We start from the raw sequence: 112,711 nt of genomic DNA on the forward strand, positions 1-112,711 counted from the left end.
CCCCCCCCCCGCCCCCCCCCCCCCCGAGGCGCTGGACCTGCAGTTCCTGTGGGAATGCGCGCCCCAGGAGGAATTCGATTCCCCCGCCCTGGCCGCCGATTATTTCGGCCATGCCCCCACGCCGGTCGAACAGGCCGCGCTGCTGATGCGACTGCACGGCGCGCCCGCCTATTTCCACCGCCGCGGCAAGGGCCGCTATCGCCCCGCCCCGCCCGACATCCTGGCCGCCGCGCTGGCCGCGCTGGAGAAAAAGCAGCGTCAGGCCGAGCAGCAGCAGGAATGGGTCGATGAAATGGCCGCCGGCCGCCTGCCCGAGGAAATCGCCCAGGCGGCGGAATCGCTGCTGGTGCGCCCCGACAAGAATTCCCAGCAGTGGAAGGCGCTGGACGCGGCCTGCGCCAAGCTGGGCAAGACGCCCGACCGCCTGCTGCTGGACCTGGGCGCCTGGCCGCACGCACTGGCGCTGCACAAGCGCCGCTTCCTGGCGGTGAACTTCCCGCGCGGGCTGGCCTTCCCCGACCTGCCGTTGCCCGCCATCGAGCGCGAGCTGCCGCTGGCGGACGCCGAGATCTATTCGGTGGACGACATCACCACCACCGAAATCGACGACGCGCTCTCGGTCACCACGCTGCCCGACGGCAAGCTGCGCGTCGGCGTGCACGTGGCTGCGCCGGGCCTCCTGGTCACGCGCGACAGCGAGTTCGACAAGCTGGCGCGCGCGCGCCTGTCCACGGTCTACATGCCGGGCGACAAGATCCCCATGCAGCCGGACAGCATCATCAGCGCCTTCTCGCTGGACGCCGGGCGCGCGGTGCCGGCCCTGTCGCTGTACGTGACGGCCGACCCCGAGACCGGCGAGGTCCTCGAATCGGAAACCCGCCTCGAACGCGTGATGGTGCGCGAGAACCTGCGCCACAACATGCTGGACGCGCAGGTCACCGAAGCCAGCCTGGCCGATCCCGCCGCCGAACTGCCTTATGGCCATTGGCTGCGCCCGCTCTGGAAGCTGGCGCAGGCGCTGTCGGCGCAGCGCGAGAACGTGCGCGGCAAGCCCGAAAACAACTCGCGCGTCGAATACAGCTTCTACCTGGACGGCAACCCCGACGACCCGGACACCCCGGTGCGGCTGGTGCCGCGCCAGCGCAACGCGCCGCTGGACCGCATGGTGGCCGAGTACATGATCCTGGCCAACAACCTCTGGGGCGGACTGCTGCACCAGCACGGCGTGCCCGGCATCTACCGTTCCCAGCAGGCCGGCCGCGTGCGCATGAGCACGCAGGCGCTGCCGCATGAGGCCATCGGCGTGCCTCAGTACGCCTGGAGCACGTCACCGCTGCGCCGCTACGTGGACCTGGTCAACCAGTGGCAGCTGATCGCGGCGGTCGAGCACGGCGTGTCGGCGCGCCTGGTCGCGCCCTTCAAGCCGCGCGACGCCGACCTGTTCGCCATCATCGGCGCCTTCGACGCGCAATACGCGACCTGGGCCGAATTCCAGAGCGCGATGGAGCGCTACTGGTGCCTGCGCTGGCTCAAGCAGCACAACATCACCCGCACCGTGGCCCATGTGCTGCGCGACGATCTGGTGCGCTTCGGCAACGCGCCGCTGGTCACCCGCGTGGGAGGCATGCCCGAGCTGGAACGAGGCACCGCCGTGGAGATCGACATCCTCGGCATGGACGAGCTCTCGCTCGAACTGGACTGCCGCTATCTCGGCCAGCTGGCGCCCGCCGCCCAGGCGGAACCGCAAGCCTGACCGCGCCCCGCTCCGGCGGGACGGCGGCCCGCGACTGCCCGCAGCCGCCGCGCTGCCGGTACACTTCCTCCCAAAAAGCCCCGCGCGACGCGGACCGCTGCCCGCCCCGGGCGGCGGCCGCCTTGCCGCCCGCGGCACAGAACAATCATCAGATGGAGGAACGACATGCGCATTCTGCTGGTCGAGGACAACCTCGACCTGGGCGATGCCGTGGAAAGCAAGCTGCGCCTGGCCGGCCACAGTGTCCAATGGGCGCGCGACGGCCTGACGGCGTTGCGGCGCGGGCTGGACGAAACCTGGGACGCGCTGGTGCTGGACATCAACCTGCCCGGCAAGGACGGTTTCTCGGTCATCCGCGAACTGCGCGCGGCCGGACTGGAAGCGCCCGTGCTGGTCATGACCGCGCGCGCCGAGATCGAGGACAAGATCGACATGCTGGACCTGGGCGCCGATGACTACCTGGTCAAGCCTTTCGACCTGCGCGAACTCGAAGCCCGCCTGCGCGCATTGATGCGCCGCCCCGCCGGCCAGACCAGCAGCGTCACGACCTACGGCAACCTGGGCCTGGATCTGGCCGCCCGGGGCGTCAGCGTGGACGGCGCACCGGTGGAACTGGGCCGGCGCGAATTCCGCCTGCTGGAGATCCTGCTGGGCAAATTCGGCCAGACCGTGGCCAAGGAGCGCCTGATGAACCAGCTCTTCGACCTGGACGACGGCTCGCTCAATGCGCTGGAACTGCTGATCTCGCGCCTGCGCAAGAAGCTGGCGGGCGCCTCGGTGGATATCGTCACCGTGCGCGGCGTCGGCTACCTGGCCCGCCTGCACGAGACGCCTGCCGCTCAGAACGACGCCGGCGCCGGCCCGTCGACCCCGGGCTAGGCGATGAAGCCGGCCGCAGGCTTCTCGATCCGCCGCCGGGTGTTCGCGCTGGGCGTGGCGCTGCTGGCCTGCGCCCTCATCGGTCTGTTCTTCTTCCTGCGCGGCTACGCCCAGCGCGCCGCCGAGCAGGCCTTCGACCGCCTGCTGGCGGCGTCGGCGCTGACCATCGCAGGCTCGGTCCAGATCGAGGATGACGGCGTGACCGTGGAGCCGCCCGTTTCCTCGCTGGCCATGCTCTCCGGCAGCGAACGGGTGTTCTACGAGGCACTGGCCTCGAACGGCCGGCTGATCACCGGCTACGGCGACCTGGCGCCCGGCCTGCCGCTGGCGCAATCAGCCACGCCGGTCTACGACTATCTGAACTATCACGATGAACCGGTGCGCGTGGCCACCGTGGGCAGGCTGGTATCCGCCAGCCAGCACGCCGGCTGGGTGACGGTGCGCGTGGCCGAGACGCTGGGCTCGCGCCAAGCCTTGGCCGACGAGATCCTGGGCCGCAGCGTGCTGCCGCTGGTGGCGGTGGCGCTGGTGGCGCTGGGCCTCTTGTGGTTCGGCGTGCAGCGCGCCTTCGCGCCCCTGGCCGTGGTCGAGCGCGAGCTGCGACGGCGAGCGCCGGATGATCTGCAACCCGTCTCCGCGCCGGTGCCACAGGAAGTCAGCCGGCTGGTCGAGGCGCTGAACGCCTTCATGCACCGCCTGTCCGGCCTGATGAACACACTGAACACGCTGGTGGCCGACGCCGCCCACCAGGTCCGCACACCGCTGGCCTCGCTACGCGCGCAGGCCGAGGTCGCGCTGGAAGAACCCGACCCCGAGCGCCTGCACGCCCGCATCCAGCGCATCCACCAGAACGCCACGCATGCCAGCCAGCTGATCAACCAGCTGCTGATGGACGCCACCATCACGCACCGGCTCGGCAAGGGCGCGCGCGCGCCGGTCGGCGTGGCCGAGGCGGTCAATGAAACGCGCCGCCGCATCGGTCCGCTGGAAGCGCGGCGACTGCGCATCGACATCGCGCCCGAGGTGCGGCGCGCCCGCATCGCCGGCGACCGCGTGGCGCTGCGCGAAATGCTGCGCAATCTGGTCGACAACGCGCTGCGCTACGCCCCCGACGGTCCGGTGGACATCCAGGCCACGCCGGTGGCCGGCTACCGGGTGGCGCTGACCGTGTCCGACCGCGGCCCCGGCATCGCCGACGATGAAAAGGAGGCCGTGCAGCAGCGCTTCACGCGCGGCCGCGCCGGCGAATCCCTGCCGGGCTCGGGCCTGGGCCTGGCGATCGTGCGTTCCGTGGCCGTCGCCCACGGCGGCTCGCTGTGGCTGCAGGACCGTCCCGGCGGCGGCCTGAGCGCGCGCGTCATCCTGCCGCTGGCGCGCCATCACGCGGGCCGCAAACTCGCGGCCTGGCTTGGCGCCGCCTGCGTCGCCGGCCTGATGCTGGCCGGCGCGCCCGGCGACGCGCGGGCCGCCGGCATCCCGGAGACCGTGACCCGCTATCCCGCGCCGCAGCCGTCGGCGCGCGTGCTCACCATCGCCGGCCCGACCGACACGCCAGTAGTGGCGCCGCTGATCCAGGGCTTCCAGTCGCAGCGGCCGGACGTGAACGTGGTCTACCGGGAAATGGGCAGCCGCGAACTGTACGAAGCCATGATCGCGGGCGAGCTGAAGGACGTGGATGTGCTGATGAGTTCGGCCGCCGACCTGCAGATCCGCCTGGCCAACGACGGCTACGCGCAGCGCTATGCCTCGCCCTACGCCGCCAAGCTGCCGTCGTGGGCGGTCTGGCGCAACGAGGTCTACGGCTTCACCTTCGAGCCCGCCGTCATCGTCTACAACCCCAGGCGCTACACCGAGGCCACGGTGCCGCGATCGCGCCAGGACCTGCTGCGCGCGCTGGAGCGCGACAAGGACAAGCTGCACGGCCGCGTCGGCACCTACGACATCTCGGCCAGCAGCGTGGGCTACCTGATGGCCGAGCAGGACGAACTGGTCTCGTCCAACTTCTGGGGTCTGGCCAACGCCTTCGGCCAGGTGGGCGTGCGCCTGGCCGCCACCAGCGCCGAGATCCTGGACGCCATCGAACGCGACGAACTGGACCTGGGCTACAACATGCTGGGCTCCTACGCGCTGTCGCGCCAGGCCGCCGGCAGCGACATCGGCGTGGTCTTCCCGCAGGACTATGTACTGGTGCTGGCGCGCTCGGTGCTGATCGCGCGGCGCGCGCCCAACCCCGACCTGGCCCGCCAGCTGGTCGACTGGCTGCTGTCGCCGGCCGGCCAGCAGGTCGCCTCCAGCCACGCCGCGCTCGGCTCCATCATGGAAGACACGCCGGGTCGCTGGACTTCCGAAGCGGTGCTGGCGCGCTCGCGCGGCATCGTGCAGCCCGTGGTGCTCAGCCCCGCCCTGCTGGTGGGCCTGGACCAGCGCCGCCATTCGCGCTTCGTGCAGAACTGGATCCGGTTGGTGACGGATACGCCGCCGCACAAGTGATGTGCCACCGCGACAATTCCTAGGGTTTTCCCCTGGCTCCGGTGCACGTCCATGACAGGACGCCGACAGACGCCGCCTCCTAAGATGCCCGCAAGCCGGACCGAGAGTCCGCTCGTACAACATCCCTCTGGAGACGACACCCATGCTTGCCCAGTCCAAACTGGCGGCGCCGCGCGCCGCCCTGCTCGCCGCCACCTTCGTCCTCGCCGCCGGCAGCGCCTATGCGCAACAGGTGCCGGCCGGGTATCCCGCCGACTACCAGAAGATCCTGGACGGCGCGAAGAAGGAAGGCAAGGTCATCATCTATTCGACCACCGACACCAAGGCCGCCGGCCCCATCATCAAGGGCTTCGAGGCGCTGTACCCGGACGTGAAGGTCGAATACAACGACATGAACAGCACCGAGCTGTACAACCGCTACATCAGCGAGCAGGCCGCCGGCGGCAGCAGCGGCGACATCGTCTGGAGCTCGTCGATGGACTCGGCGCTGAAGCTGGCCACCGACTACGCGATGCAGTACAAGTCGCCCGAGATCGGCAAGCTGCCGGCCTGGGCCGTGTGGAAGGATTCGGCCTACGGCACGACCTTCGAGCCGGCCGTGTTCATCTACAACAAGCGCCTGATCCCGGCCGCCGAAGTGCCCACCACGCACGGCGCGCTGGCCAAGCTGATCGCCAGCCAGCCGGACAAGTTCAAGAACAAGGTCACCACCTACGACATCGAGAAGTCGGCCGTGGGCTTCATGCTGGCCGTGCAGGACAAGGCCAATGATCCCAAGTACTTCGACACGCTCAAGGACATCGCCAAGGGCGGCCTGATCGTGCAGTCGTCCACCGGCACCATGATGGAACGCGTGTCCTCGGGCGAGAACCTGATCGGCTACAACATCCTGGGTTCGTACGCCGAGACCCGCGCCAAGAACGATCCGTCGCTGGGCATCGCCTACCCGACCGACTACGCGCTGGTGCTGTCGCGCGTGGCCTTCATCAGCAAGAAGGCCAAGAACCGCAACGCCGCCAAGCTGTGGATGGACTACATGCTGTCGCAGAAAGGCCAGGACATCATCGCCAACCAGGCCGACCTGGCCTCGGTGCGCGACGACATCCCCGGCGACAACGACGTCGACGGCATGACCAAGAAGCTGGGCGCCTCGCTCAAGCCGATCCCGGTCAACGAAACGCTGCTGGACTACCTGGAGCAGAACAAGCGCCTGGAATTCATCAAGCAGTGGCGCGCCGCGGCCGGCAAATAAGCCCGCCGCCGCCGGGGCGCGAGCGCCGTCCCGGCAGCGCCTGACACGCGTCGGGCGGCGACCCGCCGCCCCAGCCCCGCCGCCACGCCCGCCCCGCCGGCGGCGCGGCCCGCGTACCCCGAACACAGGATTTCCCCATGCAGTCATTGCGCAGAAAATGGCAGTCCCTGCCGCGCGGCGTGGTGGTGCTGATCACGGCCCTGGCCATCTACGTGCCGCTGTCGTTCATCATCATCCAGAGCTTTCTGTCCGCGCCCTTCTTCTCGCCGTCCAAGGTCTTCAGCCTGGACGCGTTCCGCTTCATCTTCGCGGATTCCGATTTCTACAAGGCGCTCAAGAGCGGCTTCATCCTGGCCTTCGGCCTGGCCGCCATCGCTATTCCGCTGGGAGGCATGCTGGCCTTCCTGATGATCCGCACCGACCTGCCGGGCCGACGCTGGATCGAGCCGCTGATCCTGGTGCCGATCTTCGTGTCGCCCATGGTGCTGGGCTTCGGCTACGTGGTGGCCGCCGGCCCGGTCGGCTTCTTCTCGACCTGGGCGCAGAGCCTGCTGGGCTTCGTGCCCTGGAACGTCTATTCGCTCACCAGCATCGTCATCATCGCCGGCCTGACCCACGTACCGCACGCCTACCTGTACATCTCGTCGGCGCTGCGCAGCATGGGCTCGGACGTCGAGGAAGCCGCCCGCGTGACCGGCGCCTCGCCGCTGCGCGTGATGGTCTCGGTCAGCCTGCCGATGGTGCGGCCGGCCATGCTGTACGCCACGGTGCTGCTGTTCTTCCTGGGCCTGGAGGTGTTCGGCCTGGTGCTGGTGCTGGGCGACCCCGAAGGCAACCTGGTGCTGGCGACCTACCTGTACAAGCTGACCAACAAGCTCGGCATCCCGTCCTACCACCTGATGGCGGCCGTGGCCGTGGTGCTGATCTGCATGACCATTCCGCTGGTGATGCTGCAGCGCCGCCTGATGCGCACCGCCAACCGCTTCGTCACCGTCAAGGGCAAGGCCTCGCGCGCGCGCCCGCTGCCGCTGGGCAAGTGGCGCTGGGTGGCCGGCGCGGTCGTCGCGTTCTGGCTGCTGGTCACCATCGTGGTGCCGCTGCTGGGCGTGCTGCTGCGCGCCTTCGTATCGAACTGGGGCATGGGCGTGTCGCTGCTGGACGTGCTGTCGCTGGATGCATTCCGCACGGTGTTCTCGCAGCCCAACCTGATGCGCGCCATCGTCAACTCAATCGCCATCGGCGTGTTCGGCGGCGCGCTGGCCGTGTTCTGCTACACCTTCGTGGGCCTGGCCATGCACCGCAAGCCGGACAACGTCACGCGCTTCATGGACTACAGCGTGCTGGTGCCGCGCGCGGTGCCCGGCCTGCTGGCCGGCCTGGCCTTCCTGTGGGTGTTCCTGTTCGTGCCGATGTGGCTGGACAACGCGCTGGACGCCGACCTCGGCGGCTGGCTGTCGGGGCTGCCCTTCGCCGAATGGCTGCGCGAGAACTTCATCGAGTGGCTGCGTTCCATGCGCAGCACCATCTTCAGCGTGTGGCTGGCCTACACCGTGGTCTGGATGGCCTATGGCCTGCGGCTGATCTCGTCGACGCTGCTGCAAGTGGGTCCCGAGCTGGAAGAGGCCGCCCGCAGCGCCGGCGCGCGTCGCGGCCAGGTCACACGCCACGTGACCGTGCCGCTGGCCAAGTACGGCCTGATCGGCTCCTGGCTGCTGATGTTCCTGATCTTCGAGCGCGAATACTCCACCGGCGTCTACCTGTTGTCGCCCGGCACCGAGACCATCGGCTCCATGCTGGTGTCCTTGTGGGCCTCCGGCGCCATCGACATCGTGGCCGCGCTTTCCTTCATCAATATCGTTCTGGTCGTCATCGGCCTGGGCATCGCCCTGCGATTCGGAGTCAAACTTCATGATTGAGCTTTCTGTTGAAGACCTGCACCTGGACTACGGCGACAACCCGGTGCTCAAGGGCGTGTCGATGCAATTGCGCCAGGGCGAAGTGGTGTCCCTGCTGGGCCCGTCCGGCAGCGGCAAGACCACGCTGCTGCGCGCCGTCGCCGGCCTGGAAGGCCCCAAGCGCGGCCGCATCACCATCGGCGATCGCGTGGTCTACGACGGCGCCGCGCGCCGCGAGATCCCGGCCGAGGAGCGCAACCTGGGCCTGGTGTTCCAGTCCTATGCGCTGTGGCCGCACAAGACCGTGTTCGACAACGTCGCCTACCCGCTCAAGCTGCGCAAGACGCCGCAGGCCGAGGTGCGCGAACGCGTGCAGGCCGTGCTGGACCAGCTCGGCCTGGGCAAGCTCGGCCAGCGCCATCCGCACCAGCTGTCCGGCGGCCAGCAGCAGCGCGTGGCCATCGGCCGCGCGCTGGTGTACAGCCCGCCCGTGATCCTGCTGGACGAACCGCTGTCCAACCTGGACGCCAAGCTGCGCGAAGAGGCCCGCGCCTTCCTGCGCGAGCTGATCGTGCGCCTGGGCCTGTCGGCGCTGATGGTCACGCACGACCAGAGCGAGGCCATGGCCATCTCCGACCGCATCCTGCTGCTGAACAACGGCAAGATCGAGCAGCAGGGCACGCCCCAGGAAATGTACGGCTCGCCCAACACGTTGTTCACCGCCGAGTTCATGGGCAGCAACAACCGCCTGAGCGGCAAGGTCGCCGAACTGCGCGACGGCCAGGCCCGCATCGAGGGCGCCGGCTGGGCGCTGTGGGGCAAGGCCGCGCCCGGACTGACCGCCGGCCAGGACGCCACCGCCGTGATCCGGGTGGAACAGGTGCGCCTGGCGAACGATCCCGACGGCAATCACCTGGAACTGCCGCTGGTGACCAGCATGTACCTGGGCGACCGCTGGGAGTACGTGTTCCGCGGCGCACAGGCCGATCCGGCCGCCCTGGCGCTGCGCGCCTACGGCGCCGAGGGCCGCGAACCCGGCGCCTGCCGCCTGGCCCTGCCGGCCCGGCACGTGTGGGTGTTCCCCAATCAGTAATCGGCCCGCCCAGGCAGACGCCGCCGCCCGTGGCGGCGTCCGTCCCTGACACACGGCGGTAAGCTGCGCCGGGCTTACAATGCCTGCGTGCAAAGCCTTGCTGATTCCCCCTCCCCGCCGAGCCGTTTCCTGCGGTGGCTGGGCGCGCCCGCCCAGCACTACCTGCGCATCGGCCTGGCGATCTCGCTGTTGGTGCACGCCGGCGCGCTGGCGTGGCGCTTTGGCGCGCCCGCCCTGAGCAAGCCCGCCTCGCCCAGCCTGGAAGTGCTGCTGCTGAACGCCCGCAGCGAAACCCCGCCCGAAACGCCTCGCGCCCAGGCCCAGAATCAGATGAGCGGCGGCGGCAACGCCGACCGCGGCCTGGCCACCACCCCGCTGCCCCAGACCGGCGCCTCGGCCGAGACCATCGTGCTGGAAGCCATGCGCAAGCGCCAGGTCCAGCTCGAGGCCGAACAGGCCCGCCTGATGACCCAGCTGCAGGCCCGCGACAAGGCCGGCGCCGAGCGCCAGGCCGTCAATCCCTGGCCAGACGGCGCCGACCATGGCCGCGACGCCGAGGAGCAGGCCAGCGTGATCCAGAATTCCCAGGTGGCCGCCCTGGCCGCCCGCGTGCAGCAGTACAGCGCGGAACCGCGCAAGCAGTTCGTGGCGCCCTCGGCCGAAGCATCACGCTACGCCGCCTACCTGGACGCCTGGCGCACCCGGGTGGAGGCCGTGGGCACCCAGCACTACCCGGACGAGGCGCGCGGACGCATCTACGGCTCGCTGCGCCTGACCGTGTCGGTCCGCGCCGACGGCAGCATCGCCGACGTCGAGATCGACGAGCCGTCCCCGCACGCGGTGCTGAACCAGGCCGCGCGGCGCATCGTGCAGCTGGCCGCGCCGTTCCCGCCCTTCCCGCCCGAGATCGCGCGCGACACCGACGTGCTGGTCATCACGCGCAGCTGGCACTTCGTCAACGACACCCTGGAAACCCAAGCCCCATGACCGAGGCCCGCTACGCCGTGATCGGCAACCCGATCGCCCACAGCCGCTCCCCGCAGATCCATGCCATGTTCGCCCGCCAGACCGGCCGGGCGCTGCGCTATGACCGGCTGCTGGCGCCGCTGGACGGTTTCGTGGCGGCGACGACCGCCTTCGTCGCCGAAGGCGGACTGGGCCTGAACGTGACGGTGCCCTTCAAGCAGGAGGCCTGCGCGCTGGCGGCGGGCAACCTGTCCGACCGCGCCAGGCTGGCCGGCGCCGTCAACACGCTGTCCTGGCGCAACGGCGCCTGGCACGGCTGCAACACCGACGGCGTGGGCCTGGTGTCGGACCTGCTGCGCCTGGGCCTGCGCCTGGACGGCGCCCGCGTGCTGCTGGTCGGCGCGGGCGGCGCAGCCCGCGGCGTTCTGCAGCCGCTGGCGCAGGCCGGCTGCGCCCGCATCCATATCGTCAACCGCACCGCCGCCCGCGCGCTCGAACTGGCCGAGGCCTGGCGCGCCAGCGGGGCCGGCCTGCCAGTCCAGGTCACGGCCGGCACGCTCGCCGAGGCGGCAACGCCCGGCGGCTGGGACGCGGTCATCAATGCCACCGCCAGCGGGCTGGCCGATGCCGCCCCCGACCTGCCCGGCGGCCTGTATGCCCCCGGCGCGCTGGCCTACGACATGATGTACGGCGCCGCACCCACCGCCTTCATGAAGCAGGCCGGGGCCGACGGCGCCGCGCGCACGGCGGACGGCCTGGGCATGCTGGTGGGCCAGGCGGCCGAGAGCTTCCATATCTGGCACGGCCTGCGGCCCGATCCCGAGCCCGTGCTGGCGGCGCTGCGCGCCGATCTGGCTGCGGGACGCTGAAGGCATGGCGGGCCGCGCCGGCAAGGGCCGCAGGTCCTGGTTCCGGATCATCACCGGCGTGATGATGGCGCTGGTCTGCGCCGTGCTGCTGTACCAGTTCTGGCTGTTCGGCCTGGTGGTCTGGTACAAGTACCAGAACCCCGGCGCCAGCGCGGTGATGCGCGAGGAGTACGCGCGGCTCAGCGAAGGCCACGCCGACTTCCGCCTGCAGCATGAATGGGTGCCCTACGACAAGATCAGCAACTCCCTGAAGCGCGCGGTCGTGGCGGCCGAGGACTCGAATTTCACCGAGCATGACGGCGTGGAATGGGAGGCCATCCGCAAGGCCTGGGAATACAACCAGAAGCAGGAAGAAGCCGGGCACAGCAAAATGCGCGGCGGCTCCACCATCACCCAGCAGTTGGCCAAGAACCTGTTCCTGTCGAGTTCGCGCAGCTATGTGCGCAAGGGTCAGGAACTGGTCCTGACCTACATGATCGAACACGTCATGAGCAAGGAACGGATCCTGGAGTTGTATCTGAACGTGGCCGAATGGGGCGTGGGCGTGTTCGGCGCCGAAGCGGCCGCGAAGCACTATTTCAACACCTCCGCCGCCGGCCTGGGCGCCAGCCAGTCGGCCCGCCTGGCCGCCATGCTCCCCAACCCGCGCTTCTACGACCGCAACCGCAACTCCAACTATCTGAACTCGCGCGTCGGCGTGCTGACCCGCCGCATGCAGATGGTCGATATTCCCTGAACAGGACCCGCCCCCGCCGAGGCGAACCCGCCCGCCCCTCCCCCCGAAACTCCCGGCAAAAAATATTTCCGGCGCCGCCCCCCATGCCGGGCGGCCGGATTTGTTAAGCTTTCACGTTTACGCGCTTTTCTCAGACCGTCCTTTTTCATGCGTACCGCCCGTCGCTACCTGGCCCGCGAAATCTATCGCTCCTGCGCTGTGGTCCTTTTGGCCCTGCTGGGCCTTTTCACGTTCTTCGCGATGGTGGACGACCTGGACAACGTGGGCGAGAAGTTCACGATGATGGCGCTGCTCTACATGCAGGCGCTGGCCCTTCCCACCCGCCTGTACGACCTGCTGCCCATCGGCCTGCTGATCGGCGCCATCCTGGCGCTGGCCGGACTGGCGCAGCGCAACGAACTGGTGATCCTGCGTGTGTCCGGCGTCAGCGGCATGCGCCTGCTGCGCATGCTGTGGATCGTCACCATTCCGCTGATGATCGGCGCGGCGCTGCTGTCCGAATACGTCACGCCCTGGGCCGAGATGAAATCCGGCGAAGCCAACCTGGCCCTGCGCGGCAAGGCGGGCGGCGACCGCCTGAACAGCGGCTACTGGTTCAAGGAACCCACCGCCAACGGCGGCACCCGCATCATCAACATCGGCGACCTGAAGGGCGATGGCCAGGTGGCCAACATCACGCTGTACGAGTTCAAGAAGAACCTGACGCTGTCGGTGCTGTCGACGGCGCCCGTCGGTGTGTTCTCCCATGGCGACCTGGTGCTCAAGGACGTGTCCGAGACCCGCCTGGACGACGAGGCCGCCGACGCGCTGGCCAACGCCCGCCCCCCCAAGAATCCGCCGGCCGCCGTGGTCAAGGTGCCCGAGCGCACCATCGACACCACGCTGAGCGCCGAGCGCCTGATCGCCCGCGTGCTGACGCCCGAGCGCATGTCCATCGTGACGCTGCTCGACTATGTGGATTATTTGCGCAACAACCAGCTTCAATATGGTCGACAGGTCGTGGCCCTGTGGCGCAAACTGGCGTATCCGTTCACGCTGCTGGTCATGATCACCATCGCCGCCCCCATCGGCCTGATGCAGACGCGCCGGGGCGGCGTGGGCGCGAAAGTCTTCATCGGCATCCTGCTGGGTGTGGGCTTCTTCATGCTGAACCAGCTGGCGTTGAACGTGGGCATGTTGGGCAAGTGGCCGCCCTGGCTGACCGCCTTGGGCCCGAACATCGGGGCCATGATCCTCGCCTTCGGCGCCATGTCCTACATGGAATACCGCCACGCCTTGGCGCGGTTCTTCCAACAACGCTGGCCCTGGAGCAAGAGTCCCGCATGAACGGCAGTATCTGGATGATCGGCGACGTGCAGGGTTGCTGCTCGCCGCTGGATCGCTTGCTGTCCCATCCCGAGCTGGCGGGCGATCCGCACTCGCGCCTCTGGTTCGCCGGCGACCTGGTCAATCGCGGCCCGGATTCGCTGGCCACCCTGCGCCGCATCATCGACCTGGGCGACCGCGTCACCGCCGTGCTCGGCAACCACGACCTGCACCTCCTGGCCGCGGCCGCCGGCGTGCGCAAGCCGTCCAAGTCCGACACGCTGGAGGACATCCTCCGCGCGCCCGACGCCGCCGCCTTGATCGACTGGCTACGCTTTCGCCCGCTCGCGCATTTCGAGCAGAACCACCTGATGGTCCACGCCGGCACGCTGGCGAAATGGGACGTGGCCAAGACCCTGGCGCTGGCCGGCGAGGTTCAGGACGCGCTGCGCGGGCCGAACTGGCAGAAGGCGCTGCAGAAGATGTACGGCAACGAACCGGCCACCTGGAAGGAAGACCACACGGGCGGCAAGCGCATGCGCGTCATCATCAACGCGCTGACCCGCATCCGCCTGTGCACGCCCAACGGCCACATGGAATTCGCCACCAAGGTCGCGCCCGGCGCCTGGCCGCCCAACCTGATGCCCTGGTTCGACGTGCCCAATCGCGCCACGCGCGACGTCACCACCGTATTCGGCCATTGGTCCACGCTGGGCCTGCTGCTGCGCCCCGACGTGATCTGCCTGGACACCGGCTGCGTCTGGGGCGGCGCGCTGACCGCGCTGCGCCTGCAGGACCGCAAGCTGGTGCAGGTGAAGTGCTCGCGCTTCCAGGATCCGAATTCGGACTGAACCCGGGCCGGCGCCCCTCGACGCCGGCTTGTGCCGCAAGACACCCTAGTGTGCTGTCCCGTAGGTACGTCCGCCTGACGAAATTCATCCATAGACGTCAGGGCTAGGCGCAAACCGCAGTGATACCCGTAGGTATCACGAGGATTTGCAACGACGCCATGGCGGCTAGGGGTGGATTTCGTGCGGGCGTATCTGCGGGACAGCACACTAGCGCCGGATCTCGGCCAGGAAACGACGCGCCCGGTCCGATTCCGGCGCGGTGAAGAAGCGCTCCGGCTCGGCCGTCTCGACGATACGTCCCTCGTCCATGAACCAGACCGTGTCGGCCACCTCGCGCGCGAAACCCATTTCGTGCGTCACGCACACCATGGTCATGCCGTCGCGGGCCAGCCCTTTCATCACCTGCAACACCTCTCCCACCATCTCGGGATCCAACGCGCTGGTCGGTTCATCGAACAGCATCACCGGCGGATTCATGGCCAGCGCCCGGGCGATCGCCACGCGCTGCTGCTGGCCGCCGGACAACTGCGCGGGATAGGCGTCGGCCTTGTGCGCCAGGCCGACGCGTTCCAGCAGCGCCATGCCGCGCTCGCGCGCTTCGCCACGGCGGGCGCGTTTGAGCATCAGCGGCGCCAGCGTCAGGTTGTCCATGACAGACAGGTGCGGGAACAGGTTGAACTGCTGGAATACAAAGCCGATATGGCTGCGCAACGCATCCAGCCGCTGGTCGGCGCCGTGGATATCCTTGCCGTCCACTTCGATCCGTCCCTGCTGGATCGGTTCGAGCCGGTTGACCGTGCGGATCAGCGTGGACTTGCCCGAACCCGATGGGCCGCAAACCACAACCACTTCGCCGCGACGCACCTGCGCGCTCACATCGGCCAGCGCCTGATAAGCGCCATACCACTTCTGCACCTGGAAAAACCGGATCATGCGGACACCGTTCTAGAGACTGGCACGAGCCCCGCGCGGCGCCGGCCGATGCGCAGCTCGACCAGCCGGACCAATGAACTCAGGCCGAAATTCAGGATGAAATAGGTCAGCGCCAGCAGCGCGAATACCTCGAAGGGCTTGGTCAGCAGCACGCTGTTGACCTGGTTCGCGGCATAGGTCAGCTCCTGCACGCTGATCACGTAGGCCAGTGACGTCTCCTTCACCGTGGAGACGAACTGGCTCAACATGCTCGGCAACATGTTGTAGAGCGCCTGCGGCAGGATCACGCGGCGCATGGTCTGCAGGTATGACAACCCCAGCGCGCGGCCCGCCTCCTGCTGCCCCGACGGCAGCGCCTGGATGCCGGCGCGGATGATCTCGGCCAGATAGGCGCTTTCATAGCAGACCAGCGCCACCACCATGGTGGTGGTGCCGGCCACCGGTCGGCCGATGACGATCGGCACGAAGAAATACGCCCAGAAAATGAACATCAATAGCGGCAGGCCGCGCACCAGCTGCACCACGGCGGTCGCCGGCCAGCGCAAGCAGCGCCACGGACTGATGCGCCCCAGCGCCAGCAGCACGCCGCAAGGCAGCGCCAGGACCAGGCTGATGGCCGCCAGGCCCAGCGTCGCGGCCAGCCCGCCCAGCGGCCCGTGCGGATATTGCCCGATCAACAGCAGCAGCCAGTTGTCTTTCAGGATGTCCCACATGGTCAGCGCGCCCCCAGCGGACGATAGCGACGCTGCAACGCCGCGCCCCCGCCCATGATGAGGAACGACAGCGCCAGGTAGATCGCCGTCACCACCGCGTAGGCCTCGAAGGTGCGGAAGGTGCCGTTCTCGATCTCCCGCCCTGCCGCCGTCAGCTCGGTCACGCCGATGGCCATGGCCAGGCTGGTGTTCTTCACCAGCAGCAGGGTCTGGTTCAGCAGCGGGGGCAGTGCGATGCGGAACGCCTGCGGCAGGACCACCTTGCGCATGGTCTGAAGGTAGCCCAGCCCCAGCGCGCGCGCGGCCTCGACCTGGCCCGGCGGGATCGCGCGTACCGCGCTGCGCAGGTCTTCACAGACATAGGCCGACATCACCAGGCCGATCGCCACGCAGGACAGGATGAATTCGCTGCCGTGACTGTTGAGCCAATCGGCCACGGCCTGCGGCAACAGGGCGGGCACCCCGAAGTACCAGAACAGGATGTGCACCAGCATCGGCACATTGCGATGGAACGCAATGTAGGCCGCGATCAGCGCATTGGCCATCGGCCAGCCCGTCAACCGGAGCACGGCCAGCAGGCTGCCGACCAGAAAAGCCAGGCTCCAGGCGAGCGCGGCCAGCGCCAGGGTGGTCAGGAACCCCCTGAGCAGCCAGTCCGGATACTCGCCCTGGAAGATGGCGCCGAAATCAAAGACGTAGTGCATGGCGATGCGCCAGCTCAACCCTTGATGGACTCGATGCGGAAGTCCCGCTTCAGGTTGAACGGCGTGCCGACGCCGAACCATTTGTCGAAGATCCGCGTGGCTTCGCCGGAGGCCTCCAGTTTGTCCAGCACCTGGTTCACCTGCCCCAGCATGGCCGCGTCGCCCTTGCGCACGCCCACTCCCCACGGCTCGACGAACAGGGCAGGCTCCAGGATCTTGACCGGCACCGCGCTGCTGGCGGCCTGCTGGCGCAGCTTCGCCAGCATCAGCTCGGAGCCGACGAAGCCGCTGACCTTGCCTTGCTGCAGGGCCAGGAAGGCGCCGCTGGGATCCTTGAACGTCACCGGTTCGACATTGGGAATGTACTTGCGCGCGCCCTGCTCCGAGGACGAGCCGCGCACCGCGCTGACGCGCTTGCCAGCCAGTTCGGCGGGCGACTTCAGTTCCTGATCCTTCTCGCGCGCCAGCACTTTCTGCAGACTCACGAAATGCTGATGCGAATAGTCGATCTGCTGCGCACGCTCAGGGCTCCAGCCCAGGTTGGCCGCCACCACGTCGACGCGGCCGGCGATCAGTTCCGGAATGCGCGCCTCGACCGCGATGAGCTTGAGTTCCAGCGGCACGCCCAGGCTGTCCGCCACGGCCTTGCAGATATCCACTTCGTAGCCCACCACGGCGCGCGTCTTCGGATCCTGGAAGCTGAATGGTTCAGCCGTGCCCATGGTGCCGCAGATGAACTTGCCGCGCGCCTTGATGTCCTGCAGGGTGTCCGCCTGGGCGGCGGACAGCGTGACAATGGCCAGGCCAACGGCGGCCAGGCAGGAAGAGATCATTTTTTTCATGCGGGTTCCCCTTGATGATGATGCAGGCGGCACAAGGCCTGTTCTGGTGTTGCGGATAATTGCGGCGCTGGACAGACGAATGGCGCGGGACTCAGGACAGCCGTGCGCAAGCCTCATGTATGCGACGGCAGCCTTCTTCGATCTGCGCCATGGACGTGGCGAAGCTCAACCGCAGGTAGGGCGACAGGCCATAGGCCGAGCCATCCAACGCGGCCACGCCCGCTACGTCGAGCAGATACATGACCACGTCCAGGTCGCTGCCCAGCACGCGCCCATCCGGCGCGCGCCTTCCCAGCAGACCTTCGACGGCAGGATAGACATAGAACGCGCCTTGCGGCGCCTGGCAGCGCAGCCCCGGCACGGCATTGAGCAGGGCCACGATGCGATCGCGGCGTTCGCCGTAAAGCCGCGCCATCTCGGCCACGCAGCCCTGGTCGGCGGTGAGCGCCACGCGGGCCGCGGCCTGGCTCACGGCGCTGACGCAGCTGGTGCTTTGCGAAATCAGCGCTGCCATGGCTTGGATCAGCATCTTGGGGCCGGCCGCGTAGCCCAGCCTCCAGCCGGTCATGGCATAAGACTTGGACACACCGTTGATCACCAGCGCTCGGTCCGCCAGCGACGGCGCGGCGGCGACCGGCGACACGTGGCGCGCGCCGCCATAGGCCAGGTGCTCATAGATTTCATCAGTCATCAGCCACACATGCGGATGGCGATCCAGCACCCGCGCCAGCGCGCGCAGCTCGTCGGCGTCGTACATGGCGCCGGCCGGATTGCCGGGCGTGTTCAGCAGCAGCCACTTGCTGCGCGGCGTGATGGCACGCTCCAGGGCCTGTGGCGTGAGCTTGAAACCATCGACCTCCGGGCATGGCACCGTCACCGGCGTACCGTCATTGACCAGCACCATGTCGGGATAGGAAACCCAATAAGGCGCGGGGATAATGACCTCGTCGCCCGCCTGCACGGTGGCCGACAGCGCGGTATGGATCAACTGCTTGGCGCCGGCGCCGACGATCAGCTCGTCGAGCCCGAAGTCCAACCCATTCTCGCGCTGGAACTTGAGGCGGATGGCCTCCAGCAAGGGCCGCGACCCCACCGAAGCCGTATAGCGGATGTCGCCGCCGCGCAGCGCCTCCATGCCTGCCCGCACGATGTGCGCGGGCGTGGGCAGGTCTGGCTCGCCCACGGTGAAGTCGACGATGTCGCGGCCCTGCGCGCGCAGTTGGTCAACGCGAGCCTTGGCCGCCATGCTGGGCGAAGGCTTGATGGCGCGGGCGCGATCCGCCAGGAATGCTTGGCTTGCGCTCATGCCAGCCCCTTCGCGGCAAACGCGGCCTGCATCCAGCTCTGCGCGCGCTGGCCGCCGGCGATCTCGGCCATGATGCGTTCTTCCTTCACGGCCAGGCTCTGCGCCGCCATGATCAGGGCCTCGGCCTGTTCCGGCGCGAAGCTGACCAACCCATCCTCGTCACCGACCACGATGTCGCCGGGGTTCACCACCTGCCCGCCGATGCTGACCGGCACATTGACCTCGCCGGGGCCGTCCTTGTAGGGGCCACGGTGAATATGGCCGCGCGCATAGCAGGGAAAATCGTCGAGTTCGAAGGCCAGTACGTCGCGAATGGCCCCATCCACGATCACACCCGCGCAGCCGTGCTGTTGCAGGTAACGCTTCATGATCTCGCCCAATACCGCGTTGGACAGATCACCGCCCGCATCCACCACCAGCACGTGACCAGGCTCGACCATCATCATGGCCTTGTAGATCATCAGGTTGTCGCCCGGACGCGTCTTGACGGTGAGCGCGGTGCCCACCAGCTTGCCGTCGCGGTTGTAGCGTCGCAGGCCCGAGATGCCTTCGCGCCGCGCCAGGTTGTCGCTCAGATGAGGCGTGGCGATGGCGCCCAGGGCCTGGCGCAAGGCCGCCGGCGCGACAACAGGGGCCGGCAGGATGCGCGCGCCGGATAGGGATGTGCTCATGACGATCTGCGTGATTCCTGGTTCTTGACCCGGCGCCGACGGGAATCATTCCGCGCCGCGCGACCCCGGCCGTGCTGAAGTCAGGCCACATGGTGCTGGCTTTCCGCTGCGGGAAAAAGGGATTAAATTTCCATGAAATCCATCACTTTCAGGAATATAGGGGTTATTACCAAATAGAAGTTTGGGAATAATCTCATTTTCCAAAGAACCCACCCATGCTGACTTTCAAGCAGATCGAAGCCCTGTACTGGACCGTCAGATTGGGAACGTTCGCAGCCTCGGCGCAAAAGCTGCACACCACCCAATCAGCCATTACCAAGCGCATCCAGGAACTGGAGGCGGACTTTGATATCGCGCTGTTCGATCGATCCGGCTATCGCGCCGAACTGACCGCGCGCGGCCATGAAATCTATGCGCTGGCCGAGGAAATGCTGGGCCACCGCGACCGACTGCTGGTGCGGCTGAAGGGTCAACACACGTTGACCGGCACGTTCCGTTTCGGCATCACCGAAATCACCGCCATGACCTGGCTGCCGGCGCTGATCCGGCTGCTGCGCTCGCACTATCCGCGCATCACGCTGGAACCGCACATCGATCTGGGCGCCGACCTGCTCAAGCGCCTGCAGGCCGGACAGCTGGACATGGCTTTCCTGCATGGAGAGTTCGCCGAACCCGGCCTGGAGGTGACGCCGCTGCAGCGGTTGGAATTCGCCTGGATGGGCAGCCCCGACATGATCGACGCGAGCCGCGTCTACACCCCGGCCGATATCGCCGCGCTGCCGCTGCTGAGGCAGAGCCAGGAATCGGGACTGAACATGATCTACGACGGCTGGCTCAAGCCGCACACGCCTGCCCACAACCTATTCACCATCAACAGCCTGATCGCGATGGCCGGGCTGACGGCGGCGGGCTTCGGCGTGAGCTGCCTGCCGCGCGACTACTTCGCCGACATGGTCAACACCCGTCAGTTGGTGATCGCGCGCACCAGTGTCGCCCCGCCACAATCCGTCTACTGCGCCATGTACCGACGCGACGCGGACGCGGCGTTCTGCCAGAACGTGGCCGAACTGGCGGAAAGCTGCTGCAACTTTAGTGCGTGAAGCCCCCCCCCGAAGCGCTATGCGCTTCCCCCAGGGGCATGCCTACGGACCGGCGGAGCCGGATCCGTGGCATCCCGGTCGAGTGGCACCGGTTTCTTGCGAGGTTGCTTGGCACGCGGAAAGTGCGGCAGGGGGATTGGAAAGGCCGGCAGCGCCGCGCCGGCCTTCGCGCTACAGCGCCTGCTGAATCGCGTCGCGCGCCTGGTGCGACAGCTCCAGCCGCGTCGGCAGGCTGCCGTCCGCGTTGCGGGTCGCCAGCGGCGGCAGGAACACGACTTCGACGGACAGGCCGGTGGTGCCCATGACGCGCCACAGATTGGCGACCAGGCTTTCGTCGCCGATGAAGGCGGCGAAGCCGCTGCGCTGGCCATGCTGCAGGAAGCGCAAGGCCACGGGCTGGATCTCGACGGCGGCCGCGCGGGCCGGTTCGAACAGGCTGGCATGAAACGGACGCAGCTCGCTGCCCTCGCTGGTCGTGCCCTCGGGAAACAGGCCCACCGCATCGCCCTGGCGGAAACGCGCCTGCATGGACTCGCCCATCGCGTGCACCGCATGGCGCTGGCCGCGCTCGATGAACAGCGTGCCGGCGCCGGCCACCAGCCAGCCGATGACGGGCCAGCTGCGGATCTCGCTCTTGGCCACGAAGGACGTGGCGCGCGCCGAGTTCAGCACGAAGATATCGATCCAGGACACGTGATTGGCCACCAGCAGCACGGGACCGGTCATGCGCGGTTCGCCCCGGAAGACGACCCGCACGCCACAGGCGGCCATGAGGAAGCGCGACCAGCTGCGGTTGAGCCAGGCGCGCGATTTGGGTCTGAGCCATGGATACACCAGGCCCACGCAAAGCAGGCCGAACACGATCCACGGCAGGACGAGGATGAGCCGAAGGACAAAGCGCAGCAGCTTCAAGCAGGAGTCTCCCAGGCCAGGCTGCCACCCACCACGGTGGCGCGTACACGGCCGGGCAGCATCATACCCGCGAACGGGCTGAGGGCGCTGCCGCAAGGCAGCGTTGTGGAATCCGGCGCCTGTTCCGCATCCAGGTCGACCAGGCACAGGTCGGCGGGCGCGCCAGGGGCCAGCATGCCAGCCGGGGCCGCGCCGCGCGGCGCTTGCGGCGCCACGGCGCGCAACACGGCCGCCGGGCCGCTGGTCACCCGCGCCAGCGCTTCGGCCAGCGGCACGCGCTGGTCGCGCGCCCATTTCAGCGTCAGCGGCAGCAAGGTGGTCAGCCCGGGCGCGCCGGGCTGGGCCTGCGCGAAAGGCGCGGCCTTGCCGGCCGCCGTCACCGCCGTATGGTCCGAGCACAGCGCGTCGATGGTGCCGTCGGCCAGCGCGGCGCGGATCGCGTCGCGGTCGCGCTGGCCGCGCAGCGGCGGCTGCAGGCGGTAGCGGGCATCGAAGAAACCGATGTCCACGTCGGTCAGGTGCAGATGATTGGCCGACACGTCGCAGCTGACGGGCAGGCCCTCGCGCTTGGCCGCGCGCACCCGCGCCAGGCCGGCGGCGCTGGACAGGCGCGACAGGTGCAGGCGCGCGCCGGTGTCGCGCTGCAATTCGAACAATGTTTGCAGGGACACCGTTTCAGCCAGGTCCGGCAGGCCTTCCAGGCCCAGCCGCGCGGCATAGGCGCCGCCGGCCGCCGGGGCGCCGCGCGCCAGCCAGGGATCCTGCGGCCGCAGCCACAAGGCCAGGCCGGCGCCAGCGGCGTAGCGCATGGCGTTCCACAGCAGGCGGGTATCGCTCAGGCCAGCCTCGCCCTGCCCGAACGCCAGGCAGCCCGCCTGGGCCAGCAGGCGTAGTTCGGCCAGGGCCTCGCCGCGCAGGCCCGGCGTCAGCGCGCCCACGGCATGGATGCGGCACGGTCCGGCCGGCGATTCATTCAGGAAGGCATGCACCCGCGCGGGATCGTCCAGCATGACGCCGCCATCGGGCGGCTGCACCAACCGGGTCACGCCGCCCGCCAGCGCGGCGCGCAGCGCATCGGGCGATGGCGAGCCATCGGGACCGGCCAGGCGCGCGCATAGATCCACCAGGCCCGGCAGCACCGCCAGGCCGTCGGCCTCGATGCGCCGATCCGCCTGGAATCCCGCTGGCGCGACGTCAACGGCGGCCACATGGCCCTCGGCGATGTACAGATCCGCCCGCCGGTCCACGCCGGCGGCGGGATCGATCAGCCTGCCGTTGGCGATGTGCAGCCTCATGCGCGCCCCCCTGGGGCCAGCGTGCGTCCCAGCGAGTCCGACAAGAGGCGCAGCGCCGCCAGCCGGAGCGCGTGCTCCAGCGCGTCCCGCTCGTGGCCGGCGCGCGCCAACGCGGCGTCGAACGCCACCTCGGCTTCGATGCCGGCGTGCAGCCCGGCGGCGGACAGCAGCAACGCATCGGGCCGCGCCAGGGCCAGCGCCCGGGGGCTGAGCCGATAGCCGGCGGCGTAATCGCACGGCGACGGCAGTCGCCCGGCGGCGACGGCCTCGGCGCTCAGCGGCAGCAGGATGATGACATCGGCATCGCGCAGCCCCTCGTCCAGCGCGCTGAACGGGAACACGCCGAGCTGCGGCAGGCCCTCGGGCAGAAGCGCCGGCGGCGCGGCCACGCGCAGCTCGGGCACGCCCAATGTGGTGAGCGCGTGGATCAGGGAGCGGGCCAGGCCCGAATGGCGCACGTCGCCCACCAGCGTGACGGCCAGCCGCGTCAGGTCTGGCTTGGCGCACAGGATGGCGCGCAAGAGCGCCAGCGCGGCCAGCGGATCGGCATGGACGCCGTCGCCCGCATTCAGGACGCGCAGGCCCGGCGCGGCGGCGTGATCGAAGCCGCCGCCAAAGAGACTGTTTCCGAAAAGACCGCCTGCCACGCCGCCGCCCCGCGCATGCGCGGCGGCCCAGTGCGTCGCCGCCCACAGCGCGGCGCCGCTGGCGGGATGGCCAAGCACCAGGATGCCGGGCGGCAGGCCGGCCACGGCCTCGGCCAGCGGCTCGGCCGGATCCAGCGCCGTGACCGGCAGCAGCAGTTGTTCGGCGGCGCGCCAGTAGGCCGCGCGCGTGGCGCGACGCGTGTCGGGCAGGAGCAGGAACACCGGCGGCAGCGGGCCATAGCCCTGCGTTGGCCACGACGGTTCGGCCGCGGCGGCCGCCGTTTCCAGCAACCGCTCCGCATGGCGGCGCGGCAGGCCTTCCGTGCTGAGCAGGTGTATCAGTTCGCCGCGGCGGTCGAGTTGCGGATTGAGCATGGGCGTCGCGCCGGCGTCAGGCGGGCAAGGCGTCCAGATAGCGCTGCAGGATCACGGCCGCGGCCATGGCGTCGTCGGCGGCGTGCGTGCCCAGCAGGCGCTGCGCCTCCATGCTGGAGCCGCGCTCGTCGACCAGTTCCACCGCCATGCCGAAGCGACCGTTCAATTGGTTGGCGAAGCGGCGGCAGCGCGCGGTGGCGGGCTGCTCGCCGCCGTCGGCGGTCAGCGCCAGGCCCACGACCAGGCGCTGCGGCTGCCATTCGCGCAGCAATGCCTCGATGCGCGCGAAGCGCGCGTCGCGCACTTCGCCGTGGATGATCTCCAGCGGCCGGGCGTGGCGCGTCAGCGTGTTGCCGATGGCCACGCCGATCTTCTTCTCGCCGAAGTCGAAGGCCAGCAGGGTTTCTTCAGGCATGACCCGCGTCGCCCGCCAGCATCACCGGATCGATGCCCAGCAGCTTGAGCGCGGCGGGATAGCGTTCCTCGGGCGGCACGTCGAAGATGATGTGATCGTCGGCGCCCACGCTCAGCCAGGCGTTCTGGCCCATCTCGCTTTCAAGCTGGCCCGCTCCCCAGCCGGCGTAGCCCAGCGTGACCAGCATGCGCGCCGGCCCCTTGCCGTCGGCCACGGCCTGCAGCACATCGCGCGAGGTGGTCAGCGCCATGTCGCCCAGCTTGATGCTGGAGCTGTAGTCGCCGGCCGGCGCGTGCAACACGAAGCCTCGGTCGGTCTGCACCGGACCGCCGAAGAAGACCAGCGTTTCCTTGACCGGGCCGATTTCCAGCTCCAGGTCGATGCGTTCGAACAGCGTGCCCAGCGTCAGGTCGGTGGGCCGGTTGATGACCAGGCCCAGCGCGCCGCGCTCGGTGTGCTCGCAAATGTAGATGACGGAGCCCGCCAGGCTGCCCTCGACCATGCCGGGCATGGCGATCAGGAACTGGTTGGCGAAATTGGCCGCCTGCGTCGTCGTGTCTTCGTGGTGTTGTTCCGTCATGGCAACCCCTAACCTAATAGTCTGATTAAACCCCGGGACCGGACCGCTGGCGCGGCCCTCCCATGCTTGGCGGCAGACCATTCTTGCAGTGACCAGGACGGGGCCGCGCCCCGTCCCGCTAGCCCTGGCGGAATATGTCGGCTTGAGCGGATTCAGATTTCCATCAGTTCGAAATCCTCTTTGCGCGCGCCGCATTCGGGACAGACCCAGTTCGGCGGCACGTCTTCCCAGCGGGTGCCGGGAGCGATCCCTTCGTCGGGAAGGCCGGCTTCTTCATCGTAGACCCAGCCGCAAATCAGACACATCCAAGTACGCATAGCTCTCTCTTACATCAAATCCCGGTTGCTGCCCGCGCAGCGGGGGCAGGGCAAAGACGGGGTGCATCCATTAGAATGGGGACAATCTTACCGAAACCCAATAGGGGTTCCCCTGATTCTCCGCAAACGGGTCGGGGCGCCCTTGATCTAGCGCTGTCCACGTGGCTCCCGTTACCCCCCCTCTCGTTTTGGTCCTCGGTCCGCTCGATCCCTCGGGCGCCGACGGTTTGCCGGCAGACGCCGTCACCTGCGCCCGTCTGGGCTGCCACGGCCTGGCCGCGGTCACGGCCCTGACCGTGCAGGACACCGCCGGCATCGAGGAAATCCACCCCGTTTCGCCAGACCTGCTGGACGACCAGGCGCGCTGCCTGCTCGAAGATATGTCCGTGCAGGCCATCAAGGTGGGCGGACTATACACCGCCGAAACGGCAAGCGTGGCGGCGCAGATCGCGGCCGACTACAACCAGGTCCCGCTGGTGCTGCACCTGGGCCAGCGCGCCCAGTTGCCGCCGACCGACGCCGCCGACGAGGACGACGCCGACGATCTGCTGGCGGCCACGCTGGAGCTGGTGCTGCCGCAGACCGACCTGCTGGTCATCGAGCACCTGCGCCTGGCGCAGTGGCACGCCGACGGCGACATCGATATCGGGGACGCACCTACTCCCATGCACGCCCTGGTGGCGGCCGGCGCCCAGTGGGTGCTGGTGCTGGGCAGCCCGCAGCGGCCCGGCCACTACGCCAACGTGCTGCTCGGCCCCGGCGGCCAGACCAGCACCTATCCCTGGCAGGCGCCACCCGACCGCAATGGCGACGCCGGTGGCCTGGCCGCCACGGCCATCACCGCCATGCTGGCGCGCGGCCTGGAAATGCCCGAGGCCGTGCGGCAGGGCCTGGCCCACGCCGACGCCGCCGTCGCCTCCAGCTTCCTGCCTGGCATGGGCCGGCGCATTCCCTACCGGATCCAACCGCAATGAAAGCCCTGCGTTTTCCCGCCGGCCTGTACGGCGTGACGCCCGAATGGGATGACACCGAACGCCTGCTGCAGGCCGTGCGCGCCGCCGCCGAAGGCGGCATGCGCGCGCTGCAGCTGCGCCGCAAGAACGTGCCCGACGCCGAGCGCGCCGCCCAGGCGCGCGCGCTGGCGCCGCTGTGCCGCGAGCTGGGCGTGGTGTTCCTGATCAACGACGACTGGAAGCTGGCGCTGGAAGTCGGCGCCGATGGCGCCCACGTGGGCCGCGACGACGACAGCCTGGCGCGCATCCGCGCCGAGGCCGGCCCCGATCTGATCCTGGGCGGCTCCAGCTACGACGACCTCAACCGCGCCCGCGAGCTGCTCGACGCCGGCGCCGACTACATCGCCTTCGGCGCCATGTTCGCGTCCACCGTCAAGCCCGACACCGTGCGCGCGCCGCTGTCGGTACTGACTGAGGCCAGGAAACTCGTTGAGGAACGCGACGGCCCCCGGCCCGCCGTGGTCGCCATCGGCGGCATCACGCCCGACAACGCGCGCCTGGTGGCCCAGGCCGGCGCCGACTCGATCGCCGTCATCACCGCATTGTTCGCCGCGCCCAGCGTGCGCGCCGCCGCGGCCGCCTGCGCCGCGCCCTATTCCATCAACCCCCAATCCAAGTCCTGACCGCCATGTCCAGCAACGCCCAGCTCTTCGAACGCGCCTGCCGCAGCATTCCCGGCGGCGTCAACTCGCCCGTGCGCGCCTTCCGCTCCGTGGGCGGCACGCCGCGCTTCATCAAGCGCGCGCAAGGCCCCTACGTCTGGGACGCCGAGGACAAGCAGTACATCGACTACGTGGGCTCCTGGGGTCCGGCCATCCTGGGCCACTCGCATCCCGAGGTCGTGCGCGCGGTGCAGGAAGCCGCCGTCCACGGCCTGTCGTTCGGCGCTCCCACCGAGGCCGAGATCGAGCTGGCCGAAACGCTGATCGCCCGCCTGCCGTCGCTGGAACAGGTGCGCTTGGTCAGCTCCGGCACCGAGGCCACCATGACGGCCATCCGCCTGGCGCGCGGCGCCACCGGACGCGCCAAGATCGTCAAGTTCGAAGGCTGCTACCACGGCCATTCCGACAGCCTGCTGGTCAAGGCCGGCTCGGGCCTCCTGACCTTCGGCAATCCCAGCTCGGCCGGCGTGCCGCCCGAATTCGTCGCGCACACGCTGACCCTGGAATACAACAATCTGGACGCCGTGCGCGAGGCCTTCGCCCAGCACGGCGCGGACATCGCCTGCATCATCGTCGAGCCGGTCGCCGGCAACATGAACCTGATCAAGCCCGCTGCGGGCTTCCTGGAAGGCCTGCGCGAGGTCTGCACGGCGCATGGCGCGCTGCTGATCTTCGACGAGGTGATGACCGGTTTCCGCGTCGGCCCGCAAGGCGTGCAGGGCCTGACCGGCGTCAAGCCCGACCTGACCACGCTGGCCAAGGTGATCGGCGGCGGCATGCCGGTGGGCGCCTTCGGCGGCAGCGCCGACATCATGAAGCACATCGCCCCGCTGGGCGGCGTCTACCAGGCCGGCACGCTGTCGGGCAATCCGGTGGCCGTGGCCGCGGGCCTGGCCACGCTACGCCTGATCGCCGCGCCCGGATTCTACGAAAAGCTGTCGGCCCAGACCGCCAAGCTGGCCCAGGGCCTGCAGGAGCGGGCCCGCGCCGCCGGCCTGGCCTTCTCGGCCGATTCGGTGGGCGGCATGTTCGGCATCTACTTCAGCGAACGCATCCCCGCGTCCTTCGCCGAGGTCTCGGCCTGCGACACCGCGCGGTTCAATCGCTTCTTTCACGCCATGCTGGACCACGGCGTGCATTTCGCGCCGTCCGCGTTCGAAGCCGGCTTCGTCTCGGCCACGCACGACGACGCCGTCATCGCGGCCACGCTGGACATCGCCGAAAAGGTCTTCGCGACCCTGTGAGCGCGCGGGGCGGCGCCACGCCGCCCCCTTTCAGACACATCCCCCGCCCGGCGCGCCGCGCGTCGGACGGCGGCGCATTCCGGCACGGCTCACGGCGCCTTGTAGCGCTGGTACAGCGCCGTCACCGCTCTCACATACTGCTGCGTTTCGGCATACGGCGGCACGCCGTCGTACTTGCTGACCGCGCCCTCGCCCGCGTTGTAGGCCGCCAGCGCCAGATCCAACCTGCCCGGGTACTGGTCCAGCAGGCGCCGCAGGTGTCGCGAACCCAGCCGCACATTGGTCGCCGGATCCACCAGCGCCCGTTCCATGTTGTCCACCGTCAGCAGCGTGGCGGCGGTCGCCGGCATCAGCTGCATCAGGCCCAGCGCGCCCTTGGGCGAGCGGGCATCGCTGCGGAATCCCGACTCCACCGCGATCACCGCGCTCAGCAGCGCCCGGTCCACGCCCGAATCCAGCGCCGCCTGCGCGATCAGCCCGTCGTGCAGGGCCGGCGGCGGTCCGTCCCAAGGCAGAGCCAGCCTCGGCGCCCAGACGATCAGGCCCGGCCGGCGCGCGCCCTGACCGGGCTCCGGCTCGCACATCAGGCACAGCGGCGCGCTGCGCACGGCCACCCGGGGCAAGGGCCGCGCGCCATGCCGGACATAGCCCTTGGGCACCTTCATGCTGCGCCAGACCCCATGGGGATCCTTGTAGCGGTAGGTCTCCATGGCCGCCGCGCCGCGCGGGGCCAGCGCGGCGCCGGCGGCCAGGACCAGCAGCGCCGCCCAGCCGCCGACGCGCGCCAGGAAGGCGCGCGCAGCGGCGGAAAAAACGGGTGGAGGCATGGGATGGACTCCGACGATATCCGGCAAGGCGCCCGGCGCGCGCAGGCGCGTCGGACAGAAGGCCTTATGCTGCGCCGCCGGGCCGGGCTTGTCGCTCCTGCCTACGGACTAATGCACGATCTCCGGCCCAGATCAAGGGAAAAACAGGGACGGCACTAAGGCTTTTGGCGGATGCGCCGTTGCATAAGATGCCGGTGGTCATGGGCATGAGTTAATATATGACCTAATATTTCGTTTAATTACTAAATGAGTGAACCGGCCGGCAGCGCCGGGCAGGAGGCTGACATGGACGCACACAACACGCTTCAGCTACTGCTGGACGCCAATACCCACGTCCTGACGGCAATCTATACCCCGCCCCCGGCCCGCCCCGCCCCCATTGCCGCCGAGACCGCCGAGACCGCCGAAACCGCCCTCCCCGCCGGCGAGAGCGACGCGAACGAGGACGCCGATGCCTCGGACGAAGACGCCGAACGCGCCGGCGACGCCGCCCTGGCCAGCGACCTGCCCAACTGGGACAGCCTGGCCGCCGCCGCCGCCGAACAGGGCTGGACCACCGAAGCGCTGGACAACCACGCCGTCATCGCCTTCATCGACATGTGCCGGGACGCCGTCGCGCCCGTGCAGGGGACGATCGGCAAGGTGCAGGACGGCTCCTATGAACTGGAACTGAGCGCCGACCGCATGGCGGCCATGATCACCCTGCTGCCGCCCAAGGGCGGCCGTCCCGTCGCGCTGCAGACGGTGCGCCAGGCGCTGGCCGACCAGGGCATCGTCCACGGCCTGCTGGAAACGGAACTGGCCGAGGCCGTCGAACAGGGTCGCACCGGCACCCTGCTGGTGGCGCAAGGCACCCCGCCCACGCGCGGCACCCCCACCCGCTTCGAAAGCCTGCTGGACCGGCTCAAGCCGCGCGCCCAGGAAATCGACGAACTGGCCCAGGTGGACTACCGCGACCTCGGCAGCCTGCTGCTGGTCACGCCGGGCACGCCGCTCATGCGCCGCATTCCGCCGCTGCCCGGCATCGATGGCCGCGACGTGCTGGGCCAGCCCGTACTGCCCGACGAGATGGCCGACACGCAATTCTCCAGCGACATGTCCGGCGTCGAGATCGATCCGGACGACCCGCTGCTGCTGCGCGCGGCGATCGCCGGCAGCCCCAAGCTGATCAACCAGGGCGTGCAGGTCAATCCGGTCGTCGAAGTCGACGCGGTGGACCTGACCACCGGCAACATCAATTTCGAAGGCTCGCTGCAGGTCCGGGGCGACATCAGCGCCACCATGGAAGTGCGCGTGACCGGCGACGTGGTCGTCAACGGCACCATGGAAGCGGCGCTGGTCGAGGCCGGCGGCAACGTCACGGTCAAGGGCGGCATCATCGGCATGGCCGAGGCGATGCAGGATGCGTCCGGTCCCGCCCGCACCGCGCACATCGTCTGCGGCGGCGAGCTGAAGGCCCGCTTCATCGAGAACGCCATCATCAGCGCCGGCCAGAACGTCGAGGTCGAGCGCGAGATCCGCCAATGCAGCATCGCCGCCGGCGGCGCGGTCAACGTGGGCGCCGCCAACGCGCAGCAGACCGCCATCATGGGCGGCCAGATCCGCGCCCTGCAGGCGGTGCGCGCCGGCACCATCGGTTCGCCCGCCGGCGTGCCCACGCTGGTGCAGGCGGGCCTGGACCCGCACGCCGACATCAAGCGCACGGCGTTGACGCGCAAGCGCGTGAAAATGAACGAGGAAAAGGCCAAGCTCGAACAGCTGCTGCTGTTCCTGCACTCGCACCCCGAGCGCGCCACCGGCGACGTGGTCGACCGCGCGCGCAACACCCACGCCAAGCTGGGCCGCGACCTGGTCTCGCTGGAAGAGGAAGAGGCCCAGCTGGTGCGCGACCTGCAGCCGATCCACACAGCCAGCATCACGGCCAGCCGGCGCTATTGCAGCGGCGTGAAGATCCAGATCGGCAACAAGATGCAGGAATTCCTGGAAGACCAGGTTGGCGGCAAGGCCGCGCTGGAAGCAGGCGAGATCGTCATCCGCTGAATCCGGCGAGGGCGGGCGACGCGGATCGTTCCGCGCCCCGCCCGCCCCCGGCCGCGCGGTCCGGCGACCTCGCCGTCGCCGGCCGGTCCCTGGCGCTCAGGCGCCGTCCGCGCCGCCGTCCTGGCCCGGCGCCAGCTCGCGGAACCACGCGCGCGGGGAAATCCCCCGATCCGGCCCCAGCACCGAAAAGCCGCCGTCCACCGGGATATCCACCCCCGTCATCCACGACGCCGCGTCCGAGCACGCGAAACACACCGCCGCCGCGATCTCCTCGCCCGATCCCACCCGCCCGAGCGGATGGAAATGCGCGCCCACGGCGTCGGCCGCCGCGCGCGAACCGCCCGCCAGTTGTTCGACCGAAGGCGACCAGGTCCAGGCCGGCGACACCGCCAGCACCCGCACGCCGGCCGGCGCCAGTTCCACCGCGAAGTTCTTGGTGATCTGCAGCAAGGCCGCCTTGGACGCCGGATAGATCGCGCGTCCGGCCGCGCCGAACTTGCCGCCGGTGCTGCCCATGTTCACCACCACGCCGCCGCGCGGCAGCCTGGGCGCGACGAGCTGGGTGAAGATCGCGGCCGACACCAGGTTGGTGTCCAGCGTCGCATGCCATTGCTCGCGGCTGGAAGCCAGGCCCTGGTCGGCGTACTGGCAGGCGTTGTTGACCAGGATGTCGATCCGGCCGAAGCTCGCCAGCGCGGCCTGGATGCAGCGCTCGATCTGCGCGTCCTGGCCGATGTCGGTCTCGCAATACAGCGCCCGTTCGCGCAGCTCATCGGCCAGCGCCTGGCCGGCCGGGGCATTGCGGCCGACCAGCACCACGTTGGCGCCAGCCGCGGCCAGCCCGCGCGCGATGTCCGCGCCCAGCCCCTGCGTGCTGCCGGTGACGATGGCGGTCTTGCCGGCCAGGCCGGGAAAGCCCTTGAAATCCATGACGTATCCTTGTTCAGTGCGCGGCCGCCCAGCGCATGGCCTCGGCCACCGAGCCGGTCTGCGCGATCAGCCGCATGCTGGCCAGCGACGCATCGTGCACCGCCGGGTCGGCCGAGGCGCAGGCGTCCTCGGCCACCATCACATTGAAACCGATATCGGCGGCGTGGCGAACCGTGCCCTCGACCACCGAGTGCGTGGCCACGCCCGCAACCACCAGCCGGCGCGCGCCCAGCACGCGCAGCGTCTCTTCCAATGGCGTGCCGTAGAAGGCGCTGATGCGCGTGTGCTTGACCACAAACTCGCGCGCGCTGCCGGCCAGCGGCTGCAGGCCTTCGTAGAACGCGCTGCCCCACTGCCCTTCCGGCACCGCGCCGATGGCCGCCACGTTGCGGAAGATATCGCAGTTGGCCAGCAGGTCGGCGTAGTCGGGCCGGAACGCGATGCGCACATGCACGATGGGCAGGCCGCCCATGCGCGCGCCGCGCAGCAGGTCGGAAGCGCCGCGCAGCAGCCGCTGGCGCGTGCCGCCGTCGCCGTCCAGGCCGACGCGGATCTTGCCTTCCGGATGCAGCACGTCGTTCTGATAATGCAGGGCCAGCACGGCCACGTCGGCCGCGCTCATGGCAGGCTCCCGCAAGCCGGGCCGGCGCCGCGCGGCGTATACAGGCATACCCTCACACGAACACCTCGAACGCGTCATGCGCGTCATCGCAATTGACCAGATCCACGCGCTTCATGCGGATGCGCCAGCCGTCGCCGTCGGCGGCCAGCTTGTGGGTGTAGCGTCCGGCCAGCTGGCGCGGCTGGCGCTTGCGCCACTCGGTCATCTGGAAGGCCGAATGCACCACCAGGTTGCCGCCCGCGTCCACGCCCTCGATCTGCACCCCGCCGACCAGCCGCGCGCTGCGCGTCGGCGGCTGTTGCGACCAGTTGCGCGGATGCTCCAACCGGCGGATGCGCACATCGCGCAGCATGCGGTCTTCCCAGAACAGCGAAACGTGGTCGTAGGGACTCTTCTGCCCCGGCACGCGCGGCATCCAGTACATGCCGTCCTCGGTCCACAACGCATGCCAGTCGGCGTAGCGCCGCTCATCCAGCAGCCGCGCCTCGCGGTAGAGGAACTGGGCGATGCGATGATAAGCCTCGGCCGGCACGTCCGCCGGCTTGAGATTGTCGGTAGCGACGTCGAAATCCAGGTCTAGCAGCATGCGCCTTCTCCCTTCTCGGCCGATGCCAGCGTCACGGGGCCGGCCTGCATGTAGTCGCGCCAGGCGCGGAACTGGTTGCGCATGGGCAATTCGCTGGTGCCGTTGACCGACACCATGCCCTGCTCGTCGCTGCGGTCGGTGCCGTGGTAGCGGTGCATGCTGACCCATTCGCCGCCGCGTGTGGCATTGCCTTCCTGGCAACGGTTGTACAGCTCGATATCGTCCGGCATGACGTTGGAGGACGGCGAATTGATCACGTTGGCGTACAGCATGGCGCGCTTGAACACGCCGTCCGGCGCGCCCTTGCAGCGGAAGGTCTGGATCTCGATCAGCGTGCGGTCCACGGCCACCGGCCGGATCACGCGGAACTGCTGGAACACGGTATGGGGCGAGCCGCTGCCGTAGATCACGGTGTTGTGCCGGTTCATGCCCAGCACCTGGCGCGCCTTGTCCTCGCCATAGGCCGCCGCCAGCGTCTCGAAGTGCGCCCGCGAAATCGGATCGCGCTCGGCCGCGCCGGGGTTGAAGATGCCTTCCATATAGCCATGGCCGTTCGGATAGGCGCGCAGTTCCAGCTTTTCCCAGAATTCGTAGGGCTCGCCGTTGCCGTCCATGATGTGCAGCTCGAACGGCATCTCGCCGATTTCCTTGGCTTCGTCGCGCGCGGCGGCGAACGAGGACTCGTGCGTGACGCGGGCGTGCATGGTGTCGTGCAGGTTCTCGTAGAACACCTTCCAGTTCGAGCGCTGCATCACGCGGAACACGCCGCCGGCCACCTCAACCTCGCCCACCGGCGAGCGGTCGCAGAGATTGTCGATGGACGAGCGCACGCCGCCCAGGAAGTCCTCCAGCGCCGGGCCCTCGGCCGACTGGCTGGCGAACACGAACCCCCGGTAGCTGTCCACCCGCGCCAGGCGGCGCATCGAGAACGTGGGGTCGGCCGGGTCATAGGACGTGCCTTCCAGGCCCTGCTTGAGCGGCACGCCCAGGTGGCTGCCGTCCAGCTTGAAGGTCCAGGCATGGTACGGGCAGCGGAAGAACTTGCCCGCGCAGCCCTCGCCGTCCGCCACCACCTTGGCGCCCTTGTGCGGACAGCGGTTGTACAGCACGTGCACGCGGCCATCCGCCGCGCGCACCATCAGCACGTCCTGATCGCCCAGGCGCGTGGTGTGATAGTCGCCCGTCCTGGGCACCTGGCTTTCATGTCCCACGTAGATCCAGGCGCGGCCATAGATGCGCTCCATCTCCATATCGAAGATCGCCGGATCGGTATAGACGCCACGGTGCACGCTGTCGCCGCGCACCATCGCGGCCAATTGCTCTTCGCTGTATGCCATGTCCATCTCCTACTTGTTCTCGCTCTCGCGCCAGCGCGCCATCAGCGTGTTGGACGGCAGGGTCTCGTCCAGCAGCTTGCGCGCGGTCTCGGCGCCAGCCACCGGCAGGCCCTGCGGGTCGAGCAGGCCCACCTGCACCAGCACGCTGGCCTGGTCCCAATAAATGTGTTCGTGATAGAGCTTGTCGCCTCGGAACTTCACGATCGCCACCAACGGAATCTCCACGTACTTGCCGGTGGGCGGCACGCCGGGCAGCATCCAGTCGATCTCGGTGGTGTGGGTGAAACAGAACAGCAGCTCGTCGACGATCTGCGTGGCGCCCACGGTGCGCGACAGCGGCACCAGCCGCGTGTCGGGCGGATTGCTGTTGACGAAATGATGCTGGTAGAAGCGCGACAGCTCCTTGTGGCCCACGCCGCCGGTCATGGTGGGGATGTGGTTCACATAGGGCTCGGCCACCATGGTGGCCATGGTGGCGGCCACGTCGCGGGTGCCGAATTCGTATTCGCAGTGCTTGTCCCACAGATGCGAGTAGTCGAACTCCGGTCCGATCGCGCGTTGCAGGGCGGCCATGCTGCGCTGGTGCGCCATCATCGCGGCGGGCTTGTCGTAGTGCGCGCCGCCGGTGCGGGCAAAGGCGTGGTCCAGGCCCGGATACACGTACAGCTCCACGCCGGGCTTGCCGCCCAGCGCCGCCAGGATGCGCTCGCGCGCCTCGGGCGGACAGAAGCCGTCGCGCTCGGCGATGTGCAGCACCAGCCGGCCGCGCAGTTTGGACGCTTCCTCCAGGCTGTTCTCGATGCCGACGCCGTAGTAGCCCACGGCCACGTCCACGTCGCAGCGGCAGGCCGCCAGATAGGCCAGCTTGCCGCCCAGGCAGTAGCCCAGCGCGCCCACGCCGCCCTTGAGCTCGGGCAGCGCGCGCAGCGCCGCCACGGCCGAACCGATGTCGCGCACGCCCAGATCCTCGTCGAAGCCCTGGTACAGCGCGAAGGCGCGCGGCATGTCATCCGGGCCGTCGGTCAGTTCGATACCGGGCTGCTGGCGCCAGAACAGATCCGGAGCCAGCACCACATAACCTTCCTCGGCCAGCCGCTCGGCGGTCTGGCGCACGAAGCCGTTCAGGCCGAAGATCTCCTGGCACAGCACCAGGCCGGGGCCGCTGCCCGAGGCCGGCACGGCCAGATAGCCCTCGAACTCGCCGCCATCATGCGCGGCGATGCGTATCCGCCGGGTCGTCACGTTCGTAGTCATGCAACTCTCCTTCTATCTGTATTCAACACGGGACCAGCAAGCCACTCGCCCCGTATGAGAAAACGCCACTCATCCAGGCCGCGCGGAGCCGGCTCCGCCGGTCCGCTGCGGCGCCCCCCTGGGGGGAAGCGCGCAGCGCTTCGGGGGGGGTCTACTCCATTTGACAAGATGCGGCGAACGGGTCCCGGTACTGCGTCAGCACCGTGCCCGAGAGCTTGTTCGCCGGCTTGCCGTCCGCGCCTGCCTCGATGATCCGCAGGTAATAGTTCTGGATGGGATACTGGTTGCGGTTGAACTTGAAATCGCCGCGCACCGACTTGAAATCGGCGCGGCGCAGCGCCGGACGCAGCGTGTCCGCGTCCAGCTTGCCGCCGGTCTGGCGCACCGCGCTGTCCAGCAGCATGGCGGCGTCGTAACCCTGCGAGGCGTACAGCGTCGGCATGCGCTTGTAGGTCTTCTTGAAATCCTCGACGAACTTGCGGTTGGCGGGATTGTCCAGGTCCGCCGCCCATTGCGCGGTGTTGCGCAAGCCCTTGATCGGCTCGCCCACGGCGGCGATGGTGTCCTCGTCGCCCGAGAAGCCCGGCGCCAGCAGCGCGATCTCCTGGCCCAGTCCGGCGCCATTGAACTGCTTGATGAAGTTCACGCCCATGCCGCCCGGCAGGAAAAAGAACACCGCGTCCGGCTTGCTGGCGCGCAGGCGGGTGATCTCCACGCCGTAGTCCAGCTGACCCAGCTGCGTATAGATCTCTTCGGACAGGCCACCCTTGTACAGGCGCTTGAAGCCGTTGAGCGATTCGCGCCCGCCGGGATAGTCGGGCGCGATCAGCGCCACGCGCTTGTAACCCTGGTCGGCCGCGTACTTGCCCATGGCCGCCGGAATGTCCTCATTCTGCCAGGCCACCGCGAAGAAATTCGGGTTACAGCCGGCGCCGGCGTAGTTCTCGGGGCCGGTGTTGGTGCTGAGGTAGATCGTGCCCGATTGCAGGATGGCGGGCATCACCGGCAGCAGCACGTTCGAGAACACGATGCCGGTCATCACGTCGACCTTGTCGCGCTTGAGCAGGCGCTCGACGGCCTGGCGGCCGGCGTCGGCCTTTTGCTGGTCGTCGGCCACCACCACCTCGGCCGGCAGACCGCCGAGCTTGCCGCCCGTATGTTGCAGCGCCAGATTGAAGCCGTCGCGGATTTCATTGCCCAGGGCCGCGCCCGGACCCGACAAGGTGGTCAACATGCCCACCTTGACCTTGTCCGCCGCCACGGCGCCCGCCGCCGCTCCCATGCACACCAGCATGGCCAGCGCGCGCCGGCCCCAGAGATTGCGATTCATGAATCACCCCGTTTTGTCGCGCCGGCCCCGCCGGCGTCAGACTGGCAGAATCCGTCTGCCGCGGTCCGCGCATGCCGCTCGCCAGGAATCGCCAGCTTACGCGCCGCCGCGCCACGCACCAACCCGGGCCCGCCCGCGCGGGATCCCAGGCCGCTTGCGCTAGCGTAGGCCGCCCGACCGCCCCGCTCTATCCGAAAAGCGGCGGCTTTATCCGGGATTCACTTAATTCCCAATCCTTGACCTTTAAATTATTCTGGATGCGCAGGCGGGGTGTCCCGCGTTCCGGAGGCATCCATGCGCGGCTGGTCCCCCCTAGAGCTGGCGCCCTTGTTCGAGCGGCGCGTGTTCAGCTCCACGCAACAGGACGAGACGCGTGCGCTCGTCTCGGAAACCCTCAAGGAACACCGGCTGACCTGGAAAGGCGGACGGGTCGACGCGCGCCTGAACCGCGGCCGCTTCGGCGCGCTGACGGTCTGTACCTTGCGCTACGGCGCCGAAGTCCAGATCGAACCCGACAAACTGCAGGATTTCATGCTGGTGCAGGTGCCGCTGCGCGGGCGCGCCCGCATCGAATGCGGCGGCGTCCGGGTGGACGCCGATCCGGCCTGTGCCGCGGTCATCGCGCCCAACCGGCCGCTGCGGCTGCATTGGGAAGCCGGCTGCGAACAACTGCTGTTGAAGATCCCGCGCGGCAAGCTGGACGCTATCGGCCAGCGCGCCTTCGGCGAGGCCGCGCTGCGGCCGCTGGACTTCAGCCCCGCGCTGCGGCTGGACAACCCGGTGGGCGCCGCCTGGCGCAGCATGATGGGCGGCCTGATCCACCTGCTGCCCACGCTGGACGACGGCGCGCCGCGCCCGCCGGCCGCCTGGCTGGACCAGCTCGAGGACACGCTGGTGCTGCACCTGCTGTACAACCAGCCCAACACCTGGCGCGGCGGGCCGGCGGCCACGCCGCCACGCCGCCTGGCGCTGGCCGAGGCCTATATGCGCGCGCATCTGGCCACGCCCATGACGCTCAAGGACATCGCCCGCCACGCCGGCGCCAGCGACACGGCGCTGACCCGGCTGTTCCAGGAACACCGCGACACCACGCCCATGAACGCGCTGCGCGCGCTGCGGCTGGACGCGGCGCGCCAGCGCCTGCTGGACGGCGCCTGCGCCAACGTCACCGAGGCGGCGCTGGCGGTGGGCTTCGGCCACCTGGGCCGGTTTTCGGAGTACTACAAGGAAAGATTCGGCGAACTGCCCAGGCAGACCTTGCGCCTGGCGCAGTGATCGCGGACGCGCGGCCCGCGCTGGCTCCAGCACCCGCCATTCGGTGCCGGATGCCGGCCCGGTAAGCGGGACGGCGGACGGCCGGAGCCCGGACCGCCGGGCCGACGCGACAGGCCGCCCGGCGCGTTGAACAGGATCAGGCCGGCACGACGGCCGTGACTTCGATCTCGACCTTGGCGCGGTCCTCGACCAGGTCCGCGACCTCAACCGCCGTCATGGCCGGGAAATGCCGGCCGATCAGTTCGCGGTAGTGCTTGCCGATGGCCGGATAGGCCGCCACGTATTCGTTCTTGTCGGTGACGTACCAGGTCATGCGCACGATGTGCTCCGGCTTGGCGCCGCCCTCGGCCAGGATGGCGACGATGTTCGCCAGGGTCTGGCGCACCTGGTCCGCCAGGTCATCCGACTCGAATTGCTGCTGTCCGTTCCAGCCGACCTGGCCGCCCACGAACACCAGCTTGCTGCCCACCGTCATCTCGGCGAGGATTCCATTTGAATAGCCACGGGGCGCCATCCAATCCGGCGGTTGCAGAATCTTCATAACGTCTCATCCTATTATCAAAAAAACTCAGTGAAGTAAGGCTGGCGCGCGCTCAGGCGGCGGGCGCCAGATAGGCCCGCATCCGCTCGCGCAGATCGTCGGGCAGGGGCGTGGACTTCATGCTGCGCAAGTCCACGGTCACGATGGTCAGGGTCGCCGACAGCCGCAACTGCTCGTCCGGCCCTTCGAAACGCACCAGCGCCTTGAACGAGGCGCCGCCGATGCGCTGCACCTCCAGCGTCTGGCGCAGCCGTTCATGCCAGCGGCTGGGCGCGGTGAAGTCGCACTGCACCGAGGCCGTGGGCGTGCCGATCCGGCGCTCCACGTGCAGCGCATGGAAAGGCAGGCCCATGCCCTTGTCGAACCATTCCTCGACGAAATCGTTGATCATCTCGAAATAGCGCGGATAGAACACGATGCCGGCCGGATCGCAATGGCGGAACCGCACCTCCACCTGGCTGACGAACGGATTTCCCATGTTGGCTCCTGTTTGCCTTGTCGCCGCTCAGGCCATCTTGCGCAGCGCGAAGCGCTGCAGCTTGCCGGTCTCGGTGCGCGGCAGCGCATCCACGAATTCGATGGCGCGCGGGTACTTGTAAGGCGCGATATTGGCCTTGACGAAGGCCTGCAGCTCGGCCACCAGCGCATCGCCCGGTTCAAAGCCCGGCTTGAGCACCACGAAGGCCTTGACCACCTGGCCGCGTTCGTCGCAGGGCGCGCCGACCACGCCGCACTCGGCCACGGCCGGATGGCGCAGCAGCGCGTCCTCGACTTCGGGACCGGCGATGTTGTAGCCCGCCGACACTATCATGTCGTCGTTGCGCGCCTGGTAAAAGAGATAGCCGTCGTCGTCCTGCACGAAGGTGTCGCCCGGCAGGTTCCAGCCAGCCTGCACGAATCGGCGCTGGCGCTCGTCGGCCAGGTATCGGCAGCCCGTGGGGCCCTTGATGGCCAGCCGGCCGGCGGTGCCGTTGGGCAGCGGATTCATGTCGTCGTCCACGATCTGCGCGATGTAGCCCGGCACCACGCGGCCGATGGCGCCGCGCCGCACCTCGTCCGGCGGGCTGGACACGAACACGTGGATCATCTCGGTGCCGCCGATGCCGTCGATCATCTCCAGGCCGCTGGCCTGCTTCCACAGCTGGCGGGTGGCGTCGGGCAGGGCCTCGCCCGCCGACACGCTCTTCTTGAGCGAGGACAGGTCATACTTGCCGGCCAGCGCCGCCATCTGGCGATAGAAGGTGGGCGCGGTGAACACGATGGTGGCGCGGAAATCCTGGATCAGCTGCAGCAAGCTGTCGGGCGACAGCTTCTCGGCCAGCACCGTGCTGGCGCCCACGCGCAGCGGGAAGCACAGCAGGCCGCCCAGGCCGAAGGTGAAGGCCAGCGGCGGCGTGCCGCAGAACACATCGTCCGGTCCCGGCTTGATCACGTGCTTGGGAAACAGGTCGCACATGGCCAGCACGTCGCGATGGAAGTGCATGCAGCCCTTGGGCGCGCCGGTGGTGCCGCTGGTGAAGGCGATCAGGCAGACGTCGTCGGCCGAGGTGTCGCAGGCCTGGAAATCGTCGGCCTTGGTCGCGGCCAGCGCGTCCAGCGAGGCCGGCCCCTGGTCGTTGAAATACACGACCTGCCGCAGGCCGGCGCAATGGTGTTCATGGTCCTTCTGCAGGCAGAACTCGGCCTCGTCCTTCAGGCGCACGTCGCACAGCGCCGCCTGGATCTGCGCCTTGTCGATGATCTGCTTGAGTTCCTTGGCGCGCAGCAGCGGCATGGTGGGCACGGTGACCAGGCCGGCCTTGATGGCGGCCAGCCAGGAGGCCGCCATCATGGGATTGTTCGGGCCGCGCAGCAGCAGCCGGTTGCCCGGCACCAGCTTCATGTCCTCGACCAGCACATGGGCGATGCGGTTGGTCAGCGCCGCCAGCTCGCCGTAGGTCATGGCCGCGGGCTTGCCCTCCTGGGACCAGCGCAACGCCACGCGCTCGCCATGGCCGCGTTCGACCATGGCGTCCACCAGTTCCACCGCGCAGTTCATGCGCTTGGGATAGGCCACGTCGGGGCCGTCGAGCAGGAATTCAGGCCATAGCTCGCCCGGGGGCAGGTTGTCCCGGGCGAAAGTGTCGATGTGGGCGGATGTTTCCATGAAAACCCCTTGCCGTCTGTGCTGTGTGGTTTGGTGGCGTGGCCTGGTCTCGCGGGCGCTCTGCGGCGTCCGTCAGGATTTCAGTAGTTCACGGGCAATGATCAACTTCTGGACTTCGGTGGCGCCCTCGTAAATGCGCAGCGCCCGGATCTCGCGGTACAGCTTTTCCACCGGCATGCCGGAGACCACGCCCGCGCCGCCGAACATCTGCAGCGCGCGGTCGATCACGGCCTGGGCCGACTCGGTGGCGGTCATCTTGGCCATCGCCGCCTCGCGCGTGGTGCGCTGCTTCTGCACGTCGCGCATCCAGGCGGCGCGATAGGTCAGCAGCGCCGAGGAATCGATGGCGGTGGCCATGTCGCCCAGCGCCGCCTGCGTCAGCTGCAGGTCGGCCAGGGTCTGGCCGAACATGCGGCGCGACCTGGCCCGTTCCAGCCCCTCGTCCAGCGCGCGACGGGCGAAGCCCAGCGCCGCCGCCGCCACCGAGGCGCGGAAGATGTCCAGCGTCATCATGGCCAGCTTGAAGCCCTGCCCCGGCTCGCCCAGCCGCTGCGCGACGGGGATGCGGCAGTTGTCGAAAGTGATCGTGGCCAGCGGGTGCGGGGCGATCAGGTCGATGCGCTCGCTGACCTCGAAGCCCGGGGTGTCGGCGTCCACGACAAAGGCGCTGATGCCGCGCGCGCCCGGCGCCTCGCCGGTGCGCGCGAACACGCAGTAGAAGTCGGCGATGCCGCCGTTGGAGATCCAGGTCTTGGCGCCGTTGAGCACATAGGCGTCGCCGTCCAGCCGGGCTTCGCAGGCCAGCGCGGCCACGTCGGAACCGGCCTCGGGCTCGGACAGCGCGAAGGCGGCGATGGCCTCGCCGCGCGCCACGCGCGGCAGGTAGCGCGCGCGCAGCGCATCGGAACCCATCAGCGAGATCGCGCCGCTGCCCAGGCCCTGCATGGCGAAGGCGAAGTCCGCCAGCCCTTCATGGCGCGCAAGCGTTTCGCGCAGGATGCAGACCGAGCGCGAATCAACCTCGGGCAACGCGCCGCCCCAGGCGCCGCCAGGACCGCCGGCGACCGCGTAGCGCAGCCAGCCGGCCTCGCCCATGGCCTTGACCAGCTTGCGGCAGGCGGCGTCCGCATCATGATGATCGACCTCGCCCAGCGAGCGCTCGCACCAGGCGTCGACCTCGTGCGCCAGGACGCGGTGCCGTTCCTCGAAAAAGGGCCAGTCCAACCAGCTTGCATCACGCATTTCAGTTTCCTTCGAATATCGGCTTTTGCTTGGCGACGAACGCTTCATAAGCGCGATGGAAATCGCGCGTCTGCATGCAGATCGCCTGGGCCTCGGCCTCGGCCTCGATGGCCTCGTCCACGCCCATGTTCCATTCCTGGTGCAGCAGCTTCTTGGTCACGCCATGGGCGAAGGTCGGGCCGGCGGCCAGCTGCGCGGCCAGCGCCTGGGCGGCGTCGAGCAGCCCGGCGCCATCGTGCAGCGCGTTGAAGAAGCCCCAGCTGGCGCCTTCTTCGGCCGTCATGGCGCGGCCGGTGTACAGCAGTTCCGACGCGCGGCCCTGGCCGATCATGCGCGGCAGCAGCGTGCAGGCGCCCATGTCCGCGCCGGCCAGGCCGACGCGGGTGAACAGGAAGGCGGTGCGCGCGGCAGGCGTGCCCAGGCGCATGTCCGAGGCCAGCGCGATCATGGCGCCGGCGCCGGCGCAGATGCCGTCCACCGCCGCCACGATGGGCTGCGGGCAGGCGCGCATGGCCTTGACCAGATCGCCCGTCATGCGGGTGAAGTCCAGCAGCTCGGGCATGCTCATCCTGGTCAGCGGGCCGATGATCTCGTGCACGTCGCCGCCGGAGCAGAAATTGCCGCCCGCGCCCGTCACCACCACGACCTTGATGTCGGTGGCGTAGACCAGCGCGCGGAACAGGTCGCGCAGCTCGGCATAGGAATCGAAGGTCAGCGGATTCTTGCGCTCGGGCCGGTTCAGCGTGATGGTGGCGACCTTGCCGTCCGCAGACACCTGCCACAGGAACGTCTTCGCCTGGTAGCCGGCGAGCGGACGCTTGTGGTGCTTCATGCTGTGTTCTTCGGTCTGCGTGCTCATGGTGTCTCCGTTTCTGTATGCAAGGGGTGGGCGCCGGCTCAGCCGGTCATCACTTCGCCGCCGTCCACGGCGATGGCCTGGCCATTGATCGAGGCGCTGGCCGGCAGGGCCAGCCAGGCGACCGTCTCGGCCACTTCCTCGGGCTGCACCAGGCGGCCCTGCGGGTTGCGCTCGGCCAGCTTGGCGCGGGCGGCGTCCGGCGTCATGCCGGTCTTGTCGACGATGTTGGCGACGGCGCCGCGCACGATGTCGGTCTCGGTGTAGCCGGGGCAGACCGCGTTCACGGTCACGCCCTTGCTCGCGGTTTCCAGCGCCAGCGAGCGCGTCAGGCCGATCACGCCGTGCTTGGCGGCGCAATAGGCGCTGACATAGGCGTAGCCGATCAGGCCGGCGGTGCTGGCGACGTTGATCACCCGGCCCCAGCCCGCCGCCAGCATGCCCGGCAGCGCCGCCTGGACGCAGTGGAAGGTGCCGGTCAGATTGACCGCCAGCATGTTCTGCCACAGCGCGGCGTCGGTGCGCTCGAACTTCTGGCTGACCGCCTGGCCGGCGTTGTTCACCAGGATGTGCACCGGGCCGAAGGCGGCCTCGGCCTGCGCGAAGGCCTGCCGCACCGAGGCTTCGTCGGCGATATCGGCGCTGACGGCCTGGGCCTGGCCCAGGCTCGCCAGCCCCCCGACGGCGCTGTCCAGCGCCGCGCCATCGCGGCCCAGCAGCGTGACGCGGGCGCCGCGCGCCAGCAGCGCCCGGGCGCAGGCCAGGCCGATGCCTCGGGCGCCGCCCGTCACCAGCGCATGGCGGCCCGCCAGGGGCAATGCAAGTTCACTCATTTGACGTCCAATTGCGCCATGGCGGCGGCGCGCTCGAAGTTGGTTTCCAGCTGGCGCTTGCCGGCGAAATATTGGCTGGGCCAGGTCACGTCACGATAGCCCACGCGGGCGGCTTCGCGCAGCGTCCAGGACGCGTCGGCCAGGTGCGGACGGGCCAGCGCGCACAGGTCGGCGCGGCCGGACGCGATGATGGCGTTGGCGTGGTCGGCCTCGAAGATCGCGCCCACGGCGATGGTGGGAATGCCGGCTTCGTTGCGCACGCGGTCGGCGAAGGGCGTCTGGAACATGCGGCCGTAGACGGGCTTCTCGGCCTTGCTGACCTGGCCGGACGAGCAGTCGATCATGTCGGCGCCGGCGGCCTTGAAGCGGCGCGCGATCTCGACCGCGTCGTCGGGGGTGATGCCGCCCTCGACCCAGTCGTGCGCCGAGATCCGCACCGACATGGGCTTGTCCTCGGGCCAGGCGGCGCGCACCGCGTGGAACACTTCCAGCGGATAGCGCAGCCGGTTCTCCAGGCTGCCGCCATATTCGTCGTCGCGCTGGTTGGTCAGGGGCGAGATAAAGCTGGACAGCAGATAGCCGTGGGCGCAGTGCAGCTCCAGCCAGTCGAAACCGGCGGCGACGGCCCGCCGGGCGGCGGCCACGAAGTTGTCGCGCACCTGATCCATGTCGGCGCGCGTCATGGCGCGCGGCGTCTGCGACACGCCCTCGATATAGGGCAGCGCCGAGGCCGACAGCAGCGGCCAGTTGCCTTCGGTCAGCGGATGGTCGATCTTCTGCCAGCCCAGCTGGGTCGAGCCCTTGCGGCCGGCATGGCCGATCTGCACGCCGATGCGGGCGTCGCTGTTGCCGTGCACGAAGTCCACGATGCGGGTGAAAGCGCGCGCCTGCTCGTCATTCCACAGGCCGGGGCATCCCGGGGTGATGCGCGCGTCGGGCGAAACGCAGGTCATCTCCACCATCACCAGGCCGGCGCCGCCCATGGCGCGGCCGCCCAGATGCACCAGGTGGAAATCGCCCGGCACGCCGTCCTGGCAGGAGTACATGGCCATGGGCGAAACCATGATGCGGTTCTTGAGCCGCACGCCGCGCGCCTGATAGGGCGTGAGCATCGGCATGGCCGGACGCTGGCCGGCCGGGGCCGGCGCGCCGGCGCGCTCGGCGATCCAGCGCTCGAAGCCTTCCAGCCAGGCCGGATCGCGCAGCCGCAGGTTCTCGTGCGAAATACGCTGCGAGCGGGTCAGCAGCGAGTAGGCGAACTGCTCCGGCTCCAGGCCAGCGTAGCGCTTGACGTTCTCGAACCATTCGGTGGAGTTGCGGGCGGCGTTCTGGATCTTCAGCACTTCCACGCTGCGCACTTCCTCGTAGTGCTTCAAGCCGTGTTCCACGCTGCCTTCGGCGCCGCTCAGGCAGCGCGCCAGCTCGATGGAATCCTCCAGCGCCAGCTTGGTGCCCGAGCCGATGGAGAAGTGGGCGGTGTGGGCGGCGTCGCCCATCAGCACCACCGGCACGCGACGCTCGCCGCGGGCGGTGTCCAGCGTGTTCCAGTGCACCCAGGTGTTGCAGATGACGCGCGGGAAACGGATCCAGATGGCCGAGCCGCGCAAGTGCGAGGCGTTGCTCACCAGCGGATTGCCGTCCAGCCAGGGCGCGAACAGCTTTTCGCAATAGGCGATGCCCTCTTCCTGGCTCATCTGCTCGATGCCGGCGGCCTGCCAGGTTTCCTCGGGCGTTTCCACGATGAAGGTGGACATGCCGTCTTCGTAGCGGTAGGCGTGCGCCTGGAACCAGCCGTGCTCGGTCTGCACAAAGGCGAAGGTGAAAGCGTCGAAGACCTTTTTCGTGCCCAGCCAGACGAAGCGGCAGTTGCGCTGGTCGATGTCGGGGCGGAAGGTGTCGGCGTAGCGGGTGCGGACCTGGCTGTTGATGCCGTCCGAGGCGATCACCAGGTCGGCGTCATATTCGCGCGCGATGGCCTGGTCGTCCTGGATGAACTGTTCGAACACCAGCTTGACGCCCACCTCCTCGCAGCGCGCCTGCAGGATGTTCAGCAGCTTCTTGCGGCCGATGCCGATGAAGCCATGGCCGCCGCTGCGCAGGCTGCGACCCTTGAAGTGGATGTCGATGTCGTCCCAGTGGTTGAAGGCGTCGCCGATGGTCTGGGCGGACACCGGATCGGCCTCGCGCAGGTTCTGCATGGTGGCGTCGGAAAACACCACGCCCCAACCGAAGGTGTCATATGGGCGGTTGCGCTCGATCACCGTGACTTCGTTGGCGGGATCCTGCAACTTCATGAGCAGACCGAAATACAGGCCGGCGGGACCGCCGCCGATGCAGACTATTTTCATTTCCGTATGCACTCCATGGTGTGCGACGGGCGCTCTGGGTGTGCAGGAGCGGGGGCCGCAGATATTTAGGTCTGGATAGTTTAGGCTTGAAATATATACCCGAAATTGACCTATCGCAAATGGGGAAAGCGACTAGTCCGGATATCAAATGGGGACGAATTGCCGCGACTGGCAACCCGTCGGGAAGGCGTGGAGGGGCGCCGGGCCCCGCGCCCCGAGGGGCGCTGCCTGCCGGGAACGGCACAAGGGCGGGACTCGGCCCGCCCTTGCGTTCAAGCTGCCGCTAGTACCGACCGCGCAGCCACTGCTCCAGGTCGTTGGCCGGCAAGGGCGGCGAAAACAGGAAACCCTGCCCCGCCGCGCAGCCCTGCTCGATCAGGAAGCGCCGCTGCTCTTCGTTCTCGATCCCCTCGGCCACGACGGGCAGGCTCAGGCTCTCGCCGATGCGGATCACGGCGCTGGTCAGCGCGCGCGCCGCGTCGTCGCTCTCCAGGCCCTGCACGAAGCTGCGGTCCAGCTTGAGCTCGTCGACGATCAGCCGGCGCAAGTGCCCCAGGCTGGAATAGCCGGTGCCGAAATCATCCATGGACAGGCGCACGCCCAGGCGATGCAGCTCGGCGATGGTGCGCAGCGTGCCGGCGGTGGCGTCCAGCACCACGCCCTCGGTGATTTCCAGCATCAGGTCGCCCGGCGCCAGGCCGAATTCCGCCAGCGTCGCCGCGATCATCCGGGGCAGGTTCAGATTGTGGAAGTTGGTGGCCGACAGGTTCACCGACACCGAAGGCACTCGCAGGCCGTTGTGACGCCAGGTCGCCAGCTGCGAGCAGGCCTCGCGCAGCGCCCAGTCGCCCAGGTCGCCGATCAGCCCGCATTCCTCGGCCAGCGGCACGAAGCGCGCCGGCGAGATCTCGCCCAGCGTCGGATGGCGCCAGCGGGCCAGCGCCTCGACGCCGTACAGGCTGCCGTTCCTGAGCCCGACCTGCGGCTGGTAGTGCAACCGCAGCGCGCGGCCTTCCAGCGCATCGCGCAGGGCCGCCTCCAGCGCCAGGCGTTCCTGCGCCTGCCGGTTCATCTCGGCGCTGAAGAAGGAGATGCGGTTGCCGCCGGCGGTCTTGGCCTGGTACATGGCCATATCGGCGTGGCGCAGCAGCGTGTCCATGTCGCGCCCGTTTTCCGGGAAGACGCTGATGCCGATGCTGACCGAGGGATTGAGCGTGATGCCGCCCACGCCGAAGGGCTGCGCCAGCGCCACCAGGATGTGCTCGGCGGCGGCGGTCAGCCGGCCATGCTCGAAATCGGGCAGCAGCATGACGAACTCGTCGCCCGACAGCCGGCCGACGATGTCGGTGGCGCGCGCCAGCCGCCGCAGCCGCAGCGCGACCTCGCGCAGCAGCGCGTCGCCGATGGGATGCCCCAGCGTGTCGTTGACCTGCTTGAAGCGGTCCAGGTCCAGGAACAGCACCGCCACGCGCTTGCGCTCGGCCTCGGCGCGGGCGATGGCCTGCTCGGACTGGGCCAGCAACAGATTGCGGTTGGGCAGCCCGGTCAATTCGTCGTAGAAGGCCAGCTGGCGGATGCGGGCGCGCGCTTCCTCGCGCTCCAGCGCCAGCGCGCACAGGTAGACGCAGACATCCACCAGGCGGTGATGAAAGTCGTCGGGCAGCCGGCGCTCGCGGAAATAGAAGCCGAAAGTGCCGATGACGCGACCATCGCTGGACTTGATCGGCGAGGACCAGCAGGACTTGATGTCGTCCGGCAGCGGCAGGTGGCGATAGCCGTCCCACAGCGGATCGGTGGCGATATCCGGCACGATGACCGGCCGGCCCAGGAAGGCGGAAGTGCCGCAGGCGCCGCATTGCGGGCCGATCGGCTCGCCGTCCAGCGCGTCGCTGAACGCCGGCGGCAGGCTGGGCGCGGCCAGCGGCCGCAGCCGCCCGGCATCGTCCACCCGCAGCACGGTGGTCAGCACCTCGGGCGCCAGGCGTTCGACCTCGCGGCACACCATGTTCATCACTTCGGTGACAGATGCCTCGTTGACCATGGCCTGCAGCACGCGGCGCTGCAGCACCTCATGCACCTTGGTCGGGGTGATGTCGGTCAGCACATCCACCACGTTGACCAGCGTGCCGCGCTCGTCGAACACGGAGTTGGCCATGACAGACACCCATAGCGGCTTGCCGGCGCGATCGTAGACCAGCACGTCCTTGTGGTAGCCCTCGCGGCAGGCGATGCGGCGATCCAGCTCTTCGCGCGTGCCGCCATCCGGCCGGCCGCCGGCCAGCAGTTCGCCCAGCTCCTGATTGACCGCGTCGGCGCGGCCGAAGCCGAGCATGCGGTGAAAGCCCTCGTTGACGTAGACGATGCGGCCGTCCGGGCCGGACACGGCCACGGCGTTGCCGGTCTCGTTGATGCCCAGCAGCAGCAGGCGCACCTCTTCCTGCCGCTCTGCGTCGGCGATGGACTTGCGCGAGACGACCGAGATGCGCTCGACCTCGCCGGCCGGATTGATCTGCGGCAGGTAGGTGGCCTCGATCCACAGCGCGCCGCCATTGCGGCGGCGGTAGCGGCAGGTGCCGGAGAAGTGTTCGCCGCGGCGCAGCCGGGCCCAGATCTGTTCGGCGCTGGCGATGCCCTTGCCCTCGTCCATGCTGTCGCACAGCATGTCGTGGCGCAGGGTCAGCGCCTCGTCGCTGGCGTAGCCCATGGCCGCCAGAAAATTCGCATTCGTACTCAACACGGAGCCGGCCGGGTCGAAGTCGAACAGCAGCAGCGCCCGATCCATCGATGCCAGGTAGCTGCCCGTTCGCCACGCGTCCGCTTCTGGAACCGCGTCGGGAACGCCCAGATGAGAATCAAGCATATGAGGCTCCAATACCGGAATACAGCAGTTCCGGAGTCATTCAGCGCCGGGGGTATATCCAAGGGCGACGCGGTCGCGTCCGTCCTGCTTGGCCAGGTACAGGGCCTGGTCCGCGCGGCTGAGCGTTTCTGAAAAGGTCTCTCCCAGCTGATGGCACGACATGCCGATGCTGACCGTGAGCCTGAGCGCCTCGCCGCCCACGTCGATGACCATGGCGCGGACCTCGCCGACCAGCCTGTCCATGACGGCCTGCGCCGCCTCCGGCCCGGTATTGGGCAGCAGCACCAGGAACTCCTCGCCGCCCCAGCGGCCGCACAGGTCGTACTCGCGCAGGCCGTGGCGCAGCACCCTGGCCAGCTCGACCAGGGCGCGGTCGCCGGCCTCGTGGCCGTAGCGGTCATTGACCGCCTTGAAATGATCCACGTCCAGCATGCCCACGACGAAGGGCTGGCCGCCGCGCGCGACGCGCTGCACCTCCTGCTTGATCGTCTCCATCAGGGCGCGGCGGTTCAACAGGCCGGTCAGGGGGTCGCGGCTGGACGTTTCCTCGAGCGCGGCGTTCAGGTCGCGCATCATGCTCTGGTAGTGATCGGAGATGCGGGCGATGCGGGTCAGCCGGCGCAATTGCCGGTCGAAGCGGTCGCACAGGCCGATCTCGCGCTCATGCGCCATGGTCTGGTAGGCATCCGACAACTGGGTCACGCGCTCGATCCGCGCCATCTGGTCGGCGGTATGGCGCCACAGCGCCTCCAATGCCTCGCGCAGCGGATGCCCGACATGGGCGGGATCCGCCAACAATTCGGCGATGCGCTGGTCCAGGTCGGCGTTGCCTGCTTTCATTGGCGGCCGATAACCGAGAAGGGAAAGGTGCAGTCTTCCTTGAATTCCTCGGCCAGTTCGCCGACGCGCTCGTTGCGCATGTCGTAGAACCAGGTGACGCCAACCTGGCGGCCCTTGCCGTGGGCGGATTCCAGCACGTCGAAGATATCCATCATGGACTTGATGCTGCTGGTGTTCATGTACAGCAGTTCCAGTTCCAGGTTGAGCGGCGCGCTAGCTCCCAGCAGATAGGATTCCACCCACTCGATCACCGGGCCGAACAGCTCGAACGAGTTTTCAGGATAGGAATCGCCGCGCATGGTCAGCAGGCCCCGCGCCGGATCCGCGGTGATGGCGGGCGTGGACTGGGTCCCGGGAATGTTCAGGTCTTTCATCAATAGCTCCGATGGGCCCCGTCGCGGACGCGGGCGGCTGGGTCCGGCGCATGGGGCCTGTTCAATTGGGAATCCGTGGGCATGGCGGCGTTCAGATCACCGCGCTCAGGCTGAAGAAGGCCGTGCCTTCGCCGGCGGCCGGCGTCAGGCTGGCCTCCATCGGCGCGCCCGAGCGCCGGGCGATGTCGATCAGCCCAAGGCCCGCGCCCGAGGCCACGCCCTGGGCCCGGGGCTTGTGAAGCTGCGCCTTGTAGGCGGCCTTGAACTCGGCCTTGTCCAGGGCAGCCAGCTCCTGGACGCGCGCCACCAGGGCGTTGCCGTCCTCGATCCGCACCAGGTTGCCAGCCGACACCACGTAACGGCTTTCGTCGCGGCGGCCGATGACCACCGTGGCGCAGGCGTCGGTGTCGCCGTTCTGGGCGGCGTACTGGCGGATGTTCTGGATCATTTCGATATAGACCGAGAACACGTCCATGGCCTCCGCCGGCCGGGCGTGCTCGACATTCAGGTAGTTCTTCAGCGCGTTGCCGATTTCTTCGATCAGGCTGCGGGAGATCGGCCCGTTGAAGCACAACAGGGTCCGGTTCTGGTTGAACCGCTCGCCCAAGGCGTACAGATCGGAGGCATTCATGGAAGTTGGCGCCCTGATAACGATTATTCGAAACGGAAAGACAGCAAGGTGATGTCGTCGCGCTGCGGCTGGCCGCCCTGATAATCGGCCAGCGCCTGCGTGAACGCGGCGACCTGTTCAGTTAACGGCCGCCGCGCGTGGGTCTTGAGCATGTCGGCGAAGCGCGTGTTGCCGAAGCCGAAGCCATGTTCACCGCCCGCCTGATCCAGGAAGCCGTCGGTCGCCAGGGTGTAGGTCCAGCCCGGTTCCATCGACAGCTCGATGTTCTCGTAGACGCCCGCGCGTTTATCACCCAGCGCACGCTTTCCTCCGGGAACTTCGCGCAACGCATCGCCATTGCTGGCGTACAGGCTGATCTTCGCGCCCGCGTAGCGCAGCAGGCCAGCCTGGCGGTCAATATATACCAGCCCCGCGTCCGTATTGGTCGCCAGCGCCCTCGGCAATTGCGCGTCCGCAAGCATGGCGCGGATCGCGCTGTCGGTGCGGGTCAGCACGGCGGCCGGATCGGACGGGCCGACCTCGGTGATCGCCAGGTCGATGGCGGCGCGCGCCAGCATGGTCATCAGCGCGCCCGGCACGCCGTGGCCGGCGCAGTCCATGATGCCCAGCAGGCAATTCCCGCCATCGGAGCGGAACACGTAAAAATCGCCGCCCACCACGTCGCGCGGCTTCCACAGCACGAAGTGATGCTCGCCCAGCGACTGGGTCAGCTGGCGATCCGGCAGGATGGCCCGCTGGATCAGGCTGGCGTAGTCGATGGAGTCGCCGATCTTCTTGTGCGCGGCGGCCATGGCGCGGTTGGCGTTTTCCAGCTCCGAGGTGCGCTCGCGCACCTTGCTCTCGAGCTCGGCCGTGTGCTGGCGCACCTTGTCGGCCATGACGCCGAAGGCATTGCTGAGATCGCCGATCTCGTCCTGGCCTCCGGGCGGCAGGCTGACGTCATAGCTGCCGTTGGCGATGGCGCGGGCCGATTGCTGCAGCCGGCGCAGCGGCCGCAGCATCAACCGCTCGACGGCGTAGCCGAAGCACAGCAGCATGGCCGCGAACAGCAGCACCAGGCCCACCGCCACCGGCCAGATCCAGCCCGTGTCCAGCACCCGGGCCGCGCCCAGGTCCACCAGGGTCAGCACATGCCAGTGCAGTTCGGGCATGTAAGCCACCGACACCAGCTGGCGGTGGCCGTCCACCGCGACCCAGGCCGACTGCACCGACTGTGGATCGGCCTGCGCCGCGTGCATGGCCGAGCGCAGTTCCTCGCGCCCCGGGCCGGGGTCCAGCAGGGAGAACACCATGCCACGGCCGTCGGCGCCGCCGGCGCCGGAGTTGTAGGCGATCAGCGTGGGATCCATGTGCGCCTGGATCGCGCCCGTCTCGTCGACGATGATGGGCGTGACGCCGGCCTGGCCGCTATTGACGAAGTCGCGCAGGAAGCCGCCCACGTCCAGGCCGGCGCCGGTCAGGCCCAGCACCTTGTCGCCGTCGCGCACCTGGGCGTTGATCCAGACCCGCGTGGTCTTGAGCTTCAGGTCGGGGTTGACGTTGATGTTGTAGAGCGCGGACGCCTGCAGGGACTTGTAGAACCAGCCGTCATCGGCGGCGCCGCGGCTCAGCGTGTAGCGCGGCGCCTCGGACAGGGGCTGGTCGTCGTTGAAGTAATAGTTGCCGGTGGCGGCGCTGGCGATGAAGTAGGCCCGGCCCAGCAGATCGCGGCGGTAGCCGTCGGCTTCGCGGAAGAACAGCTCGCGCGCGGCCGGATCGGACTCATTGCGCAGCCAGCGCCGCGTGACCTCGCTGTCGGCCAGCCGCAGCGACAGGGCCAGTTCGCGCGAGACCGGCGCCAGGATGCGCTGGCGGTTCAGTTGCGTGAAGTTGTCGGCGAATGCCCGCCCGAAGTGATCCCTGACGCCGTCCAGCAGCTGCCAGCCGATCAATGCGGCCGGCGCCAGCGCGACCAGGCACGCCAGCAGCAAAGCCATAAGCGATTTTTTGCGCAAACCCCATTTCGCCATGCGTAGTCTTCCTGACAACTGGATAAGTAGCGGCGTGCGCGGAGTGTCTTGCATGCGCGGCCTGCCGTCCCGGCCGCGAGTCCGCGGCCGCGGGCAGGGCTTGCCGCCGCGCGCTCGACCCGCCTCGTGGGCAGTGATGGCCACGCACCGAGCTGGTGCGTGGCGCGCTTAGTGTAGAGAACCGCGCAGGCGATGGAAACGGGTGTAAACGCCTTGAAGCGTTTTGTGCGTCAAGTTTTTCCTTGCGGCAAACTATATGTGGTTTTATTGCCGTTTATGTCGCATCTTCAAACCGGCGGCGCAGGGGGATTGCGGCTTTCTCGCTACACCCCGAGATAGCGTTCCCACAGGCCGCGATCGGCGTCCAGCGCCGGCGAGTCGCCGGTCCAGACCACCTTGCCGCGCTCCAGGATCACGTGCTGGTCGGCCAGGCTGAGCAAGCGCTCGACATACTTGTCGATCACCAGGATGGTCTGGCCGGCCTCGCGCAGCCGCGCCAGGCAGTTCCAGATTTCCTCGCGGATCTTGGGCGCCAGGCCCTCGGTGGCCTCGTCCAGGATCAGCAGGCGCGGATTGGTGACCAGCGCCCGGCCGATGGCCAGCATCTGCTGTTCGCCGCCGGACAGCTGGTTGCCCATGTTGCGGGCGCGTTCGCCCAGGCGGGGAAACAGCTCGAACACCCGCTCGGGCGTCCAGGGCGCGCCGATGTCCGGATTGCGCGCCGCGACAAAGGCCGTCAGGTGCTCGCGCACCGTCAGGTTGGGAAAGCACTGTCGCCCTTCCGGCACGATGGCCATGCCCAGGCGCGCGATGCGGTCCGGACTCCAGCCGCTGATGTCCTGCCCGGCGAAGCGGATCGCGCCGCCGCGCAGCGGCAGCTGGCCGAACAGGGTGCGCAGCAGCGTGGTCTTGCCCATGCCGTTGCGGCCCAGCAAGGTCACCACCTGTCCCGCGCCGATGCGCAGGTCCACGCCGAACAGCACCTGGCTCGCGCCGTAGCCGCTCTTGGCCGATTCGATCGAGAGCATCAGGCAGTCTCCTGGCGGGCGGGCGCGGTTTCCTCGTCACCCAGATAGGCTTGGCGCACGTCGGCGTTCGCGCGGATCTCGTCAGGCGTGCCGGTTGCGATCACGCGGCCGTACACCAGCACCGAAATGCGGTCGGCCAGGCGGAACACGGCCTGCATGTCGTGCTCGACCAGCAGCATGGCGGCGCGGCCTCGCATGGCCTCGATCAGCTCGGTCAGCCTGAGCGTCTCGTCCGGCCCCATGCCGGCCATGGGTTCGTCCAGCAGCAGCACGGCGGGCCGGGCGGCCAGGGCCAGCGCGAACTCCACCTTGCGCTGCTCGCCGTGCGGCAGCGTACCGGCCGGACGCTCCAGCAGGCTGGCGTCGATGGCGCATTCGCGCGCCAGCTCGCGCGCCTGTTCATACAGCGCGGTCTCGGCCGCGCGCGGACGCCAGAAGCGGAAGCTGCTGCCCGCGTGCGCCTGTACCGCCAGCACCAGGTTGTCCAGCACCGAAGACTGCTTGAAGATATTGGTGATCTGGTACGAGCGCGACAGGCCCGCGGCCACGCGCTGGTGCGCGTTCATGCCGGTGACGTCGCGCCCGCCCAGCAGCAGCGTGCCGGCGTCGGCCGCCAGCGTGCCCGAGAGCAGGTGGATCAGGGTGGACTTGCCGGCGCCGTTGGGGCCGATCAGGGCATGGATCTCGCCCGGCGCCAGGCTCAGCGATACCTGGTCGGTCGCCACCAGCGCGCCGAAGCGGCGCACCAGGCCGCGCGCCTCCAGGGCAGGCACCGCGGAATTGACGGCGTTCATCGCGATCCCTCCTTGCCCGGCCGCGCCGTCGCGCGGCTGGCGAACCATGGCCCCAGCAGGCCGACCAGCCCGCGCGGCGCGCCGAACACCACGCCCAGCAGCAGCACGCCCAGCGGCAGGTGCCAGTATTCCGTCCACAAGCGCAGAACCTCTTCCAGCGTCAGCATCACCACCGCGCCGGCCACGCCGCCATGGCGCAGGCCGATGCCGCCCACCAGCACCATGATCAGCAGGTTGGCCGACTGGGTCCAGTGCATCAGGCTGGGCGAGATGAACAGGTTGTGGTTGGCCAGCAGCGCGCCGGCCAGTCCGGCCGCGGCGCCGCTCAGCGTGAAGGCGGCCAGCTTGATTCGGTAGACCGGATAGCCCAGCGACTCCATGCGCGACTCGTTCTCGCGTATGCCTTGCAGCGCGGTGCCGAAGCGGGAGGCCACCAGCCGTCCGAACAGCCAGGACAGGAGCGTGAACAGCGCCAGCACCAGGTAGTAGAACGACACGTCGTCGCCCAGCGACAGCCCCGGCAGCGTGGACGGACCCGGCAGGTTCAGCCCGTCCTCGCCGCCATACTGCCGCAGCGAAATAAAGATGTAGAACAGCATCTGCGCGAAGGCCAGCGTGATCATGATGAAGTACACGCCGCGCGTGCGCAGCGAGATCGCGCCGGTGATGCAGGCCAGCACGGCCGCCAGCGCCACGGCCACCGGCCAGGACACCAGCGCGGACGTCACCCCCGACATGGCCAGGATGCCCACCGCATAGGCGCCGGCGCCGAAGAAGGCCGCGTGGCCCAGCGCCACCATGCCGCCGTAGCCCAGGATCAGGTTCAGGCTGGTGGCGGCCAGCGCGTAGATCAGCACGCGGCGCACGAAGGAAATATAGAAGTCCAGGCCGAGCGCGGGCGCGACCAGGGGAAACACCGCCAGCAGGGCCAGCAGGACCAGGGTCCAGGCAGTCTGTTTGCGCATCTTGCCTTACCCCCGCGCCGGAAACAGGCCCGAAGGCCGGAACACCAGCACCGCCGCCATCAGCACATAGATGGCGATGGCCGCCAGCGTGGGCCCCACGCTGGACGCCACGGCGGGCGAGAACACCTGGCGCAGCAGCATGGGCAGGAAGGCCCGGCCCGCCGTGTCCACCATGCCCACCAGCAAGGCGCCGACGAAGGCGCCCCGGATCGAGCCGATGCCGCCGATGACGATACAGACCAGCACCAGGATCAGGATCTCCTCGCCCATGCCCACCTGCACCGAGGTGATCGGGCCGAGCAGCGCGCCCGCCACGGCGGCCAGCATGGCGCCCAGCGCGAACACGCCCAGGAACAGCAGCGGCACGCGCACGCCCATCAGCGTGGCCATCTGCCGGTTGGACGCGCCGGCGCGCACCAGCACCCCGGCGCGCGTGCGCGTCACGAACCAGTACAGGCCCAGCGCGGCGGCCACGCCGAAGGCGATGATCATGAGGCGGTAAGCGGGATAGAGCAGGTCCGGCAACAGTCGCACCGGTCCGGACAGCGCCGCCGGCATGTTGAGCATGACCGGCGCCGGCCCCCAGATCATCTTGACCAGATCGTTGGCGATCAGGATGACGGCGTAGGTGCCCAGCACCTGTGCCAGATGGTCGCGCAGCGCGAGGCGGCGGATCAGCGTGAGCTCCAGCGCCACGCCGACCAGCCCGGTGGCGACGGCCGCCACCAGGACAGCGGCGGTGAAGGAACCCGTGCGTTGCATGGTCTCGGCGGCCACGTAGGCGCCGGCCATGTAGAGCGAGCCGTGAGCCAGATTCATGATGTCCATGATGCCGAACACCAGGGTCAGCCCGGCCGCGATCAGAAACAACATCAACCCAAACTGCAGACCGTTCAGCAATTGCTCGACGATCAGCGTAAACGTCATGAACACTACCCCCTGCCGCGCGCCGCCGATGGCCTGCGCACGGTCGATTCAATAAAGCGCTTCCAGTTCTTCAGATACCGCCTACCCGCTCATGCCACGAGACCAACCCCGAGGAAGTGCCCAACGACGCAACGGGTGCCCCACGATCGGGATGCCGCGGATCCGGCTTTGCCGGTCCGCAGGCATGCCCCCTGGAGGGGGGCCCGCCTAGGGGGAAGCGCGTCAGCGCTTCGGGGGTGGCCCTATTTGCATTCCCCGACGTAGACGTCCTGGTACTTGTCGAAGACCTTGCCCACCAGCTTGTTGGTGATGCGGCCGCTCGCGTCCTTCTGGATCACGCGTTGGTAATAGGCCTGGATGGGATAGTGGTTCTTGCCATAGGTGAAGCTGCCGCGCACCGAGGGGTAGTCGGCCTTTTCCAGCGCGCGCACGATGGCGTCGCGATCGCTGGCCTTGCCGCCGGCCTGCTTGACCGCCGCGTCCATGGCCATGATCACGTCGTAGGCCTGGGCCGCGTAGACCGAGGGATAACGGCCGTTGTATTCCTTGCGGAAGGCTTCGACGAAGGCCTTGTTCTGCGGCACGTCCAGGTCATGCGCCCACTGGGCCGTGTTGACCATGCCCAGCATGGGCTCGCCCACGGCCTGGATCACGTCCTCGTCGGCCGAGAAGCCCGGGCCGATCAGCTTGATGCTCTGCGACAGGCCGGCAGACACGAACTGCTTGACGAAATTGATGCCCATGCCGCCGGGCAGGAAGATGTAGACCGCGTCCGGCTTGGCCGCGCGGATCTGCGCCAGCTCGGCCGCGTAGTCGATCTGGCCCAGCTTGGTGTAGACCTCGTCGCCCGGGGCGGCCTTGTAGCCGCGCTTGAAGCCGTTGAGCGCGTCCTTGCCCGCCGGATAGTCGGGGGCCATGATGAACATCTTCTTGAAGCCGCTGTCGGCCGCGACCTTGCCGGCGGCCTCGTGGAAGGCGTCGTTCTGGTACGAGGTGCCGAACCAGTACGGATTGCACTGGGCGCCGGCGAACTGGCTGGGGCCCGGGTTGTTGGACAGGTAGGGGACCTTGGCGGCGAACAGCGCGGGGCCCACGGCCAGCGCCACGTTCGAGCCGATCGGGCCGGTGAAGAAATCGACCTTCTCGCGCTGCAGGTAGCGCGTGACCAGCTGGCGGGCCTGGTCGGGATTGCCGCCCATGTCGGTCTGCAGGAATTCGGCGGGCTGGCCGCCCAGCTTGCCGCCCAGCTGCTTGATGGCGAGGTTGAAGCCGTCGCGGGCCTCGGCGCCCAGCGCCGAGAACGGACCCGAAATGTCGTTGGCGATGCCGACCTTGATGGCATCCGCCTGGGCCAGCGCCGGAACCAGGGCGGCCGCGGCGATTAGGGAAGTGATCAAACGCATGGTGGATGCTCCGTGCGCGAGCCCGCGCAGAGATGTTCTTTTTGGAGGTGCGATTCGAAAGACTTCTTCCCGGCCTGCCGGCGCCTGTGCGCCGCCGTCAAACGGGAGTCATACGGGAGCTTGCGACACCCGCCCCCGCCGCGGGACATGGGGAAGGCTGGCGTGCTTCATAGTTTAGGTTTAAAGTATTCGCCAAAACAAGTCTAGGGTTTTTACCAATAAACTACCGCATGGCTACGCTGTTCCGCTCCCCTGACCGCGCGACCTTACCCGACATTGCGCCGCCGCTCAAGACGCACGCGCCGGGCCGCGCGCCCGCGGCGCCGACGCCCGCCGACCAACCGCCCTCCCGGTAACTCTTCCGCCATGACCGACACCCCCGACCTGGAATCCCGCGCCGCGCCCGACGACCACCACGCGCTGCGCCTGTGGCTGCGCATGCTGACCTGCTGCAACCTGATCGAAGGCGAGATCCGCAGCCGGCTGCGCAACGACTTCGACACCACCCTGCCGCGCTTCGACCTGATGGCCCAGCTGCAACGCGCGCCCAAGGGCATGAAGATGGGCGAGCTGTCGCGCCACATGATGGTCACCAACGGCAATATCACCGGCATCACCGACCAGCTCGAAAAGGAAGGTCTGGTGGTCCGCACCAAGGTCGAATCCGACCGCCGCAGCTCGCTGATCAAGCTCACCCCGCAAGGCAAGAAAGCCTTCTCCCGCATGGCCCGCGCCCACGAGACCTGGGTCAAGAACATGTTCGGCGACATGCCGGAATCCAGCCGCAACGCGCTGTTCCAGGCCCTGGGCGAACTGAAGCTGCAGGTGGTGGCCACCCGCTCCGAAGCCGAGAAGGGCTGAAGCGCCTCCCGCCTACCACCAGCTATCTATAGAGGCGTCCAATCCCCCAAAGGCAGCCAAGCAAGACGCCCGCCCAACCAGGCACATCCTCCCGCCATCGGGGCAGCGCGGATCCGGCTCCGCCGGTCCGCAGCTGCGCCCCCTGGGGGGGAAGCGCCCCCGGCGCTTCGGGGGGGATCCTATAATCTTCCCATGATCCCGGTCTCACTTCCTGGCGGCAATTTCTACGTGCTGATGGCGGTCTCCCTCGCCTGTCTGAGTACCCTGCTGACATGGCTGGCGGTGCTCGCCACCAGTCGAGGCGCGCGCCATTGGCTCGGCGGCCACCGCCGGCTGGGAACGATCCTGATGACCGCGCTGGCGCTGCTCGGCGCCATCTTCCCCTATCAACAGCTGGGCCAGTGGCTGGACGCCGAGCGCGACGCCCAGGCCGACGCCGGGCGCCGCAGCGTGTTGAACCAGCCCACCCGCGTCGCCGGCGTGGACATGCCCGCCGGCACCGTGCTGCGGCTGGCCACGCCGGGCGAGCTGTCAACCTTCGATCGCGCCCGCTTCCCCGACGGTCAGCCGGGCCTGATCCATGGCCTGGAAAGCACTGGCCTGTATCGCTACGCGGCGACCGCCCGGCAGCCGGAAACCCTGTCCGTGGAGATCGCCCGCGACCAGGCCCAGGAGGGCTGGCTGTGCGCCCACGGCCACCGCGTCGAATTCGTCATGCTGGGCGGCCAGCCCCGTTTCGCCAGCTGCCATCTGGCCATCGGCAATCAGCTGGACCGGCAGCCGGTGCCGCCGGGCACGTGGATCCAGGTGGACCCGGCCGTGCGCGGCCAGCCGATAGAACAGGCGGGCGCGGGCGCGCGCTGGCTGTTGCGCACGGAAGGCAGCGAGCCCATGGAGGTGGAGCGGCTGTCGCTGCTGAAGCTGGAACTGCGGCTGGATGCCCGCCGCCAGCTGCTGGGTTTCGAGGGGCTGCTGTCGCGCGAGACCGCGCTGGGCGACATGACCTATCCCGCCGGCACCCGGGTGCTGTCCGGCGGCCTGCGCGCGGCCGGCGCCCAGCCCGGCGACCTGCTGTTCTCGGCCTCGCGCGGGCGCGTGGCCCGACGCGCCGGCGGCACGGACGTGGCGGCCGGCAGCTCGGTGCTGCAGGCGCCGGACGGCGCGGTGCGCGCGGTCCTGTCCAACCGCGATGCCGGCGTGCTGGATGTGGCCGCGGTCCGGGTCGGGCCCTAGGGCGCCGTCCCTCGCGGGCGCCCGCAAGCCACCCCTGGCCGCTCCGCCGCCGGCGCGTTCGCGCCCCTCCCGGCGGTCCGCCACGCGGCAATCCCGGCCCTGCAGCAAAGCGGTGGGATAATAGCCAGCTTTCCCCCACGCGCCGCCCAGCGGGCGGCGGTTCCGTCCTGCTCATTGATAGAGACGAAGTCATGGCCGTTAACCTGCAGATCCCCTCCGAGTCCGAAATTTTCCCTGTTGCCGGCGTTGAAATCGGCGTTACCGAGGCCGGCATCCGCAAAGCCAACCGACGCGATCTGACCGTGTTCCGCTTCGCGCCCGGCACCAGCGTGGCGGGCGTGTTCACGCGCAACCGTTTCTGCGCCGCGCCGGTGCAGGTCTGCCAGGCCCATCTGGCCGCCGGCGGCCCGATCAGCGCGCTGGTCATCAACACCGGCAACGCCAACGCCGGCACCGGCGACGAAGGCCTGCAAAAGGCCAAGGACACCTGCGCCGCGCTGGGCAAGCTGCTGGGCGTGCCCGCCGCCGAAGTCCTGCCCTTCTCCACCGGCGTCATCCTGGAGCCGCTGCCGCTGGACCGCCTGGTCGCCGGCCTGCCCGCCGCCATCGCCAACCTCGGCCCGGACCACTGGTTCAGCGCCGCCCACGGCATCATGACCACGGACACGCTGCCCAAGGTCCATTCCAGCAAGGTCCAGATCGGCGGCAAGACCGTCACCTTCACCGGCATCAGCAAGGGCGCCGGCATGATTCGACCCAACATGGCCACCATGCTGAGCTTCCTGGCCACCGACGCCGGCATCGCCCAGCCGCTGCTGGGCAAGCTGGCCCGCGAGATCGCCGACGCCTCGTTCAACCGCATCACGGTCGACGGCGACACGTCCACCAATGACTCCTTCATCATCGCCGCCACCGGCAAGTCCGGCGTCGAGGTGAACGCCGAGTCCGATGCCGACTACGCCGCCGTGCGCCAGGCCCTGACCGCCGCCGCGCTGGAGCTGGCGCAGAAGATCGTGCGCGACGCCGAAGGCGCCACCAAGTTCATGACCATCCGCGTCGAGGAAGCCGGCAGCACCGAAGAAGCGCTGAAGGTCGCCTACGCCGTGGCGCACTCGCCGCTGGTCAAGACCGCCTTCTTCGCCTCGGACCCCAACCTGGGCCGCATCCTGGCCGCGGTGGGCTACGCCGGCATCGACGACCTGGACGTCTCGAACATCCGCCTGTGGCTGGACGATGTGCTGGTCGCCGTCAACGGCGGCCGCAATCCGTCCTACCAGGAAGCCGACGGCCAGCGCGTCATGAAGCAGGCCGAGATCGCCGTGCGCATCGCTCTGGGCCGCGGCCAGGTCAGCGACACCGTCTACACCTGCGACTTCTCGCACGAGTACGTATCGATCAACGCCGATTACCGTTCCTGAAGTGGTTTGGCCCACCCCCGAAGCGCTACGCGCTTCCCCCTCAAGGGGGCGCCGCTGCGGACCGGCAAAGCCGGCTCCGCGCGGCCCGGATCGTGCAGGCCCTGCCTCATTGGGGGGCTTGATTCTTGGCGGGATGATGCCGCCGACTCACAAGGTCGGTTGCGCGAAATCCTCCAGGAATCCTGCCCGCCTCATGCGACTCGGATGTCGCCCATCCGAAGACAAACGCGGACGCGCCGCGGCCCGATGGCCGCAGGCCCGTCAGCCCATCCAAGGACCACAACCGTGACCGCAAACGAATTCACCACCCTGATCCAGCGCGCCGAGCGCGTGCTGGCCCAGCTCGAAGCCTGGCTGCCGCCCGCCACGCCCGAAATCGACTGGACCGCCCATGCCTACCGCTGGCGCAAGCGCGGCGCGCGCGGCTGGCTCGACTCGGTGCGCCACGTGGCCCGCATCGACCTCGACGACCTGCAGCACATCGAGCGCCAGAAGAACGTCATCGACCGCAACACGCAGCAGTTCATCGAGAAAAAGCCCGCCAACAACGTGCTGATGACCGGCGCGCGCGGCACCGGCAAGAGCTCGCTGGTCAAGGCCATGCTGGCGGCCTACGCCGATCGCGGCCTGCGCCTGATCGAAGTGGACAAGTCCGACCTGGGCGACCTGGCCGACATCGTCGAGCTGGTCGCGGGCCGGCCCGAGCGCTACATCGTGTTCTGCGACGACCTGTCCTTCGAGGAAGGCGAGGCCGGCTACAAGGCGCTGAAGTCGGTGCTGGACGGCTCGGTGGCCGCCTCGGGCGACAACGTGCTGATCTACGCCACCTCCAACCGCCGCCACCTCATGCCGGAATACATGAGCGAGAACCTGCAGGCCAAGCACCAGCCGGACGGCGAAATCCATCCCGGCGAAACGGTCGAGGAAAAAATCTCGCTGTCCGAGCGCTTCGGCCTGTGGCTGTCGTTCTATCCCTTCAAGCAGGACGACTACCTGGACATCGTCTACCACTGGCTGCGCGAGCTGGGTTGCCCGGAACAGCACATCGAGCCCTCGCGCACCGAGGCCCTGCAATGGACGCTGGAGCGCGGCTCGCGCTCGGGACGCGTCGCCTACCAATTCGCCCGCGACTGGGCTGCCCGTCATGTCTGAAAAAATCGTCGATGTCGCCGCCGGCCTGATCCTGCGCCCGGACGGCAAGCTGCTGCTGGGGCAGCGTCCCGAAGGCAAGCCCTGGTCGGGCTGGTGGGAACTGCCCGGCGGCAAGCTGGAGCCCGGCGAGACCGTGCTGCAGGCGCTGGCGCGCGAACTGCAAGAAGAAATCGGCATCCGCGTCACGCAATCGCGCCCCTGGGTCACCTATGTGCACGTCTATCCCCACACCACGGTACGGCTGGCGTTCTGCCACGTCACCGGCTGGGAAGGCGAGCCGCGCGGCCTGGAGAACCAGCGCCTGGAATGGGTCGACCCGGCGCGCGCGGCCGAGGTCGGCGACCTCCTGCCCGCCACGCTGCCGCCGCTGCGCTGGTTGCAGCTGCCGACCCGCTACGGCATCAGTTCCATCGGCTCGCGCGCGGGCCTGCCGGCTTTCCTGGGCCGGCTGGACGCGGCGCTGGCGCGTGGCGTGAAGCTGGTGCAGCTGCGCGAGCCGCAATGGCCCGACGGCCCCGGCGCCGCCTCGCTGCATGAAGCGCTGCTGCAGGTGAAGCAGCGCTGCCACGCCGCCGGCGCGCGTCTGCTGGTCAACAGCATCCATCCGGCCGCCTGGTGGAAGGAAGCCGACGGCGTGCACCTGCGCGCCGCCGACGCCGCCCGCCTGGACGCGCGCCCGGCGCTGCCCGAAGGCGCGCTGGTCGGCGCATCGGCGCACGACAACGCCCAGGTCACGCATGCGCGCGATCTGGGCGCCGACTTCGCCGTGCTGGGTCCGGTGCTGGACACGCCCAGCCATCCCGGCGCGCCGACGCTGGGTTGGGAAGGCTTCGTGGCCGGCAACCGCGACGCCGGCCTGCCGGTGTATGCGCTCGGCGGCCAGTCCGAGCAAACCGTGTCGCAGGCGCTGCGCCATGGCGCGCACGGCATAGCGGGCATACGCGGACTCATCTGAAGCCGTCCGGGACGTCCGCGCGCGAGCGCGGCGTCCCCGGCCTGCTTCACCCCTCGGTAGACCACAATAGGCAGGCCTCCCTGGTCTTGGCTACAACGGAAGTGCGCCATGCACATTCCGAGGAGCACGCCATGACACTGGAATCCCGCTACAAGATCCGCCCCACCCCGACCATCGCCGTGCAGGAACCCCCGGCCAGGCCCGCCGCCGGCAACCGCCAGCGCCCCACCGCAACCACCGACAACTCCTGGGACGCCTGGTTCGACGGTGAATCCGTCACTGCCGACTTTCTTGTCGATCGCGACCAGCCGACGGACGACGCCCGATGACGCTGCGGTTCGTGCTCGATACGAACATCTGCATCTTCGCCATCAAGAACAAGCCGGGCGCCGTGCGGCAGGCGCTCAACCGGCGGCCAGGCCAGCTCTGCGTAAGCGCGATCACCGCGATGGAACTGCGCTACGGCGCTGAAAAATCAGCAACCCCGGCCCGGAACCATGCCGTCATCGACGGATTCCTGAAACGCCTGGAAGTGCTGAACTATGACCGCGCGGCAGCCGCGCACGCCGGCCGACTACGGGCGGAGCTGGCGCGAGCCGGCACGCCCATCGGCCCCTACGATGCAATGATCGCCGGCCACGCCCGCTCTCGGGGTTTTGTGCTTGTCACGAACAACACTCGCGAGTTTTCCCGTGTGTCCGGGCTGCGGCTGGACGATTGGACACAGTGACGTTCGATCACGGCGCCGGCTGACTGCCCCGAAAGCGCAGTGTCAACTTTCGCTCGGCCAAAACCAGGAACAGGCATCGACGGTCAGAATCTGCCGCCGCCAGGGCAGTCGTCCCCGTGGCGGATAGCCGTCGCAGCGCTGTCGTGTCCCTGTCGCACCCATGTCGTGCCCGTGTCGTATCCCTGAGCGGTCCTTTCGGCTACCTTGGCAGCTCCGAACCAATGGAAGCCGAACCATGTTGATTCAAAAGCTGCGCCTCAAGCGTGGCTGGTCCCAACAGCAGCTGGCCCAGGCCAGCGGGCTGAGCGCCCGGACCATCCAGCGCATCGAAGCGGGCCAACCCGCGAGCGTGGAAACGCTCAAGTCCATTGCCTCGGTTTTCGAAGTCGACTTTTCCACCCTGAACGCAGAGGAAACGAATATGGACACGACCATGACGGCCGCCGACGAGGCGGAACGGGAAGCCTTCGCCCATGTCCGCGAATTGCGCGGTTTCTATGTGGCTTGCATGCGCTACATATTGATCGCGGTGGCGCTGTTCGCGATCAACCTGCTGACATCGCCCCACAACATGTGGTCTTACTGGGCGATGCTGGGCCTGGGACTGGCCCTGGCGGCGCGCGCCGTCCGGGTCTACGCGCCCTGGCGGCTGTTCGGTCCGCAATGGGAAAAAGCCCAGGTGGAAAAGCGGCTCGGACGGCCGCTGTGACGACTGCCGGACCGGGCCATGCCCGGTCCGTCCTTGTACCGTCGGGCCCTCAGTCGATCTTGTAGTCCATCCACGACGCGACCATCTCGCGCAACCCGCCGCCCTCGTCGAAGGCCTCGCGCGATCCCTCCGCCTTGTTGCGGCCCAGCTCCAGGATGTACATATAGTCCGAAATCTCGGCGCAGCGGCGCACGTTCTGGTCCACCAGCACCACCGTCATGCCTTCGTCCGCGAAACCCCGGATCAGCGCATAGATCTCCTTGGAAATCCGCGGCGCCAGCATGGCGGTCGGCTCGTCCAGCAGGATCACCGACGGCTCGATCAGGAGCGCGCGACCGAACTCCACGAAACGCTGCTGGCCGCCGCTCATGCTGGACACCGGATCGTCGCGCTTCTGCGCCAGGATCGGAAAGCGCTCATACACCGACTCGATACGCCGGCGCACGCGCGCCTTGTCCTGCCGGAACGGCCAGCAGCCCAGCAGCAGGTTGTCATGCACCGACAACTCGCCGAACAGGCTGCGATGCTGCGGCACGAAGGCCACGCCATGGCGCGCGCGCTCGTGCGAAGGCTGCGCGCTGATGTCCTGCCCGCGTAACGTGATGCGGCCCGTGCGCGGCGGCAGGAAGCCGAACAGCGTCTTGAGCACCGTCGACTTCCCGGCGCCGTTAGGTCCGATCACACCCGTGACCTTGCCCTGCCGGGCCTGCACATTCACGCGGTTCAGAATGGTGATGTCGCCGTGATAGGCCACGGTCACCTCTTCCAGCGCAAGCACTGCGTTGCTCATATCCGTCGCTCCTCTGCGCCGCGCGCAGTTCAATCCAATCCGATCCGATCCAACAGGACGCCGCCCTCGCACGAGCCCGGCGCCCCTCATCCGAGATAAACCACCCGCACCCAATAAAAACCGCCCTCACTCAAGCGGGGCCGCACGGACCCGGCTCCGCCGGTCCGTAGCGGCGCCCCCTAGGGGGAAGCGCCGCAGGCGCTGCGGGGTGGGCTCTACTCGCCGAGATATGCCTCGACCACTCGCGGATCGTTCCGCACATGGTCGGCATCGCCCTCGGTCAGGATCGCGCCTTCGTTCATGACAATGATGTGGTGGGATAGCTGGTAGATCGAGGTCAGGTCATGCGAGACCAGCACCACCGAGCAATCGTGCTCGACCGGCAACTCGCGGATGACCGAGATCAGCAGCTGCGCCAGCGCCGGGTTGACGCCGGCGAAGGGCTCGTCCAGCAGCACCACCTTGGGCCGCGCGACCATGATGCGCGCCAGCTCCACCAGCTTCTGCTGGCCGCCGGACAATTCCTCGGCGTAGTTGTGCCGCAGCCGGTGCAGCTCGACCTTGCGCAGCCAGTATTCGGACTGGGCGTAGCGCTCGTCGGCGCTGCGCCCGGTCTGCTGCTGCGCCACGTCCAGGTTGTCCAGCAGCGTCAGCTGGCGGAAGATGCGCGGCACCTGGAAGGTGCGCCCCACGCCCAGCCGCGCCACTTCATGGACCTGGCGGCCGGCGATATCGCGGCCATCCAGCTCGATGCGGCCCTCGTCCGGCGTGTAGATGCCGTTGATGCAGTTGAGCATGGTGGTCTTGCCCGACCCGTTCATGCCGATGACGCCCAGGATCGCGCCGCGCGGCACATGCACATCCACGCCTTGCAGCGCCACCAGGCCGCCGAAACGCTTTTTCAGATTGCTGACTTTCAACATGGCGGATCTCCTAGCGCAGCGCCTGGCGGCCGAACAGCCCGCTGGGCCGCACGAAGATCATGGCGACCATGAGCGTGAAGCCGCATATGGTGGCGATGGACGGATTGAAGAACACCACCGACACCTGCTCGGTGACGCCGAACAGCAGCGCGCCGACCAGCGCCCCCACCGGATGGCCCAGGCCGCCCAGCACGATGACGATGAAGCCGATCAGCGTGTAGTCGTTGCCCATGAACGGCGAGAAGGACGGGAACACCATCGCCACCAGCACGCCGCTGGCCGCCGCCAGGCCGATGCCCAGGCCGAAGGCCACGGCCGACAGGCGCTCGGCGTTGATGCCGACGATGCGCACCGCGTCGCGGTTCATGATGATGGCGCGCAGCGCTTTGCCCAGATGCGTGCGGTACAGGAACAGGGCCAGCGCCGCCACGATGGCCAGCGCGATGCCCAGCGCCAGCAACCGTACCGTCGGGACCAGCACCGGGCCGAATTTCAGGAACACCGGCTCGATCTCATAGGGCAGCGAGCGGGCGTCGGCTTCGAAGGCCAGCAGCATGATCGCGCCCAGCATGATGGACACGCCGAACATCAGCAGCAGCGAGCTGATCTCCGGATCTTCGGCCTTGGACAGCCTCGGGATCAGCACGAAGTACAGCAGATAGCCGGCCAGGAAGAAGACGGCGAAGGCCAGCGGCAAGGCCAGCAAGGGGTTGATGCCCAGGTACTCCAGCAGATAGAAGGCGAAATAGGCGCCGAGCACGAGGAACTCGCCGTGCGCGAAGTTGACCACGCGCAGCACGCCGAAGATCACGTTCAGCCCCACGCCGATCAGGCCGTAGATGGCGCCCAGGATCAGGCCGTTGATCAGCCCTTGGATAATCAGTCCGGTCATGTCGAATCCCTCAGGCGATGTAGCGGCGCAGCTGCGGCTTGCGCTTGATCAGGCTGCCGACGATGCCGCGCGGCAGGAACAGCATCAGCAGCACGATGATCAGGCCCAGCAGCAGCAGGTTCACCACCGGGAATTTCTGCCAGATCAGGTGATCGATGCCCAGCAGCGCCAGCGTGCCGGCCACCGGCCCGAGCACGGTGCCGAAGCCGCCGGCCATGGCGTAGATGATGCTCTTGGCCGTGATCAGCACATGGAACGCGTATTCAGGATCGACCACGTTCGTGTACCAGGCCTCGATGCCGCCGGCCAGCGCCGGGAACAGCGCGGCCAGCAGCCAGGCCTTCAGCCGCGTGTTGGGCACGTGGATGCCGACGCAGGCGGCCGCGCCGTCGTCGTCGCGAATGGCCTTGAGCGCGCGCCCCAGGCCCGACGCGGACAGCCATGTCACTACGGCCAGCGTGGCGCCCATGACGGCCAGCATCGCGTAGTAGCTGTGGGCGGGATTGTTGGCGTTGGACAGGATGATGCCCATGCTGCCGCCGGTGAAGGACTGCGGCAGGTTGGAGATCACCAGCTTGACGATGGTGGCCAGCGCCAGGCTGACGATGCCGAAATACACGCCGCGCAGCCGCAGCGTGGGCGCCAGCAGCAGCGCGATCGCCACGCCCGTGCCGCCGGCCGCGAGCAGCGACGGCAGGATGGGCCAGCCCAGGATCTTGTAGCAGATGCCGGTGGCGTAGGCGCCCACGCCGTAGAACACCACGTAGCCGAACGGCAGGTAGCCGGTGAAGCCCACGCAGATGTTCATGGCGCTGGCCATGGTGATCCACAGCATCAGATAGAACGCGAACGAGATGTTCGACGTCGCGGCGGGGACCAGGGCCAGGCTGATGGTCAGCGCGGCAAAGACGGCGATGGCGATACGGGTGCGTAGCCGCTGCGCGCGCTGATCCTGCGCGCGATGCGACGCCGCGCCCGCCGCCAGGGCGGGACTGCTGCTCATGGTGTCTCCTCCGGGCCGCTCGGGATCGGCGGCCACATTTATTTGGAGGCGATTATGAACAGATAAAACTATAACTGCAAGTTAAGGACTAACCCTTATCCAGTCCCTTATTTGCTCCCGGAAAGGCCTCTTCCAGCACGCCGCGCAGCTCCTTGATGAACTGCTGCGCGATGCGCGAAGGCTCCCGGTTGCTGGCATAGACCGCCGAGATATTCAGCGGAATACGCTCCTGGAGCGGCACGATGACCACGTCCGGCATGGTGTTCTGCATGACCGTGAACTCGTCCACCACCGCGATCCCGACGCCCGCGTTGACCAGGGCGCAGGCCAGCTGGCTCCAGGGCACATCGGCGCACATGTTGCAGGGCAGGCCAGCCTGCTCGAAGGCATTCAGCACCAGCATCCCGTAGGGCATGCGGGTGCCGACGATGATGTGCGGATGCGGCGACAGATCAGCCAGGCTGACCACCTCGCGCCCGGCCAGGACGTGTCCGCGCGGAATGGCCGCCACCATGCGCCCCACATGCAGGGGCTCCGACACCAGGAAGGGATGATCGGCCTGCATCACCACCAATCCCAGCTCGGCCTCGCCCTGCAGCACATCGGTGATCAGGCTGGGCAGCGCGGTCGTGCCCAGGCGCAGCAACAGCTCGGGGTGACGCTGCTGAAAGCGCGCCACGGCGCGCGGCACCAGGTACTGCGCCAGACTGGGGATGGACGCCAGGCGCAGCACGCCCGTGCCGTGTTCGGCCAGCGCGTCGGCCAGATCATTGACCCGCTGCATCATGCGCTGCGTCTTCTCGATCTCCTCGAACAGGCTCTGCACCTGCACGGTCGGCTGCAGCCGCCCCCGCACCCGCTCGAACAGCGTCACCCCCATCGCTTTCTCGGTGTGGGCGAGCATGCGACTGACGGCCGGCTGGGAAATATTGAGCAGCCGGGCGGCGCCGCTGATGGATCCGGCCATCACCACGGCCCACAACATTTCGGTCTGTCGGTAATTCAATTTACTCAAGGCGTGCACTCCATGCCTATTTGTTATACGCTACTTCCCGTATTGCGCAAAAACTGCCCAATACCGCTCGCGATCTGTCCCCAAGACCAGGTCCGGGATCGCATATTTATAACGATTGGAGACATCCCATGTTTGGCAAATCCTGGCTGTACCGCCTGCCCGCGCTGGCCCTGGCCGCCGCGGCGCTGACGCCGTCCCTCGGCGCCGCCCAGACTTCCGACAAGCTGCGCATCGGCATGACGGTATCGTCCACCGGCAGCTTCGCGCTCGCCTCGCAATCCGGCGTGCGCGGCGTCGAGCTTTGGGTCGACGACGTCAACCGCCGTGGCGGCATCGAGATCAAGGGCAAGAAATACCCCGTCGAACTGGTCAAGCTGGACGACCGCAGCGACAAGCAGATGGTGACGCGCGTCTACGAACGCCTGATTGTCGATGAAAAAGTGGACCTGGTGTTCGCGCCTTTCGGTTCCACGCTGACGGCCGCCGCCGCGACCGTCACGGAACGGCTGGGCAAGTACATGATGGTCTGGTCCGCCGCCAGCGACGACCTGTACCGCCAGGGCTTCAAGAACATGGTGTCGGGCACGCAGATGCCGGTGTCGGCCATGCTGCGCGCCAACATGGAGATGGCCGCCAAGCTGGGCGTCAAAAAGGTCGCGCTGCTGTACTCGGACGAGCCCTTCCCCGCCGGCCTGGCCGAGGGCGGCAAGGAGCAGGCCGCCAAGAACGGCATGCAGGTCGTGATGTTCGAGAAGTACCCCAAGGGCCAGAAGGACTTCAGCACCATTCTGCAGAAGGCCCGCGCGTCCGGCGCCGAGGCGCTGGTGCCGACCTCCTACGAGGGCGACCTGATCAGCATGACGCGCCAGATGAAGCAGCTGGACATCAACTTCCCGTACGTCTTCATGGTGTACGCGTCCACGCCGCAATTCCAGGCCATCGGCGCCGACGCGGACTACATCTACAGCCACACCAACTACCATCCCGCGATCAACTGGAAGGTCAACGCCGGCCTGACGCGCGAGCAATTCGCCACGTCCTATGACCGCCTGTTCCCCAAGGCCGAGTTCCCGCCCGATTTCCAGACCGCGCTGGCCTACGGCGCGGGCGCGCTGACCGAAGAGATCGTCAAGCAGGCGGGCAACACCGACGCCGCCGCGCTCAAGAAGGCCTCGCTGGACCTGTCCGGCAAGCTCACGGTGATGGCCGGCCCCTACGCCATCGACGAGACGGGCAAGCAACTGCAGATGCCCTTCCCCGTCGTACAGCTGCTGCCGGGCAAGCAGATGGCGCCCGTCTGGCCTGAGGACGTGGCCACCGCCAAGCCGGTCTACCCCATGCCTGCCTGGAACAAGCGCTGATCGCGCGCATCGCGCCGGGCCGCGCCGCGCGCGCGGCCCGCGCACCAACCCGAGGAAAACATGTCTGACATCGCATTTGCCACGCTGAGCGAACTCGCCCTGGGCCTGGCCGAGGGACGCCACAGCTCGGTGGAGTTGGCGAAGCACTTCCTGGACCGCATCGACCGCGCCAATCAGGCGCTGCACGCCTATGTGAGCGTGGATGCCGACAGCACGCTGCGCCTGGCCGAGGCCGCCGACGCGCGCCGCCGCGCCGGCTACGGCCTGCTGGGCCCGCTGGACGGCGTGCCCGTGGCCATCAAGGACCTGTGCGACATCGAAGGCCAGATCGCCACCGCCGGCTCGCAGGCCTGGCGCCAGCGGCGCGGCACGACCACCTCGACCGCCGTGGCCAGGCTGCTGGCGGGCGGCATGGTGCCGCTGGGCAAGCTGCACATGGTCGAGTTCGCCTTCGGCGGCTGGGGCACCAATCCCGTGATGGGCACGCCGCGCAACCCCTGGGATCTGGAACACGCGCGCATTCCGGGCGGCTCGTCCAGCGGCTCGGGCGTGGCCGTGGCCGCCGGCCTGGCGCCCGCCGCGCTGGGCTCCGATACCGGCGGCTCGGTGCGTATCCCGGCGGCGCTCAACGGCGTCACCGGCCTGAAGACCACGCGCGGGCTGATCAGCCTGCATGGCGCGGTGCCGCTGTCCGGCACGCTGGACTCCATCGGTCCGCTGACGCGCGACGTGCGCGACGCCTTGCTGCTGACGCAGGCCATGGCCGGCGCCGATCCCAGGGATCCGCTCACGCAGGGCGTGCCGGCCTTCCAGATGCCGGGGACGCCCGCCGGCGCGCGGCCCCTGCGCGGCATGCGCATCGCCATGATGCCGCCGGCGCAATACCCGATCGAGGTCGATGGCGCCGTGCTGGCCGCCCTGGATGACACGCGCCGCGCGCTGATCGAACTGGGCGCCGAGGTGTGCGAAACGCCCTTCCCGTTCGACTTCCACGACATGATGCTGCGCAATGGCCTGATCATCGCCGCCGAAGCCTATGCGCTGCACCGCGAATACATCGAGGACGACTCCCTGCCGTTCGGCAGGCATGTGCGCGCCCGCGTGCTGGCGGGCAAGGCCACGGGCGCGGCGGACTACGTGCTGGCGCTGCAGGCGCACGCCCGCGCCTGCGCGGCCTGGGCCGAATGGATGCGCGGCGCCGACGCGCTGCTGACGCCCTGCCTGCCCTTCGCCGCCTGCCGTCTCGAAGACGTCGACGAAACGGCGACGCCGCTGGCGGCCTTCACGCGCGCCGGCAACTACGTCAACGCGTCCGGCCTGGCGCTGCCGGCCGGCTTCACCGCCGACGGCTTGCCCGTGGGCGTGCAACTGCTGGGCAGCCCCCACGGCGAGGCCGCGCTGGGCCGTATCGGCATGGCCTTCCAGGCCGCCACGGACTGGCACTTGCGCCGTCCGGATCTCGGCGCGGTCGGGCTCTAGGCGCGGACGGAGCTGGCGCCCGCGCGCTTCGCGGGCGGGCCGCTCAACCTTCGATCGGGTCATGTCGACGCGGGCGTTCGTCGATTCGCGGATTCCTCTTTAGAATTCAGCAGATGACCACGAGCGCCGGCGCGCCACGCCGCCGCGCGCCGGGTGGCCCGTCACATCGAAGGAATGCGCCCATGTCCCGACGCGAGAAAACCGAACGCCAGATCCTGCTGGCCCTGGAGGAACAGATCCGCGAAACGGGCATGGGCGGCGTCGGCATCAACGCCATCGCCAAGCGCGCCGGCGTCAGCAAGGAACTGATCTACCGCTACTTCGACGGCATGCCCGGCCTGATGCTGGCCTGGATGCGGGAACAGGATTTCTGGACGCGCAATCCCGGCCTGCTGCTGTCCGACGAGGCCAGCCAGCGCACGCCGGCCGACCTGGTGCTGTCCATGCTGCGCGCGCAGGTCGAGGCCTTGGCCGGCAACGACACCTTGCGCGAAGTGCGGCGCTGGGAGCTGATCGAACGCAATGAGGTGTCGGCCCCGCTGGCCGAGCGGCGCGAACGCGCCGCGCGCGACTTCATCGACCGCATCGACGGGCTCAGCCCCGGCCTGGACGCGCCGGCCGTGGTCAGCGTGATGCTGGCCGGCGTGCTCTACCTGACGCTGCGCGCCAAGACCGAAAGCCATTTCCTGGGCCTGCCATTGCGCGAGCCGGAAGGCTGGCGGCGGATCGACGCGGCGCTGGCGCACCTGGTGTCGGGCGGCTTCCCCGAGCCGCTGCGCAGTGCTTCGCTGGCCGAGCTGGAGGCGGAACGCAAGCCGTCCGCCGCGCCCGACGCCGAACGCTGATCCGGCATCGACGCGCGCCGAAGGCGGCCAGGCCGCCGCCGCGTCACGTCGGCTCGCAGGCCTCGCGCAGCAGGGCCTCGAGCCAGTCCGCGAACACCTGCACCCTGCGCGACGGCAAGCGCCGCTGCGGATAGAGCAAGGTCATCGGCATGGGCGCGGGCAGATGGTCCGGCATCACGGCCACCAGCTCGCCCGATGCGAGATGCTGGCGCACGTCATAGGCCGGGATCTGGATCAGCCCCAGACCCGCCAGGCAGCTGGCGATATAGGCCTCGGCATTGTTGACCGTGACGCGGCCCGGCAGCGTGCGTATGCGCGCGACCTGCCCCTCCAGCCATTCCCATGGCGCGACGCGGCCCGTGGACGGCGAGGCGTAGTGCACGCAGGCATGCGCGTCCAGGTCCGCCGGCGTGCGCGGCACGCCGTGGCGCGCCAGATAGGCCGGGCTGGCGACGTTGATGAGCGGCAGCTTGCCCATCGTGCGCGCCACCAGCCCCGAATCCGGCAGCTCGCCCACGCGCAGCGCGCAATCCACGCCCTCCTCGATCAGGTTGACGGCGCGGTCCGTCACGCCCAGCGTGATATCGATCTGCGGATACGCGTCCAGAAACGCGGGCAGCGCCGGCGCCACGATCAACCGCCCCACCCGGCCCGGCACGTCCACGCGCAACACGCCGCGCGGCCCGACCGAGGCCTGGCGGAACAGGTTCTCGGCCTCTTCCATGTCTTCGATCAGCCGCAGGCAACGCGCGTAGAAGACCTCGCCCTCGCGCGTGGGCGCGACCTGGCGCGTGGTGCGGTTCAGGAGCCGCGCGCCGACCCGGCCCTCCAGTTCCTGGATGGCGGCAGACACCGTGGAACGCGGCAGGCCCAGCGTATCCGCCGCGCGGGTGAAATTGGCGCATTCGACGACGCGGGCGTAGACGCGAAACAGGTCGATCCTATCCATGCAGGGGGCCGGCCGCGAGCCGGCGTACGAGTCGATGAAACGCGGGCGGGACGCAAGCGCCAACCCGGATGGTCGAGGACGAAGCCCAGGAATGTTCGTCAATTCTGGATAGTAAAGACAGAATTAACAGCTTTATCCTGATTTTATGGAATATATCATTCCCTTCCATGGGCGGCCGCAACCCCGCGGCTCGCAATCAGGAGCATCCCATGGCGGATCACGGCATCAAGGGCAAGACCATCATCATCGCGGGCGGCGCGAAGAACCTGGGCGGGCTGATCGCCCGCGACCTGGCGCAACAGGGCGCGCACGCCGTGGCGATCCACTACAACAGTCCGGCGACCAAGGCCGACGCCGACGCCACCGTGGCGGCGGTGAAGCAGCTGGGCGCCCAGGCGGTGGCGTTGCAGGCCGACCTGAGTTCGGCCGGCGCCATGGAAAAGCTGTTCGCCGACGCGGTGGCCGCCGTCGGCCGGCCCGACATCGCGATCAACACGGTGGGCAAGGTGCTGAAGAAGCCCTTCACCGAAATCACCGAGGCCGAGTACGACGAGATGACGGCGGTCAACTCGAAGGCCGCGTTCTTCTTCCTGCGCGAAGCGGGCCGCCACGTCAACGACAACGGCAAGATCTGCACGCTGGTCACTTCGCTGCTGGGCGCCTACACGCCGTTCTACGCGGCCTATGCAGGCACCAAGGCCCCGGTCGAGCACTACACCCGCGCCGCATCCAAGGAATACGGCATCCGCGGCATCTCGGTGACGGCGGTCGGCCCCGGCCCGATGGACACGCCCTTCTTCTATCCGGCCGAAGGCGCCGACGCGGTGGCCTACCACAAGGCCGCCGCCGCGCTGTCGCCGTTTTCCAAGACCGGCCTGACCGACATCGAGGACGTGGTGCCCTTCATCCGCTTCCTGGTGTCGGACGGCTGGTGGATCACCGGCCAGACCATCCTGATCAACGGCGGCTACACCACCAAGTAGACGGCGGGCGGCTGATCCAGGACTAGGGCCGCGCCGGCGTCGCCGCAGCCGGCTCGGCGGCGGCAGCCGCCGGCCCGGCGTTCGCGGGCGCCGTGGCGGCCTGCGCCGGCGGCGGATTCAAGCCATCCCAGCCGCCGCCCAGCGCCACGATCAGGTTGACGCTGGCGGCCAGCCGGTTGCCCAGCAGGCTCAGCGCGCTGCGCTCGCTGTTGAGCGCCGTGGCCTGCACCACCGACACGCTCAGATAATCCACCAGGCCGGCCTCGTACTGGTTGCGGATCAGGCGCAGCGATTCGCGCGCCGCCTCCAGCGCGCGGCCCTGCACCACCTGCTCTTGCTCCAGGACGCGCAGCTGGATCAGATAATCCTCGACTTCGCGCAGACCGGTGAGCGCGGCCTGTCGATAGGCCGCCGCCTGCGCGTCGTAGGCGGCGCGCGCCTGATCCACCTTGGCCTGGCGCGCGCCGCCGTCGAATACGGTCAATGCCAACGCCGGGCCTAGCGACCAGAAGCGCGCGGGCGCGGTCAGCAGTTCGGCGAACTGGCCGCTGCGGAAACCGCCGTCCGCCGACAGGGTGAGACTGGGGAACCAGGCCGCCTGCGCCACGCCGATCTCGGCATTGGCGGCGGCCGCGCGGCGTTCCGCCGCCGCCACGTCGGGACGCCGCTCCAGCAGCTCGGACGGCAGCCCCACCGGAATCTGCGGCAGCCGCTGCGTGAACGGCGCGGGCGTCAGGCTGAACTGCGACGGCGCCTGCCCCATCAGCACGGCGATGGCATGCTCGTATTGCCCACGCTGCCAATCCAGGTCGACGGATTGGGCTCGCGTGTTTTCCAGCTGCGTGCGCGCCACGGCCACGTCCGCCTGCGCGGCCACGCCGACCTCGTAACGGTTCTGCGTCAGGCGCAGCGACCGTTCATAGGCCGCGACGGTAGCGTCCAGCAGACGCTTCTGTTCGTCCAGCACGCGCAATTGCAGATAGGTCAGCACCAGGCTGGCCTGCGCGCTCAGCCGCGTGGCGGCCAGATCGGCCTGGCTGGCGGCGGCGCTGGCCTCGGATGACTCGACCGAGCGGCGCACGCGGCCCCACACATCCAGCTCCCAGCTGACGCTGCCGCTCAGCGAATACTGATTCGACACATTGCCGCCCGACGAGGACGAGCCGCCCTGCGTGCCGCCGCCGCTGCCCGAGCGCGTGACGCCGGCATTGGCGCCCACGGTCGGGAAGAAGCCGGCGCGCGCGCCGCGCACCAGGCCCAGCGCCTGCCGGTAGTTGGCCTCGGCCTGCGCGATGGTCTGGTTCGACGCGTTCAGGCGCTCGACCAGGCCGTCGAGCGTGGCGTCGCCATAGACCCGCCACCATGCGCCGCGATCGACCTGGTCACGCGGTTCGGCGGGTTTCCAGCCCGGCACCTCGCCCTGCCCTTCCTTGTAGGATGCGCCGATGTCCAGCGCCGGGCGCTGATAGTCGGGCCCGACGGCGCAGGCGCCCAGCAAGGCGCACAGCGCGAGCGCGACGGCGCCGCGCAACGGCAGGAGGGAAAACGACGGCTTGGCGTTGCGGGTCATGGATGTTCTGAAGAAACGGCCGCCGCGCCGCCGGAACGGCGCCTGCGCGCGGCCCAGAGACGGAAGCGGTCCAGATAGAGATAAACCACGGGCGTGGTGTAGAGCGTCAGGATCTGGCTCAACACCAGGCCGCCCACGATGGTGATGCCCAGCGGTTGGCGCATCTCGACGCCGGCGCCGGTGGCCAGCATCAGCGGCAGCGCGCCGAAGATGGCGGCCATGGTCGTCATCATGATGGGACGGAAGCGCGTCAGGCAGGCCTGGAAGATCGCGTCGCGCGGCGCCAGCCCCTGCGTGCGCTCGGCCTCCAGCGCGAAGTCCACCATCATGATGGCGTTTTTCTTGACGATGCCGATCAGCAGAAACACGCCGATCAGCGCGATCAGCGTGAAGTCCTGGCGCAGCATCAGCAGGGCCAGCAGCGCGCCCAGGCCGGCGGATGGCAGCGTCGACAGAATGGTCAGCGGGTGCACGAAACTCTCGTACAGGATGCCCAGCACGATATACATGGTGACCAGGGCGGCCAGGATCAGCCAGGGCTGCTGCGCCAGCGTCTGCTGCAGGGCGGCGGCGGTGCCCTGGAAGCCCGCCTGGATCTGATCCGACGGCAGCCCGATGCGCGCCACCGCCGCGTCGATGGCCGCCGTGGCCTGGCCCAGAGACACGCCCGGCGCCAGGCTGAACGACACGGTGTCGGCCACGAACAGCCCCTGGTGCTGCACGCTCAACGGCGCATTGGCATCCTCGAAGCGGGCGAAGGCCGACATGGGCACGCGCACGCCGGTGGCGGTGATCACTTCCACCTGCTTGAGCGACTCGATATCCTGCGCGAAGCGCGGGTCCACGCCCATCACCACGTGATATTGGTTGAGCGGGCCGTACATCACCGATACCTGGCGCTGGCTGAAGGAATTGTTGAGCACGGTGGAGATGGTGCTCATGCTGACGCCGAGCCGGGTGGCGGCCTCGCGGTCGATCACCAGGTTGATCTGGCGCCCCTTGTCCTCGACGTCGGTGTCGACGTCGGTGATCTCGGGCACCTCGGCCATGGCGCGCTGCACCTTGGGCATCCAGGTCCTCAGCAGCTGCAGGTCGCCGGACATCAGCGTGTAGTCATATGAGCCCTGGCTGGAACGGCCGCCGATGCGGATGTCCTGCTGCGCCACCAGGAACATGCGCGCGCCCGGCATGTTCTGCAGCTTGCCGCGCAGGCGGTTGATGACCACGTCGGCCGATACGCCGCGCTCTTGCAACGGCTTGAGCTGGATCTGCATGAAGCTGCTGTTGCTGCCGCCGCGCCCGCCGGCGAAACCGGTCATGCTCTGCACGGCGGGATCGGCCAGCACTACCTTGCGCAGCGCGTCCAGCTTGGGCACGGTGGCCTGGAACGAGGTGCCCTGGTCGACGCGGAAGAAGCCCAGCAGCTGGCCGGTGTCCTGCTGCGGGAAGAAGCCCTTGGGCACCACCGCGTACAGATAGACGTTCAGCCCGACGGCCGCGGCCAGGATCAGCATCATCAGCCGGCCATGCGCCAGCGCCCAGCCCAGCGTGCGGCGGTAGCCGTCCTGCATGGCCACGAAGCCGCGCTCGGACCAGCGCGCCAGCCGGCCCGGCGGCCGGGGTTCGGCCGGCTCGGCGCGCATCAGCCGCGCGCACATCATGGGCGTGAGCGTCAGCGACACCACCAGCGACACCGCGATGGCGGCCGACAGCGTGACGGCGAACTCGCGGAACAGCCGCCCGACCACGCCGCCCATCAGCAGGATCGGAATGAACACCGCCACCAGCGACAGGCTCATGGACAGCACGGTGAAGCCGACCTCGCGCGAGCCGCGTAGCGCGGCGCGCATCGGCGTCATGCCGCGCTCGACGTGGCGCATGATGTTCTCCAGCACCACGATGGCGTCGTCCACCACGAAGCCGGTGGCCACGATCAGCGCCATCAGCGAGATCGTGTTCAGCGTGTAGCCGCACAGGTACATGACGCAGAAGGTGCCGATCAGCGACACCGGCACCGCGACGCTGGGGATCAGCGCGGCGCGCCAGCGGCGCAGGAACAGCAGCACCACCAGCACCACCAGGCCCACCGCGATGACCAGCGTCAGCTCGGCCTCGTGCAATGAGGCGCGGATGCTGGGCGTGCGGTCCTGCGCCACCGACATCTTGACGTCGGCCGGCATCAGCGCGGACAGCATGGGCAGCTGGGCGCGCACCGCATCCACCGTCTCGATGATGTTGGCGTCGGCCTGGCGCCGCAGGATCATCAGGATGGCCTTGCGGTCGTTGAAGAAGCCCGTCTGGTAGAGATCTTCAACCGAATCCTCGACCTTGGCCACGTCCGACACGCGCACCGGCGCGCCGTCGCGCCAGGCCACGATCAGCGGCTTGTATTGCTCGGCGCGGCTGAGCTGGTCGTTGACCATGACCTGCCAGTGATAGCGGTCGTTCTCCAGCACGCCCTTGGGGCGGTTGGCGTTGGCATTGGCCAGCGCCGTGCGCACGTCGTCCAGCGACACGCCGCGGTTGGCCAGCGCGCCGGGCAGCACGGTCACGCGCACGGCCGGCAGCGAGCTGCCGCCCACCGTCACTTCGCCCACGCCGTCCACCTGCGACAGCTTCTGTGCCACGATGGTCGAGGCCAGGTCGTAGAGCTGGCCCTGGCTGAGCGTGTCGGAAGTCAGCGCCAGCGTCATGATGGGCGCGTCCGACGGGTTGGACTTGTGATACGTGGGATTGCTGCGCAGGCTGGTCGGCAGCAGCGAGCGCGCCGCGTTGATGGCGGCCTGCACATCGCGCGCGGCGCCATTGATGTCGCGGCTCAGGTCGAACTGCAGCGTGACGCGGGTCGAGCCCTGCGAACTGCTGGACGTCATCTCGGTCACGCCGGCGATGCTGCCCAGCGAGCGTTCCAGCGGCGTGGCCACGCTGGAGGCCATGGTCTCGGGGCTGGCGCCGGGCAGGCTGGCCGACACCGAGATGGTGGGAATGTCCACCTGCGGCAGCGGCGCCACCGGCAGCAGGAAGAACGACAGCAGCCCCGCCAGCACGACCGCCAGGGTGAGCAGCGTGGTCGCCACCGGACGGACGATGAAGGGCGCCGAGATGATCATGAAGCGCCCCTGGGCCGCGCCGGCCGCGCGCCGCGCCAGCGACGCGACAGACGGTCGAACATCAGGTAGATGACCGGCGTGGTGAACAGCGTCAGCACCTGGCTCAGCAGCAGCCCGCCGACCATCACCAGGCCCAGCGGCTGGCGCAATTCAGCGCCCGTGCCGGTGGACAGCATCAGCGGCAGCGCCCCGAACAGCGCCGCCAGCGTGGTCATCAGGATGGGACGGAAGCGCAGCAGCGCCGCCTCGTGGATGGCCGCGCGCGGCGACAGGCCGCGCTTGCGCTCGGCGTCGAGCGCGAAGTCGATCATCATGATCGCGTTCTTCTTGACGATGCCGATCAGCAGGATGATGCCGATGATGCCGATCATGTCCAGCTCGGTGCCGCTGATCAGCAGCGCCAGCAGCGCCCCCACGCCGGCCGAGGGCAAGGTCGACAGGATGGTGATGGGGTGGATGTAGCTCTCGTACAGCACGCCCAGCACGATGTACATGGTGACCACCGCCGCCAGGATCAGCCACAGCGTGCTCGTCAGTGAATTCTGGAAGGCCAGCGCCGCGCCCTGGAAGCGCGTCTCCACGCCGGCCGGCATGCCGATCTCGGCCTCGGCGGCCTTGATGTCCTCGACGGCGCCGGATAGCGAGGCGCCCGGCGCCAGGTTGAACGACACGGTCACCATGGGGAACTGATCCAGCCGGTTCACGGCCAGCACGGTCTTGCCTTCGGTGATGCGCGCCACCGAGGACAGCGGCACCTGTCCGCCGGTCGATGTCGGCACGTGGATCTGGCCCAGCGCCGCCGGATTGGTCTGGAACTGCGGCTGCGCCTCGAGCACCACGCGGTACTGGTTCGACTGCGTGAAAATCGTGGAGATCAGCCGCTGACCGAAGGCGTCGTACAACGCCTCATCGACCACGGCGGCGGTGATGCCCAGGCGCGAGGCCGCGTCACGGTCGATCTCCACCCAGGTCTGCAAGCCCTCGTCCTGCAGATCGTCGGTCACGTCCGACAGGCCGGGCACCTGGCGCAGCCGCTCGACCAGCTTGGGCGTCCATAGACTCAGCACGCCCAGGTCGGGATTGGACAGCGTCATCTGGTATTGCGTGCGGCTGACGCGGTCCTCGATGGTCAGGTCCTGCACCGGTTGCATGTAGACGGTCAGGCCGTCCTGCGTGGCCAGCGAGTCCTGCAGCCGCGCCATGACCGCGCGCAGGTCGCCGCTGCGCTCGGCATGCGGCTTGAGCGCGATCAGCATGCGGCCGGCGCTGAGCGTGGCATTGCTGCCGTCCACGCCGATGAAGGACGACACGGCGGCCACGTCAGGATCCTTCAGCGCCTTGCTGGCGGCGGCCTGCTGGCGCTCGGCCATGGCCGTGAAGGAGATCGATTGCGGCGCCTGGGTGATGGCCTGGATCAGGCCCGTGTCCTGCTGCGGGAAGAAGCCCTTGGGGATCACGATGTACAGCAGCACGGTGAGCGCGAAGGTCGCCAGGGCCACCAGCAGCGTCAGCGGCTGGTGCCGCAGCACCACTTGCAGCATGCGGTCATAGGCGGCGATAACGCGGTCGATAAGGCCGCCCGTGATCTGGTGGAAGCGGCCGTGGTGCTGCTCGGATTCGGCGCGCAGCAGGCGCGCGCACATCATCGGCGTGAGCGTCAGCGATACGAACAGGGAAATCAGGATGGACACCGCCAGCGTGATGGCGAACTCGCGGAACAGCCGGCCCACCACCTCGGTCATGAAGAGCAGCGGGATCAGCACGGCGATCAGCGAGAAGGTCAGCGAGATCAGCGTGAAGCCGATCTGCGAGGCTCCCTTGAGCGCCGCCTGCAGCGGGCTCTCGCCCTCCTCGATGTGGCGGGCGATGTTCTCGATCATGACGATGGCGTCGTCCACCACGAAGCCGGTGGCGATGGTCAGCGCCATCAGCGTCAGGTTGTTGATGGAGAAGCCGGCCAGGTACATGATGCCGAAGGTGCCCACCAGCGACAGCGGCACCACCACGCTGGGAATCAAGGTGGCCGTGAGGCTGCGCAGGAACACGAAAGTCACCATCACCACCAGCGCCACGGCCAGCAGCATCTCGAACTGCACGTCGGCCACCGAGTCGCGGATGGTCTGGGTGCGATCGGACACCACGGTCACGTCCAGCGTGGCGGGCAGCGACGCGCGCAGCTGCGGCAGCAGCGCGTTGATCCGGTTGACCACGTCGATCACATTGGCGCCGGGCTGGCGCTGGATGTTCAGCAGGATGGCCGGCTTGTCGCCCGCCCAGGCCGCCTGCCGCACGTCCTCGGCCCCTTCCACCGCGCGCGCCACGTCCGACAGGCGCAGCGGCGCGTTGTTCTTGTAGGCGATGATCAGGCTGTTGTAGTCGGTGGGCGTCTTGAGCTGGTCGTTGGCGTTGATCGTGGTCGAGCGCAGCGGGCCGTCCAGGTTGCCCTTGGGCTGGTTGACGTTGGCGCCGACGATGGCCGTGCGCAGGTCCGACAGCGACATGCCGTTGGCGGCCAGCGCCTGCGGATTGACCTGCACGCGCACCGCCGGCCGCTGCCCGCCGGCCACGCTGACCAGGCCCACGCCCGGAATCTGCGACAGCTTCTGCGCGACGCGCGTGTCCACCAGGTCGCGCACCTGCGGCAGCGGCATGGTCGGCGAGGTGATCGCCAGCGTCAGCACCGCGGCGTCGGCCGGATTGACCTTGTTGTAGGTCGGCGGCACCGGCAGGTCGTTGGGCAGCAGATTGGAGGCCGCGTTGATGGCCGCCTGCACCTGCTGCTCGGCCACGTCCAGCGGCAGGCTCAGGTTGAATTGCAGCGTGATGACCGACGCCCCCCCGGAACTGGTGGACGACATCTGGTTCAGCCCCGGCATCTGTCCGAACTGACGCTCCAGCGGCGAAGTGACCAGCGAGGTCATCACGTCGGGGCTGGCGCCGGGGTACAGCGTGGTCACCTGGATGGTCGGGTAATCCACTTCCGGCAGGGCCGACACCGGCAACAGCCGGTAGGCGATGAAGCCGGCGATCAGGATGGCCACCATCGACAGCGTGGTGGCCACGGGCCGCAGGATGAACAGGCGCGACGGGCTCACGGCGGCGTCCGCTTATCGGGTGGCCGGGGTGGTGCCGGCGGGCGCGCCCGCGCCCAGCGACTTGTCGGTCGACTTGGGTATCGTGTCCGATCCCTTGGCCACGTCGACCTTGGCCCCCGCGCGCAGGCGGTCGGTGCCCTCGGTCACGACCCGGTCGCCGGGCTGCAGGCCCTCGTTGACCGCCACCATGCCGTTGTTGACGGCGCCCAGCTTGACCTGCCGCACGGCCACCGTATCGTCGTCCTGGACCAGGAAGACGAAAGCGCCGGCCGAGCCCTGCTGCACCGCCGCGATGGGAATCGCGGTGGCGTCCTTGCGCGTGGTCACGTGCAGGCGGGCATTGACGAACTGGTTCGGAAACAGCGCGTCGTCGGCATTGTCGAAGCGCGCCTTGAGCTTGAGCGTGCCGGTGGCGACGTCGATCTGGTTGTCCAGCGTTTCCAGCTTGCCGGTGGCGATGCGGCGGGTATCGGCCCGGTCATAGGCCTCCACGGTCAGCGTGTGGCCGGCCGCCAGCTCGGCCCGCACTTCGGGCAGTTGGGTCTCGGGCAGCGTGAACACCACGGAGATGGGCTGGGTCTGGGTGATGACCACCAGGCCATTGGTGTCGGAACTGGACACCAGGTTGCCCTTGTCCACCTGGCGCAGGCCGAGACGGCCACTGATGGGCGCGGTGATGCGCGAGTAGTCCAGCTGCAGCTTGGCATTGTCGACATTGGCCTGGTCGCTCTTGACCGCGCCTTCGTACTGGCGCACCAGCGCGGCCTGCGTGTCGACCTGCTGTTTGGCGATGGAGTCCTGCGTGTACAGGGCCTGGTAGCGCTGCAGGTCGCGGCGGGCGTTTTCCAGCTGGGCCAGATTCTGCATCTGGGTGCCCTGGGCCTGGGCCAGCGCGACCTGGAAGGCGCGCGGATCGACCTGTGCCAGCAGGTCGCCGGCCTTGACCATTTGGCCTTCCTTGAAGGGCACGTCGACCAGCTCGCCGCTGACGCGGCTGCGCACGGTGACGGTGCTATAGGCCGTGACCGTGCCCAGGGATTTGAGATAGATGTCGATGTCCTGCTTGACCGCGGCCGCCGCGCGCACCGGCACGGCCATGTTGGCCATGGCGGCCATCTGGCCACGTCCCGCGCCGGGGCGGCCCGCGCCGGGCTTGGCCGAAGGCCGCAACGCCAGCCATACGATGCCGGCGACGACCAGCAGCAGAATGGCCCACCCGAGCAAGCGGCGTCGGGTCCAACGGGAAGGCGGAGTAACGGGACGGCTTTGAGACATGGAAGCGGATCCGGCGCGAGCGGGAAAAGCCGTATTGTCTACTAGGCGACGTTGAATTCGTATGATGCCCGGCCGCGCTGAAATAGCCCGCAACAGGAATCAGGGCCTGAAAGGCCCGCGCTCAGGAATTGCAGAGCGTCATCTGGAAGGGCACGTCCCGCGCCACCGGCTGGGGCTTGAAATCCCCGTCCTGGGTGGAAAAACGTATCCAGATCATATACTTATTGGCGCTGATCTCGGGAAACACGCCGTGCGCCGGGTCCACCCACACGCGCAGCATCTGGAACTGCTTGCCGCCCAGCATCTGCTGGTAGGCGCCCTGCTCGGCCACGGTGTCGCTCTTGCGGCCGGACTCGCGCAACAGGCGCAGCGCCAGCGTCAGGCCGTCGTACAGGGGGACGAAGGGCGCGGTCCAGGCCTGCAGGTCGGCGCAGCGCGCGGCCTGGGGCTTGTGCTGCCAGGAATAGTACGAGGGCATGTCGACCTGGATCGCGCCGCCCGCCACCGACAGGCGGCCGCGCAGGCTGGTCAGCCATTCGTTCTCGCGCAACGACTGGCCGGTCTTGCCGGTCGCCGACAGCGTTTGCGCGACCTTCTCCATTTCGCGCAACATGCCCTCGAGCGCGTCCTGCGCCACGCCAGGATGGTCGCGCAATGCGCCAAGCGCCAGGCGCTGCCGTTCCAGGTCCTGCAGCAGCGCGCCCTTGATGTCGGTGCGCTCGCAGGCGTCGAGCAGGTCGAACAAGGCGGTGACGGCAACCTGGTGCTGGCGGAAATCTCCCTCGCGAGCGAAGAAGAACAGCCTGTCGAACAGGTATTCCAGCCGCAGATAAGCGCGGATGCGCTCGTTGAAGGGATATTCGTAAACAATCACGCTATATGCAGGCCCGTCAGGGGTCGGCCGCGTGGGCCGGGTTATTCATGAGCGCCGCATCGGCGCCAGGCTCACGGCCTTGCGGCCGCCAATGCCAACCAACGCTCATGCAAGGTCTTCGTCCGCGCGCGCAGTTGTTCTGGCGTCGTGTCGCCATCGTTGGCGACGACATCGTCCGCGACCGCCAGCCGGCTTGCCCGCGCAGCCTGTGCCGCCATGATACGCCGTATGGCAGGCTCCGTCAGCCCGCTGCGCGACTGCACGCGGGCGATCTGCGTGGCGGGATCGCAATCGACCACGCAGATGCGGTCCACGCACGGCCGCCAGCGCGGCAGCGACTCGACCAGCAACGGCACCACGAACACCAGGTAGCAGCCGCGCGCCGCGTCGGCCTGGCGCTCTGTCTCATCGCCGATCAACGGATGCAGCACGGCTTCCAGCCGCTGCCGCACCGAGACATCGGCGAAGGCGCGCTCGCGCATCCAGGCGCGGTCCAGCGAGCCGTCCTCGGCCAGCGCCTCGGCGCCGAACGCCTGCTCGATCGCGGGCATGGCCGAACCGCCGGCAGCGGTCAGCGCCCGCGCGATCTCATCGGTGTCCACCACGGACGCGCCCCATTCGGCCAGCATGTCCGCCACGCGCGACTTGCCCGAGCCGATGCCCCCCGTCAAACCTATTTTGAATATGCTCATCGCTTCGTCCCATGTATGGCCGCTCGCGCGCCGGCGCCATGCTCGATGGTCATGGCAACAGCCTTGCCAGCCCGGGCTCGCCGCCCAGCAACAGCACCGCCACCCCGGCCAACGCCAGGTAGGGGCCGAAAGGCAAGGGTTGGCCACGGCGGGCTCGGCCGGCCAGCGTCATCGTACCGCCCACCAGCACGCCGGCCAGCGACGCCGCCAGCAGCAGCATGGGCAGCGCGCCCACCCCGAACCATGCGCCCAGCGCGGCCAGCAGCTTGAAGTCGCCGTAGCCCATGCCTTCGCGCCCCGTGAAGTAGCGGAACGCGTGGAAGATCAGCCACAGGAAGCCGTAGCCCGCCACCGCGCCCAGCACCGCCAGCGGCAGCGGCGTGAAACCGTCGCCCAGATTGACCAGCAGCCCGGCCCAGGCCAGCGGCAAGGTGATGGCGTCGGGCAGCAGCGTGCTCTCCAGGTCGATCCAGGCCAGCGCCACCAGGGAGGCCGACAGGCCCATGCCGCACAACGCGATGGGCGTGGGGCCGAAGCGCCAGGCGCAGGCGGCGAACAATACGGCGGTCAGCAGTTCGATCGCGGGATAGCGCCAGCCGATGGCCGCGCCGCAGGCCGCGCAGCGCCCCTTGAGCAGCAGCCAGCCCGCCAGCGGCAGCGTGCGCCAGCCCCGGACCGGCGCCGAGCACTGCCGACAATGCGAGACCGGCGCGCGCAGGCCATAGACCGGCGCGCACGCCGGCTCCGTGGCGGCGGCCGGCTCGGCTGACTCCTGGCAATGCGCCTGCCACTCTCGCTCCATCATGCGCGGCAGCCGATGGGTCAGCAGCGTCAGCCAGCCGCCCACGGCCAGGCCGGCCAGCGCCGCCAGGGCCAGGAACAGGGATTGAGGCAGGTCAAAGGCTTGCCACATGGCCGTCATGCGCCCCCGCCGTCCGGCCAGGCGCATGGCCGAGCCCCGCTGATACGCGAGGGGCCGGGCAGGCATGCCAGGCGTTCATGCCTGGGGACGTGTCGTAATTTGGGCATAAAGACTGGCCGCTCGACGGAGCGGCGATTGGATTCGTATCGAATCTTCGCATAAGTGCGTAAAATCGGAGACAGACTCAATTCACGGATAAGCTGCCATGATGACCGCGCGCGACGATACCTCCACCCGCCCCCGCAAATTCAACATCATGGCGCTGCTGCTGGCCGGCTCGGCACTCGGCATCGCCGGCTGCGCGCAACAGCGCACCGAAGGCTATTACGACCCTCCGGCTGAAAGCACCGTCACGGACGCCCAGTCCCAAGGCTCCGGCGCCGGCTACCGCACCGTCCTGCGCGCACCGTCGCAAGTGCAGATCGCGCTCAAGCCCGACGCCCCCCGCAAGACCGCGAGCCAGCAGGCCCAGGCCGCGCAAGCGGGCCATACCACCGAGGACGGCCAGCCCGTGCCCGAAGGCGCCGACAGCGGCGCCGCCTCGGGCGCGGCGCCCGCCCCGGCCCTGCCGGCATCCACGCCCAGCGCCGCCGCGCACAGCCTCGTGCCGCAACCGCAGACCTACATGGGTACGCTGCCCTGCTTCTCGCCCGCCATGCAGTGCACGGCGCAGCGCGTGACGCTGACGCTGGCGCCCAACGGCCGCTGGCGCGGCCGCGTCGCCTACCTGGAAAGCGACGCCAAGCAGGGCGCGCCGGTGGTCGAGCAAGGCTGCTGGGACGCCACCGACGAACGCCCGTCGCGCGTGATCCTGCTGGACGGCAAGGGCAACGTGCGCGCCGAATTCGCCGCCGCCGCCAACAATGTGCTGCGCGTGCGCTCCATCGCCGGCCAGACGCCCAACCTGAACTACAACCTGACCCGCCAGCCCGACCTGGACCCGATCGACGAGCTGGCCAAGGCCGCCGCGCCGCAGTGCCCTTGAGCGCCGCCGGCAACGGCTGAACGCGGCGGGCAGCTATCCCGGCTGCCCGGCTGCGACACGACAGGCCCGCCTTCTGGCGGGCCTGCGCGTTTCCGGACCTGGCGACCCGTGCTAGGACCGGCCCCGGCCGCGCGGGGCGGCCGGACGGACAGGGCGCGAACAAGAACCGGAGGAATCGGACGCAGCGGCGGAGGCGGACGAACCGGAAGCGCCAGCGCAAACCGCGGCCGCGTCGGGATGCCGCAGCAACGGCGACGCTCCCGCGCGCCAGTGCTCGCACAGCCGGCACGCCAGCTGCATGGCGTTGCGGACGCCAAGTTTTTCGAAGATGTGGGCGCGATGGGCCTCGGCCGTGCGCAGCGAAATGTCCAGGTCGATGGCGATGACCTTGTTGGCGCGGCCGGTGGCCACATAGAGGACGATTTCGCGTTCGCGAGGGGTCAGCGAAGCAAGCAGGGAATCGAGATCGGAGCGTAGCTGCATGGGCAAAGACGGCTGGCATTCCTGTGAATACCCGCAGTCTGCCGCGGCGTTGGCCAGGCCGTAAGCTGGCAATTCTGACAGCGGCGGGCCGCGCCCGCCCCCCGGCGGCTACACCCGGTAGGCCAGTTCCAGGTTGTCGATCAGCCGGGTCGCGCCCAGCTTGGCGGCGGCCAGCGCCACCAGCGGTTCGCCGGCGGCCAAGTCGGCGGCCTCGGGACGCTTCAGGTCGCGCTGGCGGCGCACCGAGATGTAATCCACCTGCCAGCCACGGCGCGCCAGGCTGGCGGCGGCCTCGGTCTCCAGCGCGGCCGAGTCGGTCGCGCCGGCGACCAGCCGCTGCTCGATGGCGCGCAGCTCGGCGTACAGCGCCGGCGCCTCGGCGCGCTCGGCGTCGCTCAGGTAGCGGTTGCGCGAGGACAGCGCCAGGCCGTCGTCGGCGCGCACGGTCTCGTGCGCCAGCACTTCCACCGGCAGCTGGAACTGGCGGCACATGTTGCGCACCACCATGAGCTGCTGATAGTCCTTCTTGCCGAACACGGCCACGCGCGGCTGCACGCAGGAAAACAGCTTCAGCACCACGGTGCTCACGCCCGTGAAGAAGCCGGGCCGGAACTCGCCTTCCAGAATGTCGCCCAGGTCGTCGGGCGGCTGCACACGGTAGTTCTGCGGCTCGGGATACATCTCGCGCTCGTCGGGCGCGAACAGCACGTAGACGTCGCGCTCGCGCTCCATCTTCTCGATGTCGGCCGCCAGCGTGCGGGGATAGCGGTCGAAGTCCTCGTTGGGCCCGAACTGCAGCCGGTTGACGAAGATGCTGGCCACCACCGGGTCGCCGTGCTGGCGGGCCATCTTCATCAAGGACAGGTGGCCTTCGTGCAGGTTGCCCATGGTGGGCACGAAGGAGACGCGGTTCTGGCCGCGCAGCTGGTCGCGCAGTTCCTGGATGGTGTGGACGACTTTCAAGGGAATTCTCCGGGGTTGGGCGCAGCCCCGCCGGCGGATCAGGCCGCGACGGCGGCCACGCTCGTGTAGGCCAGGCGCACGTAGATCGGCGCGTAGGGCTCGGCCTGCGTGATCTCCAGCAGCGATTCGCGGGCCAGCTCGAGCATGGCGATGAAATGCACGACGACCACGGCCGCGGGCGCGCCTTCGCGGATGCGCTCCATGAAGAGGTCGCCGAACTCCATGAAGCGCACGTCGTTCAGGCGCCTCAGGATATGGGTCATGTGGTCGCGCACGGACAGCTGTTCGCGCGTGATGTGGTGGTGCTGGTTGAGCCGCGCGCGCTTCATGATGTCGGCCCAGGCCGCGCGCAGGTCGTCCACATCGACCTCGGGCAGCATGCGCTCCACGCTCAGGTCGGCCACGGCGTGGCTGCTGACGAAATCGCGGCCCAGCTGGGGCATGGCGTCGAGCTTCTGCGCCGCCAGCTTCATCTGCTCGTACTCGAGCAGGCGGCGGACCAGTTCGGCGCGCGGGTCCTCGGGCTCTTCGCCGGTGTCGGTCTTCCTGACCGGCAGCAGCATGCGCGACTTGATCTCGATGAGCATCGCCGCCATGAGCAGGTACTCGGCGGCCAGCTCCAGGTTGTGGATGCGGATCTGGTCCACATACGACAGGTATTGCCGCGTGACATCCGCCATGGGAATGTCCAGAACGTTGAAGTTCTGCTTGCGGATCAGGTACAGCAGCAGGTCCAGCGGCCCCTCGAACGCCTCGAGGAAGATCTCCAGCGCATCCGGCGGGATATACAGGTCCGTCGGCATCTGGAACAGCGGCTCGCCGTAAAGGCGAGCGAAGGCCACGCTGTCGACCGTGTCAGGGGTGCTGTCGACGGGCGGTTCCACGAGCGCGGCCAGGGCGTCGCCTGGGACGGAGCCGTTCTTGGACATGGCTGCCGCGACGGTATCAGTCGGCCTGATACACGTACGGCTTTTGCGGCACGCGGGCCGCGCGGAAGCCTTCCTGCAGTTCCTGGTCCTGCGGCTTGTCCCAGAGGCGGGCGCGGCCTTCGCGCTGGCGCTCCTCGGTGCCGGGATGGGACTTCTTGTAGTCCTTCAGGAAAAGAGTGATCTCGGATTCGTAGTTGGTTGCCATGACACCAATTTCAGCGGGTTTCTGATCCCGGGAGTTTACTGCACCCCGGGCCACCCCCGGCGTTACAATCTTCCGGCACCCAACGCCCCCTCCCGCCATGCCCGCAGACACCGCCGCAGCCGCCCATCCCGCTCCGCCCTCGACCCCGGACGCGCAGCGCGCGGCGCGGATGATTCCCTTCATCGTGGGCTGCGCGCTCTTCATGCAGATGCTGGACGCCACTGTGGTGGCCACCGCCCTGCCGGCCATGGCCCGGGCCCTGGATTCGACACCGGTGCGGCTGAACGTGGCCATCACCTCCTACCTGCTGTCGGTGGCCGTGTTCGTGCCGGTCAGCGGCTGGGCGGCAGACCGGTACGGCGCGCGGCGCGTGTTCGTGGCCGCCATCGGCCTGTTCACCCTGAGTTCCGTCGCCTGCGCCCTGGCCCAGGACCTGCCGCAGCTGGTCCTGGCGCGCATCGTGCAAGGCATGGCCGGGGCCATGATGGTCCCGGTGGGCCGCATCATCCTGCTGCGCACGGTGCCCAAGCAGGATCTGCTGAAGGCCATGTCCTTCCTTTCCATCCCGGCGCTGCTGGGGCCAGTGATCGGACCGCCGCTGGGCGGTTTCATGGTCACCTACATGTCCTGGCACTGGATCTTCCTCATCAACATCCCGATCGGCGTGCTGGGCATCGCACTGGTGCTGCGCTACGTGGCCGAGATCCGCGAGGAAAGCGCGCCCGGCCTGGACTGGCTGGGCTTCCTGCTGAGCGCTGCCTGTCTGGCCATGCTGGTCAGCGGCTTCGAGGCCATCGGCCGCGACATCATGCCGTTGCCCGCGTTGCTGGGCCTGCTCGCCGCCGGCGCCGCCTGCGGCCTGCTCTACGCCTGGCACGCCAGGCGCGTAGAGCATCCCATCATCGACCTGTCGCTGATGAAGATCCCCACCTTCGCCATCTCCACGCTGGGCGGCAACCTGTGCCGCTTCACCGTGGGCGCCACGCCCTTCCTGCTGGCCATGCTGCTGCAGGTGGGTTTCGGCCTGACGCCGTTCTCGGCCGGACTGATCACCTTCGCCAGCGCCGCCGGCGCGCTGCTGATGAAGTTCGTGGCCACGCCCATCGTCAGGCACTTCGGCTTTCGCCGCGTGCTTACCGTCAACGCGGTGCTGGCCGGCGCCTTCGTGGCCGCCAGCGCCGCCTTCACGCCCACCACGCCGGTCTGGCTGATGATCGCCGTGCTGCTGGTCGGCGGCTTCTTCCGCTCGCTGCAGTTCACCGGCGTAAATACGCTAACCTATGCCGATATCCCGCCGGCCAAGATGAGCCGCGCCAGCAGCTTCGCTGCGATGGCGCAGCAGTTGGGCATCAGCCTGGGCGTGGGGGTGGCCGCCGTCACGCTGAACGTCAGCATGACCTTGCGCGGCGCCGAGACGCTGGCCATACGCGACGTGGTCGCGGGTTTCATCGTCATCGGCCTGATGTGCGCGGCCTCGGTTTTCTCCTTTAGACGCCTCGAGCCTCTGGCCGGGGCACACCTGAACGGCGCAAAGCAAAGTGACGACGAATGAGTTTGTCCTCGCCCTGGACCAGGGCACGACCAGTTCCCGGGCCATCGTGTTCGACCGCGACGGCGTGGTGCGCGGCGTCGGCCAGCGTGAATTCCACCAGCACTATCCCCGGCCGGGCTGGGTCGAGCACGATGCCGGCGAGCTCTGGCACAGCCAGCTCGACGTGGCGCGCGAAGCGCTGCGCAACGCCGCGGCCACCGCGGCCGACGTAGCCGCCATCGGCATCACCAACCAGCGCGAAACCACGCTGATCTGGGAGCGCGCCACCGGCCGCCCGCTGGCGCGCGCCATCGTCTGGCAGGACCGCCGCACCGCGCCGCTGTGCGACCGGCTGCGCGCCGACGGGCACGCCGATTTCCTGCAGTCCCGCACCGGCCTGGTGCTGGACGCGTACTTCTCGGGCACCAAGCTGTCCTGGCTGCTCGACCACGTGCCCGGCGCGCGCCAGATGGCCGAGCGCGGCGAACTGGCCTTCGGCACCGTCGACACCTGGCTGGTGTGGCAGCTGACCGGCGGCGCGGTGCACAGCACCGACCCCAGCAACGCCTCGCGCACCATGCTGTTCGACCTGCACACGCAGGACTGGAACGATGACATCCTGGCGCTGCTGAACATCCCGCGCAGCGTGCTGCCCGGCATCGCGCCGAGCAGCGCGGTGATCGGCAACGCCCTGCCCGAATGGCTGGGCGGCCCCATCCCCATCGCCGGCGTGGCTGGCGACCAGCAGGCCGCCACCTTCGGCCAGGCCTGCTTCACGCCCGGCATGGCCAAGAACACCTACGGCACCGGCTGCTTCATGCTGATGAACGTTGGCGACAAGCCGGTGCGCTCGGCCAACAACCTGCTGTCCACCGTGGGCTGGGGCCTGCCAGATGCCGGCTCGCCCGGCGCCTGGAAACCTGCGTACATGCTGGAAGGCGGCGTGTTCGTGGCCGGCGCGGCGGTGCAGTGGCTGCGCGACGGGCTGGGCATTATCCAGCGCTCGGAAGAGATCGAGGCGCTGGCCGCCAGCGTCGCCGACACCGACGACGTGTTCATGGTGCCGGCCTTCGCCGGCCTGGGCGCGCCGCATTGGGACCCCTACGCGCGCGGCACCCTGGTCGGACTGACGCGCGGCACCACGCGCGCGCATATCGCCCGCGCCACGCTGGAATCCATCGCGCTGCAAAGCGCCGAGCTGCTGACCTGCATGAACGGCGACAGCGGCATCGCCCTGACCGAGCTGCGCGTGGACGGCGGCGCGGCGCGCAACGACCTGCTCATGCAGATGCAGGCCGACCTGTTGGGCGTGCCCGTGGTGCGCCCGCGCGTATCGGAATCAACCGCGCTGGGCGCGGCCGGCCTGGCCGGCCTTGCCGTGGGCTTCTGGTCCGGCCAAGACGAGTTCGCCTCCAAGTGGCAAGCCGAGCGGACCTTCCAGCCAGCCTGGCCGGAATCGGTGCGCGCGGCCCGCATGCAGCGCTGGCGCCAGGCGGTGGAGCTGTCCAAGGGCTGGTCCAACACCGCCAGGTAGCGGCCGCGCCCGGTACCGCCGGCGCGGTCAGCGCCGGCGGCCCTCGCGCCGGTCCATCGCCCGCCGCGCCATCCGGTAGCCGGCGTAGACATAGAAGGCACTGCTGTCCAGCACCAGCCAGGCGCCCAGTCCGCAGGACAGCGCCAGCGCCGGCCCCACCGCGCGCATGTCGCCCTGAGTCCAGGCGATCAGGCCCAGCGCGCCGGCGGCCGCCAGACCCAGCGCCAGCCGCCTGAGCAGCACCAGCCCGTAGGCGTGTCCGCCCATGAAGGCCACCACGCCGATGGCCAGGACCAGCGCGGTCGCGGCGCAGGCCAGTACCAGCGCGAAGGCCGCCGCCGCCGCGCCCGCCAGCGGCAGCAGCAGGCTCAGCAGGCCCAGCCCCACGCCCACCCCGCCCGCCATCGTCAGCACCGCCAGCGCCAGCGGCGACCACATGCCCGGCGGCGCGCGATGCGCGTCCATCTCGGCGACGAAGCGATGCATCGCCGTCGACTCCCTGGACCCGGCGCCGTCCAGCTCCGCCTCCAGCCGGCGGCACTGCGCGATCAGCGCATTCAGGCCACGGCGGGACGCGGGCATGTCAGGACCTCGCCGCGCCCGGCGCGTGTTCGGCCACCGTGGCGCGCAGGGCCGCCATCGCCTCCTGCACGGCCGCCGGCCGGAAGGCGTCCTCACGCCAGTACATCGCCACCGAGCCGAAGCCCGACAGGCGCACCGGCAGGATGCGCATGGCCCGCAGCTCCGAGAAGCGCAGCGCGGCGCGGTGCGAGGCCACGCCGATCATGTCGCTGTTGTTGAGCAGCGTGAGATTGATGGTCACCGAATTGGATTCCACGTGGTCGGCTGGCGCGACCTGGCCGGCGGCGGCCAGCGCGGCGTCCAGCGCATTGCGGATGGGCGTGCCCCTGGGCCACAGGATCCAGCGGTACGACAGCAGCTGCGGCCAGTCCGGCTGCGCGACGGCGAACAGCGGATGGCGCGGCCCCCCCACCAGGTGGATGGGTTCCAGATAGAGCGCCTCGTAGCGGATGGCGGGATCGTGATGCTCGGGCGCCGAGCGCCCCACCACGATGTCCAGCCCACCTTGCGCCAGTTGCTCCAGCAGCCGGTCGGTGGTGCCTTCGACCAGTTTCACGCGCGCCTGCGGCATGCGCTCGAGCAGCTTCATCACCGCCAGCGGCACCGTGTCGGACGCCGACGCGCCCGAGGCGCCGATCACCACCCGCCCGCCGCCGCCCTCGCGCAGCGCGGCCATGTCCTCGCCGGCGCGGTCGAGCTGAGCCTCGACGCGGCGCGCGTGGGCGATCAGCACGTCGCCATGCGGCGTGGGCCGCAGCCCGCGCGCGTGCCGCTCGAACAGCGGCAGGCCGATATCGTCTTCCAGATCCTTCAGCCACTTCGACAGGCCGGGCTGCGTGGTATTGAGCATGGCCGCCGAATGGCTGATGTTGCGGGTCTGGTCCAGGCTGAGCAGCATCTTCAGGTTGCGCAGGCGCAACCGGTGGGTCCAGTCCATGCAAGCCCCTTGCTTGTCTCTGAAATATATATTTCTTCGTATGGATAATAAGATAATTTCATTTCAAAACACATAGCTGCCTGCGCATAATCGTCTCCACCATCCGGACCGCGCCCCGCCGCGACGGTCCCGAGCAGAAGCCGGCCTGAACCGGCTCGCCCAGGAGACAAGCATGCAGGACAGCCACACCGCCGGCGCGGATCGCGCCGCCTATTACGCGCGCATCGCCAAGAAGCACATGGCCCCGCTATGGGAGTCGCTGCACAACCTGGTGCCGCGCGAGCCCGCGCCGCGCTGCGTGCCCGCCATCTGGAAGTACGAGGACGTGCGCGCCGACGTCATGGCCTCCGGCGCGCTGATCAGCGCCGAGGAAGCCGTGCGCCGCGTGCTGATCCTGGAGAACCCCGGCCTGCCCGGCCAGGCCAGCATCACGCAAAGCCTGTACGCCGGCCTGCAGCTGATCCTGCCCGGCGAGATCGCGCCCAGCCACCGCCACACCCAATCCGCGCTGCGCTTCATCGTCGAGGGACGCGGCGCCTACACGGCGGTCAATGGCGAGCGCACCACCATGCGCCCCGGCGACTTCATCATCACCCCGTCCTGGACCTGGCATGACCACGGCAACGCCGACAGCGCCGACGGCGGCGAGCCGGTGGTCTGGCTGGACGGCCTGGACATCCCGCTGCTGCGCTTCCTGGACGCGGGCTTTGCCGAGAACTACCCCTCGGCCACCCAGCCCGTCACCCGCCCCGAGGGCGACAGCATGGCGCGCTACGGCCACAACATGGCGCCGGTGCGCCACCAGGCGACGGGCGGCACCTCGCCGATCTTCAACTACCCGTATGAGCGCAGCCGCGAGGCGCTGGATCAGCTCTACCGCCACGGCGAGCTGGACCCCTGGGACGGCGTCAAGCTGCGCTACCTGAACCCTGCCACGGGCGGCTATCCCATGCCCACCATGGCCACCTTCATGCAGCTCCTGCCCGCCGGCTTCCAGGGCAAGACCAGCCGCTGCACCGACTCCACCGTCTACTGCGTGGTGGAGGGCCGCGGCACGGCCCGCATCGGCGAGCAGGAATTCCATTTCGGCCCGCGCGACGTATTCGTGGCGCCGTCCTGGCAGCCGCTGCAGCTGGCGGCGCTGGAAGACGCCACGCTGTTCAGCTATTCCGACCGCCCGGTGCAGGCCGCGCTGGGCGTCTGGCGCGAAGCGCGCGCCGACTGAACGCGCGGCCCCCCGCGCGCCTTTCCGTTTTCCGACAGTCCCGCATCAGAAGGGTGATCCATGTCTTTCGTCTTTGCCCCCGCCGCGCCCGTCGCGGTGCCCGTGGCCGGCAGCGCCGACCGCTATCCCGTGCGCCGCGTCTATTGCGTGGGCCGCAACTACGCCGCCCATGCCCGCGAGATGGGCTTCGACCCGGACCGCGAACCGCCCTTCTTCTTCTGCAAGCCGGCCGATGCCGTGGTGCCGGTGGCCGAAGGCGAGACGCTGTCGCTGCCCTACCCGCCCGAGACCGCCAACCTGCACTATGAAATCGAGCTGGTCGCCGCCATCGGCAAGGGCGGCGCGAACATCGCCGTGGAAAACGCGCTGGACCATGTCTGGGGCTATGCCGTGGGCCTGGACATGACACGCCGCGACCTGCAGATGAAGATGCGCGAGGCCGGCCGCCCCTGGGAGCTGGGCAAGGCCTTCGACCAGAGCGCGCCGATCGGCCCGCTGCGCCCCGCCGCCGCGCTGCCCGACATCGCCCGCACCGGCATCTGGCTGCAGGTCAACGGCCGCGACAAGCAGCGCAGCGACATCGGCAAGCTCATCTGGTCAGTGGCCGAGACCGTGGCCTACCTGTCGAAGTACTTCCGTCTGGAAGCCGGCGACCTGATCTATACCGGCACCCCCGAAGGCGTGGGCCCGGTGGTGCGCGGCGACCTCATGACCGGCGGCGTGGACGGCCTGGGCACGCTCAGCGTGCGCATGGCCTGAGACCTTCCGCGAAGAGCCGCCCATGCAACTGCAAAACTTCTTCAACAGCTCCACCTCGTACCGCGTGCGCATCGCGCTGGCGCTCAAGGGACTGTCCTACGAATACCTGCCGGTGAACCTGCGCAAACAGGAACAGCGCGCCGCCGGATATGTGGCGCTGAACCCGTCCGCCGGCGTGCCGCTGCTGATCGACGGCGACACGCAGCTGTCGCAGTCGCTGGCCATCATCGACTACCTGGACGCCACCCATCCCGAGCCGCGCCTGCTGCCCACGGATGCGATGGCGCGGGCGCGCGTGCTGGAACTGTCGCTGGCCATCGCCTGCGACATCCATCCCGTCAACAACATGCGCATCCTGCGCTACCTGCAGGACGTGCTGGGCGCCAGCGACGCGCAGAAGACCGACTGGTATCGCCACTGGATCGCCGAGGGCATGGCCGCCGTCGAGGCGCTGCTGCAACGCCACGGCCACGGCGCCTATTGCTTCGGCGACGCGCCCACGCTGGCCGACTGCTGCCTGGTGCCCCAGGTGGCCAACGCGCAGCGCATGGGCTGCGATCTGACGCCATACGCCCATGTCATGCGCGTCCATGAGCACTGCGTCGCCCAGCCCGCCTTCCAGCGGGCCGCGCCCGCCCAGCAGCCCGACTACATCCAATAGCCACAGCAGGAAACCATGCAAGAACCCGATACCCAAGGCCGTCCGCTGCGCGAATACCTGGACCCGGACTACCGGCCCCTGTGCGCCACGCTGGCCGACGTGCGCGCCAACATCGACCGGCTGGACGACCAGATCGTCAAGCTGATCGCCGAGCGCGCCATGTACGTGAAGGACGCCGCCCGCTTCAAGCGCGACGCCTACCAGGTCAGCGCCCCGGCGCGCCAGGCCGAAGTCTTTGAAAAGGCGCGCCGCCTGGCCGAGCGCCACAACCAGGGCTTCGCCAATCTGGAGCAGGTGGTCGACGCCGCCTATCGCGCCATGGTGGCGGCCTTCATCGCCAATGAACAGACCTACTTCGATGCCATGAAGGACGCGGGAGACAACCATGCATAAGCCATTGACCCAGGCCGCAAGCGCCGTCGCGCTGGCCCTCGCCGCGCTGGCGCCGCTTGCCGCCGCCCAGGCCCAGGCCTGGCCCAGCCAGCCGCTCAAGGCGCTGGTGCCGTTCGGCCCCGGCTCCAGCCCGGACCAGGTGGCGCGCATCGTCACCGAGAAAGCGGGCGCGCTGCTCGGCCAGAGCATCGTGGTCGAGAACAAGCCCGGCGCCAGCGGCAACATCGGCACCTATGCCATCGCCAATGCCAAGCCCGACGGCTACACCTTCGGCGTGTCCATCACCGGCCCGCTGGTGAACAACACGCTGCTGTTCGACAAGCTGCCCTATGCGCCCGCCACCGACCTGGCGCCGCTGACGCTGGCGGTGCACCAGCCCAACGTGCTGGTGGTGCCGGCCGGTTCCGGCATCGCCAACGTCGGCCAGCTGCTGGACGCGCTGAAGAAGAACCCGGACAAGTACAACTTCCCCTCGACCGGCACGGGCACCGTGTCCCACCTGGCGGTGGAACTGCTGCTGCAGCAGATCGGCGCGCGCGCCACGCATGTGCCCTATCCCTCGTCGCCGGCCGCGCTGACCTCGCTGATGTCGGGCGACACGCAATTCGGCGCGCTGCCGCCCATCGCGGTCATGCCCATGGTCAAGGACGGCAGGCTGAAAGCGCTGGCGGTGACCTCTTCCAAGCGCTCGGCGCTGCTGCCAGAGATTCCCACGCTGGCCGAGGCTGGCGTGCAGGGCATCGAGGGCTCGGCCTGGATCGGCTTCGTCATCTCGTCCAAGGCGCCGGCCGACATCCAGAAGAAACTGTCCGACGCGCTGATCCAGGCGATCCGCGATCCGGAGGTCGCCAAGCGCCTGCAGGCCCAGTTCATGGATCCGGTGGGCGACACGCCCGCGCAGTTCCGCGCCTACATGGACGACGAGCTGCAACGCTGGAGCCCCATCATCAAGAAACTCGGCATCAAGGGCCAGTAGGCGCGCCGCGCCGACAAGGAGACACGGATGCACATCACCGAACCCGCCCGCCAGACCCCGCTGCACGGCGAATACGATGTCGTCGTGCTGGGCGGCGGCCCGGCCGGCCTGCTGGCTGCCGTCAGCGCCGCGCGCAACGGCGCCAGCGTGCTGCTGGTCGAGCGCTATGGCTTCCTGGGCGGCATGGGCACGGCGGCCGGCGTGTCGAACTTCTGCGGCCTGCACGCCAACGTGCGCGGCACGATCCGGCAGGTGGTGCACGGCATGACGGATGAGCTGCTGGACCGCATGCGCGCGCTGGACGGGCTGAACGAGCCTCACCTGATCCTGGGCAAGATCCACGCCCAGGCCTACGACATCTCGGCCCTCAAGTGCGCGGCCGACGGCCTGCTGCGGGACAGCGGCGCCGGCGTCCTGTTCCATGCGCTGGCCACCGGCATGGCGCGCGGCGCCGATGGCGACGTGGACACGCTATTCCTGGAAACCAAGTCGGGCCGCCGCGCGGTGCGCGGCCGCGTCTTCATCGACTGCTCCGGCGACGCCGACCTGGCGGCCTGGGCCGGCCTGCCCTTTGAAAAGGGCGACGCCCACGGCGGCATGCTCTATCCCACGCTGATGTTCAAGGTCGGCAACGTCGACGGCGCGCGGGCGCAGGAAGCCTGGAAGACCATACCGGCGCTGATGGACGCGGCCGCCGCCAGCGGCGAATTCACCTTCCCGCGCCGGGGCGCCATCGTGCGTCCGCAGAAGCACGACTACGAATGGCGGGTCAACGTGACCCAGCTGGCCGATGCCGATGGCGGCGCGGCCGACGGCACCGACGCCGAATCGCTGTCGGCCGGCGAGCTGGAAGGCCGCCGCCAGATCGTGCAGTACCTGGCCTTCCTGCGCGCCAAGGTGCCGGGCTTCGAGCAGGCCTATGTGCTGGACATCGCGCCGCAACTCGGCATCCGCGAAACCCGGCGCATCGTCGGCGAGTACATGCTGACGCAGGACGACGTGCTGGGCTGCGCCGACTTCGACGACAGCATCGGCGTGAACGGCTGGCCGCTGGAGATGCACATGGCCGGCGACGTGAAATGGCTGTGGCCGCCCATTCCCGAATCGCGCGGCTACAACCAGCTGCCCTACCGCATGATGCTGCCGCGACGCGGCGCCGGCGTGGCGCGCAACGTACTGGTGGCCGGCCGCTGCGCGTCCATGACGCACGAGGGCCAGTCGGCCGCGCGCGTCAGCGGCAGCTGCTTCGCGATGGGCGAGGCCGCCGGCGCCGCGGCGGCGCTGGCGTTGAAGGCCGGCACGCTGCCGGCTGAACTGCCCGTGGCGGTCTTGCAGGCGCGCCTGCGCGAGCAAGGCGCGTTCCTGGGCGGCCAGGACTGAACGGGCAACGCCGCCCTCGGCGGTGGCATGAATAATGACGATGGACACAACGGCGGCAGGGGAACAGGCATGAACACGGCAAGGGCGGACAGCGCCGCGCGACAATCGGTCATCGTGGTGGGCGGCGGCATCGGCGGCCTGGCCGCGGCGCTGGCGCTCACGCGCCAGGGCGTGGCGGTGCAACTGCTGGAACAGGCCTCGCGGATCGGCGAGATCGGCGCGGGCATCCAGCTCGGCCCCAACGCCTTCGCGGCGCTGGACGCACTGGGCGTCGGCCGCGCCGCGCGCGAGCGCGCCGTCTTCACCGACCACATCATCATGATGGACGCGGTCGATGCCCGCGAGGTGGTGCGCATCGATACGGGCGAGGACTTCCGCGCCCGTTTCGGCGGCCCCTACGCCGTCATCCACCGCGCCGACATCCACCTGTCCATCCTGGAAGCCGTGCGACAGGACCCGCTGATCCGCTTCCACACCTCCACCCAGATCGCCGACGTGTCGCAGCAAGGCGGGCGCGTCGACGTGGTGGACACGCAGGGCCGCCGCTACCAGGCCGATGCCGTGATCGGCGCCGACGGCGTCAAGTCCGTGATCCGCCAGCGGATGGTGGGCGATCCGGTGCGCGTCACCGGCCATGTGGTCTACCGGGCCGTGGTCGAGCGCGACAACATGCCCGAGGAACTGCGCATCAACGCGCCCGTGCTCTGGGCCGGCCCGCACTGCCACCTGGTCCACTATCCGCTGCGCGGCGGCCAGCAATACAACCTGGTCGTCACCTTCCACAGCCGCGAGCAGGAGGAATGGGGCGTGCGCGACGGCAGCAAGGAAGAAGTGCTGTCGTACTTCCAGGACATACACCCGCGCCCGCACCAGATGCTGGACCGGCCCACTTCGTGGAAGCGCTGGGCCACCGCCGACCGCGAGCCGGTCGAGCACTGGGGCCAGGGACGCGTCACGCTGCTGGGCGACGCCGCGCATCCCATGACCCAGTACATGGCGCAAGGCGCCTGCATGGCGCTGGAAGACGCCGTGACGCTGGGCGAGGCCGTGCGCGCCTGCGGCCATGACCTGGAAGCCGCCTTCCGGCGCTACGAGTCGGTCCGCATCCCGCGCAGCGCCCGCGTGGTCTGGTCCACGCGCGAGATGGGCCGGCTGTATCACGCGCGCGGCGTCGAACGCACCGTGCGCAATTCGCTGTGGACCGGCCGCAGCCAGTCCCAGTTCCAGGACGCGTTGCAATGGCTCTACGGCTGGAAAGTGGAGCAATGCCTCGCGGGACCCATCCAGCCATAGAAAAACAGGCACAGGAGGAGACGACATGAAGCACGCATCGACCCGCGGCGCCGTCCGCATTGCCGCAACACCCGCCACCAACGCGTCCCGACGCGCCGTCCGACGCGTCGCCGCGTCGGCCGTCACGCTGCTGGCGTTGTACGCGCACGCCGCCGGCGCGCAGCAAAAACCCGTGGACATCGGTTTCATCGGCACGCTGTCCACGCCCGCCGGCTATATCGGCGAGGACGAGCGCGACGCCTTCATGCTGGCCGTCCAGGAAGGCGGCGGCAAGCTCGGCGGGGTGCCGGTCAACGTGCGCGTCGAGGATGACGCGCTCAAGCCGGCCAACGCCAAGCAGAGCGCCGACAGGATGGTGCAGAGCGGCGTGCGCCTGTTCACCGGCGTGAACTTCTCGAACGTGCTGGCCGCAGTCGCGCCCGCCGTGCTCAATGCCGGCGGCTTCTACGTCAGCCTGAACGCCGCGCCGTCGAACTACGCCGGCCGCGCCTGCAATCCCAATTATTTCTCGGTGGCGTTCCAGAACGACTCCTACGCCGACACCGCCGGCATGGCCGCCAACGACCTGGGCGCCAGGCGCGTGGTCGTCATGGCGCCCAACTACCAGGCCGGGCGCGACGCCGTGGCCGGTTTCAAGCGCGCCTACAAGGGCGAGATCGTCGAAGAGATCTACACCAAGCTCGATCAATCAGATTTCTCGGTGGAACTGGCGCGCATCCGTTCGCTGGATCCGGACGCGCTGTTCCAGTTCCATCCCGGCGGCGCGGGCATCAACCTGACCAAGCAGTTCGCCAATTCCGGGCTGGCCGGCAAGATCAAGATGATCACGCCGATCTACTCGATGGACGACCGCATGCTGGCCGCCACCGGCAGCGCCGGCAAGGGCTTCTACCTGAGTTCGCTGTGGAGCGCCGATCTGGACAATCCGCAGAACAAGCACTTCGTCGACGCCTTCACCAAGGCCTACAAGCGCGCGCCCACCGCCTACGCGGCCCAGGCCTACGACACGGCCAACCTGATCGGATCCGGCCTGAAGGCGGTCGGCGGCGACATCGCCGGCAAGCCCGACGCATTCCGCGACGCGCTGCGCCGCGCCGACTTCCCCAGCGTGCGCGGCAAGTTCAGGTTCGGCCCCAACCAGCACCCGGTGCAGGACTGGTACCTGCTGCACATCGAGGAAGGCGCGGACGGCAAGCTGGTCTACAAGAACGTCAAGGTGCTGGCGCGCGACCACACCGACGTGCACGCGGCCGAGTGCAAGATGTAGATCGAGGCAGGACAGGCGTGGCGGCAGACAAATGCGTGGCGGGACCGTAGTATTCGGAACCTTCCGCATCGCATAGGACACAACGCCGCCATGCCCATCGCCCGAGCCGACTCCTGGAAGCGCCTGCCGGCGCCCGCCAAGCGCGCCGACCTGCCCTTCGACGCCGTCTACGACGCCGACCAGTACGCGCGCCTGCGCCAGGGCCTGATCCCGCAGGAGATGGAAGACAAGTGGTTCATCTACCTGGAAGACGGCCAGCTGTGCCTGCACCGCAGCTGGACCGGCACCTGGATCTATGCGCTGCGGCTGGAGCCCGAGGGCGCCAGCTGGCGCGCGGCGGGCGCCTGGGTCAACCGCGACCCTGACCAATACGGCTGCACCAACCTGGACGTGGACCGCCAGCAGCTGGCGCGGTTGATCGACGGTCTGCTGAGCGCCCCGCTCGACGGCGCGAACGACTGAACCGGCGCACCAACATCAAAACGCGAAATGAAAACGGCCCGGCGCTTGGGACGCCGGGCCGTGGATGCTTCTTGCCGTATCAGTTCAGGCTGGCGCCCGAGATCTTGACGATCTCCTGGTACTTGGCCTTTTCATTCTTGACGAATCCGGCGAAGGCTTCGGGCGTCATCGGGCCCGCTTCCGAACCCATGGTCAGCAGGCGCTGCTTGACGTCGTCCTGCTTCATCGCGTCGGCATAGGCCTGGTTCAGCTTGGCGACCACCGGCGCGGGCGTGCCGCCCGTGGTGAAGACGCCGAACCAGGTACCCAGGTCGAAGCCCTGGACGCCGGACTCTTCCACGGTGGGCACATCGGCCAGCAACGAGGAGCGCTTGGCGGTGGTCACGGCCAGCGCCTTGACCTTGCCATCCTTGATCAGCGGCGCGGACGCGGCCAGGTTATCGAACATGAAGTCCGACTGGCCCGACAGCAGCGCCAGCTGCGCGGGCGCGGCGCCTTGGTAGGGAATGTGCTCGACGCTGATGCCGGCGCGCGCCTTGAGCAGCTCGCCGGACAGGTGGCCGGCGCTGCCGTTGCCGCCCGAGCCGTAGTTCAGCTTGCCGGGATTCTTCTTGGCGTAATCGATCAGATCGGCCAGCTTCTCGATCTTGTTCTTCTGCGCGAACTCGACGTTCATGACCAGCACGTTCGGCACCGAGGCCACGATGGTGACCGGCGCGAAGTCCTTGACCGGGTCATACGGCAGGTTGGCGAACAGCCAGGGGTTGATGGCGTGGGTCGCCACCGCGCCCATGACCAGCGTGTAGCCGTCGGCCGGCGCCTTGGCCACCAGGTCGGCGCCGATGTTGCCGCCCGCGCCAGAGCGGTTCTCGACGATGACGGGCTGGCCCAGCGAGCCGCGCACCTTCTCGGCCAGCATGCGGGCCATGGTGTCGAGCGGGCCGCCGGGCGGGTAAGGCACCACGAAGCGCAGCGGCTTGGTGGGGAAATCGGTGTTCTGGGCCTGGGCGGGCGCGCCGAAGGACAGCGCGGCGGCCAGCGCCACGGCGCCGCTCAGCAGGACGCGACGGACGGCGCTGCGGGGGGCTTGGTTCATGGGGTCTTGCTCCTGTCTACGCTTGAATGGCGGCTCGTAGCATACCGCAGCGGCCCGACGATGAAAAAACCGCCCGAAGGCGGCTTTTTCATGCCGGATTCGCCGCCCGTCAATGCAGGATCTGGCTCAGGAACAGCTTGGTGCGTTCGTTCTGCGGATTGTCGAAGAACTCGTCCGGGCTGTTCTGCTCGATGATCTCGCCACGGTCCATGAAGATGACGCGGTTGGCCACCTTGCGCGCGAAGCCCATTTCGTGGGTCACGCACAGCATGGTCATGCCGCTTTCCTGGGCCAGGCTCACCATCACGTCCAGCACTTCCTTGACCATTTCGGGGTCGAGCGCCGAGGTCGGCTCATCGAACAGCATGATCTTGGGGCTCATGCACAGCGAACGCGCGATGGCCACGCGCTGCTGCTGGCCGCCGGACAGCTGGCCGGGAAACTTCTTGGCCTGGTCGGGGATGCGCACGCGCTCCAGATACTTCATGGCCGTGGCCTCGGCCTCGGCGCGCGGCTTCTTCAGCACCCACATGGGGCCCAGCGTCAGGTTCTCCAGCACCGTCAGGTGCGGGAACAGGTTGAAGTGCTGGAACACCATGCCCACGTCCTTGCGGATCGTCTCGATGTGCTTGAGGTCGTTGGTGAGCTCGGTGCCGTCCACAATGATGTGGCCCTTCTGGTGCTCTTCCAGCCGGTTGATGCAACGGATCATGGTGGACTTGCCGGAACCCGACGGTCCGCAGACCACGATGCGTTCCCCCGGCGCCACGTCCAGGTTGATGTTGCGCAAAACGTGGAACTGGCCGTACCACTTGTTCACGTCCTGCAAACGAATGATGGCATCAGACATGCCTGTACTCCCGTAGATATCGCTGTGCGCGCCCGCCTCGCGGCGGACGCGCGGTAGTGGCTAGCGCGCGTGGCCAGTGGCCAGTCGCCGTTCCAGCGCCTGGCTGTATTTGGACATGGAAAAGCAGAACACGAAGTAGATGAGCGAGATGAACAGGTACGCCTCCACCCCGAACCCGCGCCATGCCGCGTCGGACAGGGCCGCCTTGGCCGCGAGCGTCAGGTCGAAGATGCCGATGATCACCACCAGCGAGGTGTCCTTGAACAGCGCGATGAAGATGCTCACCAGCGGCGGGATCACGATCTTCAGCGCCTGCGGCAGGATGATCTTGCGCATCTGCTGCCAGTAGTTCAGGCCCAGCGAATCCGCGCCTTCGTACTGCCCCTTGGGGATCGCCTGCAAACCGCCGCGCACGGTCTCGGCGATGTAGGCCGCCGCGAACATGATGATGGCGATCTGCGCGCGCAGCAGCTTGTCGATGGAGAAGCCTTCCGGCAGGAACAGCGGCAGCATCACCGAGGACATGAACAGCAGACTGATCAGCGGCACGCCCCGGATCAGCTCGATGTACACGACGCACAGCGCCTTGATCGCCGGCATCTTCGAGCGCCGGCCCAGGGCCAGCAGCACGCCGATGGGGAAGGCGAAGGCGATGCCGAAGGTCGACAGGATCAACGTGAGCGGCAGACCGCCCCAACGCGCGTTCTCGACGTAGCTCAGGCCGAACACGCCGCCCCACATCAGGAGCGCGACGGCCGTCAGGCCGACGGTCCAGATCAGGGCCAGCTTCCAGTTCCAGAAACGGCGGATGCCGCTGCACACGATCACCGCCACCAGGATGATGGTGGCGATCAGCGGGCGCCATTGCTCGTCGAACGGATAGGTGCCGAACAGGATCAACCGGTGCTTTTCAATGATGAAGGCCCAGCAGGCTCCGCCCACCGACTGGCGGCATTCCTGGGCGTTGCTGGCCGTGTAGTTGGCCTTGATGAAGGCCCACTCCACCAGCGCCGGCACCGCCATCAGCAGGAACCAGGCGGCCAGCACCGTGATGAGGATGTTCAGCGGCGAGGAAAACAGGCGGCTGCGCAGCCAGGCCCAGAGGCCGGTATGCGTCTTGGGCGGCGGCAGGCCTTCACTGGGGGTATGCGTAGTGCTGCTCATCTCAACGCTCCACCAGCGCGATGCGCTTGTTGTACCAGTTCATGAAAATCGAGATCGACAGGCTGACCGTCAGGTAGGCTGCCATGATGATGAGGATGCCCTCGATCGCCTGGCCCGTCTGGTTCAGCGTGGTGTTGACCACCGACACGATGTCCGGATAGCCGATGGCCACGGCCAGCGAGCTGTTCTTGGTCAGGTTCAGGTACTGGCTGGTCATCGGCGGGATGATCACGCGCAGCGCCTGCGGCAACACCACCAGGCGCAGCACCAGCGGACGGCGCAGGCCCAGCGAGCCGGCCGCTTCCCACTGGCCGTTGTTCACCGCCTGGATGCCCGAGCGCACCACTTCGGCGATGAAGGCCGAGGTGTAGATCACCAGGCCGGCCAGCAGCGCGGCGAATTCCGGCGACAGCGTAAGGCCGCCCGAGAAGTTGAAGCCCTTCAGTTCCGGCATGTCCAGCGTCAGCGAGGCGCCGCTGGCCAGCCAGCCGGCCAGCGGGCCGAGCACGATCAGGCCGATGGCGGCGCGGCCCAGCGGGAACACGCGTCCGGTGGCTTCCTGGCGCTTCCTGCCCCAGTGGCCCAGGAACAGGATGGCGACGATGGCCACGGCCAGCCCGACCAGCATCCAGTCCAGCGAGTTGCCCTCCAGCCCCGGCACCTTCAGGCCGCGGTTGGAGATGAACACGCCCGGCAGCGGGTTGTGCGCCTGGCGCGGACCCGGCATGTTTTCCGTGATCAGCGCGTACCAGAAGAACAGCTGCAGCAGCAGCGGCACGTTGCGCATAACCTCGACGTAGATCGAAGTGATCTTGGCGATCAGCCAGTTCTTCGACAGCCGGCCGATGCCGATCAGCGTGCCGAGGAGGGTGGCCAGCACGATGCCGATGACCGCCACGCGCAGGGTGTTGAGCAGACCGACCCAGATGGCGCGGCCATAAGTGTCGGCGGGTGTGTAGGAAACCAGTGTCTCGCCGATGGCGAAGCCGGCCTCGCGATTGAGGAAGCCGAAACCGGTGGCGATGTTGCGCACCGCCAGGTTGTGCAGGGTGTTCGATACCAGGAACCACACGGCCAGCGCTACAGCGCCCAGCGCAACCACCTGATACACCACCGCCCGCACGCCCGGATCGTTCCAGTTCAGCCGCCGCTTGGGAGCAAGCTGGGCGCCCGCGGAAGGCCGCGGCGCCGGCTGATGGGCATTATTGTTGGAATTCGTCATGAATCACTTCTACAGAAGTCGGATACCGGGCGGCGGCGCCTTGCGGGTCGCGCCGCCCACTCCTGCCGCCCGCTCGCGGCGGGCAGGGCGGGACATCGGGTCCCGCCCCCGGGCAGCCCCGCGTGTCAGCGCACGGGCCAGCCGTACATCAGGCCTCCGTTCTTGTACGAAGCGTTCAGGCCGCGCTCAAGCTTCATGGCGCTCTTCTGGCCGAGCGTGGTCTCGAAGCTCTCGCCGTAATTGCCCACCTGCTTGATGATGTTGTAGGCCCACTTGTCATCCACGCCCAGGTTCTTGCCCATGCCCGGGGTCACGCCCAGGATGCGCTGGATGTTGGGGTTGGTGCTCTTGGTCATCTCGTCGACGTTGGCCTTGGTGATGCCGTATTCCTCGGCTTCCAGCATGGCGTTCAGCGACCAGCGGACCACATTGAACCATTGCTCGTCACCCTGGCGCACCATGGGGCCCAGCGGCTCCTTGGAGAAGCCTTCCGGCAGGATCACGTACTTGTCCGGGTTCTCGAGCGTGGTGCGGGTCGAGGCCAGCTGCGACTTGTCGGTCGTGAAGGCATCGCAGCGGCCGGCCGAGAAGGCGCGGATGATCTCGTCGTACTTGTCGATCACGACGGGCTTGAATTCGATCTTCTGGCCGCGGAACCAGTCGGCCAGGTTCAGCTCGGTGGTGGTGCCGGGCTGCACGCAGATGGTGGCGCCGTTCAGTTCCTTGGCGCTCTTGACGTTCAGGTCCTTGGAGACCATCACGCCCTGGCTGTCGTAGTAGTTCACGCCCACGCCGATCAGGCCCAGCGTGGTGTCGCGCGTCAGCGTGACGGTGGTGTTGCGGGTCAGTACGTCGACCTCGCCGGACTGCAGCGCGGTGAAGCGCTGCTGCGTGTTCAGCGGCGTGACCTTGATCTTGCTGGCGTCGCCGAACATGGTGGCGGCGATGGCGCGGCACAGGTCCACGTCCAGGCCCTTCCATTCACCCTTGCTGTCCGCGATCGAGAACCCCGGAATGCCCGTGGAAACGCCGCACTGTACAAACCCTTTCTTCTTGACGTTGTCGAAGGTCGCGCCCGCATGGGAAGCTGCGGAAGCAGCAAACAAGGCGGCGCCGACAGCAGCGAGTTTCAGTACTTTCATCGTGATCTCCGTGTGGGTGAATCGAAGCCGGTAACCGGGCCGTGTGGGCCCTGCACATGCGCCGAATGGTAGCGGCGGCGCAGCAAGCGGCGCATCGGGGAATTCCCTCGAAATATAGGGACACTGGATCAATAAAACGATCGTCCACCATGAAAAATGGGGACGGCTTTTCGTTGGAAGATCTTGTGTTTCCGCACGGTCACACGCGTGTTTTGGAAACGTCTTCATCACGCGGGAATGCGTCCGCATCCCTGTCCCCGAGTTACTATTGCGGCTTCATCCGACAGCCGCCATGATCGAATTCCAGCACGTCTTCAAATCGTATGGCCGCGGCCGCAACATCCTGGCCGACATCAACTTCCGCGTCAGCGCGGGAGAGTTCATTTTCGTGTCCGGGCCGTCCGGCGCCGGCAAGTCCACCCTGCTCAAGCTGATCGGCGGGCTGGAGCCCGCCAGCCGCGGCTCCATCCAGGTCAACGGGCAACGGCTGGACAAGCTGCCGGCCCGCGCGCGCCCCTATCTGCGGCGCGCCGTCGGCGTCATCCTGCAGGACACCCATCTGCTGTTCGATCGCAGCGCGTTCGAAAATGTCATGCTGCCGCTGGCCGTCACCGGTCAGGCCTGGGACTCGGCGGCCGCGCGCGCCCGCGCGGCGCTGGACAAGGTCGGCCTGTCGGGCAAGGAAGAACTGAACCCGATCGAGCTGTCCGGCGGCGAGCAGCAGCGCCTGGCGATCGCCCGCGCCATCGTCAACCGCCCCGCCATCCTCATCGCCGACGAGCCCACCGCCAATCTCGACCATGACAACGCGCAACGCATCATGAATGTGTTTCGCGACTTCAACCGCGTCGGCGTCACCACGCTGATCGCCTCGCACGACCAGGAACTCATGGCGCGCTACGCCACGCGCACCCTGCGCATCGACCCCGGCAAGTTCTCCGATTCCCACGGCCCGGCCACGCCCGCGCCGGCCGCCGGCGAAGGAGCGCAAGCATGAACGCCTGGCTGCGCCAACACCGCTACGCGCTCATGGTCACCGTGCGCCGGCTGATCAAGCAACCCTTCTCCTCCCTGGCCAACCTGCTGGTCATGGCCCTGGCCCTGGCGCTGCCGCTGCTGGGCAGCGCCATCCTGGTATCGGTGCAGCCGGTGGCGCGCCAGATGTCGGTCACGCCCGAGGTCACGGTCTTCATGCGCGTGGACGCTCCGGCTGGCGCGGCCGCCGGCGTGGCCAAGCGCATCCAGTCCGAGCACCAGGACGACATCCGCGCCGTGCGCGTGGTAGGCCGCGACGACGCGCTGGCCAGCCTGCGCGCCAACCCCGCCTGGCAGCAGGCGCTGGCCGTGCTGCCGGGCAACCCGCTGCCCGACGCGGTGGTGGTCACGCTGGCCGACGGCGAGGACCTGTCGGGCCGCGCGGACCGGCTGGCCAAGATATGGAAGCAATGGGACCAGGTCGACCTGGTGCAGCTGGACAGCGCCTGGGTCCAGCGGTTGGAGGCCATCCTGCGCTTCGCCCGCATCGGCCTGGGCTTCCTGGCCGCCTGCGTGGCGGTCGTGGTGCTGGCTACGGTGTTCAACACCGTGCGCATGCAGGCGCTGTCGCAACGCGAGGAAATCGCCGTGGCGCGGCTGGTCGGCGCCACCGAATCCTTCGTGCGCCGTCCCTTCCTGTACCTGGGCGGCCTGTCGGGCGCGCTGGCCTCGCTGCTGGCCATTGGCGTCGCGGCGCTGGCCTTGTCGCCGCTGAACAACGCCCTGCTCGGCCTGGCCCGCAGCTACGGCGCCGAGTTCGCCCTGCGCCTGCCCGGCACGCCCATGCTGGCGGGCGCCGTGCTGGCCGCCGCCGTGTTGGGCGCGCTGTCGGCGCGCTGGTCGGTCACGCGCAGCACACGTTTCTGAACCGGCGTCAAACGCCGTTCTAAAGCCCCGTATAAAGCACCTTCTTCCCCGTGATCGGGGAAAAGCCGCGCGCAGTCCCCGTGTAGGATGGTCCCAGATCATCCCGGCGGGACCGCGCGCGACTGGCGCGGCCCCTGCCCGCGGAGACGGCGAAACCCAAGTCCGGCCCAGAGGCCGCGGCCTTGCGGCGGCCGCCGCCGTGGAACGGAAAGAACAAAACACAGGAGACGCAGCCAGCCATATAAGCAGGGACGCATTGTCGCCGCCGTTACACAGCATTTCTCCCGCTGGTCTTGCGAATATGCAAGAATAAAGCGCAAATTTTTTACATATTTTGAAACGAATTCTGTTTTCCGTAGCAGTGCACTTCGTGTCCTTATCGTTGCCCTTGCCCAATATTCCGCGCCATGGTCTCCCGTCTTGAAGCTCGCGCAACGCGCCATTACTACGACAGCGCGTTCCAATGTCAGGCGGTGAAAGTACTTCCCAACGAGTACTACGTCACCGACGAAGACCTGATGATCTCGACCGTGCTCGGGTCGTGCGTCGCCGCCTGTATCCACGATCCCAAAACCGGGGTCGGCGGCATGAACCATTTCATGCTGCCGGAGGGCGACATGCAGTCGCCCGCCTCGGCCACCATGCGCTATGGCGCCTTCGCCATGGAAGTGCTGATCAACGAACTGCTCAAGGCCGGCGCTTCGCGCGACCGCCTGGAAGCCAAGGTGTTCGGCGGCGGCGCGGTGCTGTCCGCCATGCAGCAGATGAACATCGGCGAACGCAACGGCCAGTTCGTGCTGAACTACCTGAAGACCGAAGGCATTCCCGTCAAGGCCCAGGACTTGGGCGACGTGCATGCGCGGCGCATCAATTACTTCCCGCGCGACGGCCGGGTCATGGTGCGCAAGATGGCGCCGCACCACCAGCGCGCCGAGGAGATCATCGCCAAGCGCGAACAGGTCGCCGCGCAAAGCGTGCAGGCCAAGACCGAGAGCCCGCCGCGCGTCGAGCGCTTCACGCGCCCCGGCGTGGAGCTGTTCAAGCGTCCGGCGGCGCGGCCCGGCGTGGAGCGCTTCGACACCGCGCCCACCCGCCCCGGCGTGGAACGTTTCAACACCGGCGCCGCGCGCCCTGGCGTGGAGCGTTTCGATACCGGCATCACCCGCCGCAACAAAACGGAAACCACCGGCTGATTCCGGGCGGATCGGCGCGAACGCCGATCCGCGCCTGTCCGGCATCCCCCGTGCAGGGGCCGCGACGCCCTGCCCCGTCTTCAGGCCGCCCGCGTCCCGTCCAGCTTCACGACCGTCGCGGTGAAATCCTTCAGCAGCGCCTCGCGACGCTGCGCCGCCCGCGCCATGGCTGCCTCCTTCACATGACCGTAGCCGCGTATTTCTTCGGGCACGCTGGCCAGCGCCACGGCACGGTCCAGGTTGCCGCGATTGAGCTTGGGCAGGATGGCCGTCAGCGTCTCGTGGTATTCCCTGACCAGCTCGCGCTCGGCGCGCCGCTCGGCGGTGTAGCCGAACGGATCGAAGCGCGTGCCGCGCAGGCGCCGCAGCCGCGCCAGCAGGCGGAACAGGCGCAGGGTGCCCGGGCCGTAGGCGCGCTTGACCGGCTTGCCGTCCGGGCCGCGCCGCGCGAACAGCGGCGGCGCCAGATGAAAGCGCAGCTTCCAGTCGCCTTCGAACTGCTGCGCCACGCGACGCTCGAACTCGCCATCGGAGTACAGTCGCGCCACTTCGTACTCGTCCTTGTAGGCCATCAGCTTGAAGGCATAGCGCGCCACCGCCAGCGCCAGCCGCTGCGTGCCGGTGGCCTCGCGCTCGGCGCGCGCCACCTTGTCGACCAGGTCGGCATAGCGCGCGGCATAGGCGGCGTCCTGATACCGGGTCAGGAACTCGCGTCTCACCGACACCAGTTGCTCCAGCTCGCCCGCGGGCTTCTTCAGCTCGGCCACCGGCGCGGCGGCGCGCGGACGCCGCAGTTCGACGATGCCTTCCGGATAGACCGACGCCGGCTTCGGCCCCTGCGCCACCAGCCGGTTCAGCCCGGCCAGGTCCTGGGCCGCGCGCCGACCCCAGGCGAAGGCGGCCTGGTTGGCGGCCACCTGCTGCC

At 68.6% G+C, this 112,711-nt stretch carries 105 protein-coding genes (1 of these 105 cut by a window edge); 44 read left to right on the plus strand and 61 right to left on the minus strand.

Going from position 1 to position 112,711, the window contains the following annotated elements:
- From ACEU5R_RS04080 to ACEU5R_RS04130, 11 genes are all read left to right on the plus strand, one after another.
- Nucleotides 1–1,753, plus strand: a 1,753-nt coding sequence (locus ACEU5R_RS04080) for a ribonuclease catalytic domain-containing protein (RefSeq protein ID WP_392409184.1), incomplete at its 5' end; no start/stop codon positions are given.
- A 165-nt stretch (nt 1,754–1,918) separates the two neighbouring features.
- Entirely contained in the window at nt 1,919–2,632 is a 714-nt protein-coding gene (locus tag ACEU5R_RS04085; protein ID WP_103272340.1) for a response regulator transcription factor, read from the plus strand.
- 3 nt (nt 2,633–2,635) lie between these two features.
- Nucleotides 2,636–5,122, plus strand: a complete 2,487-nt coding sequence (locus tag ACEU5R_RS04090) for an extracellular solute-binding protein (RefSeq protein WP_392409186.1) — start codon at nt 2,636–2,638, stop codon at nt 5,120–5,122.
- A gap of 142 nt (nt 5,123–5,264) precedes the next feature.
- Entirely contained in the window at nt 5,265–6,374 is a 1,110-nt protein-coding gene (locus tag ACEU5R_RS04095; protein ID WP_103272337.1) for an ABC transporter substrate-binding protein, read from the plus strand.
- Between the two features lie 137 nt (nt 6,375–6,511).
- Complete coding sequence (locus tag ACEU5R_RS04100; RefSeq protein WP_392409188.1) at nt 6,512–8,290, plus strand: ABC transporter permease; 1,779 nt, start codon at nt 6,512–6,514, stop codon at nt 8,288–8,290.
- A complete protein-coding gene (locus ACEU5R_RS04105) occupies nt 8,283–9,362 on the plus strand; it encodes an ABC transporter ATP-binding protein (RefSeq protein ID WP_392409189.1) in 1,080 nt (359 codons plus the stop codon). The genes ACEU5R_RS04100 and ACEU5R_RS04105 overlap by 8 nt, the downstream gene beginning before the upstream one ends.
- A gap of 87 nt (nt 9,363–9,449) precedes the next feature.
- Nucleotides 9,450–10,349 (plus strand): TonB family protein, encoded by a 900-nt coding sequence (locus tag ACEU5R_RS04110; RefSeq protein ID WP_392409190.1) that lies wholly within the window; start codon nt 9,450–9,452, stop codon nt 10,347–10,349.
- Nucleotides 10,346–11,197 carry a shikimate dehydrogenase gene (gene aroE, locus ACEU5R_RS04115; RefSeq protein ID WP_103272333.1) on the plus strand — a complete coding sequence of 284 codons (852 nt, stop codon included), beginning with the start codon at nt 10,346–10,348 and terminating at the stop codon, nt 11,195–11,197. The genes ACEU5R_RS04110 and aroE overlap by 4 nt, the downstream gene beginning before the upstream one ends.
- 4 nt (nt 11,198–11,201) lie before the next feature.
- On the plus strand, nt 11,202–11,933 hold the full coding sequence (gene mtgA, locus ACEU5R_RS04120; protein WP_392409192.1) for a monofunctional biosynthetic peptidoglycan transglycosylase: 732 nt from the start codon (nt 11,202–11,204) through the stop codon (nt 11,931–11,933).
- Between the two features lie 147 nt (nt 11,934–12,080).
- The gene (gene lptG, locus ACEU5R_RS04125) at nt 12,081–13,259 is read left to right on the plus strand and encodes an LPS export ABC transporter permease LptG (RefSeq protein WP_103272331.1); all 1,179 of its coding nucleotides are present in this window, start codon (nt 12,081–12,083) and stop codon (nt 13,257–13,259) included.
- Complete coding sequence (locus tag ACEU5R_RS04130) at nt 13,256–14,089, plus strand: symmetrical bis(5'-nucleosyl)-tetraphosphatase (protein WP_103272330.1); 834 nt, start codon at nt 13,256–13,258, stop codon at nt 14,087–14,089. Before lptG ends, ACEU5R_RS04130 begins: the two co-directional genes overlap by 4 nt.
- Before the next feature lie 207 nt (nt 14,090–14,296).
- On the opposite strand, the gene ACEU5R_RS04135 is transcribed toward ACEU5R_RS04130, so the two are convergent.
- The 6 genes from ACEU5R_RS04135 to ACEU5R_RS04160 form a co-directional block, all read right to left on the minus strand.
- Nucleotides 14,297–15,022, minus strand: a complete 726-nt coding sequence (locus ACEU5R_RS04135; protein WP_103272329.1) for an amino acid ABC transporter ATP-binding protein — start codon at nt 15,020–15,022, stop codon at nt 14,297–14,299.
- On the minus strand, nt 15,019–15,735 hold the full coding sequence (locus ACEU5R_RS04140) for an amino acid ABC transporter permease (RefSeq protein WP_103272328.1): 717 nt from the start codon (nt 15,733–15,735) through the stop codon (nt 15,019–15,021). The genes ACEU5R_RS04135 and ACEU5R_RS04140 overlap by 4 nt, the downstream gene beginning before the upstream one ends.
- A 2-nt stretch (nt 15,736–15,737) precedes the next feature.
- Nucleotides 15,738–16,439 (minus strand): amino acid ABC transporter permease, encoded by a 702-nt coding sequence (locus ACEU5R_RS04145; RefSeq protein WP_392409194.1) that lies wholly within the window; start codon nt 16,437–16,439, stop codon nt 15,738–15,740.
- A gap of 14 nt (nt 16,440–16,453) precedes the next feature.
- Complete coding sequence (locus tag ACEU5R_RS04150) at nt 16,454–17,281, minus strand: ABC transporter substrate-binding protein (RefSeq protein ID WP_103272327.1); 828 nt, start codon at nt 17,279–17,281, stop codon at nt 16,454–16,456.
- Between the two features lie 91 nt (nt 17,282–17,372).
- A complete protein-coding gene (locus ACEU5R_RS04155) occupies nt 17,373–18,587 on the minus strand; it encodes an aminotransferase class I/II-fold pyridoxal phosphate-dependent enzyme (RefSeq protein WP_392409195.1) in 1,215 nt (404 codons plus the stop codon).
- Complete coding sequence (locus ACEU5R_RS04160; RefSeq protein ID WP_103272325.1) at nt 18,584–19,258, minus strand: RraA family protein; 675 nt, start codon at nt 19,256–19,258, stop codon at nt 18,584–18,586. Before ACEU5R_RS04160 ends, ACEU5R_RS04155 begins: the two co-directional genes overlap by 4 nt.
- 215 nt (nt 19,259–19,473) lie before the next feature.
- On the opposite strand from ACEU5R_RS04160, the gene ACEU5R_RS04165 reads away from it, so the two are divergent.
- Nucleotides 19,474–20,358, plus strand: coding sequence for a LysR substrate-binding domain-containing protein (locus tag ACEU5R_RS04165; RefSeq protein WP_392409196.1), 885 nt, complete (start codon nt 19,474–19,476; stop codon nt 20,356–20,358).
- Between the two features lie 171 nt (nt 20,359–20,529).
- On the opposite strand, the gene ACEU5R_RS04170 is transcribed toward ACEU5R_RS04165, so the two are convergent.
- From ACEU5R_RS04170 to ACEU5R_RS04195, 6 genes are all read right to left on the minus strand, one after another.
- Complete coding sequence (locus tag ACEU5R_RS04170) at nt 20,530–21,270, minus strand: lysophospholipid acyltransferase family protein (RefSeq protein WP_392409197.1); 741 nt, start codon at nt 21,268–21,270, stop codon at nt 20,530–20,532.
- Nucleotides 21,267–22,565, minus strand: coding sequence for a dihydroorotase (locus ACEU5R_RS04175; protein WP_392409198.1), 1,299 nt, complete (start codon nt 22,563–22,565; stop codon nt 21,267–21,269). The genes ACEU5R_RS04170 and ACEU5R_RS04175 overlap by 4 nt, the downstream gene beginning before the upstream one ends.
- The gene (locus ACEU5R_RS04180) at nt 22,562–23,587 is read right to left on the minus strand and encodes an aspartate carbamoyltransferase (RefSeq protein WP_392409200.1); all 1,026 of its coding nucleotides are present in this window, start codon (nt 23,585–23,587) and stop codon (nt 22,562–22,564) included. Before ACEU5R_RS04180 ends, ACEU5R_RS04175 begins: the two co-directional genes overlap by 4 nt.
- 16 nt (nt 23,588–23,603) lie before the next feature.
- Nucleotides 23,604–24,002 carry a Holliday junction resolvase RuvX gene (gene ruvX, locus ACEU5R_RS04185; RefSeq protein WP_103272320.1) on the minus strand — a complete coding sequence of 133 codons (399 nt, stop codon included), beginning with the start codon at nt 24,000–24,002 and terminating at the stop codon, nt 23,604–23,606.
- On the minus strand, nt 23,995–24,582 hold the full coding sequence (locus ACEU5R_RS04190; protein ID WP_103272319.1) for a YqgE/AlgH family protein: 588 nt from the start codon (nt 24,580–24,582) through the stop codon (nt 23,995–23,997). Before ACEU5R_RS04190 ends, ruvX begins: the two co-directional genes overlap by 8 nt.
- 152 nt (nt 24,583–24,734) lie before the next feature.
- Nucleotides 24,735–24,899: a rubredoxin gene (locus ACEU5R_RS04195; protein WP_003814980.1), complete on the minus strand. Its 165-nt coding sequence runs from the start codon at nt 24,897–24,899 to the stop codon at nt 24,735–24,737.
- Between the two features lie 161 nt (nt 24,900–25,060).
- On the opposite strand from ACEU5R_RS04195, the gene ACEU5R_RS04200 reads away from it, so the two are divergent.
- From ACEU5R_RS04200 to hemL, 3 genes are read left to right on the plus strand one after another with little or no spacing between them, the layout of a single operon-like run.
- Nucleotides 25,061–25,873, plus strand: coding sequence for a hydroxymethylpyrimidine/phosphomethylpyrimidine kinase (locus tag ACEU5R_RS04200; RefSeq protein WP_392409204.1), 813 nt, complete (start codon nt 25,061–25,063; stop codon nt 25,871–25,873).
- Nucleotides 25,870–26,535, plus strand: coding sequence for a thiamine phosphate synthase (gene thiE / locus ACEU5R_RS04205; RefSeq protein ID WP_103272317.1), 666 nt, complete (start codon nt 25,870–25,872; stop codon nt 26,533–26,535). Before ACEU5R_RS04200 ends, thiE begins: the two co-directional genes overlap by 4 nt.
- Before the next feature lie 5 nt (nt 26,536–26,540).
- Nucleotides 26,541–27,818, plus strand: a complete 1,278-nt coding sequence (gene hemL, locus ACEU5R_RS04210) for a glutamate-1-semialdehyde 2,1-aminomutase (RefSeq protein WP_212321233.1) — start codon at nt 26,541–26,543, stop codon at nt 27,816–27,818.
- 89 nt (nt 27,819–27,907) lie between these two features.
- Here the strand turns inward: hemL and ACEU5R_RS04215 are convergent, their stop codons facing one another.
- Nucleotides 27,908–28,645: a lytic transglycosylase domain-containing protein gene (locus ACEU5R_RS04215; RefSeq protein ID WP_392409205.1), complete on the minus strand. Its 738-nt coding sequence runs from the start codon at nt 28,643–28,645 to the stop codon at nt 27,908–27,910.
- A gap of 285 nt (nt 28,646–28,930) precedes the next feature.
- On the opposite strand from ACEU5R_RS04215, the gene ACEU5R_RS04220 reads away from it, so the two are divergent.
- Nucleotides 28,931–30,685 carry a DUF342 domain-containing protein gene (locus ACEU5R_RS04220; protein ID WP_392409206.1) on the plus strand — a complete coding sequence of 585 codons (1,755 nt, stop codon included), beginning with the start codon at nt 28,931–28,933 and terminating at the stop codon, nt 30,683–30,685.
- Nucleotides 30,686–30,781: 96 nt separating this feature from the next.
- Here the strand turns inward: ACEU5R_RS04220 and ACEU5R_RS04225 are convergent, their stop codons facing one another.
- The 6 genes from ACEU5R_RS04225 to ACEU5R_RS04250 form a co-directional block, all read right to left on the minus strand.
- Nucleotides 30,782–31,615 carry an SDR family oxidoreductase gene (locus ACEU5R_RS04225; RefSeq protein ID WP_392409207.1) on the minus strand — a complete coding sequence of 278 codons (834 nt, stop codon included), beginning with the start codon at nt 31,613–31,615 and terminating at the stop codon, nt 30,782–30,784.
- 13 nt (nt 31,616–31,628) lie between these two features.
- Entirely contained in the window at nt 31,629–32,237 is a 609-nt protein-coding gene (locus ACEU5R_RS04230; protein ID WP_103272312.1) for a cysteine hydrolase, read from the minus strand.
- A 52-nt stretch (nt 32,238–32,289) separates the two neighbouring features.
- Nucleotides 32,290–32,823: an aromatic-ring-hydroxylating dioxygenase subunit beta gene (locus ACEU5R_RS04235; RefSeq protein ID WP_103272311.1), complete on the minus strand. Its 534-nt coding sequence runs from the start codon at nt 32,821–32,823 to the stop codon at nt 32,290–32,292.
- Nucleotides 32,814–34,160, minus strand: coding sequence for an aromatic ring-hydroxylating dioxygenase subunit alpha (locus ACEU5R_RS04240; protein WP_103272310.1), 1,347 nt, complete (start codon nt 34,158–34,160; stop codon nt 32,814–32,816). The genes ACEU5R_RS04235 and ACEU5R_RS04240 overlap by 10 nt, the downstream gene beginning before the upstream one ends.
- Before the next feature lie 9 nt (nt 34,161–34,169).
- On the minus strand, nt 34,170–35,414 hold the full coding sequence (locus tag ACEU5R_RS04245; protein ID WP_392409208.1) for a dienelactone hydrolase family protein: 1,245 nt from the start codon (nt 35,412–35,414) through the stop codon (nt 34,170–34,172).
- Between the two features lie 151 nt (nt 35,415–35,565).
- Nucleotides 35,566–36,744, minus strand: coding sequence for an ABC transporter substrate-binding protein (locus tag ACEU5R_RS04250; protein WP_392409209.1), 1,179 nt, complete (start codon nt 36,742–36,744; stop codon nt 35,566–35,568).
- 294 nt (nt 36,745–37,038) lie between these two features.
- On the opposite strand from ACEU5R_RS04250, the gene ACEU5R_RS04255 reads away from it, so the two are divergent.
- Complete coding sequence (locus ACEU5R_RS04255) at nt 37,039–38,019, plus strand: AraC family transcriptional regulator (RefSeq protein ID WP_392409210.1); 981 nt, start codon at nt 37,039–37,041, stop codon at nt 38,017–38,019.
- A 136-nt stretch (nt 38,020–38,155) separates the two neighbouring features.
- Here the strand turns inward: ACEU5R_RS04255 and ACEU5R_RS04260 are convergent, their stop codons facing one another.
- From ACEU5R_RS04260 to ACEU5R_RS04340, 17 genes are all read right to left on the minus strand, one after another.
- The gene (locus tag ACEU5R_RS04260) at nt 38,156–38,560 is read right to left on the minus strand and encodes a RidA family protein (RefSeq protein ID WP_103272306.1); all 405 of its coding nucleotides are present in this window, start codon (nt 38,558–38,560) and stop codon (nt 38,156–38,158) included.
- A gap of 52 nt (nt 38,561–38,612) precedes the next feature.
- On the minus strand, nt 38,613–39,038 hold the full coding sequence (locus ACEU5R_RS04265) for an acyl-CoA thioesterase (RefSeq protein WP_392409211.1): 426 nt from the start codon (nt 39,036–39,038) through the stop codon (nt 38,613–38,615).
- Nucleotides 39,039–39,065: 27 nt separating this feature from the next.
- Entirely contained in the window at nt 39,066–40,706 is a 1,641-nt protein-coding gene (locus tag ACEU5R_RS04270) for an AMP-binding protein (RefSeq protein ID WP_392409212.1), read from the minus strand.
- Between the two features lie 72 nt (nt 40,707–40,778).
- On the minus strand, nt 40,779–41,948 hold the full coding sequence (locus ACEU5R_RS04275) for an acyl-CoA dehydrogenase family protein (protein ID WP_392409213.1): 1,170 nt from the start codon (nt 41,946–41,948) through the stop codon (nt 40,779–40,781).
- A 1-nt stretch (nt 41,949) separates the two neighbouring features.
- Nucleotides 41,950–42,807: an enoyl-CoA hydratase family protein gene (locus tag ACEU5R_RS04280; protein WP_103272302.1), complete on the minus strand. Its 858-nt coding sequence runs from the start codon at nt 42,805–42,807 to the stop codon at nt 41,950–41,952.
- 38 nt (nt 42,808–42,845) lie between these two features.
- Nucleotides 42,846–43,637: an SDR family NAD(P)-dependent oxidoreductase gene (locus ACEU5R_RS04285; RefSeq protein ID WP_392409214.1), complete on the minus strand. Its 792-nt coding sequence runs from the start codon at nt 43,635–43,637 to the stop codon at nt 42,846–42,848.
- Nucleotides 43,634–45,985, minus strand: coding sequence for a bifunctional salicylyl-CoA 5-hydroxylase/oxidoreductase (locus ACEU5R_RS04290; RefSeq protein ID WP_392409215.1), 2,352 nt, complete (start codon nt 45,983–45,985; stop codon nt 43,634–43,636). The genes ACEU5R_RS04285 and ACEU5R_RS04290 overlap by 4 nt, the downstream gene beginning before the upstream one ends.
- 283 nt (nt 45,986–46,268) lie before the next feature.
- Nucleotides 46,269–48,845, minus strand: a complete 2,577-nt coding sequence (locus ACEU5R_RS04295; RefSeq protein ID WP_392409216.1) for an EAL domain-containing protein — start codon at nt 48,843–48,845, stop codon at nt 46,269–46,271.
- Nucleotides 48,846–48,881: 36 nt separating this feature from the next.
- Nucleotides 48,882–49,685 carry a biofilm regulation diguanylate cyclase SiaD gene (gene siaD / locus ACEU5R_RS04300; RefSeq protein ID WP_103272298.1) on the minus strand — a complete coding sequence of 268 codons (804 nt, stop codon included), beginning with the start codon at nt 49,683–49,685 and terminating at the stop codon, nt 48,882–48,884.
- Nucleotides 49,682–50,059, minus strand: a complete 378-nt coding sequence (gene siaC / locus ACEU5R_RS04305; RefSeq protein ID WP_392409217.1) for a biofilm regulation phosphoprotein SiaC — start codon at nt 50,057–50,059, stop codon at nt 49,682–49,684. The genes siaD and siaC overlap by 4 nt, the downstream gene beginning before the upstream one ends.
- 91 nt (nt 50,060–50,150) lie before the next feature.
- Nucleotides 50,151–50,690, minus strand: a complete 540-nt coding sequence (siaB, locus tag ACEU5R_RS04310; protein WP_392409218.1) for a biofilm regulation protein kinase SiaB — start codon at nt 50,688–50,690, stop codon at nt 50,151–50,153.
- Nucleotides 50,691–50,713: 23 nt separating this feature from the next.
- A complete protein-coding gene (gene siaA, locus ACEU5R_RS04315) occupies nt 50,714–52,699 on the minus strand; it encodes a biofilm regulation protein phosphatase SiaA (RefSeq protein ID WP_199770968.1) in 1,986 nt (661 codons plus the stop codon).
- Nucleotides 52,700–53,022: 323 nt separating this feature from the next.
- Nucleotides 53,023–53,727, minus strand: coding sequence for an ABC transporter ATP-binding protein (locus ACEU5R_RS04320; RefSeq protein WP_103272294.1), 705 nt, complete (start codon nt 53,725–53,727; stop codon nt 53,023–53,025).
- Complete coding sequence (locus tag ACEU5R_RS04325) at nt 53,727–54,521, minus strand: ABC transporter ATP-binding protein (protein ID WP_392409220.1); 795 nt, start codon at nt 54,519–54,521, stop codon at nt 53,727–53,729. The genes ACEU5R_RS04320 and ACEU5R_RS04325 overlap by 1 nt, the downstream gene beginning before the upstream one ends.
- Entirely contained in the window at nt 54,518–55,486 is a 969-nt protein-coding gene (locus tag ACEU5R_RS04330) for a branched-chain amino acid ABC transporter permease (protein ID WP_392409221.1), read from the minus strand. Before ACEU5R_RS04330 ends, ACEU5R_RS04325 begins: the two co-directional genes overlap by 4 nt.
- Before the next feature lie 6 nt (nt 55,487–55,492).
- Entirely contained in the window at nt 55,493–56,413 is a 921-nt protein-coding gene (locus tag ACEU5R_RS04335) for a branched-chain amino acid ABC transporter permease (RefSeq protein WP_103276304.1), read from the minus strand.
- A gap of 242 nt (nt 56,414–56,655) precedes the next feature.
- Entirely contained in the window at nt 56,656–57,816 is a 1,161-nt protein-coding gene (locus ACEU5R_RS04340; protein ID WP_103272291.1) for an ABC transporter substrate-binding protein, read from the minus strand.
- A gap of 366 nt (nt 57,817–58,182) precedes the next feature.
- Here ACEU5R_RS04340 and ACEU5R_RS04345 point away from each other — a divergent pair, with 366 nt between their 5' ends.
- The 8 genes from ACEU5R_RS04345 to ACEU5R_RS04380 all read left to right on the plus strand — a co-directional run bounded on the left by ACEU5R_RS04345 (nt 58,183) and on the right by ACEU5R_RS04380 (nt 64,874).
- On the plus strand, nt 58,183–58,677 hold the full coding sequence (locus ACEU5R_RS04345) for a MarR family winged helix-turn-helix transcriptional regulator (RefSeq protein ID WP_103272290.1): 495 nt from the start codon (nt 58,183–58,185) through the stop codon (nt 58,675–58,677).
- A 192-nt stretch (nt 58,678–58,869) separates the two neighbouring features.
- Nucleotides 58,870–59,910: a hypothetical protein gene (locus ACEU5R_RS04350; RefSeq protein WP_392409222.1), complete on the plus strand. Its 1,041-nt coding sequence runs from the start codon at nt 58,870–58,872 to the stop codon at nt 59,908–59,910.
- Between the two features lie 191 nt (nt 59,911–60,101).
- Nucleotides 60,102–61,328: a bifunctional glutamate N-acetyltransferase/amino-acid acetyltransferase ArgJ gene (gene argJ / locus ACEU5R_RS04355; protein ID WP_392409223.1), complete on the plus strand. Its 1,227-nt coding sequence runs from the start codon at nt 60,102–60,104 to the stop codon at nt 61,326–61,328.
- Between the two features lie 285 nt (nt 61,329–61,613).
- Nucleotides 61,614–62,480, plus strand: coding sequence for an ATP-binding protein (locus tag ACEU5R_RS04360; RefSeq protein ID WP_103272287.1), 867 nt, complete (start codon nt 61,614–61,616; stop codon nt 62,478–62,480).
- Nucleotides 62,473–63,435, plus strand: a complete 963-nt coding sequence (locus ACEU5R_RS04365; RefSeq protein ID WP_392409225.1) for a Nudix family hydrolase — start codon at nt 62,473–62,475, stop codon at nt 63,433–63,435. The genes ACEU5R_RS04360 and ACEU5R_RS04365 overlap by 8 nt, the downstream gene beginning before the upstream one ends.
- 131 nt (nt 63,436–63,566) lie before the next feature.
- Nucleotides 63,567–63,764, plus strand: coding sequence for a hypothetical protein (locus ACEU5R_RS04370; protein WP_392409226.1), 198 nt, complete (start codon nt 63,567–63,569; stop codon nt 63,762–63,764).
- Nucleotides 63,761–64,165: a tRNA(fMet)-specific endonuclease VapC gene (vapC, locus tag ACEU5R_RS04375; RefSeq protein WP_103272285.1), complete on the plus strand. Its 405-nt coding sequence runs from the start codon at nt 63,761–63,763 to the stop codon at nt 64,163–64,165. The genes ACEU5R_RS04370 and vapC overlap by 4 nt, the downstream gene beginning before the upstream one ends.
- Before the next feature lie 235 nt (nt 64,166–64,400).
- Nucleotides 64,401–64,874 carry a helix-turn-helix domain-containing protein gene (locus tag ACEU5R_RS04380; RefSeq protein WP_103272284.1) on the plus strand — a complete coding sequence of 158 codons (474 nt, stop codon included), beginning with the start codon at nt 64,401–64,403 and terminating at the stop codon, nt 64,872–64,874.
- Nucleotides 64,875–64,923: 49 nt separating this feature from the next.
- Here ACEU5R_RS04380 and ACEU5R_RS04385 read toward each other — a convergent pair whose 3' ends face one another.
- From ACEU5R_RS04385 to ACEU5R_RS04405, 5 genes are all read right to left on the minus strand, one after another.
- On the minus strand, nt 64,924–65,664 hold the full coding sequence (locus tag ACEU5R_RS04385) for an ABC transporter ATP-binding protein (protein ID WP_103272283.1): 741 nt from the start codon (nt 65,662–65,664) through the stop codon (nt 64,924–64,926).
- A 215-nt stretch (nt 65,665–65,879) separates the two neighbouring features.
- Complete coding sequence (locus tag ACEU5R_RS04390; RefSeq protein WP_103272282.1) at nt 65,880–66,587, minus strand: ABC transporter ATP-binding protein; 708 nt, start codon at nt 66,585–66,587, stop codon at nt 65,880–65,882.
- A 10-nt stretch (nt 66,588–66,597) separates the two neighbouring features.
- Nucleotides 66,598–67,479, minus strand: coding sequence for a branched-chain amino acid ABC transporter permease (locus ACEU5R_RS04395; protein ID WP_103272281.1), 882 nt, complete (start codon nt 67,477–67,479; stop codon nt 66,598–66,600).
- 10 nt (nt 67,480–67,489) lie between these two features.
- Nucleotides 67,490–68,482: a branched-chain amino acid ABC transporter permease gene (locus ACEU5R_RS04400; protein WP_103272280.1), complete on the minus strand. Its 993-nt coding sequence runs from the start codon at nt 68,480–68,482 to the stop codon at nt 67,490–67,492.
- An 88-nt stretch (nt 68,483–68,570) separates the two neighbouring features.
- Nucleotides 68,571–69,506: a LysR family transcriptional regulator gene (locus ACEU5R_RS04405; RefSeq protein ID WP_212317213.1), complete on the minus strand. Its 936-nt coding sequence runs from the start codon at nt 69,504–69,506 to the stop codon at nt 68,571–68,573.
- A 119-nt stretch (nt 69,507–69,625) separates the two neighbouring features.
- Between ACEU5R_RS04405 and ACEU5R_RS04410 the strand changes: the two genes are divergently transcribed.
- From ACEU5R_RS04410 to ACEU5R_RS04420, 3 genes are all read left to right on the plus strand, one after another.
- On the plus strand, nt 69,626–70,858 hold the full coding sequence (locus tag ACEU5R_RS04410) for an amino acid ABC transporter substrate-binding protein (RefSeq protein WP_392409227.1): 1,233 nt from the start codon (nt 69,626–69,628) through the stop codon (nt 70,856–70,858).
- Between the two features lie 60 nt (nt 70,859–70,918).
- Nucleotides 70,919–72,337, plus strand: a complete 1,419-nt coding sequence (locus tag ACEU5R_RS04415) for an amidase (RefSeq protein ID WP_392409228.1) — start codon at nt 70,919–70,921, stop codon at nt 72,335–72,337.
- Nucleotides 72,338–72,519: 182 nt separating this feature from the next.
- Entirely contained in the window at nt 72,520–73,182 is a 663-nt protein-coding gene (locus ACEU5R_RS04420; protein ID WP_392409229.1) for a TetR/AcrR family transcriptional regulator, read from the plus strand.
- Nucleotides 73,183–73,225: 43 nt separating this feature from the next.
- On the opposite strand, the gene ACEU5R_RS04425 is transcribed toward ACEU5R_RS04420, so the two are convergent.
- Complete coding sequence (locus ACEU5R_RS04425; protein ID WP_392409231.1) at nt 73,226–74,131, minus strand: LysR family transcriptional regulator; 906 nt, start codon at nt 74,129–74,131, stop codon at nt 73,226–73,228.
- A gap of 209 nt (nt 74,132–74,340) precedes the next feature.
- Between ACEU5R_RS04425 and ACEU5R_RS04430 the strand changes: the two genes are divergently transcribed.
- Complete coding sequence (locus tag ACEU5R_RS04430; protein ID WP_103276303.1) at nt 74,341–75,114, plus strand: SDR family oxidoreductase; 774 nt, start codon at nt 74,341–74,343, stop codon at nt 75,112–75,114.
- A 22-nt stretch (nt 75,115–75,136) separates the two neighbouring features.
- Here the strand turns inward: ACEU5R_RS04430 and ACEU5R_RS04435 are convergent, their stop codons facing one another.
- The 7 genes from ACEU5R_RS04435 to ACEU5R_RS04465 form a co-directional block, all read right to left on the minus strand.
- Nucleotides 75,137–76,684: an efflux transporter outer membrane subunit gene (locus tag ACEU5R_RS04435; RefSeq protein ID WP_103272274.1), complete on the minus strand. Its 1,548-nt coding sequence runs from the start codon at nt 76,682–76,684 to the stop codon at nt 75,137–75,139.
- Nucleotides 76,681–79,794, minus strand: coding sequence for a multidrug efflux RND transporter permease subunit (locus ACEU5R_RS04440; RefSeq protein WP_392409232.1), 3,114 nt, complete (start codon nt 79,792–79,794; stop codon nt 76,681–76,683). The genes ACEU5R_RS04435 and ACEU5R_RS04440 overlap by 4 nt, the downstream gene beginning before the upstream one ends.
- Nucleotides 79,791–82,889 carry an MdtB/MuxB family multidrug efflux RND transporter permease subunit gene (locus ACEU5R_RS04445; RefSeq protein ID WP_392409233.1) on the minus strand — a complete coding sequence of 1,033 codons (3,099 nt, stop codon included), beginning with the start codon at nt 82,887–82,889 and terminating at the stop codon, nt 79,791–79,793. The genes ACEU5R_RS04440 and ACEU5R_RS04445 overlap by 4 nt, the downstream gene beginning before the upstream one ends.
- 12 nt (nt 82,890–82,901) lie before the next feature.
- Nucleotides 82,902–84,164, minus strand: coding sequence for an MdtA/MuxA family multidrug efflux RND transporter periplasmic adaptor subunit (locus ACEU5R_RS04450; RefSeq protein ID WP_392409234.1), 1,263 nt, complete (start codon nt 84,162–84,164; stop codon nt 82,902–82,904).
- 121 nt (nt 84,165–84,285) lie between these two features.
- Nucleotides 84,286–85,038, minus strand: coding sequence for a cell division protein ZapD (zapD, locus tag ACEU5R_RS04455; protein WP_103272270.1), 753 nt, complete (start codon nt 85,036–85,038; stop codon nt 84,286–84,288).
- 71 nt (nt 85,039–85,109) lie between these two features.
- Nucleotides 85,110–85,730 carry a dephospho-CoA kinase gene (gene coaE, locus ACEU5R_RS04460; protein ID WP_392409235.1) on the minus strand — a complete coding sequence of 207 codons (621 nt, stop codon included), beginning with the start codon at nt 85,728–85,730 and terminating at the stop codon, nt 85,110–85,112.
- A gap of 49 nt (nt 85,731–85,779) precedes the next feature.
- On the minus strand, nt 85,780–86,643 hold the full coding sequence (locus ACEU5R_RS04465; RefSeq protein ID WP_392409236.1) for a prepilin peptidase: 864 nt from the start codon (nt 86,641–86,643) through the stop codon (nt 85,780–85,782).
- A 217-nt stretch (nt 86,644–86,860) separates the two neighbouring features.
- Between ACEU5R_RS04465 and ACEU5R_RS04470 the strand changes: the two genes are divergently transcribed.
- A complete protein-coding gene (locus ACEU5R_RS04470; RefSeq protein ID WP_103276301.1) occupies nt 86,861–87,637 on the plus strand; it encodes a copper resistance protein NlpE N-terminal domain-containing protein in 777 nt (258 codons plus the stop codon).
- A gap of 111 nt (nt 87,638–87,748) precedes the next feature.
- Here the strand turns inward: ACEU5R_RS04470 and ACEU5R_RS04475 are convergent, their stop codons facing one another.
- The 4 genes from ACEU5R_RS04475 to ACEU5R_RS04490 form a co-directional block, all read right to left on the minus strand.
- On the minus strand, nt 87,749–88,120 hold the full coding sequence (locus ACEU5R_RS04475; protein ID WP_392409238.1) for a response regulator transcription factor: 372 nt from the start codon (nt 88,118–88,120) through the stop codon (nt 87,749–87,751).
- 108 nt (nt 88,121–88,228) lie between these two features.
- The gene (gene panC, locus ACEU5R_RS04480; protein ID WP_392409239.1) at nt 88,229–89,083 is read right to left on the minus strand and encodes a pantoate--beta-alanine ligase; all 855 of its coding nucleotides are present in this window, start codon (nt 89,081–89,083) and stop codon (nt 88,229–88,231) included.
- A gap of 38 nt (nt 89,084–89,121) precedes the next feature.
- Nucleotides 89,122–90,012 carry a ScpA family protein gene (locus tag ACEU5R_RS04485; RefSeq protein WP_103272266.1) on the minus strand — a complete coding sequence of 297 codons (891 nt, stop codon included), beginning with the start codon at nt 90,010–90,012 and terminating at the stop codon, nt 89,122–89,124.
- 16 nt (nt 90,013–90,028) lie between these two features.
- Nucleotides 90,029–90,217 carry a DUF3460 family protein gene (locus ACEU5R_RS04490; RefSeq protein WP_103272265.1) on the minus strand — a complete coding sequence of 63 codons (189 nt, stop codon included), beginning with the start codon at nt 90,215–90,217 and terminating at the stop codon, nt 90,029–90,031.
- Between the two features lie 97 nt (nt 90,218–90,314).
- Between ACEU5R_RS04490 and ACEU5R_RS04495 the strand changes: the two genes are divergently transcribed.
- Together ACEU5R_RS04495 and glpK are read left to right on the plus strand one after the other, a co-directional pair.
- Nucleotides 90,315–91,769: a DHA2 family efflux MFS transporter permease subunit gene (locus ACEU5R_RS04495; protein ID WP_392409240.1), complete on the plus strand. Its 1,455-nt coding sequence runs from the start codon at nt 90,315–90,317 to the stop codon at nt 91,767–91,769.
- Nucleotides 91,756–93,282, plus strand: coding sequence for a glycerol kinase GlpK (glpK, locus tag ACEU5R_RS04500; RefSeq protein ID WP_103272263.1), 1,527 nt, complete (start codon nt 91,756–91,758; stop codon nt 93,280–93,282). Before ACEU5R_RS04495 ends, glpK begins: the two co-directional genes overlap by 14 nt.
- A gap of 27 nt (nt 93,283–93,309) precedes the next feature.
- Here glpK and ACEU5R_RS04505 read toward each other — a convergent pair whose 3' ends face one another.
- Together ACEU5R_RS04505 and ACEU5R_RS04510 are read right to left on the minus strand one after the other, a co-directional pair.
- Nucleotides 93,310–93,864 (minus strand): hypothetical protein, encoded by a 555-nt coding sequence (locus ACEU5R_RS04505; RefSeq protein ID WP_103272262.1) that lies wholly within the window; start codon nt 93,862–93,864, stop codon nt 93,310–93,312.
- Nucleotide 93,865: 1 nt separating this feature from the next.
- On the minus strand, nt 93,866–94,801 hold the full coding sequence (locus tag ACEU5R_RS04510) for a LysR family transcriptional regulator (RefSeq protein WP_392409241.1): 936 nt from the start codon (nt 94,799–94,801) through the stop codon (nt 93,866–93,868).
- 172 nt (nt 94,802–94,973) lie between these two features.
- Between ACEU5R_RS04510 and gtdA the strand changes: the two genes are divergently transcribed.
- The 9 genes from gtdA (at nt 94,974) to ACEU5R_RS04555 (ending at nt 103,217) form a co-directional block, all read left to right on the plus strand.
- Nucleotides 94,974–96,026, plus strand: a complete 1,053-nt coding sequence (gtdA, locus tag ACEU5R_RS04515) for a gentisate 1,2-dioxygenase (protein ID WP_103272260.1) — start codon at nt 94,974–94,976, stop codon at nt 96,024–96,026.
- Between the two features lie 60 nt (nt 96,027–96,086).
- Complete coding sequence (locus tag ACEU5R_RS04520; protein ID WP_392409242.1) at nt 96,087–96,785, plus strand: fumarylacetoacetate hydrolase family protein; 699 nt, start codon at nt 96,087–96,089, stop codon at nt 96,783–96,785.
- A gap of 22 nt (nt 96,786–96,807) precedes the next feature.
- Nucleotides 96,808–97,446, plus strand: coding sequence for a maleylacetoacetate isomerase (gene maiA, locus ACEU5R_RS04525; RefSeq protein ID WP_392409243.1), 639 nt, complete (start codon nt 96,808–96,810; stop codon nt 97,444–97,446).
- Between the two features lie 15 nt (nt 97,447–97,461).
- A complete protein-coding gene (locus ACEU5R_RS04530; RefSeq protein ID WP_103272257.1) occupies nt 97,462–97,839 on the plus strand; it encodes a chorismate mutase in 378 nt (125 codons plus the stop codon).
- Nucleotides 97,832–98,815 (plus strand): Bug family tripartite tricarboxylate transporter substrate binding protein, encoded by a 984-nt coding sequence (locus ACEU5R_RS04535; protein ID WP_392409245.1) that lies wholly within the window; start codon nt 97,832–97,834, stop codon nt 98,813–98,815. Before ACEU5R_RS04530 ends, ACEU5R_RS04535 begins: the two co-directional genes overlap by 8 nt.
- Nucleotides 98,816–98,842: 27 nt before the next feature.
- Nucleotides 98,843–100,195: an FAD-dependent oxidoreductase gene (locus tag ACEU5R_RS04540; RefSeq protein WP_392409247.1), complete on the plus strand. Its 1,353-nt coding sequence runs from the start codon at nt 98,843–98,845 to the stop codon at nt 100,193–100,195.
- Between the two features lie 69 nt (nt 100,196–100,264).
- Entirely contained in the window at nt 100,265–101,488 is a 1,224-nt protein-coding gene (locus ACEU5R_RS04545; protein WP_392409248.1) for a 3-hydroxybenzoate 6-monooxygenase, read from the plus strand.
- Between the two features lie 25 nt (nt 101,489–101,513).
- Entirely contained in the window at nt 101,514–102,755 is a 1,242-nt protein-coding gene (locus ACEU5R_RS04550; RefSeq protein ID WP_392409249.1) for an ABC transporter substrate-binding protein, read from the plus strand.
- 90 nt (nt 102,756–102,845) lie between these two features.
- A complete protein-coding gene (locus ACEU5R_RS04555) occupies nt 102,846–103,217 on the plus strand; it encodes a hypothetical protein (RefSeq protein WP_392409250.1) in 372 nt (123 codons plus the stop codon).
- Between the two features lie 79 nt (nt 103,218–103,296).
- On the opposite strand, the gene ACEU5R_RS04560 is transcribed toward ACEU5R_RS04555, so the two are convergent.
- From ACEU5R_RS04560 to ACEU5R_RS04580, 5 genes are all read right to left on the minus strand, one after another.
- A complete protein-coding gene (locus ACEU5R_RS04560) occupies nt 103,297–104,313 on the minus strand; it encodes a Bug family tripartite tricarboxylate transporter substrate binding protein (RefSeq protein ID WP_392409251.1) in 1,017 nt (338 codons plus the stop codon).
- A gap of 109 nt (nt 104,314–104,422) precedes the next feature.
- The gene (locus ACEU5R_RS04565) at nt 104,423–105,163 is read right to left on the minus strand and encodes an amino acid ABC transporter ATP-binding protein (protein WP_103272248.1); all 741 of its coding nucleotides are present in this window, start codon (nt 105,161–105,163) and stop codon (nt 104,423–104,425) included.
- Nucleotides 105,164–105,223: 60 nt separating this feature from the next.
- On the minus strand, nt 105,224–106,327 hold the full coding sequence (locus ACEU5R_RS04570; RefSeq protein WP_103272247.1) for an amino acid ABC transporter permease: 1,104 nt from the start codon (nt 106,325–106,327) through the stop codon (nt 105,224–105,226).
- A 1-nt stretch (nt 106,328) separates the two neighbouring features.
- On the minus strand, nt 106,329–107,549 hold the full coding sequence (locus ACEU5R_RS04575; protein ID WP_392409252.1) for an amino acid ABC transporter permease: 1,221 nt from the start codon (nt 107,547–107,549) through the stop codon (nt 106,329–106,331).
- Between the two features lie 125 nt (nt 107,550–107,674).
- Nucleotides 107,675–108,691 (minus strand): amino acid ABC transporter substrate-binding protein, encoded by a 1,017-nt coding sequence (locus ACEU5R_RS04580; protein ID WP_103272245.1) that lies wholly within the window; start codon nt 108,689–108,691, stop codon nt 107,675–107,677.
- A gap of 292 nt (nt 108,692–108,983) precedes the next feature.
- Between ACEU5R_RS04580 and ACEU5R_RS04585 the strand changes: the two genes are divergently transcribed.
- From ACEU5R_RS04585 to cheD, 3 genes are all read left to right on the plus strand, one after another.
- On the plus strand, nt 108,984–109,688 hold the full coding sequence (locus ACEU5R_RS04585; protein WP_103272244.1) for a cell division ATP-binding protein FtsE: 705 nt from the start codon (nt 108,984–108,986) through the stop codon (nt 109,686–109,688).
- On the plus strand, nt 109,685–110,593 hold the full coding sequence (locus tag ACEU5R_RS04590; RefSeq protein WP_392409253.1) for a cell division protein FtsX: 909 nt from the start codon (nt 109,685–109,687) through the stop codon (nt 110,591–110,593). Before ACEU5R_RS04585 ends, ACEU5R_RS04590 begins: the two co-directional genes overlap by 4 nt.
- A gap of 407 nt (nt 110,594–111,000) precedes the next feature.
- On the plus strand, nt 111,001–111,786 hold the full coding sequence (cheD, locus tag ACEU5R_RS04595; RefSeq protein ID WP_392409254.1) for a chemoreceptor glutamine deamidase CheD: 786 nt from the start codon (nt 111,001–111,003) through the stop codon (nt 111,784–111,786).
- Between the two features lie 80 nt (nt 111,787–111,866).
- Here the strand turns inward: cheD and ACEU5R_RS04600 are convergent, their stop codons facing one another.
- A protein-coding gene (locus tag ACEU5R_RS04600) for an indolepyruvate ferredoxin oxidoreductase family protein (protein ID WP_392409255.1) crosses the window boundary here: on the minus strand, nt 111,867–112,711 show its final stretch. The gene runs 2,773 nt beyond the window's last position; only the last 845 of its 3,618 coding nucleotides appear in the window; its start codon lies beyond the right edge, outside the window; it ends in the stop codon at nt 111,867–111,869.

It is taken from the genome of Achromobacter sp. 413638, from assembly GCF_043119405.1.
GTDB lineage: Bacteria > Pseudomonadota > Gammaproteobacteria > Burkholderiales > Burkholderiaceae_B > Achromobacter.

Excerpts from the sequence above, each read along its gene's own strand:
- ACEU5R_RS04085 (WP_103272340.1), top strand. The coding sequence starts at position 1,919 with ATGCGCATTCTGCTGGTCGAGGACAACCTCGACCTGGGCGATGCCGTG.
- ACEU5R_RS04090 (WP_392409186.1), top strand. The coding sequence starts at position 2,636 with ATGAAGCCGGCCGCAGGCTTCTCGATCCGCCGCCGGGTGTTCGCGCTG.
- ACEU5R_RS04095 (WP_103272337.1), top strand. The coding sequence starts at position 5,265 with ATGCTTGCCCAGTCCAAACTGGCGGCGCCGCGCGCCGCCCTGCTCGCC.
- ACEU5R_RS04100 (WP_392409188.1), top strand. The coding sequence starts at position 6,512 with ATGCAGTCATTGCGCAGAAAATGGCAGTCCCTGCCGCGCGGCGTGGTG.
- ACEU5R_RS04105 (WP_392409189.1), top strand. The coding sequence starts at position 8,283 with ATGATTGAGCTTTCTGTTGAAGACCTGCACCTGGACTACGGCGACAAC.
- aroE (WP_103272333.1), top strand. The coding sequence starts at position 10,346 with ATGACCGAGGCCCGCTACGCCGTGATCGGCAACCCGATCGCCCACAGC.
- mtgA (WP_392409192.1), top strand. The coding sequence starts at position 11,202 with ATGGCGGGCCGCGCCGGCAAGGGCCGCAGGTCCTGGTTCCGGATCATC.
- lptG (WP_103272331.1), top strand. The coding sequence starts at position 12,081 with ATGCGTACCGCCCGTCGCTACCTGGCCCGCGAAATCTATCGCTCCTGC.
- ACEU5R_RS04130 (WP_103272330.1), top strand. The coding sequence starts at position 13,256 with ATGAACGGCAGTATCTGGATGATCGGCGACGTGCAGGGTTGCTGCTCG.
- ACEU5R_RS04135 (WP_103272329.1), bottom strand. The coding sequence starts at position 15,022 with ATGATCCGGTTTTTCCAGGTGCAGAAGTGGTATGGCGCTTATCAGGCG.
- ACEU5R_RS04140 (WP_103272328.1), bottom strand. The coding sequence starts at position 15,735 with ATGTGGGACATCCTGAAAGACAACTGGCTGCTGCTGTTGATCGGGCAA.
- ACEU5R_RS04145 (WP_392409194.1), bottom strand. The coding sequence starts at position 16,439 with ATGCACTACGTCTTTGATTTCGGCGCCATCTTCCAGGGCGAGTATCCG.
- ACEU5R_RS04150 (WP_103272327.1), bottom strand. The coding sequence starts at position 17,281 with ATGAAAAAAATGATCTCTTCCTGCCTGGCCGCCGTTGGCCTGGCCATT.
- ACEU5R_RS04155 (WP_392409195.1), bottom strand. The coding sequence starts at position 18,587 with ATGAGCGCAAGCCAAGCATTCCTGGCGGATCGCGCCCGCGCCATCAAG.
- ACEU5R_RS04160 (WP_103272325.1), bottom strand. The coding sequence starts at position 19,258 with ATGAGCACATCCCTATCCGGCGCGCGCATCCTGCCGGCCCCTGTTGTC.
- ACEU5R_RS04165 (WP_392409196.1), top strand. The coding sequence starts at position 19,474 with ATGCTGACTTTCAAGCAGATCGAAGCCCTGTACTGGACCGTCAGATTG.
- ACEU5R_RS04175 (WP_392409198.1), bottom strand. The coding sequence starts at position 22,565 with ATGAGGCTGCACATCGCCAACGGCAGGCTGATCGATCCCGCCGCCGGC.
- ACEU5R_RS04180 (WP_392409200.1), bottom strand. The coding sequence starts at position 23,587 with ATGCTCAATCCGCAACTCGACCGCCGCGGCGAACTGATACACCTGCTC.
- ruvX (WP_103272320.1), bottom strand. The coding sequence starts at position 24,002 with ATGCCTGAAGAAACCCTGCTGGCCTTCGACTTCGGCGAGAAGAAGATC.
- ACEU5R_RS04190 (WP_103272319.1), bottom strand. The coding sequence starts at position 24,582 with ATGACGGAACAACACCACGAAGACACGACGACGCAGGCGGCCAATTTC.
- ACEU5R_RS04195 (WP_003814980.1), bottom strand. The coding sequence starts at position 24,899 with ATGCGTACTTGGATGTGTCTGATTTGCGGCTGGGTCTACGATGAAGAA.
- thiE (WP_103272317.1), top strand. The coding sequence starts at position 25,870 with ATGAAAGCCCTGCGTTTTCCCGCCGGCCTGTACGGCGTGACGCCCGAA.
- hemL (WP_212321233.1), top strand. The coding sequence starts at position 26,541 with ATGTCCAGCAACGCCCAGCTCTTCGAACGCGCCTGCCGCAGCATTCCC.
- ACEU5R_RS04215 (WP_392409205.1), bottom strand. The coding sequence starts at position 28,645 with ATGCCTCCACCCGTTTTTTCCGCCGCTGCGCGCGCCTTCCTGGCGCGC.
- ACEU5R_RS04220 (WP_392409206.1), top strand. The coding sequence starts at position 28,931 with ATGGACGCACACAACACGCTTCAGCTACTGCTGGACGCCAATACCCAC.
- ACEU5R_RS04225 (WP_392409207.1), bottom strand. The coding sequence starts at position 31,615 with ATGGATTTCAAGGGCTTTCCCGGCCTGGCCGGCAAGACCGCCATCGTC.
- ACEU5R_RS04230 (WP_103272312.1), bottom strand. The coding sequence starts at position 32,237 with ATGAGCGCGGCCGACGTGGCCGTGCTGGCCCTGCATTATCAGAACGAC.
- ACEU5R_RS04235 (WP_103272311.1), bottom strand. The coding sequence starts at position 32,823 with ATGCTGCTAGACCTGGATTTCGACGTCGCTACCGACAATCTCAAGCCG.
- ACEU5R_RS04240 (WP_103272310.1), bottom strand. The coding sequence starts at position 34,160 with ATGGCATACAGCGAAGAGCAATTGGCCGCGATGGTGCGCGGCGACAGC.
- ACEU5R_RS04245 (WP_392409208.1), bottom strand. The coding sequence starts at position 35,414 with ATGACTACGAACGTGACGACCCGGCGGATACGCATCGCCGCGCATGAT.
- ACEU5R_RS04250 (WP_392409209.1), bottom strand. The coding sequence starts at position 36,744 with ATGAATCGCAATCTCTGGGGCCGGCGCGCGCTGGCCATGCTGGTGTGC.
- ACEU5R_RS04255 (WP_392409210.1), top strand. The coding sequence starts at position 37,039 with ATGCGCGGCTGGTCCCCCCTAGAGCTGGCGCCCTTGTTCGAGCGGCGC.
- ACEU5R_RS04260 (WP_103272306.1), bottom strand. The coding sequence starts at position 38,560 with ATGAAGATTCTGCAACCGCCGGATTGGATGGCGCCCCGTGGCTATTCA.
- ACEU5R_RS04265 (WP_392409211.1), bottom strand. The coding sequence starts at position 39,038 with ATGGGAAATCCGTTCGTCAGCCAGGTGGAGGTGCGGTTCCGCCATTGC.
- ACEU5R_RS04270 (WP_392409212.1), bottom strand. The coding sequence starts at position 40,706 with ATGGAAACATCCGCCCACATCGACACTTTCGCCCGGGACAACCTGCCC.
- ACEU5R_RS04275 (WP_392409213.1), bottom strand. The coding sequence starts at position 41,948 with ATGCGTGATGCAAGCTGGTTGGACTGGCCCTTTTTCGAGGAACGGCAC.
- ACEU5R_RS04280 (WP_103272302.1), bottom strand. The coding sequence starts at position 42,807 with ATGAGCACGCAGACCGAAGAACACAGCATGAAGCACCACAAGCGTCCG.
- ACEU5R_RS04285 (WP_392409214.1), bottom strand. The coding sequence starts at position 43,637 with ATGAGTGAACTTGCATTGCCCCTGGCGGGCCGCCATGCGCTGGTGACG.
- ACEU5R_RS04290 (WP_392409215.1), bottom strand. The coding sequence starts at position 45,985 with ATGAAAATAGTCTGCATCGGCGGCGGTCCCGCCGGCCTGTATTTCGGT.
- ACEU5R_RS04295 (WP_392409216.1), bottom strand. The coding sequence starts at position 48,845 with ATGCTTGATTCTCATCTGGGCGTTCCCGACGCGGTTCCAGAAGCGGAC.
- siaD (WP_103272298.1), bottom strand. The coding sequence starts at position 49,685 with ATGAAAGCAGGCAACGCCGACCTGGACCAGCGCATCGCCGAATTGTTG.
- siaC (WP_392409217.1), bottom strand. The coding sequence starts at position 50,059 with ATGAAAGACCTGAACATTCCCGGGACCCAGTCCACGCCCGCCATCACC.
- siaB (WP_392409218.1), bottom strand. The coding sequence starts at position 50,690 with ATGAATGCCTCCGATCTGTACGCCTTGGGCGAGCGGTTCAACCAGAAC.
- siaA (WP_199770968.1), bottom strand. The coding sequence starts at position 52,699 with ATGGCGAAATGGGGTTTGCGCAAAAAATCGCTTATGGCTTTGCTGCTG.
- ACEU5R_RS04320 (WP_103272294.1), bottom strand. The coding sequence starts at position 53,727 with ATGCTCTCGATCGAATCGGCCAAGAGCGGCTACGGCGCGAGCCAGGTG.
- ACEU5R_RS04325 (WP_392409220.1), bottom strand. The coding sequence starts at position 54,521 with ATGAACGCCGTCAATTCCGCGGTGCCTGCCCTGGAGGCGCGCGGCCTG.
- ACEU5R_RS04330 (WP_392409221.1), bottom strand. The coding sequence starts at position 55,486 with ATGCGCAAACAGACTGCCTGGACCCTGGTCCTGCTGGCCCTGCTGGCG.
- ACEU5R_RS04335 (WP_103276304.1), bottom strand. The coding sequence starts at position 56,413 with ATGACGTTTACGCTGATCGTCGAGCAATTGCTGAACGGTCTGCAGTTT.
- ACEU5R_RS04340 (WP_103272291.1), bottom strand. The coding sequence starts at position 57,816 with ATGCGTTTGATCACTTCCCTAATCGCCGCGGCCGCCCTGGTTCCGGCG.
- ACEU5R_RS04345 (WP_103272290.1), top strand. The coding sequence starts at position 58,183 with ATGACCGACACCCCCGACCTGGAATCCCGCGCCGCGCCCGACGACCAC.
- ACEU5R_RS04350 (WP_392409222.1), top strand. The coding sequence starts at position 58,870 with ATGATCCCGGTCTCACTTCCTGGCGGCAATTTCTACGTGCTGATGGCG.
- argJ (WP_392409223.1), top strand. The coding sequence starts at position 60,102 with ATGGCCGTTAACCTGCAGATCCCCTCCGAGTCCGAAATTTTCCCTGTT.
- ACEU5R_RS04365 (WP_392409225.1), top strand. The coding sequence starts at position 62,473 with ATGTCTGAAAAAATCGTCGATGTCGCCGCCGGCCTGATCCTGCGCCCG.
- ACEU5R_RS04370 (WP_392409226.1), top strand. The coding sequence starts at position 63,567 with ATGACACTGGAATCCCGCTACAAGATCCGCCCCACCCCGACCATCGCC.
- vapC (WP_103272285.1), top strand. The coding sequence starts at position 63,761 with ATGACGCTGCGGTTCGTGCTCGATACGAACATCTGCATCTTCGCCATC.
- ACEU5R_RS04380 (WP_103272284.1), top strand. The coding sequence starts at position 64,401 with ATGTTGATTCAAAAGCTGCGCCTCAAGCGTGGCTGGTCCCAACAGCAG.
- ACEU5R_RS04385 (WP_103272283.1), bottom strand. The coding sequence starts at position 65,664 with ATGAGCAACGCAGTGCTTGCGCTGGAAGAGGTGACCGTGGCCTATCAC.
- ACEU5R_RS04390 (WP_103272282.1), bottom strand. The coding sequence starts at position 66,587 with ATGTTGAAAGTCAGCAATCTGAAAAAGCGTTTCGGCGGCCTGGTGGCG.
- ACEU5R_RS04395 (WP_103272281.1), bottom strand. The coding sequence starts at position 67,479 with ATGACCGGACTGATTATCCAAGGGCTGATCAACGGCCTGATCCTGGGC.
- ACEU5R_RS04400 (WP_103272280.1), bottom strand. The coding sequence starts at position 68,482 with ATGAGCAGCAGTCCCGCCCTGGCGGCGGGCGCGGCGTCGCATCGCGCG.
- ACEU5R_RS04410 (WP_392409227.1), top strand. The coding sequence starts at position 69,626 with ATGTTTGGCAAATCCTGGCTGTACCGCCTGCCCGCGCTGGCCCTGGCC.
- ACEU5R_RS04415 (WP_392409228.1), top strand. The coding sequence starts at position 70,919 with ATGTCTGACATCGCATTTGCCACGCTGAGCGAACTCGCCCTGGGCCTG.
- ACEU5R_RS04420 (WP_392409229.1), top strand. The coding sequence starts at position 72,520 with ATGTCCCGACGCGAGAAAACCGAACGCCAGATCCTGCTGGCCCTGGAG.
- ACEU5R_RS04425 (WP_392409231.1), bottom strand. The coding sequence starts at position 74,131 with ATGGATAGGATCGACCTGTTTCGCGTCTACGCCCGCGTCGTCGAATGC.
- ACEU5R_RS04430 (WP_103276303.1), top strand. The coding sequence starts at position 74,341 with ATGGCGGATCACGGCATCAAGGGCAAGACCATCATCATCGCGGGCGGC.
- ACEU5R_RS04435 (WP_103272274.1), bottom strand. The coding sequence starts at position 76,684 with ATGACCCGCAACGCCAAGCCGTCGTTTTCCCTCCTGCCGTTGCGCGGC.
- ACEU5R_RS04440 (WP_392409232.1), bottom strand. The coding sequence starts at position 79,794 with ATGATCATCTCGGCGCCCTTCATCGTCCGTCCGGTGGCGACCACGCTG.
- ACEU5R_RS04450 (WP_392409234.1), bottom strand. The coding sequence starts at position 84,164 with ATGTCTCAAAGCCGTCCCGTTACTCCGCCTTCCCGTTGGACCCGACGC.
- coaE (WP_392409235.1), bottom strand. The coding sequence starts at position 85,730 with ATGAGCATATTCAAAATAGGTTTGACGGGGGGCATCGGCTCGGGCAAG.
- ACEU5R_RS04465 (WP_392409236.1), bottom strand. The coding sequence starts at position 86,643 with ATGTGGCAAGCCTTTGACCTGCCTCAATCCCTGTTCCTGGCCCTGGCG.
- ACEU5R_RS04470 (WP_103276301.1), top strand. The coding sequence starts at position 86,861 with ATGACCGCGCGCGACGATACCTCCACCCGCCCCCGCAAATTCAACATC.
- ACEU5R_RS04475 (WP_392409238.1), bottom strand. The coding sequence starts at position 88,120 with ATGCAGCTACGCTCCGATCTCGATTCCCTGCTTGCTTCGCTGACCCCT.
- ACEU5R_RS04485 (WP_103272266.1), bottom strand. The coding sequence starts at position 90,012 with ATGTCCAAGAACGGCTCCGTCCCAGGCGACGCCCTGGCCGCGCTCGTG.
- ACEU5R_RS04490 (WP_103272265.1), bottom strand. The coding sequence starts at position 90,217 with ATGGCAACCAACTACGAATCCGAGATCACTCTTTTCCTGAAGGACTAC.
- ACEU5R_RS04495 (WP_392409240.1), top strand. The coding sequence starts at position 90,315 with ATGCCCGCAGACACCGCCGCAGCCGCCCATCCCGCTCCGCCCTCGACC.
- ACEU5R_RS04505 (WP_103272262.1), bottom strand. The coding sequence starts at position 93,864 with ATGCCCGCGTCCCGCCGTGGCCTGAATGCGCTGATCGCGCAGTGCCGC.
- ACEU5R_RS04510 (WP_392409241.1), bottom strand. The coding sequence starts at position 94,801 with ATGGACTGGACCCACCGGTTGCGCCTGCGCAACCTGAAGATGCTGCTC.
- gtdA (WP_103272260.1), top strand. The coding sequence starts at position 94,974 with ATGCAGGACAGCCACACCGCCGGCGCGGATCGCGCCGCCTATTACGCG.
- ACEU5R_RS04520 (WP_392409242.1), top strand. The coding sequence starts at position 96,087 with ATGTCTTTCGTCTTTGCCCCCGCCGCGCCCGTCGCGGTGCCCGTGGCC.
- maiA (WP_392409243.1), top strand. The coding sequence starts at position 96,808 with ATGCAACTGCAAAACTTCTTCAACAGCTCCACCTCGTACCGCGTGCGC.
- ACEU5R_RS04530 (WP_103272257.1), top strand. The coding sequence starts at position 97,462 with ATGCAAGAACCCGATACCCAAGGCCGTCCGCTGCGCGAATACCTGGAC.
- ACEU5R_RS04535 (WP_392409245.1), top strand. The coding sequence starts at position 97,832 with ATGCATAAGCCATTGACCCAGGCCGCAAGCGCCGTCGCGCTGGCCCTC.
- ACEU5R_RS04540 (WP_392409247.1), top strand. The coding sequence starts at position 98,843 with ATGCACATCACCGAACCCGCCCGCCAGACCCCGCTGCACGGCGAATAC.
- ACEU5R_RS04545 (WP_392409248.1), top strand. The coding sequence starts at position 100,265 with ATGAACACGGCAAGGGCGGACAGCGCCGCGCGACAATCGGTCATCGTG.
- ACEU5R_RS04550 (WP_392409249.1), top strand. The coding sequence starts at position 101,514 with ATGAAGCACGCATCGACCCGCGGCGCCGTCCGCATTGCCGCAACACCC.
- ACEU5R_RS04555 (WP_392409250.1), top strand. The coding sequence starts at position 102,846 with ATGCCCATCGCCCGAGCCGACTCCTGGAAGCGCCTGCCGGCGCCCGCC.
- ACEU5R_RS04560 (WP_392409251.1), bottom strand. The coding sequence starts at position 104,313 with ATGAACCAAGCCCCCCGCAGCGCCGTCCGTCGCGTCCTGCTGAGCGGC.
- ACEU5R_RS04565 (WP_103272248.1), bottom strand. The coding sequence starts at position 105,163 with ATGTCTGATGCCATCATTCGTTTGCAGGACGTGAACAAGTGGTACGGC.
- ACEU5R_RS04570 (WP_103272247.1), bottom strand. The coding sequence starts at position 106,327 with ATGAGCAGCACTACGCATACCCCCAGTGAAGGCCTGCCGCCGCCCAAG.
- ACEU5R_RS04575 (WP_392409252.1), bottom strand. The coding sequence starts at position 107,549 with ATGACGAATTCCAACAATAATGCCCATCAGCCGGCGCCGCGGCCTTCC.
- ACEU5R_RS04580 (WP_103272245.1), bottom strand. The coding sequence starts at position 108,691 with ATGAAAGTACTGAAACTCGCTGCTGTCGGCGCCGCCTTGTTTGCTGCT.
- ACEU5R_RS04585 (WP_103272244.1), top strand. The coding sequence starts at position 108,984 with ATGATCGAATTCCAGCACGTCTTCAAATCGTATGGCCGCGGCCGCAAC.
- ACEU5R_RS04590 (WP_392409253.1), top strand. The coding sequence starts at position 109,685 with ATGAACGCCTGGCTGCGCCAACACCGCTACGCGCTCATGGTCACCGTG.
- cheD (WP_392409254.1), top strand. The coding sequence starts at position 111,001 with ATGGTCTCCCGTCTTGAAGCTCGCGCAACGCGCCATTACTACGACAGC.